Source organism: Quatrionicoccus australiensis (assembly GCF_020510425.1).
GTDB classification, from domain to species: domain Bacteria; phylum Pseudomonadota; class Gammaproteobacteria; order Burkholderiales; family Rhodocyclaceae; genus Azonexus; species Azonexus australiensis_A.
Genome location: NZ_JAHBAH010000001.1, coordinates 3,411,969 through 3,526,812, shown reverse-complemented (window position 1 = coordinate 3,526,812; position 114,844 = coordinate 3,411,969). Strand labels below are relative to the sequence as shown.

General features: G+C 62.9%; 104 protein-coding genes, 2 tRNA genes and 1 riboswitch (2 of these 107 only partly in view). Of the genes, 60 read left to right on the top strand and 46 right to left on the bottom strand.

Translation table 11 applies throughout. The annotated features are described in order from the left end of the window. The 3 genes from KIG99_RS16945 to KIG99_RS16935 form a co-directional block, all read left to right on the top strand. Window positions 1-160 carry the 3' portion of a hypothetical protein gene (locus KIG99_RS16945; protein ID WP_226461215.1) on the top strand. It extends 440 nt beyond the left edge of the window, so 160 of the gene's 600 nt are visible here — the last part of the coding sequence; its start codon lies beyond the left edge, outside the window; the stop codon is at window positions 158-160. A gap of 111 nt (window positions 161-271) precedes the next feature. Further along, window positions 272-1,018 (top strand): SAM-dependent methyltransferase, encoded by a 747-nt coding sequence (locus KIG99_RS16940; protein WP_226461214.1) that lies wholly within the window; start codon window positions 272-274, stop codon window positions 1,016-1,018. Between the two features lie 24 nt (window positions 1,019-1,042). Next, window positions 1,043-1,381: a low molecular weight protein tyrosine phosphatase family protein gene (locus tag KIG99_RS16935; protein ID WP_226461213.1), complete on the top strand. Its 339-nt coding sequence runs from the start codon at window positions 1,043-1,045 to the stop codon at window positions 1,379-1,381. 125 nt (window positions 1,382-1,506) lie between these two features. Here KIG99_RS16935 and KIG99_RS16930 read toward each other — a convergent pair whose 3' ends face one another. The 3 genes from KIG99_RS16930 to KIG99_RS16920 all read right to left on the bottom strand — a co-directional run bounded on the left by KIG99_RS16930 (window position 1,507) and on the right by KIG99_RS16920 (window position 3,911). Then, the gene (locus tag KIG99_RS16930) at window positions 1,507-2,070 is read right to left on the bottom strand and encodes a hypothetical protein (RefSeq protein ID WP_226461212.1); all 564 of its coding nucleotides are present in this window, start codon (window positions 2,068-2,070) and stop codon (window positions 1,507-1,509) included. Further along, entirely contained in the window at window positions 2,067-2,444 is a 378-nt protein-coding gene (locus tag KIG99_RS16925; RefSeq protein ID WP_226461211.1) for a L,D-transpeptidase, read from the bottom strand. Before KIG99_RS16925 ends, KIG99_RS16930 begins: the two co-directional genes overlap by 4 nt. Before the next feature lie 255 nt (window positions 2,445-2,699). Then, window positions 2,700-3,911: an MFS transporter gene (locus KIG99_RS16920; RefSeq protein ID WP_319002405.1), complete on the bottom strand. Its 1,212-nt coding sequence runs from the start codon at window positions 3,909-3,911 to the stop codon at window positions 2,700-2,702. A 70-nt stretch (window positions 3,912-3,981) separates the two neighbouring features. On the opposite strand from KIG99_RS16920, the gene KIG99_RS16915 reads away from it, so the two are divergent. Further along, window positions 3,982-4,794, top strand: coding sequence for an AraC family transcriptional regulator (locus KIG99_RS16915; protein ID WP_226461210.1), 813 nt, complete (start codon window positions 3,982-3,984; stop codon window positions 4,792-4,794). Between the two features lie 87 nt (window positions 4,795-4,881). Here KIG99_RS16915 and KIG99_RS16910 read toward each other — a convergent pair whose 3' ends face one another. Then, the gene (locus KIG99_RS16910) at window positions 4,882-5,670 is read right to left on the bottom strand and encodes an alpha/beta hydrolase (RefSeq protein ID WP_226461209.1); all 789 of its coding nucleotides are present in this window, start codon (window positions 5,668-5,670) and stop codon (window positions 4,882-4,884) included. A 357-nt stretch (window positions 5,671-6,027) separates the two neighbouring features. Here KIG99_RS16910 and KIG99_RS16905 point away from each other — a divergent pair, with 357 nt between their 5' ends. Genes KIG99_RS16905 through KIG99_RS16895 form a run of 3 tightly spaced genes read left to right on the top strand, consistent with a single transcriptional unit; the run spans window position 6,028 to window position 10,013 of the window. After that, window positions 6,028-7,209: a hypothetical protein gene (locus KIG99_RS16905; RefSeq protein WP_226461208.1), complete on the top strand. Its 1,182-nt coding sequence runs from the start codon at window positions 6,028-6,030 to the stop codon at window positions 7,207-7,209. Between the two features lie 6 nt (window positions 7,210-7,215). Next, complete coding sequence (locus tag KIG99_RS16900) at window positions 7,216-7,632, top strand: type 2 periplasmic-binding domain-containing protein (protein ID WP_226461207.1); 417 nt, start codon at window positions 7,216-7,218, stop codon at window positions 7,630-7,632. Next, window positions 7,632-10,013: a putative bifunctional diguanylate cyclase/phosphodiesterase gene (locus KIG99_RS16895; protein WP_226461206.1), complete on the top strand. Its 2,382-nt coding sequence runs from the start codon at window positions 7,632-7,634 to the stop codon at window positions 10,011-10,013. The genes KIG99_RS16900 and KIG99_RS16895 overlap by 1 nt, the downstream gene beginning before the upstream one ends. Before the next feature lie 114 nt (window positions 10,014-10,127). On the opposite strand, the gene KIG99_RS16890 is transcribed toward KIG99_RS16895, so the two are convergent. After that, window positions 10,128-11,738 (bottom strand): methyl-accepting chemotaxis protein, encoded by a 1,611-nt coding sequence (locus KIG99_RS16890; RefSeq protein ID WP_226461205.1) that lies wholly within the window; start codon window positions 11,736-11,738, stop codon window positions 10,128-10,130. A gap of 339 nt (window positions 11,739-12,077) precedes the next feature. On the opposite strand from KIG99_RS16890, the gene KIG99_RS16885 reads away from it, so the two are divergent. Continuing rightward, window positions 12,078-12,947, top strand: a complete 870-nt coding sequence (locus KIG99_RS16885) for a hypothetical protein (RefSeq protein WP_226461204.1) — start codon at window positions 12,078-12,080, stop codon at window positions 12,945-12,947. A 7-nt stretch (window positions 12,948-12,954) separates the two neighbouring features. Here the strand turns inward: KIG99_RS16885 and KIG99_RS16880 are convergent, their stop codons facing one another. Next, window positions 12,955-13,338, bottom strand: coding sequence for a DUF302 domain-containing protein (locus KIG99_RS16880; RefSeq protein ID WP_226461203.1), 384 nt, complete (start codon window positions 13,336-13,338; stop codon window positions 12,955-12,957). Window positions 13,339-13,682: 344 nt separating this feature from the next. Between KIG99_RS16880 and KIG99_RS16875 the strand changes: the two genes are divergently transcribed. Next, window positions 13,683-14,189, top strand: a complete 507-nt coding sequence (locus tag KIG99_RS16875) for a response regulator (protein WP_226461202.1) — start codon at window positions 13,683-13,685, stop codon at window positions 14,187-14,189. A 6-nt stretch (window positions 14,190-14,195) separates the two neighbouring features. On the opposite strand, the gene KIG99_RS16870 is transcribed toward KIG99_RS16875, so the two are convergent. From KIG99_RS16870 to KIG99_RS16855, 4 genes are all read right to left on the bottom strand, one after another. Beyond that, on the bottom strand, window positions 14,196-14,843 hold the full coding sequence (locus KIG99_RS16870) for a glutathione S-transferase family protein (protein WP_226461201.1): 648 nt from the start codon (window positions 14,841-14,843) through the stop codon (window positions 14,196-14,198). Then, on the bottom strand, window positions 14,843-15,211 hold the full coding sequence (locus KIG99_RS16865; protein ID WP_226461200.1) for a hypothetical protein: 369 nt from the start codon (window positions 15,209-15,211) through the stop codon (window positions 14,843-14,845). Before KIG99_RS16865 ends, KIG99_RS16870 begins: the two co-directional genes overlap by 1 nt. Beyond that, the gene (locus tag KIG99_RS16860) at window positions 15,208-15,570 is read right to left on the bottom strand and encodes a thiosulfate sulfurtransferase GlpE (protein ID WP_226461199.1); all 363 of its coding nucleotides are present in this window, start codon (window positions 15,568-15,570) and stop codon (window positions 15,208-15,210) included. The genes KIG99_RS16865 and KIG99_RS16860 overlap by 4 nt, the downstream gene beginning before the upstream one ends. Before the next feature lie 101 nt (window positions 15,571-15,671). Beyond that, window positions 15,672-15,884, bottom strand: a complete 213-nt coding sequence (locus KIG99_RS16855; RefSeq protein WP_226461198.1) for a hypothetical protein — start codon at window positions 15,882-15,884, stop codon at window positions 15,672-15,674. Window positions 15,885-16,117: 233 nt separating this feature from the next. On the opposite strand from KIG99_RS16855, the gene KIG99_RS16850 reads away from it, so the two are divergent. The 3 genes from KIG99_RS16850 to KIG99_RS16840 all read left to right on the top strand — a co-directional run bounded on the left by KIG99_RS16850 (window position 16,118) and on the right by KIG99_RS16840 (window position 18,801). Next, window positions 16,118-16,384 carry a hypothetical protein gene (locus KIG99_RS16850; RefSeq protein ID WP_226461197.1) on the top strand — a complete coding sequence of 89 codons (267 nt, stop codon included), beginning with the start codon at window positions 16,118-16,120 and terminating at the stop codon, window positions 16,382-16,384. Between the two features lie 59 nt (window positions 16,385-16,443). Further along, window positions 16,444-18,102, top strand: coding sequence for a CorA family divalent cation transporter (locus tag KIG99_RS16845; RefSeq protein WP_226461196.1), 1,659 nt, complete (start codon window positions 16,444-16,446; stop codon window positions 18,100-18,102). Between the two features lie 126 nt (window positions 18,103-18,228). Beyond that, window positions 18,229-18,801 carry a DUF1415 domain-containing protein gene (locus tag KIG99_RS16840; protein WP_226461195.1) on the top strand — a complete coding sequence of 191 codons (573 nt, stop codon included), beginning with the start codon at window positions 18,229-18,231 and terminating at the stop codon, window positions 18,799-18,801. Between the two features lie 183 nt (window positions 18,802-18,984). On the opposite strand, the gene KIG99_RS16835 is transcribed toward KIG99_RS16840, so the two are convergent. Further along, a complete protein-coding gene (locus tag KIG99_RS16835) occupies window positions 18,985-20,010 on the bottom strand; it encodes a methyltransferase (RefSeq protein ID WP_226461194.1) in 1,026 nt (341 codons plus the stop codon). Between the two features lie 364 nt (window positions 20,011-20,374). Here KIG99_RS16835 and KIG99_RS16830 point away from each other — a divergent pair, with 364 nt between their 5' ends. From KIG99_RS16830 to KIG99_RS16820, 3 genes are all read left to right on the top strand, one after another. Further along, window positions 20,375-20,590 (top strand): hypothetical protein, encoded by a 216-nt coding sequence (locus tag KIG99_RS16830; RefSeq protein ID WP_226461193.1) that lies wholly within the window; start codon window positions 20,375-20,377, stop codon window positions 20,588-20,590. Between the two features lie 97 nt (window positions 20,591-20,687). Beyond that, entirely contained in the window at window positions 20,688-21,098 is a 411-nt protein-coding gene (locus KIG99_RS16825; protein WP_226461192.1) for a hypothetical protein, read from the top strand. A 263-nt stretch (window positions 21,099-21,361) separates the two neighbouring features. Next, window positions 21,362-22,303, top strand: a complete 942-nt coding sequence (locus KIG99_RS16820) for a HEPN domain-containing protein (protein ID WP_226461191.1) — start codon at window positions 21,362-21,364, stop codon at window positions 22,301-22,303. 172 nt (window positions 22,304-22,475) lie between these two features. Here the strand turns inward: KIG99_RS16820 and KIG99_RS16815 are convergent, their stop codons facing one another. Then, window positions 22,476-24,125, bottom strand: coding sequence for an OFA family MFS transporter (locus tag KIG99_RS16815; protein WP_226461190.1), 1,650 nt, complete (start codon window positions 24,123-24,125; stop codon window positions 22,476-22,478). Window positions 24,126-24,402: 277 nt separating this feature from the next. Between KIG99_RS16815 and KIG99_RS16810 the strand changes: the two genes are divergently transcribed. From KIG99_RS16810 to cbpB, 7 genes are all read left to right on the top strand, one after another. Beyond that, window positions 24,403-24,690, top strand: a complete 288-nt coding sequence (locus tag KIG99_RS16810) for a putative quinol monooxygenase (protein ID WP_226461189.1) — start codon at window positions 24,403-24,405, stop codon at window positions 24,688-24,690. 56 nt (window positions 24,691-24,746) lie between these two features. Continuing rightward, entirely contained in the window at window positions 24,747-25,400 is a 654-nt protein-coding gene (gene nfsB / locus KIG99_RS16805; RefSeq protein ID WP_226461188.1) for an oxygen-insensitive NAD(P)H nitroreductase, read from the top strand. A 136-nt stretch (window positions 25,401-25,536) separates the two neighbouring features. Then, window positions 25,537-26,904, top strand: a complete 1,368-nt coding sequence (locus KIG99_RS16800; protein WP_226461187.1) for an esterase-like activity of phytase family protein — start codon at window positions 25,537-25,539, stop codon at window positions 26,902-26,904. A gap of 14 nt (window positions 26,905-26,918) precedes the next feature. Further along, complete coding sequence (locus tag KIG99_RS16795; protein WP_226461186.1) at window positions 26,919-27,620, top strand: histidine phosphatase family protein; 702 nt, start codon at window positions 26,919-26,921, stop codon at window positions 27,618-27,620. A 383-nt stretch (window positions 27,621-28,003) separates the two neighbouring features. Further along, window positions 28,004-28,489 (top strand): BRO family protein, encoded by a 486-nt coding sequence (locus tag KIG99_RS16790; RefSeq protein WP_226461185.1) that lies wholly within the window; start codon window positions 28,004-28,006, stop codon window positions 28,487-28,489. 202 nt (window positions 28,490-28,691) lie between these two features. Next, window positions 28,692-28,827: riboswitch (cobalamin riboswitch) on the top strand. A gap of 106 nt (window positions 28,828-28,933) precedes the next feature. Beyond that, on the top strand, window positions 28,934-29,083 hold the full coding sequence (gene cbpA, locus KIG99_RS16785; RefSeq protein ID WP_226461184.1) for a modified peptide precursor CbpA: 150 nt from the start codon (window positions 28,934-28,936) through the stop codon (window positions 29,081-29,083). Further along, window positions 29,080-30,450 (top strand): peptide-modifying radical SAM enzyme CbpB, encoded by a 1,371-nt coding sequence (cbpB, locus tag KIG99_RS16780; RefSeq protein ID WP_226461183.1) that lies wholly within the window; start codon window positions 29,080-29,082, stop codon window positions 30,448-30,450. The genes cbpA and cbpB overlap by 4 nt, the downstream gene beginning before the upstream one ends. A gap of 251 nt (window positions 30,451-30,701) precedes the next feature. Here the strand turns inward: cbpB and KIG99_RS16775 are convergent, their stop codons facing one another. Further along, window positions 30,702-31,604 (bottom strand): LysR substrate-binding domain-containing protein, encoded by a 903-nt coding sequence (locus KIG99_RS16775; RefSeq protein ID WP_226461182.1) that lies wholly within the window; start codon window positions 31,602-31,604, stop codon window positions 30,702-30,704. Between the two features lie 94 nt (window positions 31,605-31,698). Between KIG99_RS16775 and KIG99_RS16770 the strand changes: the two genes are divergently transcribed. Continuing rightward, window positions 31,699-32,463 carry a sulfite exporter TauE/SafE family protein gene (locus tag KIG99_RS16770; RefSeq protein WP_226461181.1) on the top strand — a complete coding sequence of 255 codons (765 nt, stop codon included), beginning with the start codon at window positions 31,699-31,701 and terminating at the stop codon, window positions 32,461-32,463. Window positions 32,464-32,466: 3 nt separating this feature from the next. On the opposite strand, the gene nhaD is transcribed toward KIG99_RS16770, so the two are convergent. Beyond that, window positions 32,467-33,750 carry a sodium:proton antiporter NhaD gene (gene nhaD / locus KIG99_RS16765; RefSeq protein WP_226461180.1) on the bottom strand — a complete coding sequence of 428 codons (1,284 nt, stop codon included), beginning with the start codon at window positions 33,748-33,750 and terminating at the stop codon, window positions 32,467-32,469. A 128-nt stretch (window positions 33,751-33,878) separates the two neighbouring features. Between nhaD and nhaR the strand changes: the two genes are divergently transcribed. The 3 genes from nhaR (at window position 33,879) to KIG99_RS16750 (ending at window position 37,033) form a co-directional block, all read left to right on the top strand. Beyond that, the gene (gene nhaR, locus KIG99_RS16760) at window positions 33,879-34,796 is read left to right on the top strand and encodes a transcriptional activator NhaR (RefSeq protein WP_226461179.1); all 918 of its coding nucleotides are present in this window, start codon (window positions 33,879-33,881) and stop codon (window positions 34,794-34,796) included. A 42-nt stretch (window positions 34,797-34,838) separates the two neighbouring features. Continuing rightward, window positions 34,839-35,249 (top strand): YkgJ family cysteine cluster protein, encoded by a 411-nt coding sequence (locus KIG99_RS16755; protein WP_226461178.1) that lies wholly within the window; start codon window positions 34,839-34,841, stop codon window positions 35,247-35,249. Window positions 35,250-35,401: 152 nt separating this feature from the next. Next, window positions 35,402-37,033, top strand: a complete 1,632-nt coding sequence (locus KIG99_RS16750; protein ID WP_226461177.1) for an NAD(P)/FAD-dependent oxidoreductase — start codon at window positions 35,402-35,404, stop codon at window positions 37,031-37,033. Between the two features lie 13 nt (window positions 37,034-37,046). On the opposite strand, the gene KIG99_RS20690 is transcribed toward KIG99_RS16750, so the two are convergent. Beyond that, window positions 37,047-37,172 (bottom strand): hypothetical protein, encoded by a 126-nt coding sequence (locus KIG99_RS20690; RefSeq protein WP_264180429.1) that lies wholly within the window; start codon window positions 37,170-37,172, stop codon window positions 37,047-37,049. Window positions 37,173-37,259: 87 nt separating this feature from the next. Next, on the bottom strand, window positions 37,260-37,991 hold the full coding sequence (locus KIG99_RS16745; RefSeq protein WP_226461176.1) for a S1 family peptidase: 732 nt from the start codon (window positions 37,989-37,991) through the stop codon (window positions 37,260-37,262). Window positions 37,992-38,332: 341 nt separating this feature from the next. Here KIG99_RS16745 and KIG99_RS16740 point away from each other — a divergent pair, with 341 nt between their 5' ends. From KIG99_RS16740 to rarD, 5 genes are read left to right on the top strand one after another with little or no spacing between them, the layout of a single operon-like run. After that, window positions 38,333-39,988, top strand: coding sequence for a methyl-accepting chemotaxis protein (locus KIG99_RS16740; RefSeq protein WP_226461175.1), 1,656 nt, complete (start codon window positions 38,333-38,335; stop codon window positions 39,986-39,988). 14 nt (window positions 39,989-40,002) lie between these two features. Next, complete coding sequence (gene pbpC, locus KIG99_RS16735; RefSeq protein ID WP_226461174.1) at window positions 40,003-42,204, top strand: penicillin-binding protein 1C; 2,202 nt, start codon at window positions 40,003-40,005, stop codon at window positions 42,202-42,204. Between the two features lie 55 nt (window positions 42,205-42,259). Continuing rightward, on the top strand, window positions 42,260-43,117 hold the full coding sequence (locus KIG99_RS16730; protein WP_226461173.1) for a DMT family transporter: 858 nt from the start codon (window positions 42,260-42,262) through the stop codon (window positions 43,115-43,117). 38 nt (window positions 43,118-43,155) lie between these two features. Continuing rightward, the gene (locus KIG99_RS16725) at window positions 43,156-43,848 is read left to right on the top strand and encodes a DUF599 domain-containing protein (protein ID WP_226461172.1); all 693 of its coding nucleotides are present in this window, start codon (window positions 43,156-43,158) and stop codon (window positions 43,846-43,848) included. Between the two features lie 6 nt (window positions 43,849-43,854). Then, window positions 43,855-44,748 carry an EamA family transporter RarD gene (rarD, locus tag KIG99_RS16720; RefSeq protein WP_226461171.1) on the top strand — a complete coding sequence of 298 codons (894 nt, stop codon included), beginning with the start codon at window positions 43,855-43,857 and terminating at the stop codon, window positions 44,746-44,748. A gap of 18 nt (window positions 44,749-44,766) precedes the next feature. Here rarD and rlmB read toward each other — a convergent pair whose 3' ends face one another. Both rlmB and KIG99_RS16710 read right to left on the bottom strand, forming a co-directional pair. Further along, a complete protein-coding gene (gene rlmB, locus KIG99_RS16715; protein WP_226461170.1) occupies window positions 44,767-45,498 on the bottom strand; it encodes a 23S rRNA (guanosine(2251)-2'-O)-methyltransferase RlmB in 732 nt (243 codons plus the stop codon). A 66-nt stretch (window positions 45,499-45,564) separates the two neighbouring features. Beyond that, complete coding sequence (locus KIG99_RS16710) at window positions 45,565-46,083, bottom strand: bacteriohemerythrin (RefSeq protein ID WP_226461169.1); 519 nt, start codon at window positions 46,081-46,083, stop codon at window positions 45,565-45,567. Window positions 46,084-46,209: 126 nt separating this feature from the next. On the opposite strand from KIG99_RS16710, the gene KIG99_RS16705 reads away from it, so the two are divergent. Then, window positions 46,210-47,076, top strand: a complete 867-nt coding sequence (locus KIG99_RS16705) for an HDOD domain-containing protein (RefSeq protein ID WP_226461168.1) — start codon at window positions 46,210-46,212, stop codon at window positions 47,074-47,076. 12 nt (window positions 47,077-47,088) lie between these two features. Here KIG99_RS16705 and rnr read toward each other — a convergent pair whose 3' ends face one another. Further along, window positions 47,089-49,614 carry a ribonuclease R gene (gene rnr, locus KIG99_RS16700; protein ID WP_226461167.1) on the bottom strand — a complete coding sequence of 842 codons (2,526 nt, stop codon included), beginning with the start codon at window positions 49,612-49,614 and terminating at the stop codon, window positions 47,089-47,091. A 40-nt stretch (window positions 49,615-49,654) separates the two neighbouring features. On the opposite strand from rnr, the gene KIG99_RS16695 reads away from it, so the two are divergent. The 16 genes from KIG99_RS16695 to KIG99_RS16620 all read left to right on the top strand — a co-directional run bounded on the left by KIG99_RS16695 (window position 49,655) and on the right by KIG99_RS16620 (window position 63,663). Further along, a tRNA-Leu gene (locus KIG99_RS16695) sits at window positions 49,655-49,739 on the top strand. A gap of 196 nt (window positions 49,740-49,935) precedes the next feature. Then, window positions 49,936-50,020: transfer RNA gene (locus tag KIG99_RS16690), tRNA-Leu, on the top strand. A gap of 8 nt (window positions 50,021-50,028) precedes the next feature. Then, window positions 50,029-50,772 (top strand): type II secretion system protein N, encoded by a 744-nt coding sequence (locus tag KIG99_RS16685; protein WP_226461166.1) that lies wholly within the window; start codon window positions 50,029-50,031, stop codon window positions 50,770-50,772. Window positions 50,773-50,781: 9 nt separating this feature from the next. Continuing rightward, window positions 50,782-52,845 (top strand): type II secretion system secretin GspD, encoded by a 2,064-nt coding sequence (gspD, locus tag KIG99_RS16680; protein WP_226461165.1) that lies wholly within the window; start codon window positions 50,782-50,784, stop codon window positions 52,843-52,845. 17 nt (window positions 52,846-52,862) lie between these two features. Then, window positions 52,863-54,335 (top strand): type II secretion system ATPase GspE, encoded by a 1,473-nt coding sequence (gene gspE / locus KIG99_RS16675; RefSeq protein WP_404817891.1) that lies wholly within the window; start codon window positions 52,863-52,865, stop codon window positions 54,333-54,335. 4 nt (window positions 54,336-54,339) lie between these two features. After that, entirely contained in the window at window positions 54,340-55,551 is a 1,212-nt protein-coding gene (gspF, locus tag KIG99_RS16670; RefSeq protein ID WP_226461163.1) for a type II secretion system inner membrane protein GspF, read from the top strand. Window positions 55,552-55,558: 7 nt separating this feature from the next. Then, window positions 55,559-55,999, top strand: coding sequence for a type II secretion system major pseudopilin GspG (gene gspG, locus KIG99_RS16665; RefSeq protein WP_226461162.1), 441 nt, complete (start codon window positions 55,559-55,561; stop codon window positions 55,997-55,999). A 13-nt stretch (window positions 56,000-56,012) separates the two neighbouring features. After that, window positions 56,013-56,465: a prepilin-type N-terminal cleavage/methylation domain-containing protein gene (locus tag KIG99_RS16660; protein WP_226461161.1), complete on the top strand. Its 453-nt coding sequence runs from the start codon at window positions 56,013-56,015 to the stop codon at window positions 56,463-56,465. Continuing rightward, entirely contained in the window at window positions 56,462-56,827 is a 366-nt protein-coding gene (gene gspI / locus KIG99_RS16655) for a type II secretion system minor pseudopilin GspI (protein ID WP_226461160.1), read from the top strand. The genes KIG99_RS16660 and gspI overlap by 4 nt, the downstream gene beginning before the upstream one ends. Beyond that, a complete protein-coding gene (gspJ, locus tag KIG99_RS16650; RefSeq protein ID WP_226461159.1) occupies window positions 56,824-57,408 on the top strand; it encodes a type II secretion system minor pseudopilin GspJ in 585 nt (194 codons plus the stop codon). Before gspI ends, gspJ begins: the two co-directional genes overlap by 4 nt. Further along, on the top strand, window positions 57,389-58,303 hold the full coding sequence (gene gspK, locus KIG99_RS16645; RefSeq protein ID WP_226461158.1) for a type II secretion system minor pseudopilin GspK: 915 nt from the start codon (window positions 57,389-57,391) through the stop codon (window positions 58,301-58,303). Before gspJ ends, gspK begins: the two co-directional genes overlap by 20 nt. Next, window positions 58,300-59,481 carry a type II secretion system protein GspL gene (gene gspL, locus KIG99_RS16640; protein WP_226461157.1) on the top strand — a complete coding sequence of 394 codons (1,182 nt, stop codon included), beginning with the start codon at window positions 58,300-58,302 and terminating at the stop codon, window positions 59,479-59,481. Before gspK ends, gspL begins: the two co-directional genes overlap by 4 nt. After that, complete coding sequence (gspM, locus tag KIG99_RS16635) at window positions 59,478-59,984, top strand: type II secretion system protein GspM (protein ID WP_226461156.1); 507 nt, start codon at window positions 59,478-59,480, stop codon at window positions 59,982-59,984. Before gspL ends, gspM begins: the two co-directional genes overlap by 4 nt. Further along, window positions 59,981-60,769 (top strand): type II secretion system protein N, encoded by a 789-nt coding sequence (gene gspN / locus KIG99_RS16630; protein WP_226461155.1) that lies wholly within the window; start codon window positions 59,981-59,983, stop codon window positions 60,767-60,769. Before gspM ends, gspN begins: the two co-directional genes overlap by 4 nt. 86 nt (window positions 60,770-60,855) lie before the next feature. Next, entirely contained in the window at window positions 60,856-63,081 is a 2,226-nt protein-coding gene (locus KIG99_RS16625) for a PhoX family protein (protein WP_226461154.1), read from the top strand. 201 nt (window positions 63,082-63,282) lie between these two features. Further along, on the top strand, window positions 63,283-63,663 hold the full coding sequence (locus KIG99_RS16620; protein ID WP_226461153.1) for a hypothetical protein: 381 nt from the start codon (window positions 63,283-63,285) through the stop codon (window positions 63,661-63,663). A 102-nt stretch (window positions 63,664-63,765) separates the two neighbouring features. Here KIG99_RS16620 and KIG99_RS16615 read toward each other — a convergent pair whose 3' ends face one another. The 21 genes from KIG99_RS16615 to KIG99_RS16515 all read right to left on the bottom strand — a co-directional run bounded on the left by KIG99_RS16615 (window position 63,766) and on the right by KIG99_RS16515 (window position 84,632). Continuing rightward, window positions 63,766-65,073 carry an adenylosuccinate synthase gene (locus tag KIG99_RS16615; protein WP_226461152.1) on the bottom strand — a complete coding sequence of 436 codons (1,308 nt, stop codon included), beginning with the start codon at window positions 65,071-65,073 and terminating at the stop codon, window positions 63,766-63,768. A 5-nt stretch (window positions 65,074-65,078) separates the two neighbouring features. Further along, window positions 65,079-66,233 carry an ATP phosphoribosyltransferase regulatory subunit gene (locus KIG99_RS16610; RefSeq protein WP_226461151.1) on the bottom strand — a complete coding sequence of 385 codons (1,155 nt, stop codon included), beginning with the start codon at window positions 66,231-66,233 and terminating at the stop codon, window positions 65,079-65,081. Next, a complete protein-coding gene (locus KIG99_RS16605) occupies window positions 66,230-66,415 on the bottom strand; it encodes a DUF2065 domain-containing protein (RefSeq protein WP_226443041.1) in 186 nt (61 codons plus the stop codon). The genes KIG99_RS16610 and KIG99_RS16605 overlap by 4 nt, the downstream gene beginning before the upstream one ends. Next, window positions 66,412-67,299 (bottom strand): protease modulator HflC, encoded by an 888-nt coding sequence (gene hflC, locus KIG99_RS16600; protein ID WP_226461150.1) that lies wholly within the window; start codon window positions 67,297-67,299, stop codon window positions 66,412-66,414. The genes KIG99_RS16605 and hflC overlap by 4 nt, the downstream gene beginning before the upstream one ends. Further along, window positions 67,299-68,606, bottom strand: a complete 1,308-nt coding sequence (gene hflK, locus KIG99_RS16595) for an FtsH protease activity modulator HflK (RefSeq protein WP_226461149.1) — start codon at window positions 68,604-68,606, stop codon at window positions 67,299-67,301. Before hflK ends, hflC begins: the two co-directional genes overlap by 1 nt. 37 nt (window positions 68,607-68,643) lie before the next feature. Next, a complete protein-coding gene (gene hflX, locus KIG99_RS16590) occupies window positions 68,644-69,798 on the bottom strand; it encodes a GTPase HflX (protein ID WP_226461148.1) in 1,155 nt (384 codons plus the stop codon). A 63-nt stretch (window positions 69,799-69,861) separates the two neighbouring features. After that, on the bottom strand, window positions 69,862-70,098 hold the full coding sequence (gene hfq, locus KIG99_RS16585; protein WP_011288708.1) for an RNA chaperone Hfq: 237 nt from the start codon (window positions 70,096-70,098) through the stop codon (window positions 69,862-69,864). A 77-nt stretch (window positions 70,099-70,175) separates the two neighbouring features. Continuing rightward, the gene (gene der / locus KIG99_RS16580; RefSeq protein ID WP_226461147.1) at window positions 70,176-71,507 is read right to left on the bottom strand and encodes a ribosome biogenesis GTPase Der; all 1,332 of its coding nucleotides are present in this window, start codon (window positions 71,505-71,507) and stop codon (window positions 70,176-70,178) included. After that, complete coding sequence (gene bamB, locus KIG99_RS16575; protein ID WP_226461146.1) at window positions 71,504-72,658, bottom strand: outer membrane protein assembly factor BamB; 1,155 nt, start codon at window positions 72,656-72,658, stop codon at window positions 71,504-71,506. Before bamB ends, der begins: the two co-directional genes overlap by 4 nt. Next, window positions 72,658-73,296 (bottom strand): YfgM family protein, encoded by a 639-nt coding sequence (locus KIG99_RS16570; RefSeq protein ID WP_226461145.1) that lies wholly within the window; start codon window positions 73,294-73,296, stop codon window positions 72,658-72,660. Before KIG99_RS16570 ends, bamB begins: the two co-directional genes overlap by 1 nt. Before the next feature lie 4 nt (window positions 73,297-73,300). After that, entirely contained in the window at window positions 73,301-74,599 is a 1,299-nt protein-coding gene (gene hisS, locus KIG99_RS16565) for a histidine--tRNA ligase (protein ID WP_226461144.1), read from the bottom strand. Further along, on the bottom strand, window positions 74,596-75,825 hold the full coding sequence (gene ispG, locus KIG99_RS16560) for a flavodoxin-dependent (E)-4-hydroxy-3-methylbut-2-enyl-diphosphate synthase (RefSeq protein ID WP_226461143.1): 1,230 nt from the start codon (window positions 75,823-75,825) through the stop codon (window positions 74,596-74,598). The genes hisS and ispG overlap by 4 nt, the downstream gene beginning before the upstream one ends. Window positions 75,826-75,828: 3 nt before the next feature. Beyond that, on the bottom strand, window positions 75,829-76,746 hold the full coding sequence (locus KIG99_RS16555) for a helix-turn-helix domain-containing protein (RefSeq protein WP_226461142.1): 918 nt from the start codon (window positions 76,744-76,746) through the stop codon (window positions 75,829-75,831). Continuing rightward, entirely contained in the window at window positions 76,746-77,540 is a 795-nt protein-coding gene (gene pilW / locus KIG99_RS16550) for a type IV pilus biogenesis/stability protein PilW (RefSeq protein WP_226461141.1), read from the bottom strand. Before pilW ends, KIG99_RS16555 begins: the two co-directional genes overlap by 1 nt. Next, window positions 77,537-78,628: a 23S rRNA (adenine(2503)-C(2))-methyltransferase RlmN gene (gene rlmN / locus KIG99_RS16545; protein WP_226461140.1), complete on the bottom strand. Its 1,092-nt coding sequence runs from the start codon at window positions 78,626-78,628 to the stop codon at window positions 77,537-77,539. The genes pilW and rlmN overlap by 4 nt, the downstream gene beginning before the upstream one ends. A gap of 63 nt (window positions 78,629-78,691) precedes the next feature. Further along, window positions 78,692-79,120 carry a nucleoside-diphosphate kinase gene (ndk, locus tag KIG99_RS16540; protein WP_226443029.1) on the bottom strand — a complete coding sequence of 143 codons (429 nt, stop codon included), beginning with the start codon at window positions 79,118-79,120 and terminating at the stop codon, window positions 78,692-78,694. Window positions 79,121-79,191: 71 nt separating this feature from the next. Next, window positions 79,192-79,878, bottom strand: coding sequence for a hypothetical protein (locus KIG99_RS16535; RefSeq protein WP_226461139.1), 687 nt, complete (start codon window positions 79,876-79,878; stop codon window positions 79,192-79,194). A gap of 114 nt (window positions 79,879-79,992) precedes the next feature. Next, window positions 79,993-81,276 (bottom strand): TRAP transporter large permease, encoded by a 1,284-nt coding sequence (locus KIG99_RS16530; RefSeq protein ID WP_226461138.1) that lies wholly within the window; start codon window positions 81,274-81,276, stop codon window positions 79,993-79,995. After that, the gene (locus tag KIG99_RS16525) at window positions 81,273-82,055 is read right to left on the bottom strand and encodes a TRAP transporter small permease (protein ID WP_404817890.1); all 783 of its coding nucleotides are present in this window, start codon (window positions 82,053-82,055) and stop codon (window positions 81,273-81,275) included. Before KIG99_RS16525 ends, KIG99_RS16530 begins: the two co-directional genes overlap by 4 nt. A gap of 60 nt (window positions 82,056-82,115) precedes the next feature. Next, the gene (locus tag KIG99_RS16520; protein ID WP_226461137.1) at window positions 82,116-83,120 is read right to left on the bottom strand and encodes a TRAP transporter substrate-binding protein; all 1,005 of its coding nucleotides are present in this window, start codon (window positions 83,118-83,120) and stop codon (window positions 82,116-82,118) included. Between the two features lie 162 nt (window positions 83,121-83,282). Continuing rightward, window positions 83,283-84,632 (bottom strand): dicarboxylate/amino acid:cation symporter, encoded by a 1,350-nt coding sequence (locus KIG99_RS16515; RefSeq protein ID WP_226461136.1) that lies wholly within the window; start codon window positions 84,630-84,632, stop codon window positions 83,283-83,285. Between the two features lie 124 nt (window positions 84,633-84,756). On the opposite strand from KIG99_RS16515, the gene KIG99_RS16510 reads away from it, so the two are divergent. The 6 genes from KIG99_RS16510 to KIG99_RS16485 all read left to right on the top strand — a co-directional run bounded on the left by KIG99_RS16510 (window position 84,757) and on the right by KIG99_RS16485 (window position 91,224). Further along, on the top strand, window positions 84,757-86,757 hold the full coding sequence (locus tag KIG99_RS16510; RefSeq protein WP_226461135.1) for an ATP-binding protein: 2,001 nt from the start codon (window positions 84,757-84,759) through the stop codon (window positions 86,755-86,757). Continuing rightward, window positions 86,754-87,356 (top strand): response regulator transcription factor, encoded by a 603-nt coding sequence (locus KIG99_RS16505; protein WP_226461134.1) that lies wholly within the window; start codon window positions 86,754-86,756, stop codon window positions 87,354-87,356. Before KIG99_RS16510 ends, KIG99_RS16505 begins: the two co-directional genes overlap by 4 nt. Window positions 87,357-87,461: 105 nt before the next feature. After that, the gene (trxA, locus tag KIG99_RS16500; protein WP_226443022.1) at window positions 87,462-87,788 is read left to right on the top strand and encodes a thioredoxin TrxA; all 327 of its coding nucleotides are present in this window, start codon (window positions 87,462-87,464) and stop codon (window positions 87,786-87,788) included. 157 nt (window positions 87,789-87,945) lie between these two features. Further along, window positions 87,946-89,205, top strand: a complete 1,260-nt coding sequence (gene rho, locus KIG99_RS16495) for a transcription termination factor Rho (protein WP_226443021.1) — start codon at window positions 87,946-87,948, stop codon at window positions 89,203-89,205. Between the two features lie 114 nt (window positions 89,206-89,319). Further along, the gene (gene rpmE, locus KIG99_RS16490; protein WP_226461133.1) at window positions 89,320-89,541 is read left to right on the top strand and encodes a 50S ribosomal protein L31; all 222 of its coding nucleotides are present in this window, start codon (window positions 89,320-89,322) and stop codon (window positions 89,539-89,541) included. A gap of 60 nt (window positions 89,542-89,601) precedes the next feature. Continuing rightward, window positions 89,602-91,224 carry an ArnT family glycosyltransferase gene (locus KIG99_RS16485; RefSeq protein WP_226461132.1) on the top strand — a complete coding sequence of 541 codons (1,623 nt, stop codon included), beginning with the start codon at window positions 89,602-89,604 and terminating at the stop codon, window positions 91,222-91,224. An 18-nt stretch (window positions 91,225-91,242) separates the two neighbouring features. Here KIG99_RS16485 and orn read toward each other — a convergent pair whose 3' ends face one another. Next, window positions 91,243-91,788, bottom strand: a complete 546-nt coding sequence (orn, locus tag KIG99_RS16480; RefSeq protein WP_226461131.1) for an oligoribonuclease — start codon at window positions 91,786-91,788, stop codon at window positions 91,243-91,245. A 50-nt stretch (window positions 91,789-91,838) separates the two neighbouring features. Between orn and KIG99_RS16475 the strand changes: the two genes are divergently transcribed. From KIG99_RS16475 to KIG99_RS16450, 6 genes are all read left to right on the top strand, one after another. Beyond that, window positions 91,839-93,089, top strand: coding sequence for a M48 family metallopeptidase (locus KIG99_RS16475; protein ID WP_226461130.1), 1,251 nt, complete (start codon window positions 91,839-91,841; stop codon window positions 93,087-93,089). Continuing rightward, the gene (gene rsgA / locus KIG99_RS16470) at window positions 93,086-93,970 is read left to right on the top strand and encodes a ribosome small subunit-dependent GTPase A (RefSeq protein ID WP_226461129.1); all 885 of its coding nucleotides are present in this window, start codon (window positions 93,086-93,088) and stop codon (window positions 93,968-93,970) included. Before KIG99_RS16475 ends, rsgA begins: the two co-directional genes overlap by 4 nt. A 120-nt stretch (window positions 93,971-94,090) precedes the next feature. After that, window positions 94,091-95,176, top strand: coding sequence for a response regulator (locus KIG99_RS16465; RefSeq protein ID WP_226461128.1), 1,086 nt, complete (start codon window positions 94,091-94,093; stop codon window positions 95,174-95,176). 34 nt (window positions 95,177-95,210) lie between these two features. Next, window positions 95,211-98,294, top strand: a complete 3,084-nt coding sequence (locus KIG99_RS16460; protein ID WP_226461127.1) for a PAS domain S-box protein — start codon at window positions 95,211-95,213, stop codon at window positions 98,292-98,294. After that, entirely contained in the window at window positions 98,291-103,054 is a 4,764-nt protein-coding gene (locus tag KIG99_RS16455) for a PAS domain-containing protein (protein WP_226461126.1), read from the top strand. Before KIG99_RS16460 ends, KIG99_RS16455 begins: the two co-directional genes overlap by 4 nt. Window positions 103,055-103,060: 6 nt before the next feature. Next, on the top strand, window positions 103,061-106,351 hold the full coding sequence (locus KIG99_RS16450) for an ATP-binding protein (RefSeq protein ID WP_226461125.1): 3,291 nt from the start codon (window positions 103,061-103,063) through the stop codon (window positions 106,349-106,351). Between the two features lie 15 nt (window positions 106,352-106,366). On the opposite strand, the gene KIG99_RS16445 is transcribed toward KIG99_RS16450, so the two are convergent. The 5 genes from KIG99_RS16445 to KIG99_RS16425 all read right to left on the bottom strand — a co-directional run. Next, window positions 106,367-107,257, bottom strand: a complete 891-nt coding sequence (locus tag KIG99_RS16445) for a response regulator (protein ID WP_226461124.1) — start codon at window positions 107,255-107,257, stop codon at window positions 106,367-106,369. A 110-nt stretch (window positions 107,258-107,367) separates the two neighbouring features. Continuing rightward, window positions 107,368-108,627 carry a TIGR03862 family flavoprotein gene (locus tag KIG99_RS16440; protein WP_226461123.1) on the bottom strand — a complete coding sequence of 420 codons (1,260 nt, stop codon included), beginning with the start codon at window positions 108,625-108,627 and terminating at the stop codon, window positions 107,368-107,370. Continuing rightward, window positions 108,627-109,613, bottom strand: coding sequence for a transglutaminase family protein (locus KIG99_RS16435; RefSeq protein WP_226461122.1), 987 nt, complete (start codon window positions 109,611-109,613; stop codon window positions 108,627-108,629). The genes KIG99_RS16440 and KIG99_RS16435 overlap by 1 nt, the downstream gene beginning before the upstream one ends. A gap of 2 nt (window positions 109,614-109,615) precedes the next feature. Further along, window positions 109,616-112,135: a circularly permuted type 2 ATP-grasp protein gene (locus KIG99_RS16430; protein WP_226461121.1), complete on the bottom strand. Its 2,520-nt coding sequence runs from the start codon at window positions 112,133-112,135 to the stop codon at window positions 109,616-109,618. Window positions 112,136-112,215: 80 nt separating this feature from the next. Further along, window positions 112,216-114,844, bottom strand: partial view of a transglutaminase family protein gene (locus KIG99_RS16425; RefSeq protein ID WP_226461120.1) — the 3' portion only. Its footprint extends 734 nt past the window's final position; 2,629 of the gene's 3,363 nt are visible here — the last part of the coding sequence; the start codon falls outside the window, past its right edge — the gene reads right to left on this strand; it ends in the stop codon at window positions 112,216-112,218.

The following is a 114,844-nucleotide window of genomic DNA, read 5'->3' as shown; positions in this document are numbered from 1 at the left end:
TCGAGAGGTTCGCTTCACGTATTCAGATGATTTTCAGAATGCAAAGAGTTATATCGATGCCAGTTTCCCGGCACTGAAAAACCGCCTCGAGCCCATTGCATCGCAGGTAGTTCCTTACAAGTGTCCTCCGACATATCAGTACTACACCATTTACAAGTAATGAATACAGCGTCCAAGCCGACCGTCAGCCAGCTACTCAGGCTGTCATCGACTGAGCTTGCACGTTATTGCCCTTACCGAACCCATTACCCCCGCAAGAAAGCTCTCCACGATGGACATCCCCCGAATATTCAACATCACTGAAAGCGCGCACCGCATCCACAACCCGATCACGCCCGACAAGCTCGCCACGCTCGGCGCGGCGCTGCGGCTGGAAGCGGGGGCACGGGTGCTCGATCTTGGCAGCGGTTCGGGGGAGATGCTGTGCACCTGGGCGCGCGATCATGGCGTGACCGGTACCGGCGTCGACATGAGCCAGTTATTTACCGCGCAAGCCAAACGCCGCGCCGAAGAACTCGGCGTTGCCGATCAGGTCGAGTTCATCCATGGCGATGCGGCCGGTTATGTCTCCGACGAAAAGGCCAATGTGGCTGCCTGCGTCGGCGCCACCTGGATCGCGGGCGGGTTTGCCGGCACGATAGCGCTTCTGGCGCAGAGCCTGCGCCCCGGCGGGATCATCCTCATCGGTGAGCCCTACTGGCGGCAGTTGCCGCCGACGGAAGACATCGCCAAGGGCTGTCTTGCCCACTCAATCTCCGACTTCCTCACGCTGCCGGCATTGCTCGCGTCTTTCCGGCAGCTTGGCTGCGACGTCGTCGAAATGGTTCTCGCCGATCAGGACGGCTGGGACCGGTACGAAGCGGCCAAATGGCTGACCATGCGCCGCTGGCTTGAAGCCAATCCCGACGACGAACTGGCGCAGGAGGTGCGCGCCCAACTGACCACGGAACCCGAGCGCTACGCCACTTACACGCGCGAATACCTGGGCTGGGGCGTGTTTGCGCTGATGCTGCGGTAATCGGCTGGCGCCACTGCATCGCCCATGACGAACATCCTCTTCATCTGCGGCAAGAACAAATGGCGGAGTCCCACGGCCGAGGAGGTGTTTTCCGCACATCCGAACCTCGAATGCGCCTCGGCCGGCTTGAGCCATGACGCGGAGACGCCGGTTTCCGTTGAGTTGATTGAATGGGCCGAGCTGATTTTCGTCATGGAGAAGGTGCACAAGACCAAGTTGTCGGCCCGCTTCCCGGCGCATCTGGCGGGCAAGAAGCTCGTCGTGCTGGGCATTCCGGACAACTACAGGTTTCTGGAGCCAGCCCTGGTCGCGCTGCTCAAGCGCAAGGTCGCACCGCTTCTGCCCGGGCCGGGTCATGCGTAGAAGCGCGAGATTCGGCGGTCACGGATTGCTCCGTGCCTTTTTTTGCTTTTCACCCTTTTTTACCGGTCGACCGCCAAAAACCGGCGTTTTTGCATCCTGGCCGGCTTTGTCGCCAGCGGTGTGACTCACCTGGCCAGTGTCTCGCAGCCGCCAGCCAGTTTGTCGAAGGCCTTGCCCGAGGTCGCCACTTCCACGCTGTATCCGTCACCGACCAGCGCCACGGCCGTTCGCTCGGCGGTCGTGAAGAAGTTCATCGGCGGCATGGGTTCGTTGTCGATGCGGTCCCTGATTTCCAGGCTCCCCAGCCTTAGCGGAAACTCGCTGGACAGGCGCGCCGCTTCGATTTCCTGCCCGGCGACGAGGGTCGAGAAACCAGGCAGGAGGCCGGCCAGATCGGGGGAAACCAGGCATTGTTCGGCTGGCCGGCCGTCGGCATGGCTCACCTGGAGCGCGAAGCGGTCGCCGGGCCGGGCGCGTTGCGCGGTCAGCGTCAGGCTTGCGCTGCGGTAGCTCAGGAGCATGACTTCATCGTCCAGGATGCTGCGGATTTCGCTACCCGGGGAAATTTGCCGTTGCCGGTCGTCTACCGGCCAGCGGCCGTTGCCCAGTTGATCGAGCACCGTACCTGCCAGCAGTCCGGCGACAAATACCAGACCGCATGCGCCGTAGCGTTTGAGTGTCGGGTTCATAGGACCTGCACCGTCGTTCCGAGCGCGGCCCAGTCATAGAGCGCTTTCGCGTCGGCCTCGCTCAGGCGGACGCAGCCGTGCGATCCGAACCAGTCGCCGACGCTACCGCGCGCCGTACGCACGACGCCGAGCGGCACGATGCCGTGGTACTGGTGCAAAGCCTTGCCATCATGGGTGAAAAACAGGGCGTAATCCATTTGCACATTATAGGTATGACTGCGATAGGGATGCGCTTTGCGCAACACCTTGAATACCCCGCGCTCCGTTGGATGTTCGTTGTCGCCGGTGACGCAGTCGAAGCGGAAAACCCGCGTACTGCCTTCGTAGACTTCAACGATCTGCTGCGCCAGGCTGACCTTGATACTTTTGGTCACCTTATCCTTTGCCGCGGCCGCCATGCAACTCTCCTCAATGTCAGGGTCGTGGCGCCGAACGGGCGCCGGACGGGACGGATTCTATACAACATCGTCATACATCGCATTAACAAACGACAGGGTGTCGCGACGGAACTGGGAAAAAAAAGCGCATTAAAATGGCGCGGAACTGATCCGCGCCATTTTTGCTTTTGCCCTTTTTTTACCGGTCGACCGCCAAAAAACCGCGTTTTTCCGCCGTCGACCGATAGCGCCCTAGCCTTTCCTGATCGTCGGCAAAAAAGCCGTCAGCAGGCCGATCAACGGCAGGAAGGCGCAGACCTGGTAGACCGTTTCGATGCTGGTTGCGTCGGCCAGTTGGCCGAGCAGGGCGGCGCCGATGCCGCCCATGCCGAAGGCGAAGCCGAAGAACAGGCCGGAGATGGCGCCGACCTTGCCGGGCATGAGTTCCTGGGCGTAGACCAGGATGGCCGAGAAGGCCGAGGCGAGGATCATGCCGATGATCACCGAGAGCACGCCAGTCCAGAACAGGCCGACGTGCGGCAGGATCAGCGTGAATGGTGCGACGCCGAGGATGGACACCCAGATCACGCGCTTGCGGCCGACCCGGTCGCCGATCGGGCCACCGAGCACGGTGCCGGCGGCGACGGCGAAGAGGAAGGCGAACAGGTAGATCTGCGCGCTGGCGAGTTCGAGGCCGAACTTGTCGATCAGGTAGAAGGTGTAATAGCTGCTCAGGCTGGTCATGTAGAAAAACTTGGAGAACATCAGCAGGCCGAGGATGGCGAGCGACCAGCCGATCTGGCGCCGGGTCAGGCCGTTGTCGACCTGCGCTTTCATGCGCTTCTTGAAGTTGGCGACGTGGTGGCTGGACCAGCGCCCGACGAAGCTGAGCACCACCAGGCCGATCAACGCGAACAGCGAGAACCAGGCGGCGCTGCCCTGGCCGTACGGCACAATAATCAGCGCAGCGAGCAGCGGCCCGATCGCGGCGCCGAGATTGCCGCCGATCTGGAACACCGACTGCGCCAGACCGGGCTGGCTGCCGGCCGCCATGCGCGCGACGCGCGAGGATTCCGGGTGGAAGATCGAGGAGCCGATGCCGATGGTCATCGCCGCCACGAGTACCGCGGCGAAACTGCCGGCCTGCGAGAGGAGAAGCAGGCCGACCAGCGTGAAGCCCATGCCGAGCGGCAGCGAGTAGGGTTTCGGGCGGTGGTCGGTATAGAGGCCGATCAGCGGCTGCAGCAGCGAGGCGGTCAGCTGGTAGGCGAGCGTGATCAGGCCGATCTGGCCGAAGCTGAGGTTGAGGCCGAGCTTGAGCATCGGGTAGATGGCAAGCAGCACCGACTGCATCATGTCGTTGAGCAGGTGCGAGAAGCTGATCGCGGCAATCACCGGGTAGGTGGTGGCGTTCAGGGCGTCCGGCGCGGCGGGTGTGGCGTCGGCGGTGAGCGTCTTGTTCATTGGGGTCTTTCGGATTTCTGGAACGCCAGTCTAGAATGACCGATCCCAGCATGTCCGGACAGAAAATATCGTGAATTGGACAATCGCCGGCCCAACCATGAGTTGCGGCCATGACGACCAGCACCAGACCCTGCCCCACCCGGTGACCGCCAAGGCGCGCAATTACCGCGGCGGCGAAACGCCGGTGCACAGCCATCTGCGCGCCCAGCTCATCTACGCCGGCAGCGGCGTCATGCGCGTCGAAACCGAGGCTGGCAGCTGGGTCGTGCCGCCGGTGCGCGGCGTGTGGATTCCCGCCAACACGCCGCACCGCGTGATCATGCTCGGCCCGGTCGAGATGCGCACCCTGTACATCCGCCCCGACGCAGCGCCCGACCTGCCCGACATCTGCTGCCTGCTCGACGTCAGCCCGCTGCTGCGCGCCCTGATCCTCGCCCTGCTCGACGAACCGCTGGCCTACGACCAGGCCGGGCGCGGCGGCCAGATCGCGACACTGGCGCTGGCCGAGCTGCGCTTTCTCAAGATCCCGGCGCTGCACCTGCCGATGCCGGCCGAGCCGCGCCTGCACAAGCTGTGCGAGGAACTGGTCGGCAACCCGGAGAGCCGCGCCACCCTGGAGACACTGGCCGAGCAACAAGCGACGAGCAGCCGTACGCTGGCCCGCCAGTTCCAGCGCGAAACCGGCATGAGCTTTCGCCAGTGGCGGCAGCAGGCGCGTCTGGTCGAGGCGCTCGGCCATCTGGCAAACGGCGTGCCGGTCGCGCTGGTCGCCGAAAAACTCGGCTACCGCAGCGCCAGCGCCTTTACCGCGATGTTCAAGCGCACCCTGGGCATGGAACCGCGCCGCTACTTTTCCGGGGAGACGGCGGGTTCAGCCGCCTGAAAGCTGTTCGCGATTTGCTGCGGCTCCATGCAAACCCCATCCCGACCCTCCCCTTCTCAGGGGAGGGAGGTCAGCGCCTGACGGATGTCAGGCCAGGCTTTCCAGCCAGTCGAGAAGCTGGCCGGCGGCGTCCGGCCATTGCGGGTCGAGCATCAGCATGTGGCCGGCGCCCTGGATGATCACGGTCTTGGCGTTCCATGACGCGGCCGTGAAGTAGAGCATCGAGGCCGGAAAGACCTGGTCGGCCGAGCCGCCCATGACCAGCGCCGGGATTCTCGCCCGGCCGCGGGCGCGACGCAGCGGCGAGGTGACCATTTCGGCGACGGCCTTTTCCGATTCGGGCTGGATCAGCGGCAGATATTGCAGCGTTTCCTCAGGCGGCATGGCCGGCGAGAAATAGACGCTGGCCATGGTGCGCATGGTTTTCTCGCTCGCCGTGCCGTTGACCGCATTGGGCAGCTCGGCGAAGAAGTCGGGCATGGTCAGCGCGAAGCGGCTGGCGGTGCCGGCCGTACCGGTGGACGGCACCGGCGCCAGGAAGGCAACGCCGCGCGCCGAGCTCTGCTCGAGAAAACGCTGGCTGACCAGGCAGCCCATCGAGTGGGAAATCAGCACCGGGGTGACCGGTAATTGGGTCATCGCAGCGACCAGGTCGTCCACGTAATCGTCGATGCCGTAATCGTCGAGATGCTCGCGATCTTCGGGCTTGCGGCCGTGTCCGGAGAGATCGAGCGCATAGCAGTCATAACCCTGCTCGACGAAATAAGGAATGAAGCGCACATCCCACAGGCTGGAATTGCTGTAGCCGCCATGCACGAAGAGCAGCGGCGGCCGGCCGGCGGTCTGGCTGGCGGGATGAAAGTGGAGACTCGGCATCAACATCGGGGATTCCTGGCAGCTAAAGGCAAAACGCAAATTTAACCCGGTTTCGTGACAAATACCTTGCCCCTTTCCAGCAGCGCCAGAGAAAGCGCCGCAATGATCGGCCGGCAAGCTCATGCCGGCTGCCGCAGCACACTTTCCGGTCGCGCCGCCATGCGCCCGCAGTTGCCGCATTTTTGCCCGAAAACAGGCGTCGACCGGTGCCGCCCCAACAAGAAGCATATGTCATGGAAAGGTGAGTTGAATTAGTCCCTTATATCGACTTTGAATCTGGTAAATTACCTTTCGATGCGAAATATTTACAAAAACCACACAAATCGCCTGTTTCTCGCCGGACTGCTTGCGTTCGGCGTGCCCACAATTGCCCAGGCAGAGGAAAACGAGGCAAGCAGTCGTTTCAGCCTGAATGGTTTCGGTACGCTGGGCATGACCCGTTCTTCATCAAATGGCGCCGGTTTCGTGCGCGATCTGTCGCAGCCGCACGGCAGCAAGGGCGAATGGAGCGCCAATGTCGATTCGCTCATTGGTCTGCAGGCCAACTGGGTGCTCAACGACCAGTTGACCGTCATCGCGCAGGGCATCAGCCGCTACCACATCGGCAGCAGCTACGACCCGGAACTGATGTGGGGTTTCGTGCGCTACGACCCGAACGGCTACAGCAGCTTTCGCCTCGGCCGACTGGCCACCGATTTCTACATGTATGCAGACTCGCGCCACGTCGGTTACACCTACCTGACGGTCCGTCCGTCGACCGACTATTTCGGCGTCCTGCCCTTCGCTCACATCGACGGTGCCGATGCGCAATGGACCCTGCCCATCGGCGACCTGCTGCTGCGCACCCGCATCCATGGCGGCTGGCTGAATGAAAAGCTGCCGCTCGCCGAGCACAGCTGGAACCTGCAGGGCTCGCGTATGCTGGGCGGCAACGTCAGCCTGCAAAGCGGTGCGTGGACCGTGCGCCTGAGCAGCTCGCAGCTCAAGTTCGGCCACAACCTGCCGATTGACGACCTGACCAATGGCCTGAAGCAAACCGGTGCGCCATCGGCGCTTGCTGCGGCGCGCGCCCTCGACGTGGCCGACTCGACCAGCCGCTTCGACTCGCTCGGGGCTGTTTATGACGAAGGCCCGTGGCAGGTCCAGTTCATGGTCAGCCGCGCCCGCCACAGCAGCCAGTCTTTCCAGAACTGGCAATCCGGCTATTTCCTGGCCGGCTACCGGGTCGGCAGCCTGACGCCCTTCGCCGGTTATTCGTGGATACGCTCCAAGGCACGCTCGCTGAGCACCGGCCTGCCGGGCGGCAATCCCTTCGACGAACTCAATGCGGGCGTCGCCCTAGTTTTGTCCGACAGCCACGCCGACCAGCACACCACCTCGCTCGGTCTGCGCTGGGACTTCCGCGAAAACATGGATCTGAAAATTCAGTTCGATGCCATACGCGGCAAGCCGGACTCGATCTTTCCGTTCCGCAACGAGAGCAGCAACTGGAACGGCCGCACCAACGTGCTGACCATGGTCATGGATTTCGTCTTCTAGCCGATCATGCGACTGCGCCCTCTCCTCGGCCTCCTTCTGCTTTTGCTCCTGCCTGTCGCGGGCGCCGGCGAACTGGCCGTCGTGGTGCGTCAGGACAGCGAGATCGGCCAGTTGAGGCGCGACGACGTGATCAACATCTTTCTCGGCCGCTATCGCCAGTTGCCGAGCGGCAAGCTCGCCGAGCCGCTCGACCTGACGCCGGAAAGCGGCACCTTCTACGAGCGCCTGACCGGCAAGAGCCGGGCCGAGATCAACGCCTACTGGGCGCGCCTGCTGTTCACCGGACGCACCACGCCCCCCCGCCAGATCGACAGCCAGGAAAAGCTGATCGACACCCTGCTCAAGAATCCGCAGGCCATCGGCTATATCGACTCGACACGGCTGGATCGCCGCCTCCGGGTCATTTTCGAGCCAGAACGCTGATGCAAAACTTTTGGCAACGCAGCCTGCTTGGGCGCACCGTCGGCAACATCATCGTCATCACCTTCCTGGTCGGCGGCCTGATCATGCTCGCGATGTCGATCAGCGTTGCCCGCCAGACCGAGGCGGATGCCTACCGCCGCCTCGGCGAGTTGCTCGATACCGTTGAAGATACCGTACGGGTTGCCTGCTTCGTCGGAAACGAGGAACTGGCCATGGAGGTGGCGCGCGGCCTGCTCAGGAACAGCGAAGTCCAGAGCGTCGACATTCGTTACGACAAGGGACTGCTGGCCCATCTGGAACGCAATCCGGCAGATGGAAAACAGGCTGTTTTGGGCAGTCAACCGGTACGCCGCAACATTGTCTCCCCCTTCGACAACAGCAGTATCGTCGGCAACATCGCGCTGCAGCCGGACGGTGCCGCAATTGAAACCCTGGTCGCCCAGGCACGCCGCCAGATCGCACTGCAGACGCTGCTGTTGATCATCGCTGTCGCCATTGCCCTGACCCTCACCGTGCTGCGCCAGGTTGTCAAACCGATTGCCGTACTTTCCAAAAACCTGAACAAGCTCGACCCTATCCTTGGCGAGCAGCTATCTGCGCCGGCCGGGCACGAAAAGGATGCCTTCGGTTCACTGACCCGGGACATCAATGCCCTGAGCAGCCGCTTGCTCAATGCGGCCGAAGTCGAGCGAGAACTGAACGTCCGCCACGAGATGGACCAGCGCAAATACCGCGACATTTTCGAAAACGCGGAATCCGGGATATTCATCGCCGATGCCTTCGGCGAGATGACCTCCTACAACCGTTCGCTGGCCCAGTTGACCGGCCTGCCCCAGCCTGCCGCCGACGAAACCGCCCCCCGCTCGCTGCTCGCCCTGCCCTGGACGGATGCGGGGCATCTGCAAAAAATGATCGAGCGCTGCATCAAGAGCAATGCCGCGGTCGTGGAGGATCTGGCCCTGCTCCGCAGCATGACGCCGCAGCGCTGGCTGAACGTCGCGCTGACACCGATCGGCGCCTGCATGGTGCAAGGCATCGTCAGCGACGTCACAACCCGGCGCAATGCCGAGTTGGCTGCCAAGCGTGCTGCGATCACCGACCCGCTGACCGGCCTCGCCAATCGCCAGGGCTTCGAAGAGTTCTGGGCGAACGAAATCGCCAAGGTGCAGGATCAGCACTTCGCCCTGCTGCTGATCGATCTCGAAGGCTTCAAGCAGCTCAACGATGCGCTCGGCTTCCCGGCCGGCGACCGCGTGCTGATCGGCTTTGCAGCGCGCATTTTCTCCTGCATCAAGAACACCGACTGGGTCGCCCGCGTTGGCGGCGACGAGTTCGCCGTCGTGCTGCCCAACATCGACGAACCGGGCAAGCTGGACAGTATCTGCCAGCGCATCCTGCGCGTTCTCGGCGAGCGCTTCTCGGTCAGCGGCCAGGAAACCTGCCTCGGCGCCAGCATCGGGGCGACGCTTTATCCGGACGACGGCAACAACCTGCCCGCCTTGCTGCGCAACGCCGAACTGGCCCTGAACGATGCGCGCCACCGCGGCGGCCAGATCTGGAGCCTGTTCAACCAAGACATGCGGCATGCCATCGAGCACCGGCACAACCTCGCCAACGATCTGCGCCTTGCCATCCAGCGCCAGGAACTGCGCCTCTACTACCAGCCCATCGTGCATCTGGCGAGCCAGCGCGTGGTCGGCGCCGAAGCGCTGATCCGCTGGCAGCATCCGACACACGGCCTGGTGCCGCCCGACAACTTCATCCCGCTTGCCGAGCAGACCGGCATGATCAATGCCATCGGCCTGTGGTGCCTGGAAACCGCCTGCCAGCAACTGGCTGACTGGCAGGCAGCCGGCCTCGACCTCAGCCTGACGGTCAACGTCTCGGCCAGGCAGATTCCGGATGGCCTGAGCCCGGCCAAGGCGAGCGAGATCGCAGCACACCATGGCATCGCACCGCAGCGCCTCGGCCTCGAAATCACCGAAGGCCTGCTCATCGGCGAAGCGCACGATGCCCTGCGCTGGCTGGAAGCGATCCGGACGGCCGGCTTCCGTGTCTATCTCGACGATTTCGGCACCGGCTATTCCTCGCTCTCCTACCTGAAACGTTTCCGGGTCGACACCGTCAAGATCGACAAGGCCTTCATCCGCGACATGGGCCAGGTGGCGAGCGACCGGGTGATGATCGAGGCCGTCATCATGATGGCCGACGCCCTGCGGCTCAGCGTCGTCGCCGAAGGCATCGAAACCGCCGAACAGCGCGACCTGCTGCGCAGCCTGGGTTGCACCTACGGCCAGGGCTACCTCTACTCGCGGCCGCTGCCGATCGAGCAGTTCCTGGCACAGGTGCTCCTGATCGATGCACCGGCGACGCCGACCTGAGTCAGCACAACCGTAACGGTCGACGCCGCAAAAGCGCTGGATTTCACCCTGAGCAACGCATGAAAAAGGCCGGCCCCGCATTGCGGGAGCCGGCCGGCGCGTTATCTGAAACGTTTAGACGCGGTACTGGGCGACGATCTGGTGCATTTCCTGCGCCAGCTTGACCAACTCTTCCGAGGTGTTCGATGTCGACAGCGCGGCGGCGCTGTTTTCTTCGGTCATCTGGGCGATCTTTTCGACCTGCTGGGCGATCTCGGTACTCGCCACGCCCTGCTCGCGGATCGAACTGGTGATGTCGCTGACCATGCCGACCGTATCGGCCGAACCGCTGCCGATTTCCTGCATCGCGCCGCTCGCCTGCTCGGCGTAAGCAACACCGGCGGTAACCGCGCCCGCAACACTCTGGATGCTTTGCACGGCGGCTTGCGAGCCGGCCACCATCTGCTGGATGGTGGCGGCGATTTCCTGGGTGGATTTGCCGGTGCGTTCGGCCAGCTTGCGCACCTCGTCGGCGACCACGGCGAAGCCGCGCCCCTGTTCGCCGGCACGCGCCGCCTCGATCGCCGCGTTGAGCGCCAGCAGGTTGGTCTGGTCGGCAATTTCCTTGATCACCGAAACGATGTTGGAAATTTTCTCGCTTTGCCGTTCCAGGTTGCTCAGCTCGCCGGAAGCGCCCTGTACCGTCTGGGCAATGCCGTTGATCGACTGCACGGTGGCGCCGATGATCCCCTCGCCGCGCTGGGCCACCGTACCGGCGTTGTTGGCCAGACGGCGGGTGTCCTCGGCACGGTCGGCGACGTGATTGACGCTCACCGTCATTTCCTCGACCGCCGCCGCCATACTCGAGGCCGCTTCACTCTGGTATTGCGACGCCACCGACATTTCATGTGCCGCCGTGGAAACCCGCTGGGCGGCATTGTTGACCGACTCGGCGCGGCTGGTGATCTGGCGGAAGCTCTGCTGCAGGCGCTCGAGCAGGCCGTTGAAGGCCACCGAAACGCGGGTCAGTTCGTCATTGCCCTTGACGGAAAGGCGGGTCGTGAAATCAAGCGTGCTCTCGATACGCGCAAACATGCCGACCATTTCGCCCAGACCGCCGGCCACATGGCGATAAATGATGAAACCGATGGCGGCGACCAGCAGGCCGATCAGGATCACGGCCGTGATCACCAGCGTGGTGGCACGCTCGTGGATATGATAGGCCGCCACGGCTTCCTGTGCGGCCGCGTCATGATTGTATTTGCCGTGTTCGACCAGGGCCTTGGACAAGCCGTTAACCGTATCGGCCGCGCTGGCGGAAATTTGCATCGCCTCCTCGCGCTTGCCCTGGCGGGCGACAGCGAGGAACTTTTCGGCAAAGCCGGCGTAGGCCTCAGCCGTACGTTTGTCCGTAGCCAGCAGTTCGCGATCCTTGTCGTCGGAAATCAGTTTTTCATAATCGTTCAAGGCGCCGTTCATCTCGGCCATGCGCTCGCGGAACTGCTTCTCGTCGTCCGCCCGCTTTTCCGGCTCGGTGTTGATCAGAATGCTGAGCAAGCGCGGACGGGCACGCAGAAAGGCGACCTGGGCGGTCTCCAGCGTGCGGATACTGGGCAAACTCACCTCATTGGTTTCACGCACCCCCTTGTTGATGGTCGCCATCTGATAAAGGCTGAATCCACCCAGGCCAATCAACCCGGCAATGGACAAGCCGATCAGTACGACAATCCGCAGCGCAATACTCATGAAAAACCTCATTTTCAATAAATTCAACATGCCACGCCAGCAACGCAGCGACAGGTTCAGGTTTTTATCACGGAATTGGTCTTACCAGTTAATTGATAACAAAAATATACATTTACCGGTAACCATCGGTCACATTTCGTAAGAATTGCAGCGACTTCTTGCAATATTTTGCTCTTCCCTCCCGCGCCGGGAACAAAAACCCGGCGACCAATGTCTTCATAATGTGACATTTATTACAAATTCTACAATTTAAACATCACCATCAAACCCGCAACGGTCGACCACCCAAAAAAGCCATTTTTCAACGGTCGACCGTCCCGCCCTGCCAAGGAAATTGCCATGCGCCCGTTTCGTCTCGTCCTGCTCGCGCTCTGCCTGCCGCTGTTTGCCGCCTGCGCCTCGCGCGGTATCCCGCTGGTCAGCAACAACGGCGAACAACCGGCGGCGCGCGCGGTGCTGCAGGCCGCCGCCGAAGCGCACGGCCTTGCCGCGTTCCGCCAGATCGGGGACATCAATGTCAGCTATGCCGGCGAATGGGCCGGCCTGGTCAAGCGCCTGCAACCGACGCTGATCGATGCCGAATTTCGCCAGACTTCACAGGAGCGCCTGATCCTCGGCGCGCGCCCGCTCAACGCCCAGCAGCATCGCGGGCCGGGCGGCAGCAAGCAGGTGGTGCGCAGTGTCGATGGCGTGCAGGTGAGCTACAACGGCGCAGCCAGCAGCGACCGCGATGCGCTGGCCGCGGCGGCGCTGGTCGCCGATGGCTACCGCATGTTCCTGAGCGGACCGTTCTATTTCATGGAAGGCAACCTAAGCCTGGCGAGCGGGCCCGACGAGGAAGTCGAAGGCCGGGCCTGCATCAGCATCATCGCCGTGCGCCGGCCGGGCCACGGGCTGTCGGCGGAAGATCGCTACCAGCTGTTCTTCGACCGCGAGAACCATCTGCTGCGCCGCGTGCGCTTCACGATGGAGGGACTGGAATCCACCCGGGGCGCAATTGCCGAGGTCGATTTCTTCGAGCATCGACAGATTGCCGGCGTCACCTGGCCGACGCGCTTTCACGAGCGCCTGCGCCAGCCCATCCCCGGCCTCGCCGTGCATGACTGGCGGCTGACCGGGCTGGACGTCAATCGCGGCCTGACGGCAGTGGAAATCAGCGGCCCCGCCTTCAGCGGCAAGGCCGAGGCCGCGGCAGCAGCACTTGACTAAGGCGGGCTCAGCGCGTTTCGTCGACGATCTGGATCGCCCGTTCCTCGATCTCGCGCGCCAGCCTGGCCCAGTCGGCACCGGGAGCCAGCGTGGCGAGCAAGGCAGTCGGCTTGATCAGGCCAATCTTGGTCGCGCCGTTCTCGGTATAGACCGAAATCCGCCAGGGCAAGGCCAGGCTCAGGCGCATGTCCTGGCGCAGCAGTTTTTCCGTCTGACGGAAATTGAAAATTTCGAAGACCTTGCACTCGTCGTCGAAATCGATGTCCTTGCTGCGCAGCATTTCGCCGAAATCATGCGCCTGCAACACGCTGAAGCCGAGGCGCTGGATGACCGGCTCCAGATCGAAGGTCACTTCGTAGAAGGACTTGTCGCTTTCAACGATGTAAAACACGGGCACTCCCTGCGGCTCAAACAAGACAGGGGCGAATGATAGAGGAGATGCACGCCTTGCGGCACAACGGCAAACCAGGCTAATCGCGCCTACCGGTCAACCTGTAAAAACAGGGCATTTTCACGCCGAGGTACCCGATGCTAAAGAAATCCCTCGAAAAAATGCAGGGCGCATCATAGAATAGCCCGCTTGATATTCTTCAATGTTCTGGAACGGCCGAGACAGGCTGCCGGACACAGCAGTATTCGATTGAGGGAACAGTCGTGGGAATATTTGAATTCATCAGGCGCCTCTTCGGAGGCGGCAGCGACACACAACCGGCCAGCGCACCGGAATCGCTTCCATTGCTCGAACAAGCCATCGAGGAGCGCCGCCACAAGCCGCGCATCAATGCCCGCGAAGGCACCCGGGTGCTGGTCATCGACGACTCGAAAACCATCGTCACGGTGCTGCGCAAATTCCTGCGTTCGGCCGGCTACGAAGTCTACGAGGCGCTCGACGCCGAAGCCGGCCTGCTGCTGATGCACCAACACAAACCCGAACTGGTCTTTCTCGACATCGTGTTGCCCGGCATGAACGGCTTTGCCGCGCTGCGCGCCATCCGCCGCGATCCTGAATTGCGCGAAACGCCGGTAATCATGATGAGCGGCAACGAACAGGCGATGGAACAGTTTTTCGGCACCCGCATCGGCGCCGATGACTTCATGAAAAAGCCCTTTTCGCGGCATGAAGCGTTCTTTCGCATTGAACGCCTGCTCGACGACAGTTTCATTCCCCGCCGCGCCCACCCGCAGGCTCAAGCCGGCGCAGAGATACCGGCCGCTGCCGTCGCAACGACAGCAGCCATCTGAGCGCCATCAGCCTGCCTGGCCGTCCTGTTTAAGGACGGCGGCGTAGCCCTCCTCGGCCAGCACCTGGCGCACCGCCGGCCGGGTCAGCATGCGGCGATAGTGGGCGAGACAGTTTTCCGGCAGCGGAATGCCGGTCCGGTCGGCCCAGAATTCGACATAGAACAGCGCCGCATCGGCAATCCCGAAATTTTCGACGACGTAATCACGGCCGGCCAGTTCGCGGTTGATGATGGCAAAGCCCTGGTCGATGATCTGACGGCCCTGTGCCTTGACCGATTCCTGCTCGGCCGCGCTGGACGAAAAGCGCTCGGTGGTGAAGATGCGAGCAAAGCCCTGCGTGTGCAGCGTATGCACCGCGTAGTTCATGATGCCGAGCACGCGCACCTCGCCTTCGATACTTTCCGGCAGCAGCTTGCGCTTCGGATAGGTTTTCGCCAGCCACCAGGCAATTGCCGAAAACTCGGTCAGCGCGCTGCCATCGTCGAGCACCAGGGCCGGCACGCTGCCCTTGGGGTTGATCGCCAGGTAGTCCTTCTTGTACTGGTCGCCGGCCAGCAGATTGACGATCCAGGCCTCGAAGACCAGGCCGCATTCTTCGAGCAGGATGTGGATGCCGGTCGAGCACGAGCCGGGCGTCATGTAGAAACGTTTCATCAGGCGTCCTCTTCCACCGGCACGTCGATGGCGAGCAGGCCGCGCTGCCGGATCATCGCCTTGAAAGCTTTCATCACCGGCCGGCCGATCACCGTTTCGGCGAGCACGCGCTGCTCGTAAATGAAGTTCTTCAGCGCCTCATCGTCCTGGCCGCGGGCACGCCCGATCAGGGCATGGCTTTCCTCGCCCAGGCTGATGCCGGGCAGATGCCGCACGGCATCGTAAAGATGCGCCATGACGATCTTCTCGGCGGCCGCCATCTTGCACTTGCCATCGAGAATCTTGAGCATCACCGCCGTCGCGCAATCGACCTCGATCGGCGCCAGCGGATTGGCCGCAACCCAGCGTGCAACGTGCGCTGCGATCACGCCAGCGCCTCGGCCAGCGGCTGGTAGCCGCCATCGACACTGAACACATTGCGAAAGCGGAAATCGCAGAACATCTGCGCGTAGGTCTTGCTGGCATTGCCCTTGTAGCAATAGATCAGCACCGGTTGCTCCTGGTCGAGACGCTTCGACCAGGCGAGAAAACGATCTTCGGCGAGATGTGCAGCCGCTTCGACGTGACCGAGCCGGTAACTGGCCAGGTCGCGCACATCGAAGATCGTCACATTCGGCGTCGAACGGATCAGGGCGGCGGCCGCCGCAGGCGAAATACATTGGTACGGGTTGGGTTGGGCAGCGGTCATGGCGTCAAGGCGAGTCAGCGGATGCAGCGGTCGACGCAAGACCGATGCCAGAAAGCCGCCGCCCCGCCGGACAAGGCCGGGCGGCCTGCCGGCCCGGCGCGGCCGCAGCGCTTGTCGGCTTTGCGACACGACGATGCCGGCTAGTAGCGGTCGCGATCGGCCGGACGCCGGTCCTGGCGATTCGGCACGCCGTCGCCATCGCGATCGCGATCCATGCGGTCGGGCACGCCATCGCGATCCCGGTCGCGCTCGCCATGACGCGGGCCGCCATCGCGGTTCGGATTATCGTAAACGACGCAGCCGGACAGCAGGCTGGCGACAACGACGAGCATCAATACAGCTGTTTTCTTCATGATCATTCCTCCGGGAAAGTGCGGCCGGGCAGAAACATTCCCGCCGGCTGCGGGCAGACGCTATCCTTGTACCCCTTGCCGGCGCGGCCGCTCTGTCTGCCACGCCACATAACAGCCTTGCCCGGTATGGCGGCCCATCGCTTTCTGCCTCAGCAGACGCCCCGCATTGCATCTCCCGGACTGCCCGACGGCAGTCCAGCCCCGCGCCGACAGGCCACCCTACCGAGTCCCCCATGAAAAAAACCGATCTCTACAAGAGCCTTTCGCAAAAAATCGACGGCCGCATGAAGCAGGCCGGCACGCCCGAGCGTTTTGCCCAGGGTGGCACGGTCGACCGCAAGGAACAGCGCAAAATCGACCAGGCGAAGGGTTTGATCCCCTTCGCCGTCAAGCTCGATGCGCAACTCGCCGACACCCTGCGTAGCCAGGCTACGGCGCGCCAGCTCGACCTCAACGCCCTGGTCGACGACTTGTTGCGCAAGGGCCTCGCCGCCGCCTGAACGCCGGCCGGCCAATTGCCCTAGAATCCCCCCTGCGCCATTCATCGCAGGGAGTTTTTGTGCCATTGACCGCCACTCGCCAGGACGACGACCTGGTCCGGCTTTTTCACGCCAGCCTGGTCTGGCCGCTGCAGCTCGAACCGCTCGCCACCGACGGCAGCGATGGCCGCCACTGGGAAATCTTCGAGGCCAGCCAGGGCAGCCACCCATGGCGCCTGATCGACGATGAGTTCACCGACGACCCGAGCCAGTTCGAAGAGCGGCATTACCGCGAATTCGTCTCCTTCCTGCCCTACGTGCAGCGCTTCCTCTATGGCGAAGGCCGCTCGCGCCACGCCGCACCGGACGACCCGCCCGGCAACTCGCCGATGCACGTCTTCCGGCGCAAGGACATCACCGGCCTGCGCCTGACCCTGCGCAAGGGCCAGGTGCCGGTCGAGCTGCACATCGTGCATCTCGACCTCTATTTTTTCCACGACCTCGATCTCGTCCAGCTCAATCTCGAGGTACGTGCCAACGACCTGCCGCTCGCCACCGCGCGCGACATCCTCTTCCGCTTCGGGCGCGCCTACCCGTCGGGCTGGGAAGAAGGCGGCGAAGGCCTGCACAACGTCTATCTCGCCGAATGGCTCAATGTCTCAGGCGAAGTCGTCGCCCGCTCCGATGCCGAACGCCGCGAAAAGTATCTCGGCTATGTCAGCCAGCACCGTAGCCCCTGCGTTTCCGAACACTGGGCCAGCCTGCTCCGGCCGCTCGTGCTGGCGCATTCCGACGAACCCGGCGACCTGCGTTACCGCCTGGTCGAATACCAGCGCATGCCGATCATGGCCTTTCTTGCCGTCGACCGGCCGCGCAGCCTGCGCCGCGAAGACTGGGTGCGCCTCGGCCTGGCCACCATGCTGCATCCGGATGAAACGCTACCGGTCAACGAACCGATGGTCATCGATTTCGAAAAGCGCTTCTGCCAGGACCGTTTCTGGACCGACAGCGAAGCCGGCCCGAACACCCGCTTCATGAGCACCGGCAACGCCTTCACCGTGGTCGGCGATGCCGCCTCGCCCTTCTTCGTCGATGGCGAGCGCGGCGTGCTGGCGCAATTCCGCCACCAATATTTCCTCGTCTTCCTGATCGCCCACCTGCACCGCGCCTCGCTGCTCGTCTTTTCCGAAGTTCTGGTCGATGCGGTGAACGACCTCGACATCCGCAACGACATCTCGGTGCGCCGCTTCAAGCGCCGCATCCGCGCCAATTTCGAGACTTTCCTGCGCTTCACGCACCGCTACTGGTTCCATGAGCTGTCCGAGCGGCCGCACGTCCAGGCCATCTTCCGGCTCTGTTCCGATCACCTGCGCAACGATGCGATGTACCACGACGTGCGCGACGAGATTCGCGAGATGAGCCACTACCTCGACAGCGACTCGCAGCGCCGCCAATCGAACACCGTCGTCCGCCTGACCGTGATCACCATCCTCGGCTTGATCGCCACGGTAACCACCGGCTACTTCGGCATGAACATCATCGCCTTCGGCGAAGGCTCCATCCTCGAACGCGCCATGCACGGCCTGATCGCGACCACCGTCTTCATCGCGCTGGTGCTCTTTGCCGTCGCCAAGTCGAAACGCCTGTCCGACTTCCTCGAAGCGATGTCCGACGAAAGACTGACCTTCGCCGGCAAGTTCCGCGCCCTGTGGGGCGTGATCGGCAACAAGGAACGCTGAAGCGGCTAAAATGGCGGGCCGTGCATTGCTGTAACGATGCACGGCTGCAACTCAGGCGCCCCGCCCGACGCCGGGCACTCTGGCCGGACCTGTCCGCCGGCCTCCACATTGATCAGGTCTGCCGCCATGCCCCAGCTTCTCATGCCCTACACCGACCTCGCCGCCAGCGACGAAATCATCGCCAACACCAAGCTGTGGCTGGAACGCGCCGTGATCGGCCTCAATCTCTGCCCGTTCGCCAAGAGCGTCTTCGTCAAAAAGCAGGTCCGCTACGCGTTGACCGCTGCGACGACAGCCGACGAACTGCTCGCCGAAATCGAAAGCGAACTCAACCGCCTGCGCGACACCGACCCGGCCGAACTCGACACGACGCTGCTCATCCACCCGCAGGCGATGACCGACTTCCTCGACTATCACTTCTTTCTCGCCGAAGTCGATGCGCTCAACCGCAACCTCGGCTACGACGGCGTCTTCCAGATCGCCAGCCTGCATCCGCAATACGAGTTCGCCGGCAGCGAGCCGGACGACATCGCCAATTTCACCAACCGCTCGCCCTACCCGACCCTGCACCTGCTGCGCGAAAGCAGCATCGACCGCGCCGTCGCCGCCTTCCCGGACGCCGAGAGCATCTTCGAGCGCAATATCGAAACCATGGAACGCATCGGCCACGAAGGCTGGAAGAAGCTCTGGCTGGCGTAGGAAGCAGCCCACACTCCTTGCTTGGACATATGTCCGGGCACCGGCCTCACTTCGCCTGGCCGCAAGCCCCTCCCCCTCTCAGGAGAGGAAGGTCGGTTGAGCCGGGATGTTTTGCTCCTCCCCTGAAAAGGGGAGGCCGGGAGGGGTTTCTACCCGCAGGAGCCCGAAACCAACTCCCCGCAATCAACGCCGTGCAAGCAGCAGCGAGCCCTTCTCGCGCGGATCAAGATCGACCCGCGTCACCTCGCTGAAACCCGCCGCATCCAGCCAGCCAGCGTAGTCTTCCGAGCGGTGCGTCTGCGTGCCGGTCTCGTAAAGCAGGGTCAGGCGGAAGGCGGCCACGAAAGCGTTGAGCGGCCGGTCCTCGATGTATTCGTGGATGACCAGCAAGCCGCCCGGATTGAGCGACTCGGCAATACGCGCGATGACGCGGCGATTGTCTTCCGCCGTCTGGTTGTGGGCGACCGACAGGTAGAACACCACGTCGTGCCCGCTGCCCCAGTCGTGATCGAGCACATTGCCCGGCGTCAGGCTGATCCGCTCGCTCAAGCCGGCTGCGGCAATGGTCGCCGGCGTGTTGGTCAGGGCACTCGGCAGATCGACGATCTGCGCCTGCAACTGCGCATGCGCCTGACAGAAGCGGATCGAATGCAGCCCGTGCGAACCGCCGAGATCGAGCAGGCGGCGCTGCGCCGGCGCGATCGGCACATGCTTGAGCAGGTCAGGACCGAGATCGCCGGCAAACGCCGCCATGTAGGACGAAAACACCGGCCCGAGCTGCGGCTGCACCTCCATCGCCTGCCACAGCGTCTGTTCCGGCCCGCCGCGCTGCACGGCCTCGGCCAGCTCGCCCATCATCGGCCAGGCTTCGTGCGTCCACAGCAGGCCCGGCGTGTAATCGACCCGGCCGGCGCTGGTGAACCAGCGCTGCGTGCTCGCCGTATTGGAAAACGCCTCGCCCTGCTTCTCCAGGTAGCCGATGCAAACGAGAAAATCGGCCAGCACCGCCGTCCCGCGCACACTGCTGCCGATCTTCGCCGCCAGCGCATCCACCTCCAGCGCCCCGCCCGCCAGCGCCTCGAACAAACCCAGCCGCCCCGCCGAAACAATCGCCGCCGACTTCATCATCGGCATATAAACATCAAGCATCGCCAGCTCGGCCGTACCGGTCGGCAGGCAGATGTCGGGTTTGTGAGAAGGGAGAGTCATCGGGAAACCTTGGCGGGGAAACGGAGGGAGGGATTTTACGGATGCGGGACGGTGGACGGCTGGTTTTTGCTGTTTTTGGGCGGTTGACCGGTGGAGAGCTCGGAAAACCCATCGACCGTCTTTTTGAGGAACGCCCAACAACGAAATGACAAAAGGGTTAGCTGCAGGCAGAATCGGGGAAGGGAGCTGGCTGCGCCGTATTGGATCGCCATCCATTCCCATGAATATTCTTTCAAATCAGCCCAAAGGCCCGTTGTGTCTTACATCCAGAGTATCTCGTTATCCAGCGTATACGGCGCCGAGCCAGCGTATACATCAAAACGCCGTCTACTTCACGTTGAGCATAAAACACAGGAGAAATTCCATGAGCAAAAGCACATCTGATCTTTGTTTGGTTATGCGTGCTGGCGGCGGCGTAAAAATTGACGCCGCCAAATTCAGCACTTCAGACTTATGCCTTATTGCGCGGGCAGGCAGTGAAACTGGCGCAATGCTTTTCGTCACAAATGCAGTAACAAAATCAACATCCGACCTATGCTTGATCGGTAGGGCAAATCCAGGACGAGTCGTGTTTGAGTGAGGGTCATGCCCAACAATCCGCTCCAGCCGACCGTCAAAAAGCTGCGCTTTTTGCCGTCGGCTGAGCTTGCACGTTAGACATTTCCTTGATGCTCTTCTTGAACTTCGTCCTCCCACTAGCCTTCGTCATCGGGCTACTGCTCGGTGTCTACATCTACATGGCCATTGCCGAGGTTCTTCTTCACGCGGGCTTACAAGAATCTATTGCAGTTGTACTCGGTGGTTGGGCGGCCCTCCTTATTGTTACCGGTGTTTCGATCCTCATCGTCACACGCAAGGTCACGGTGTTTGAAATGTCGTCACGAAAGGCAGCTATTGGCCACTGCATGTTGGCGGTTGGCAACATTGCAGCTATCGCCACAACTATTGCTCCGCTGTCTATCGGCTACCTTTCGGGCCACTCTGAATATGGACATTTCATGTGGTTTGCAATACCAGTGCTTTTGGTAAATTTTGTTCTCTGGCCCCTTGGCTGGAAGTTCGCCACATCGGGTGTGCGCAATGTCTAACATCGCACTCAAAATCGCTCCCTACGGTCGCTTGGACGCGCCGCAAGCGGCGCGCCATTTAGTTCAACGTTGGGCGGCACAACTCTTCGCATGACAACTCAAAACGCACTCGAACTAAAGCGGACAATCGGGACAATCGGGACAATCGGAATAATAATCGGGGACAGACCACGGTTTCCATGCATTCAAAGCAAAACCGTGGTCTGTCCCCAGTTTTGCAGGCCGTTTACTTTCACCTTAGAGCACAGCCCGCTACGTCGCGTATGAAAGCTACTTTTATTGCTTTGCTTCACGACGTCGATATCTCGGATGATCTGGGTGTCGGCGACAAGATCAATGGTCAAATGCGGATATCCAACAATCCATCGGTCATCTCGAAGCTTATCTCTTCGGCACACCGCACGATTATTGGCAAGATGGAAGTCGCTTCCCTACTCAATGGGCAGCCAGTCATCTATTGCGAGTACGAAGTTCCCGCAGATCAAACGCCAATCGAAAGTTTGACTTCGAAGCTCTATGAGGTCCAGTCATTTTTACTCACCACCTGGACCATTCGTGACAACTCGATCAACTGCGAAATGGGCTTTCTTCTTTATGATGAAGACGGCCTCGCAACAGCATCTAGCAACTTCATCGCGCATCTCTATTCTGACTCTCAAGGAAAGAAGCAAATCATCCGTATCACTCGCGAAGAACTCAGAGTAATGCGAAATCTCTATCGCAACGCAATAAGCATGCCGGAACATCCATTCCCGCGGCCGACGTCGCAACTAACATCTGAACACACGCGGCTAACGAGAGCGTTCTACCTGGTTAACGCCGCCCGTGGCGACAGCGACTTGGCCATGCGAGTTGCTCACTACTGCACTGCATTTGAAACGCTGTTTGCTACCAGCCAAACCGAGCTAGCACATCAACTTTCTGAGCGAGTTACTTGTTTTTTGCATTCAGCGCCAGGAGAGCGTCTCGAAACGTATAGGAAGGTGAAACAAGCCTATGCTCTTCGCTCAAAGGTAGTTCACGGCTCAACGATAAGAAATAACAAGCTTATCGAAATCATCGAAACGTCTGTATTTTGTGACGACGTACTTCGTTCGATTATCTTTAAGCTAATGACGGACAGTGCTACGCGTTTGATTTTCGAAAAAAGGGCGGAAGCTTTCGATGAACATATGCTTAAGACAATATTTTCCGCTGGAGCCTAATCCCGCGTTGCATGGAGTGCTACTGAATACGCGCCTCCCCAAGCTAGCAATTCCCACAACGCCTCACCTCCAGCCAAGCCAGTAACCCGCCCCACCGGTCAACCACCCAAAACCCCGCAAAACCAAAACGCAGCGAGCAGGCATTGCACCCGCTCGCCGCGCCCAACCAGCCTTACTTGAAGAACACAATCGTCTTCTGAATCGTCATCCAGCCCCCCCAGCCGAGCGGGATCCAGACGGCCAGCCAGGCGAGGAAGACGCGCCAGGAGTGGCTGGCTTCGTTGACCAGGGCCGAGACGTCTTCGACGAAGTGCTGGTGCGTGTCGTCGGCGCCCTTCTTTTCTTCGGCCAGTTCGTCCGGCGTCATGTGGTGCTCTTCGGCGACCTGGTGGATGCGCCAGTTGCAGAGCATGCCGAGCACGAGCAGGCCGGCCAGGATGTACATGGTGATGGTGTAGGCATCGGCGCGCGCGACGCCCTGGTCGAGCTGGTATTCGCGGATGTAGTTCACCAGCACCGGCCCGAAGATGCCGGCGGCAGACCAGGCGGTGAGCAGGCGGCCGTGGATGGCGCCGACGAAACGGGTGCCGAACATGTCGGCGAGGTAGGCCGGCACCGTCGCGAAACCGCCGCCATACATCGACAGGATGATGCAGAAGAAGGCGACGAACAGGGCCAGGCTGCCGGCTTGCGCCGTGCTCGGGATGGCGGCGTAGAGCGCGAAGCCGAGCAGGAAGAAGGTGAAATAGGTGGCCTTGCGCCCGATCCGGTCAGACAGCGAGGCCCAGAAGAAGCGTCCGCCGATGTTGAACAGCGAGAGCAGACCGGTGAAGCCAGCGGCCACCGCAGCGATGGCGCCCTTCTGCGCGGCATCGAGGTCGTTGAAGGCAACGTCGACACCGATCAGCTTGCCGGCGAAGACTTCCTGCAGCATCGGCGAGGCCATGCCGATGATGCCGATGCCGGCCGTCACGTTGAGGCAGAGCACGGCCCAGATCAGCCAGAACTGGCGCGTCTTCCAGGCGACGTCGAGGTGCACGTGGCTGTCGGTGATCATCGAGGTCTTCGCCTTGGCCGGCGGCGTCCAGCCGGCCGGCTTCCAGTTCTCGGCCGGCACACGGTAGCCGAGCGCCCCGGCCATCATGAAAACGAAGTAGATCGCGGCCAGCGCGAGGAAGGTTTCGACCACGCCGACCGAGGTCGGCGTCGCGAAGTACTTCATCAGCTTGTCGGCGAGCGGCGCACCGATCATCGCGCCACCGCCGAAGCCCATGATCGCCATGCCGGTCGCCATGCCGCGCCGGTCCGGGAACCATTTGATCAGCGTCGATACCGGCGAGATGTAGCCGAGGCCGAGGCCGATACCGCCGATCACGCCGGAACCGAGCCAGAGCAGCCAGATCTGATGCAGATGCACGCCGAGCGCCGAAATGACCAGCCCGCCGCACCAGCACACCGCCGAGACGACGCCGGCCTTGCGCGGCCCGGCCTTTTCCAGCCAGCCGCCCCAGATCGCGGCAGAGGAGCCGAGGAAGACGAAGAACATCGTGTACATCCAGCCGAGCATGGAAATCTTCCAGTCGCAGCCGGAGCTGAACACCTGCTCGAAGAAGCCCATGTCCTTGGCGCATTCGATCGACTTGGTGATGCCGAGCGCGCGCGACAGCGGCAGCCAGAACACGGAAAAACCGTAGGCCATGCCGATGCACAGATGGATGGCCAGCGCGGCCGGCGGCACCAGCCAGCGGTTGAAGCCGGGCTGGGCGACCGTACGGCGACGGTCGAAAAAGTCAGGTGTTGCGGGGGCTTGGTTGGCCGCCATGGAATCGTCTCCCGGAGATTTTGGCAATCCGCCAGAGAGGCGAATAAGCAGGGGGACGGCATTTTACTCCGATCAGGACCGCACTTTGCGCGCAACCCGGTTGCCGCCGCCAGAAAAACGGACGAACTCGCCGCATTTGCTGGCAAAAGGGAGGCTGGAGAAGCATGTGAATGAGCGGCAACGGAACACCGGAGGCAACTTCCTTGTCAGATGGCTTCTTTGATCGATCGAATTCGGCCATGATTGGCCCCCGTCACCCATCCACCGGAGTATCCGCATGCCCCTCAGCGTTGTTGCCACCATCACCGCCCAGCCCGAACACCGTGCCGCAGTCCATGCCGCCCTGCTCGCCGTCGTCGCGCCGAGCCGCGCCGAAGCCGGTTGCCTGCAATACGATCTGCACGCCGCGCGCGACACCCCGGACCGCTTCGTGATGATCGAACGCTGGCAGGACGACGCGACGCTCGACCGCCACATGGCGACGCCGCATTTCGCCGCGCTCGGCGCCGCCCTCGACGGCAAGGTCACCGGCGTGAACATCGACCGTCTCGACCTGTTGTCCTGAACGCCCACCGGTCAACCCGAAAAAAAACAGCCAATTTACCCGCGAGAAAACCATCCATGAACATCGCCAAAATCGCCCAGACCCGCTACACCTCCAAGGCTTTCGACCCGGCCCGCAAGATTCCCGCCGAAACCTTCGCCCAGCTTGAAACCCTGCTGCGCTATGCGCCCTCCTCGGTCAATTCGCAACCCTGGCACTTCGTCGTGGCCAGCACGCCGGAAGGCAAGGCGCGCGTCGCCAAGGCCGCGCAGGGCGCCTATTCCTACAACGAGCAGAAAATCCTCAATGCCTCGCACGTCGTCGTCTTTTGCGTGCGCGAAGCGCTCGATGGCGATCACCTGCTCGCCGTGCTCGAACAGGAAGACCAGGACGGCCGCTTTGCGACGCCGGACGCCAAGGCTGGCCAGCACAAGTCGCGCAGCTTCTACGCCGACCTGCACGCCAACGAGTACAAGGACGCCCGGCTGTGGATGGAAAAGCAGCTCTACCTCGCCTTCGGCACCCTACTGCTCGGCGCCGCGACGCTGGAAATCGACGCCTGCCCGATGGAAGGCTTTGACGCCAAGATCCTCGACGCCGAACTCGGCCTCGCCGCACAAGGCCTGAGCAGCGTCGTCATCGCCAGCCTCGGCTACCACAGCAGCGAAGACTTCAACGCCAAGCTGCCGAAATCGCGCCTGCCGGCAGAAGCGCTGATCACGCACATCTGATCGGCCCACGGGTCAGGCTTGCTGCGGCAGGCCTGACCTTGCCCGCCCCCCGGGCCGGCAGAGTCATCTGCCCGTCATTCCCCTGCAACGCGACATGCATAGGCTTGCATCGTCTCCACTTGCTCCGGGAATCACCATGCTCAAGCCTTCCGCTCTCGTTCTTGCCCTGTCGGCCGCGCTCGCGCCGGCGTTGTCGCTCGCCGACCAGGCCTTTCCCGCCACGCTGGCCGGCCATGCCGTGCTGCCGGCGCAAACCTTCCTGGCCCCGCCCAAGGATGCGCCGGAAAGCCTGAAGATTTCCGGCAAGTACACCGCCCCCGACGGCCGCCGCGTCGATGCCCTGGGCAGCCTGCCCGGTTATTCCTACCTTTCCGACAAGGGCGTGCCGCGCCCGACCGGCGTGCCGCTGCCCTTCAAGGGCCAACCAGTGCAGGGCTTTTCCGGGATCAAGAGCAACGGCGACGGCACTTTCTGGGTGCTGCAGGACAACGGCTACGGTGCCAAGAACAACAGCGCCGACGCGATGCTGATGTTCCACCGCCTGCAGCCGGACTGGCAGAAGGGCGGCGTCAAGCTGCACAAGACCGCCTTCCTGCACGACCCGGAGCGCAAGGTGCCCTTCCTCATCGTCAATGAAGGCACCAAGCAGCGCTACCTGACCGGCGCCGACTTCGACATCGAATCGATCCAGCCGATCGGCGACGCCGTCTGGTTCGGCGACGAACTCGGTCCCTACCTGATCAAGACCGACCGCAAGGGCAAAGTGCTCGCTGTGTTCGAGACCAAGGTGGACGGCAAGACGCTCAAATCACCCGACCACTACAGCGTGACGACGCCGGCCACCTCCGGCGCCTTCACCACCGTCGCCCGCCGCTCGCGCGGTTACGAAGGCATGGCCGCATCGAAGGACGGCCAGTTCCTCTACCCGCTGCTCGAAGGCCCGCTCTGGAACGCCGAAGAGAAGAAATGGGAGAACAAGGACGGCCGCGAATACCTGCGCATCCTCGAATTCGGCGTCGCCAGGGGCGAATGGACCGGCCGCTCGTGGAAATACCCGCTTGAGCAGAACGGCAACAACATCGGCGACTTCAACATGATCGATGCCGACAGCGGCCTGATCATCGAGCGCGACAACGGCGAAGGCCTGCCCGAACACGCCTGCAACGGCCCGGCCCGCCCGGATTGCCAGAACGTGCCGGCGAAATTCAAGCGCATCTACAAGATCAGCCTGGGCGAAGCCGACAGCGAAGGCTTCGTGAAAAAGATCGGCCACATCGATCTGCTCGACATCCGCGATCCGCAGGGCCTCGCCCGACGCGGCGGCAAGGACGGCAAATTCACCTTCCCCTTCGTCACCATCGAGGATGTGGATGTCGTCGACGCCGAGCACATCGTCGTCGCCAACGACAACAACCTGCCCTACTCGGCCGCCCGCCAGCCCAACCGCCAGGACGACAACGAGTTCATCCTGCTGCACGTGCCCGAACTACTCAAGGCACGCTGAGCGCGGAGACGACGATGAAAAAAGCCAACATCACCGGCCGCCTCGCCGCCATCCTGCTGCCGTTCCTGCTTCTGCTCGCCAGCGGCCTGGCCCAGGCCGGCGAGCCGGTGCTCGACCTCTACCTGGCGCGCCACGGCCAGACCGACTGGAACCTGGAAAAACGCCTGCAGGGCGGCACCGACAACCACCTCAACGAAACCGGCCGGGCGCAGGCCCGCCAGCTCGGTGACAAGCTGGCCGGCATCCGCTTCGCCGCCATCTATCACAGCAGCCTGGCGCGCGCCGGCGAAACCGCCGCACTGGCCCGCCCCGGCCAAGCCGGCAAGCCACTCGCCGCGCTTGCCGAGCGCAGCTTCGGCAAGTTCGAAGGCATCTACGAAGACGGCCGCGACGCCGAGCTGAGCGGCGAATTCAAGGCACGCAGCGGCAATCTGGAAGACAGCCTGGATGGCGGCGAATCCGTCGCCAGCCAGGCCCGCCGCGTCGCCCAGGCGATCGCCGAGATCCGCGCCAGACACCGGCACGGCAGCGTGCTGATCGTCAGCCACGGCGGCGTCACCCCGCTCATCCTCGCCGAGCTGCTGCAACTCCCGGTCGGCGAAGCAGTCAGCCGCATCAAGCAGGGCAACGATGAAATCTACCTCGTCCGCCTGCGCGGCAAAGCTGCGGCGCAAGTCTGGAAACTGATAGCCAAGGAAACGCTGGAACAACTCTGAACACCAGCCCTCCGCCGGTCGCGACAACCGGCGGTTTTTGCCCTTCTTCAGCGGTCGACCGCTGGGGAAGGGCTTTTTTGCCTGGGCAGGGTTGAAATTGGTGGGAGGCGGGTTGACGGGCGGTCACTGACACACCTTTCGAGCAGGAAGGGCGAGTGGATTTTCAGCCTGTCCTGATCGGCGTGCAGAGACACTTCGCTATCGCTGTTCATTCAATTAACATCACCCCTTTCCCATCGATTTCGTTGTCTAACGGGTGTCCAGGTGAGAACTACACAGCCAGCCAGGTAAGCCGCTGTTCGGCACCGTAGCGCACTCCTTCGTGACTTTGGGTACACAAGACCATTTTCCCGGCCCCGGGAAAATGCTTCCGGGGAGCCTCAATGGATAAGACCGTAGTACAAACTTTGACCAACCACTTTGATGGCCTGAGCCAGCACACCCCGGACGAAGGCATTGAATTCTGGTTTGCCCGCGACCTCATGGAACCGCTTGGCTACGCGCGCTGGGAAAACTTCCAGACCGCCATCAACCGCGCCATCGAGTCCTGCGAAACCACTGGCTATGCGGTGAGCGATCATTTTCGTGGCGTCACGAAAATGATCGAAATCGGCAAAGGCGGTCAGCGCCAGGTCGACGACTTCATGCTGACTCGCTATGCCTGCTACCTGATCGCGCAGAACGGCGACCCACGCAAGGAAGCCATCGCCTTCGCCCAAAGCTACTTTGCCATCCAGGCAAGGAAAGCCTGGAACAACTCCGAACACCAGCCCCCGCCGGTCACAACCGGCGGTTTTTGCCCTTTTTCAGCGGTCGACCGCTGGGGAAGGGCTTTTTTGCCTGGGTTGGGGTTGGGCTTGGCGGATTGACCGGCGTTAGCAGGCCTTCTTATCGCGCCACGAGGAAAACAGGTGGTACTGCCTGGCTATGGCCGCAAGGTGCCGAAAACGGCCATCGCCGTTTCCTGATAGCAGTCACGCGGAGCGCCTCTCGCCATGGACAGAATCCAGGACACTTGACCCTTTCCGTGGCGTTTTGAGAGAATCCGCGCTCCTATCGGCATTGAGATACGGAACACGGTGCGAATCCGTGGCGGGCCCGCCGCTGTAACCGGGGACGAAGACTGCATGGTCGCCAGACCAGCCACTTGCGGGGCATACCGCGCAGGGAAGGCGCAGCACTTCGGCTGATCCGGAAGCCAGAAGACGAATCGATGCCAATAAGGAGCCAAGGCAAGGGCTCCGGCTGACCACATGCGCAAGCGTGTTGTCAGCCGGAGCCCTTTTTGTTTTTGTATTCCCGAGGAGTGGAAAATGACCCAAGCCGTGACTTCAACCGAAAAAAACCCGCAATCGCCCCCGGCCGCGCCGGTTGCCCCGAGCATCGCTGTGCGCAAGAGCTGCAATCCGGAAGGCATGGGCCTGTCGCACTATGTGCTGATGGACAAGAAGGTCGCCAAATGAACGCTTCGCTTCCTGAAGGAGCGCTGCGCGATCCGCATTTCCTGCCTATAGACATTGGTCACGATGTCTATGCGGCCTTGACCGATCCTGACACTGCGTTCTGGGCCTTGGTCGACAAGAGAAAACTCCGCGAGGGGCTCGATCCGGCGGGGCTCGCCGCCTATCGCGAAAAGGCCGGCGTTTTTCGCCAGGAACTGCATGCCCTGCGTTTTGAGTTGACGCCCTCCGGTGTTTACCTGAACCCGACCGAGCGCTGCAACCTCAATTGCACCTATTGTTATCTGCCCGATACCCAGCGCAGCGGCGGCAGCCACATGCCGCTCGACACGCTGCTCGCCTCTCTGCGCAAGCTGCGCGACTATTTCCGTTCGGTGATGCCAGCGGGCCGCAAGCCGCGCGCCATTTTTCACGGTGCCGAGCCGTTGATGAACCAGTCTGCCGTCTTCGCGGCGATCGATGCCTTCGGTGACGACTTCATCTTCGGACTGCAGACCAACGGTACGCTACTCGACGATCAGGGGCTCGATTTCCTGACCTCGCGCAACGTCAGCATCGGTCTTTCGCTCGATGGTCCAATGGCCGGGATTACCGACGCGACGCGCCGGACCTGGGGAGGCAAGAGCGTGCACGACCAGGTGCTGCGCACCATGGAGAAGCTGCGTGGCTACGGTTCGTGGAGCGTCATCACGACCTGCACGACCGAGAACCTGCCCTACCTGACGCGCATGGTCGAGCTGTTCCATGCCCATGAAGTGCCGACCTGCATGCTCAACACCGTGCGCTGCACCCTGCCCGGCGCGCGCGGCGTCAAGCCGGCCGACGCCGACATGGCCAAGGCCTTCTTCGCGGCCATGGACCGAACCCACGAACTGTACCGGGAAACCGGCCGCAAACTGGTGGTGGCCAATTTCGCCAATATCCTGATCGGTATCCTGGCCCCGACGGCACGCCGCCTGATGTGCGACATCTCGCCCTGTGGCGGCGGTCGTGCATTCTTCGCGCTGGCCGCCGACGGCAGCCTCTATCCGTGCAGCGAGTTCATCGGCCTGCCCGATTTCCGCGGCGGCAACCTGCTGGTCGATGGTGTCGAGGCAGCCCTGGCCTCGCCGGCCTTCCGGACGGTGATCGGTCGCGATGTCGACCAGTTCAGCCCGTGCAGCGACTGCGCGATCCGCCATTTCTGCGGCTCGCCCTGTCCGGCCGAAGCCTTCGAGATGAACGGCGGCATGGACAAGATCGGCGCCTTTTGCGATTTCTACAAGGAACAGGTTAATTACGCCCTGCGCCTGATCGCCGACGACAAGGCAAACGACTATCTGTGGGACGGGTGGGACGAGGGAACGGAAACCGTGTTCGCGCTGAGTTAAGAAATGGCGGAGGGTTCCCTGACATGGCGCCCTCCGCCAGATCGCTGACCCGTCATTCGGGCATGGACAATATTCTTGACCGCTACGTCTCTTCATGGCCGGGTCGAAGCAGAGCAGCCGTCCATTTGGCCGCCTCCTACCGGCCATTCGCCAAGCTCGCAGCACGCCCTGGCGATTGAAATTGGATGGCTACCTCGACCGGCAGCTTATGGCCGGCTCCCATCTGATTCCCTATCCCGCACAAACCGCAATCAGGCATCACCAGCCTCACCCCGCATCTCCCGCACCACCCCGACAAACCGCTCCGCCAGCGGTGAAGCCTGCAGCGGCAGCAGCAGCGCGCTGTGCGCCTCGGCATCGGCATCCGCCAGCGGCCGGAAGGTGATGCCGGTCGGGGCAAACGAGGTCATGCCGGCGGGGATGACGGCGATGCCGAGGCCGGCGGCGACGAGGTCGAGCATCGAGGTTTTGCGCGAGATGATGCGCGCGGTGCGCGGCACGAAGCCGCGTTGCAGGCAGAGTTCGGTGACACGCCGGGCGAGGCCGCCGCGTTCGCGATGGACGGCGGAGACGAAGGCTGCGTCCTGCAGTTCGGCGAGGTGCAAGGTGGTGCGCCCGGCCAGCGCATGCGCCGGCGGCAGGGCGACCCACAGGCGTTCGGGCGGCAGGTCGAGCAAGCGGATGGCCGGGTCGCGGCGCAGTACCGGCAGGCGGATGATGCCGAGGTCGGCACGGCCGGCGGCGACTTCGCCGATCTGCGTTTCCGAGGCGATGCGGTCGAGATCGATGCGCGCCCGCGGCGACTCTTCGAGAAAGCGCTGCATCGCCGGCAACAGGCTGCGCGCCGGCAGCGAGCTGGAATGCAGCAGACGCAGCACGCCGGCCTCGCCCTTCGCCAACTGGCCGCCCTCCTCCGCGGCGCCGGCGAGGAGCTGTTCGACGCCGCGCACCCGCTCACGATAGAGCGCCCCGGCCGGGGTCAGGCGCACGCCGCGCGGTTCGCGCACGAAGAGCGCGAAGCCGAGTTCTTCTTCGAGCAGCGCGATCTGCCGGCTCAGCGCCGGTTGCGCCACGAACAGGCCGGCCGCGGCCGGCGTGAAGCCACCGAGGTCGGCGACGCTGAGGAAATAGCGGATCTGTTTCAGGCTAGGCATGCTTTTATGGAATGGATTAGCTTGATATTCGATATTTGTCTTATACCTGAGCCGCATCGAGAATTGAAGCCATCACCCCACGGAGCCTGACGCCATGAGCGACTTCAATTTTCTTGCCGACCTGCTGGCGCAGCCGGGCAGCCTGATATTTGCCATGCTCGCCGTGATGGCCGCCTACACGGTGTTCACGCTGGTCGGCTTCGGCTCGGCGCTGTTTGCCGGCGGCCCGCTGACCCTGCTCATGCCGGTGGCGCGCAGCGTGCCGCTGTTGGCCATGCTCGATTTCGGCGGCTCGGCGCTGCGCGGCTGGCAGGCGCGCCGGCATGTCGACTGGCCGGCCTTTCGCCGCCTCTTTCCCGGCATGCTGCTCGGCCAGCTGCTCGGCGTGGCGCTGCTTGCCCGCCTGCCGGCCGCGCCGCTGGCGGCGGCGCTCGGCCTGTTCATCATCAGCCAGGGCCTGCGCGGTCTACTCGCAAAAAAGGGTGAAAACCGCCCGAGCGGCCGGCGGGCACTGGCCAGCGGCTTGTTCGGCGGCGTCCTGGGCGGGCTGTTCGGCAGCGGCGGCTTTGTCTATGCCAGCTATCTCGAACGCCACCTGGCCAGCCGCGAGGCTTTTCGCGCCACGCAGGCGGTGCTGATCGGCCTGTCCACGGTCTGGCGCATCGTGCTCTGCCTGGCGCTCGGCCTGCTCGATCTGGAACTGCTGCTCACCGCGCTCGCCTTCCTGCCGGCGATGGCGGCGGGTGTCTGGCTCGGCCGGCATATCGACCTGAAGATCAGCCGCGAGGAGCTGGCGCGCTTGCTCAACCTGTTGTTGATCGCGAGCGGCGCCAGCCTGCTGTTGCGTTTCGCGCTCTAGCGCCTAGGCGGTCAACCCGCGCTGGACGAGGAAAACCGCGGCGCCGGCAAAGTAGCCGACCAGGGCCAGACCGCTGATTTTTCTGACGTACCAGAAAAAGTGGATTTTCTCGAGGCCCATCGCGGCCACCCCGGCCGCCGAGCCTATGATCAGGATGGAGCCGCCGGTGCCGGCGCAGTAGGCAAGGAACTGCCAGAGGAAATGATCGGCCGGGAAGCGCGCCAGGTCGTACATGCCCATCGAGGCGGCGACCAGCGGCACGTTGTCGACGATGGCGCTGACGATGCCGATGATCAGCACGATAATTTCCTGCCGCCCGACCGCTGCATCCAGCCACTGCGCAAGCGAGGTCAGGATGTGCGTGTGTTCGAGCGTGGCAACCGAGAGCAGGATGCCGACGAAGAAGACGAGCGAACTCATGTCGATCTTGCCGAGCGCGTGCGCCAGCGTGAAGTGCACCTTGAACTCGTCTTCCTTGTGGCGATGCACGAGGTCGCCGACCAGCCAGAGCAGGCCCAGCCCGAACAGGATGCCCATGAAGGGCGGCAGGTGGGTCACGGTCTTGAAGGCGGGCACGGCAACCAGGATGCCGATCCCCATGCAGAACATCAGGTTGCGTTCGAACTCGCTGGTGCGCAGACCGTGCTCGCTATCGACCGCTTCCGGACTGACCACCTCCTTGCCGCGCAGGACCCAGGCGGTGATCGCCATCGGCACCAGCATGCTGACCAGGGCCGGCAGCAGCACCGACTTGATGATGGCGAGCGAAGTGATCTGGCCGCCGATCCACAGCATGGTCGTCGTCACGTCACCGATCGGCGACCAGGCGCCGCCCGAGTTGGCCGCAATGACGATGATGCCGGCGAAGAACAGGCGGTCGTCGTGCTTGGCGAGCAGCTTGCGCATCAGCGAGATCATCACGATGGTGGTGGTCAGGTTGTCGAGGATGGCACTGAGGAAGAAGGTCACGAAGCCGACCAGCCACATCAGCGACGACAGCCGGGTCGTCCGGATGCGCTTGGTGATGACCTCGAAACCGTTGTGCGCATCGACCACTTCGACAATGGTCATCGCCCCCATCAGGAAGAAGACGATCTGCGCCGTGCCGGTCAGCGACTCGCCGAGTTGCTCGCCGACCAGGTGCGGATCGCCCTGCCCCAGCGCATAGACGGTCCACAGCAGGCCGGCGCCGATCAGGGCCGAGGCGGATTTGTTGATCTTGAGCGGATGCTCGAGCGCGATCGCGGCATAGGCGACGATGAAAATGACGACAAGGGCGGCAAGCATGCAAAACCTCGATGAAAGGGACTGGGGGCAACAGGAATCGGGTTAGCAAGTTAGCGCATGTGCGGATTAAAATAAATTCGATTTATTTCAGCCAATCATGCGGCTTTCTCGATGGATTACCAGCACCCGTGAATCACAAGCACCTCTTCTACTTCTGGCAGGTGGCCAAGGCCGGCAGCGTGGCGCGCGCCGCCGCGGCGATCAATGTCACGCCGCAGACGCTGAGCGGCCAGATCGGCCTGCTCGAGAGCAGCCTGGGCACCGAGCTGTTCGCCCGCCAGGGACGCAACATCGTGCTCACCGAAGCCGGCAAGATGGCGCTCGAATACGCCGACGAGCTGTTTGCGCTGAGCGCCGAACTTGAGGTCATGATCAAGCATCACCCGCAAGGCCGGCCGACCGAGTTCCGCGTCGGCGTCTCCGATGCGGTGCCCAAGTCGCTCGCCTGCACGCTGCTCGAACCGGCCATCCGCGGCGAACAGCCGACCCGCCTCGCCTGCCGCGAGTGGCAGCTCGACCGCCTGCTCGCGCAGTTGGCGGTACACGAACTCGACATGGTCATTTCCGACGGCCCGCTGCCGCCCGGCTTCAGCGTGCGCGCCTACAACCATCGTCTGCTCGACTCCGGCGTCTCCTTCCTGGTCGCCCGTGAGCAGGCGGCGGCGCATGCCGCCGACTTTCCCGCCTGCCTCAACCATCTGCCGCTGCTCCTGCCGGGCGAGGATTCGACCCTGCGCCAGAGCCTGCAGCCCTGGCTCGAACGCAAGCGCATCGGTGCCCGCGTCGTCGGCGAGTTCGACGATACGGCGCTGATGGCCACCTTCGGCCTGCGCGGCGTTGGCGCCTTTCCCATCGCGAGCATCGCCGAGGCGGAATTCGTCGCCTCGGGCGAACTGGCCGTGCTCGGCCGGACGACGGAAGTCCAGGTCAGTTATTTCGCGATCTCGGTCGAACGCCGGCTGACCCACCCGAGCGTGCTCGCCGTCATCGAAGCGGCACAGCGCCTGGGCAACCCACCGGAGGCTGACAAAAGCGGGCCGAATTGATTAAATTCGCGTCCCTTTCCACGTTTTTCCCGTTTTCCGAAGATGAGCCAAGGAACTCACGCCTCCCCGGTTCCCACTGCCCCCGCGTCCGCGACGCCGGACAATCCCTGCCTCGACTGCGGTGCCTGCTGCGCGTATTACCGCGTTTCCTTCTATTGCGGCGAGTTGACCGGTGGCTCGGGCGGCTTCGTGCCGGCCGAACTGACCAGCCAGGTCACCGCCCTGATCGCCTGCATGCAAGGCACCGAAAGAGGCCACGGGCGCTGCGTCGCGCTGCGCGGCGAACTCGGCCGACCGGGCATCCGTTGCACGATCTACGCGAAGCGCCCGTCAACCTGCCGCGATTTCGCCAGTTGGCTGCCCGACGGCACGCCCAATCCCGATTGCCAGGCATTGCGCACTCGCCTCGGCTTGCCGCTGCTGGCCAAGAAATTGCCGGAAAATCCCGGCTGACGCGCGGCCAGCAGCAGGCGGGTCGCTGAAAATGGGCTGCCGGCGGCGGTCGACCGCCTGGCGGATTTTCCCGGCCGGCGCCGCGCCGCTCGGCGGCCCGCCCGGCCTGCGTTAGAATACGCGCCCGCAATGCGCCCCCACGGATAGACACCATGCTGCGCCTGACCGAAATCAAGCTCCCGCTCAAGAAATACACCGACGACGACCTGCGTGCCGCGATTGTCGAACGCCTCGCCATCGCACCGGTCGACCTGCTGAATTTCACGGTTTTCCGGCGCGGTTACGATGCCCGCAAGCGCAGCAACATTGTTTTCGTGTTCACGCTCGATGTCGAAATCAAGGACGAAGCCGCCGTCGTGCAGCGCCTCAAGGCGGCCAACAACGACGCCCACATCGCGCCGACGCCGGACACCAACTACAAGTTCGTGGCACAGGCGCCGGCAGCGCTGAACGAGCGTCCGATCGTCATCGGCACCGGCCCCTGCGGCCTGCTCGCCGGCCTGGTGCTGGCCCAGATGGGCTTCAAACCGATCATCCTCGAACGCGGCAAGGCCGTGCGCGAGCGCACCAAGGACACCTGGGGCCTGTGGCGCGACAACAAGCTCAACCCGGAGTCGAACGTGCAGTTCGGCGAAGGCGGCGCCGGCACCTTCTCGGACGGCAAGCTGTACAGCCAGATCAAGGACCCGCAGTTCCACGGCCGCAAGGTGCTCGAGGAATTCGTCAAGGCTGGCGCGCCCGAGGAAATCATCTACGTCAGCAAGCCGCACATCGGCACCTTCCGCCTGGTCAAGATGGTCGAGAACATGCGCGCGACGATCACCGCGCTGGGCGGTGAAATCCGCTTCTCGAGCAAGGTCGACCGTATCGACATCGCCGACGGCCAGGTCACCGGCGTCACGCTTGCCGACGGCACGTCAATCGCCAGCCGGCATGTCGTGCTGGCGATCGGCCACAGCGCCCGCGACACTTTCCAGATGCTGCACGCACAGGGCGTCTATATCGAGCCCAAGCCCTTCTCGATCGGTTTCCGCGTCGAGCATCCGCAGGCCCTGATCGACCGCGCCCGTTTCGGCCCGAACGCCGGCAACGAACTGCTCGGCGCCGCCGACTACAAGCTGGTGCATCACTGCAAGAACGGGCGTACCGCCTACAGCTTCTGCATGTGTCCGGGCGGCCAGGTGGTCGCCGCGACGTCCGAAGAAGGCCGCGTCGTGACCAACGGCATGAGCCAGTATTCGCGTGCCGAGCGCAATGCCAACGCGGCGCTGGTGGTCAACGTCAATCCCGAGGACTTTCCCGGCGACTTCAAGACCAATCCGCTGGCCGGCATCGATTTCCAGCGCCTGTGGGAATCGGCGGCTTTCGTCGCCGGCGGTGGCACCTATGCCGCACCGGCACAGCGGGTCGGCGATTTCCTCGCCGGCCGGGCGTCGACCGCGCAGGGCGAGGTCGATCCGTCCTACCAGCCGGGTGTGCACATGACCGATCTGGCGAGTTGCGTGCCGGCTTACGTGATCGAGGCGCTGCGCGAGGCGATCCCGGCTTTCGACAAGCAGATTCGCGGCTTCGCGATGGCCGATGCGATCCTGACCGGCGTCGAGACGCGCACTTCGTCACCGATCCGCATCACGCGCAATGCCGAGTGCCAGAGTTTGAACACGCACGGCCTCTTTCCGGCCGGCGAAGGTGCCGGTTACGCCGGCGGCATCCTGTCGGCGGCGGTGGACGGCATCAAGGTGGCCGAACAGGTCGCCCTGAGCATGCTCAAGGACGCCGCCTGAGCGGAAAAACCGCCTAGCGGTGGATCAGGGGCGCGGCGTCGCCGGCGTGCTTCTTGACCTGCTTGGCGGTTTTCTTTTCCTTGGGCGTCAACACAGCGGCCTTCTTTGTTTCCTTGTTGCTTTTCGTCGTCTTGCCCATGCTCGTGCTCCTGACTGACTCCGGCAGTTGCCGGTCCGACCCACTATAGGCCGATGCCCGGTGATTAACCGGGCGCGAGAAAATAAATCAGTCCTTGGTCAGGATCAGCAGCAGGTCGGCGTACCAGGCGCAATTGAGGCCGAGCGCCTCGTCGAGCTTGAGGTCGCGCGTCCCGACATCGAGCCGTGCCGAGTGAATGCCGAGCAGCATCCACGGCAGGCCGGCCAGTTCCGGCTTCTGCTCGCTGGTCCGCATGACCACCGGCGCGCCGCTGCTGCCGCGATGGGTGCGCGCGTCGGTCAGGAAATAGCCTTCGCCCTGGAAGCGCAGCCCGAAGGACGAGGCGACGATGGCCTGGCGCACCACCGGCATGTGATGCAAGGTGTCGTGAAAACCGAGCGGGAAGCCGACCACCAGCAAGGAGCTGCCGACTTCGACCTGATCATCCGGCGCCAGCAAGTGGGCCGGCGTGAAGGCGCGGAAGACGGTCGTCTTGGGCAAGGCCTCGCGATTGATCTCGAGCACCGCGACATCGATCTCGCCGGCTGCATCGGTCGCCTGGCGCCAGACGGCCTTGCCATCACGATAGAGCGGCATCGAGAAGCCGGTCGAACGCGCCATGTTGTCGGGATCGATGTGCAGTTCGATCTCGATGCGATTGGGAAAGTGCTTGCTCGGCTCGTCGAACAGCACGTGCCGGCTGGTCACCAGGAACAGCCGCTCGCCGCGCGCGAAGAAAAAGCCGCTGGCGTTGGTCAGGTGCTGCTGCCGGTTGAAGGTGAAGATGCGGGCGGCAGTCAGGAGGATGGATTCGATCATCGGCAGGGCACCAGTTTGCAGGGCCGGCCACAGGGCCTGCAGGATTGTTGGCGGGGCGCCGGGCACAGGCCCGGGTCGGATAGGGATGCCCTGCCCGACGCATTAACCAAGGGAAATGGCCGGCCGATGATTTTGCTCCATGCAGCTTAGCACCGAAGCCACGATTCGGCCTTTTCGCCACGCAAACTGTATATAAGTGAAAAATGATAAATTAAGATGGAATCATGCAAGCGCAAGGAGTATTGTTGAATTTGTCAAATGACTACTTCGACCTGCTGGAACGCCCGTGATCCCGGGCCACAGAGCTATAACTCGAAGACAAAAAAAAGGAAGAAACCCAAATGTTCAATATCAGTATCCGCAACCGCCTGATCGGGCTGGTTGCTTTTTTTGCTGTCGCCTTGACCTGCATCGGCGGCATCGGCTCCTACATCGCCAACTCGGCCGAAGCCGAGATAGAATCCATCTTCCAGCACCAGACCCTGCCGATGCGCGAACTGGCCCGCATCCGCCGCCTGGCCGTGGAAAACAGCGGCCAGGTCTTCCGCGCCCTACAGCACAATCCGGCCAGCGATTACGCCAAATTGCACGAACACCCGATCGGCGCCCACCTCGACATGGTCGACAAGAACCTGAAATGGATGGACGAGACCTTTGTCTCGCTGCGCGGCCACCTGCTGCCGGACAGCGAAGAGGCGGCGATCCTGCGCGAGTTCGAGCCGCTCTACAAGAAATACACCGAAAGCGTCATCCAGCCGATGCTCAAGTCGCTCCAGAGCGGCGATTTCTCGACCGCCAACGTCGCGCGCTTCCTCAAGGACAACGGCGATTTCGAAAAACAGATGAATCCGCTGCTGCGCGGCATGGCCGAAGCCCAGGAAAAAGCAGTCAAGGCCAGCCAGCTTGCGGCGAGTACCCGCAACAGCCGTCTCGAAATGCTCGCCATGGTCACCGCCCTCGCCGGCCTGCTGCTCGGCCTGGGCATCGCCATCTACACCATCCGCTCGATCAGCGGCCCGCTCGGCAGCATGCAGCAGTTGATCACGCGCGCCGCCCGCGACCATGACTTCACCGGTCGCATCGAGATTCACGGCAAGGACGAAGTCGGCATCACCGCCATCGCCTTCAACGACTTGATGGGCACCTTGCAGCAAAGCCTGGGCGAACTGCGCCAGGGCATGATCCGCATCGACGAAGCCACGGTGACGCTGGCCGGTGCCGCCGACAGCGCCGCCGGCGCCGCCAATGAAAGCAGCGAATCGGCCTCGGCGATGGCCGCCTCGGTCGAACAGATGTCGGTCAGCATCACTTCCGTTTCCGACCATACCCGCGAGGCGCTCAACATCGCCAACACGGCCGGCGAATATTCCGAAGCCGGTGGCAAGGTGATCGGCAACTCGGTCAGCGCCATGGGCGAGATCGCCGTGCAGGTGCGCACGGTCGGCACGACGATCACCGAACTGGGCGAACACTCGCAGCGCATTTCCTCGGTCGTCCAGGTGATCAAGGAAGTTGCCGACCAGACCAACCTGCTCGCCCTCAACGCCGCCATCGAAGCGGCACGCGCCGGCGAACAGGGGCGTGGCTTCGCGGTCGTCGCCGACGAGGTGCGCAAGCTGGCCGAACGCACGACCAAGGCGACCGGCGAAATCGCCGCGATGATCGGCGACATCCAGAGCCGCTCGCAGAGCGCCGTCGCCGCCATGGAAAACACCATCGAACGCCTCGAAAACGGCACCCGCCTGGCCGGTGAAGCGGGCGAAGCGATCGAAGCGATCCGCGGTGCCAATGGCGACGTGTTGCGCGTCTTCTCCGATATCGACGAAGCCATGCGCGAACAGGGCGCCGCCAGCTACGACATCGCCCAGCGCGTCGAGCGGGTGGCCCAGGCCTCCGAGCAGAGCAGCCACAGCGTACGCATCTCGGCCGACGAAGCGAGCAATATCCGCCATCTGGCCAATGCCATGCGTAGCAACGTCGAGCGCTACAAGGTCTGATCCTGCCCAGCCGCTTGCGCACCGCCAGCCGGGCTGGCTTCCTCGTTCTGCTCGGCATGCTGCCGCTGGCGGCGCTCGCCTTGCCTACCTACAGCGAGGTGCGCGCCGCCTACGTCAGCTCCGACGCGACGCTGCTCGCCCGCGACGGCCGGCCGCTGCACACGCTGCGTCTCGATAAAAACGGCCGCCGCGAGGCGTGGACCGGGCTGGACGACATCGCGCCGGCCTTCGTGCGCGCCGTGATCGTCTCCGAAGACAAGCGCTTTCTCGAACACGACGGCGTGGACTGGCAGGCGGCCGGCAAGGCGGCGTGGACGAACTTCTGGGGCGGCCGCACGCGCGGCGCCAGCACGCTGAGCATGCAACTGGCCGGCCTGCTCGACGAAGACGGGAAACGCAGCGGTCGACGCAGCATTTTGGGCAAAATCTCGCAGTCGACCGCTGCGTTGCGCCTGGAACGCAGCTGGAACAAGCGGCAGATTCTCGAGGCCTATCTCAACCTGGTCGATTTCCGTGGCGAGTTGCAGGGCGTCGGCGCGATGAGCCGCAAGTTGTTCGGCAAATGGCCGCACGGGCTGGACGAGCGCGAGTCGGCGCTGGCTGCAGCCCTGCTGCGCGCCCCGAACGCCGCCCCGGCGCTGGTCGTCAAACGCGCCTGCAACCTCCTCAAGGAGATGAACCGGGGTGGCGAGTGCGACGGTCTCGACGGCTTTGCAACGCTCGCCCTGGGCGGCAGCCTGGGCGCACCGGCGACGCCGCCCGGCGAACAGCTGGCGCCGCATCTCGCGCGAAAAATGCTCAATTCGACCGGTCGACCGCTACGCTCGTCGCTTGATGGCGAGCTGCAGCTTTTTGCCGGCGAGGCGCTGCGCCGCCACCTGGCGGCCCTGCGCCGCCAGAACGTCGAGGACGGCGCCCTCGTCGCCATCGACAATGCAAGTGGCGAGATCCTCGCCTGGATCGGTTCGAGCGGCGACCTCTCGGGTGCCGCCGAGGTCGATGGCGTGACCGCGCTGCGCCAGGCCGGTTCGACGCTGAAACCCTTTCTCTACGCGCAGGCCTTCGAGCGCCGCCAGCTGACGCCGGCCTCGCTGATCGAGGATGCGCCGCTGACGCTGGACGCCGGCAACGGCCTCTACGCGCCGCAGAATTACGAGCCGCATTACCGCGGCTGGGTCTCGGCACGCATGGCACTGGCCGGCTCGCTCAACGTGCCGGCGGTCAAAACCCTGGTCCGGCTCGGCCCGGACGCCTTCCAGCAACGCCTCAAGGCGAGCGGCTTCGCCAGCCTCAAGGAAAGCGGCGACTGGTACGGCTACAGCCTGGCACTCGGCTCGGCCGATGTCTCGCTGCTGATGCTCGCCAACGCCTACCGCACGCTGGCCAACGCCGGCCTCTGGACGCCGCTGCGCGCCGTACCGGGCAAGGCTGCGGCCGAGCCGCCCTGTCGTCGCGAAGGCTGCGCCGGCGTTTTCGACGGCACGCCGCATGCGGTCAACACGCCGCAAAGTGCCTTTTTGGTCAGCGACATCCTCGCCGACCGCAACGCGCGCGCCACCACCTTCGGCCTCGAATCCTGGCTCGCCACGCCCTACTGGGCTGCGGCCAAGACCGGCACCAGCAAGGACATGCGCGACAACTGGTGCATCGGCTACTCGCGCCGCTACACCGTTGCCGTCTGGGTCGGCAACGCGAGCGGCAGCCCGATGCACGACGTCTCCGGCGTGTCCGGCGCGGCGCCGGTCTGGCGCGAAGTCATGGACTGGCTGCAGCGCGGCGATGCCCGCCATGCCCGACCGGGTGTGCGCAGCGCGCCACCCACCGCCCCGGCCGGTCTGGTCCGGACGAAAACCCGCTTCGAACCGGCGCGCGAGCCGCAACGCGAGGAATGGTTCCTCGCCGGCACCGAGATGCCGGTCGTGCGCGCCGCGCCGAGCACGGCGCTGGCGCGCATCGCCTACCCGGCGAACGGCAGCGTCATCGCGCTCGATCCCGACATTCCGCCGCAACGCCAGCGCGTGCCGCTGCGCCTGTCCGCCGCGGCCGGTCCGGACTGGCGCTGGCGCCTCGACGACAAGCCGCTCGGCAAGGCCGGCGACAAATTGTCCTGGCTGCCGCAACCGGGCCGCCACAAGCTGCGCCTGGAAAACGGGCGCGGCGAAACGATGGACGAAACCAGCTTTGAAGTCCGTGCGCTGAAAGGCAAGGGAACTTAAGGCGCACCGGCGCTATCCCAAACCCATCCCGCCGTCTGCCTGCCCGGAAAAATCGATGCCCGTCCGCCGCCTTGCCCTGATCGTCGTCCTCGCCATGCTCGCCTTCGCTGCCAACTCGCTGCTCTGCCGCCTGGCGCTGAAAACCACCGGCATCGATGCCGGCAGTTTCACCAGCCTGCGCCTCGCCTCGGGTGCCGCCGTGCTCTGGCTGCTGCTGCGCTGGCGCGGCCCGGCGATGCCGCCCGGCGGCAGCTGGCTGGCCGCGGCGGCACTGTTCATCTACGCCGCCGGCTTTTCCTTCGCCTATCTCAGCCTGCCGACCGCGGTCGGCGCCCTGCTCCTGTTCGGCGCCGTGCAGATGACCATGATCGGTACCGGCCTGTGGCGCGGCGAACGCCTGCAGGCCGCGCAGACGGCCGGTCTCGTCCTCGCCCTCGGCGGCCTGCTCAGCCTGCTTGCGCCCGGCCTGGGCAGTGCCCCGCCGCCGCTCAGCGCTGCCCTGATGCTCGCCGCCGGCATCGCCTGGGGCGTCTATTCGCTGCTCGGCAAGCGCCTCGGCAACCCGACCGTGGCGACCGCCGGCAATTTCCTGCGCGCCCTTCCGTTCTGCCTCGTCCTCAGCCTCACCGGCCTGGAACGAATCAATCTCGATACGGCCGGCGTCGTCTATGCGCTGGCTTCAGGCGGCCTCGCGTCCGGCCTCGGTTACGCGCTGTGGTATGCGGCCTTGCCGGCCCTCGCCGCAACCACGGCAGCGAGCCTGCAACTGAGTGTGCCGGTGCTCGCCGCGCTCGGTGGCGTGCTCTTTCTCGGCGAGGCGATCAGCTGGCAACTGCTGCTCAGTTCGCTCGCCATCCTCGGCGGCATCGGCCTCGTCATCGGCGGCAAGAAGCGCCTTCCCGGCGCCGCCTGAATCGCGCAGATAGCCTGCCTTGTGGCAAACTCCACGGCATGAACGCACTTCCTCATCTCTCCACGGTCGACTGGCTGGCGGTGGCCATTTTCTTCGCTTCCTGGGCCGGCTACGCCTGGTATTCCGAGCATAGCCGCTGGGGCGAAGGCGGCCTCGTCCGCACCAGCCAGGCTTACCGCCTGCAATGGGCGCAGCGCATGCTGGAGCGCGAGATCCGCGTTGCCGACTCGACCCTGATCGGCAACCTGGTGACCAGCGTTTCCTTCTACGCCAACACCACCATCTACATCATCGCCGGCCTGCTCGCCGCGCTCGGTGCCTCCGACAAGCTGCTCAGCTTCACCACCGAACTGCCGTTCGGCAGCCAGGGCAACCGCGAACTGCTTGAACTGAAGCTGATGCTGCTGCTCGCGTCCTTCGTCTTCGCCTATTTCAAGTTCACCTGGTCGCTGCGCCAGTTCAACCTGCTCTGCATCCTGGTTGGCGCCGCCCCCTTCGGCAAGGCCGGCGATCCGGCCATCGACCATTACGCGCTGCGCGTCGCGCGCGCCAACAGCCTGGCCGGCGACGACTTCAATCGCGGCATCCGCGCCTATTACTTCGGCCTCGCCGCCTCCGGCTGGCTGCTCCACCCGGTCGTCCTCGGCGCCCTCGCCATCGGCGTGCTGATCGTGCTTTACCGGCGCGACTTCCAGTCACCGGCGCTGGCCATCCTGCGCGACGAAAAGTAGGCCAGGATGCGCCCCGCCACCCCGCTCGCCGGCATCGGCTTCGGCCTGCTCGCCTACGGCATCTGGGGCTTTTTCCCGCTCTTTTTCCGGCAGCTGTCGCATGTCGCACCGATGGACGTGCTCTCCAACCGTGCCGTCTGGGCCTGCGTTTTCGTCAGCCTGCTGCTCACCCTGCGCCAGGGCTGGGGCAAGGTGCTGGCCGTGTTCAAAACGCCGCGCCAGTTCGCCATGCTGGCGCTGGCCGCGCTGCTCGTCGGCAGCAACTGGCTGGTCTTCCTGTGGGCCGTCGCCAACCATCAGGTGGTCGCCTCGAGTCTCGGCTATTTCCTGACGCCGCTGGTCAATGTGCTGCTCGGCCTGCTCGTGCTCAAGGAACGCCTCAACCGGCTGGAGTGGATCTCGGTCGGGCTGGCCGTCGCGGCGCTGCTCAACGAAGTGGTCAGCCTGGGCAGCCTGCCCTGGGTGTCGCTCTTCCTCGCCGCCACCTTCGGCAGCTACGGTCTGGTCCGCAAGCAGGTGCCGGTCGATGCCGTCTCCGGCCTATGGCTGGAAACCCTGGCCATGCTGCCGGTGTGCGGCATCTACGCGCTGTGGCAGTGGCAAACGGCCAGTCATGCGGTTTTTGCCGCGCCGGATGCGTTGACCGCCTGGCTGCTGGTCGGCGCCGGCATTCTCACCGCTTTGCCGTTGATGGCCTTCGCCGCCGCGACACAGCGCCTCGACCTGGCCAGCGTCGGCATGCTGATGTACATCAACCCGAGCATGCAGTTCCTGACCGCCGTCTGGCTGTTCGGCGAGCCGCTGCAGAACGCCCGCCTGGTCAGCTTCGGGCTGATCTGGCTGGGACTTTTCGTGTTCAGCTGGAGCATGTGGCGGAAATACCGCCGGCCGGCCGCCTGACGCGGCCGGAAGCGTCGATCAGCCGAGGCGCCGGCGCGCTTCGAACAGGCAGACGCCAGCCGCGACGGAAACGTTGAGGCTTTCCACCGTACCGTGCATCGGAATCTTGATCAGCTGGTCGCAATTTTCGCGGGTCAGGCGGCGCATGCCTTCGCCCTCGGCGCCGAGCACCCAGGCGGTTGCTTTCGGCCAGGTCGCGGCGTAGAGATCGTCTTCTGCCTCGCCGGCCGTGCCGATCACGCAGATTTCACGTTCCTGCAACTCGCGCAGCGTGCGCGCCAGGTTGGTGACCATCACGTAGGGCACCGTTTCGGCAGCACCGCAGGCGGTCTTGGCGGCGACATCGGTGAGGCCGACAGCGCGATCCTTGGGCGCGATCACGGCATGGACGCCGGCCGCATCCGCAACCCGCAGGCAGGCGCCGAGGTTGCGCGGATCGGTGATGCCGTCGAGCACGAGCAGGAAAGCCGGTTCTTCCAGCGTATCGAGCACGTCGTCGAGATGCGCTACCTTGCGGCCGCCCTCGATGCGGGCAATGACGCCCTGGTGCTTGGCGCCGGGTGCCATGCCGTCAAGCCGCTTGGCATCGAGCGCCAGCACCTTCACCGCCTGCAGCTCGGCGTGCTTGAGCAGGTCGCGCAGGCGCGCATCCTGGCGAGCAGCGTCGAAACTGATTTCCTTGACGGCGGCAGGATCGTGGCGGAGCTTGGCGGTAACGGCGTGGAAACCGTAGATCAGGCGGGAAGACATGGCGACTTTCTGAAAATTGAAGGCGCGATTTTACCGCGCCAGCGGCGGTCGACCGTCAAAACGGCCTCAAATGCCCGAACGCAGCACCGAATCCTCACGCTCGATCCAGTTCACCAGCGCCACATCGTGCGTTGCGATGTGCTGCGCGATCCAGCGCATCAGCAACTGATCGAGCTCGCGCACCAGGCTGACGGTCTGCGTCGAATCAAGTTCGCGCACCATGCGCTCGACCATCGCCGAAATGCCCGCATGGTCTTCCATGTGCACCTGGCACAATTCGCGGTCGATCATCAGCAGCAGCGAATCACGCATGATCGACTCTTCGGTCTTGAAGTGATCGAGGACAAAACCCAGCACACGCCCCAGTACGTCGACCAGGGTCTGTTCGCAATGCTGATGGCGCGCTGCATCACAATTGGCGCAGGAAGCAAGGGAAGACTGACTATTGAGGCAGATCGCACGCGCCGCGTTGAGCGCGGCGAAGAGCTCCTGGTGCTCGAGATCGATGGTCCGGTTGCCGGTCAGCAAACCGATCTGCATCGCATCCACCGCCCCTCCCGCCCCATCAATGCCTTGTTCGAACATGTCATCTGCCCGCTGGATACTGTTTGTACATTCTACGACGAAACGCCTATTTTTCGGCCACCCCTTGAGTTGTCGAAATAGCAGCCGATAATCAACCAACGGCTTGTCACAACGAAAGGGAAATCCGTGCTGAGCGAACACCAGCGACACTGGGGCGTTGATCAATGGGCTGCCTACCTGAGCAATCATGAGTTGCCCTGCATGCCGCGTTCCAAGGCGCAATTGCTCGAACGTGAAAGCGAACTCGGCGAACAACTGTCGGCACGCGACCTGGCCGACATTGCCGGCGCCGACCCCTTTCTCTGCCTGCGCCTGCTGCGTGCCGCCGAAAGCCGGCGCACCCAGCGCCTCGGCCATGAAACGACAACGCCGCTCGGCGCCGTCATGCAACTGGGTACCGACACCTTCCACAAACTGCTGCGCGACTGCCCGGCCACCAACGAAGACAATGCCGGCCTGGCCGCCTGCGAAGCGCGCAGCTACCTGGCCAGCCGCCTGGCCCTGCGCTGGGGAACGGCGCGCGCCGACCTCCAGCCGGACGAAATCGCCATGGCTGCCCTGCTCTCGGAAATCGGCGAACTGCTGCTCTGGTCGTTCGCGCCGGAACTGCCGCTGGCCGCGCTCGAAGCACTGCACAGCGGCCGGGCGCAACGCTCCATCCAGGCACAGATGGACGTCTGCGGCTTCCGCTTCAAGGATCTGACCCTCAAATGCGCCAGCATCTGGAATCTGCCAGGGCTGCTGCCGCAGCTGATCCGCGGCATCGACAACACGCGCGCCAATCTGTCCCGGCTGTGCATCGACACGGCCCGCCACCTGGCAAGCGGCGGCCATGACGACCCGGCGCTCCCCTCCGATATCGCCGAGGCCAGGCACCTGATTCCCGGCGCCTCGCTCAATTGGCTGGCCGAGCAGTTGCCCGGCATCGACGAGGAGGGCGCCGCCCTCCTCGCCCTCAAGGCAGCCGAACTGATCGAGCCGACCGAGCCTTGAGGATTCCAGCGGTCAACGCTTGGCGGTCGCCTTTTTTGCCGCCGGCTTGGCCGCAGCCTTGACGCCCCGCTTGGCGGCCGCTTTGGCCGGTGCTTTGGCCGGTGCTTTGGCCGGTGCTTTGGCCGGTGCTTTGGCTGCCTTCTTTGGAGCCGCCTTGACAGTCTTCTTGACCGGAGCTTTGGCTTGTACCTTGACCGGCTCCTTGACCGCCACTTTCGGTGCTGCCTTGCGACCGACCTTGGCCGCAGTCTTGCCGACCGGCTTTTCGAACACCGGCACCAGCGTCGGCACGGCCGTCTGCTGCATTCTTCCGCCCTGGCGCGCCTTGCCCGGTGCGGCCTTGCCGGCCGGACGAGTCTTGCCTTCGCGGATCAGGGCAAAATCGATCTTGTTGGTTTCCAGATCGGCCCGGACCAGCTTGACCTTGGCCCGGTCGCCGAGACGGAAGCGCTGGCCGGTGCGTTCGCCGAGCATCTGGTGCTTGACGTTGTCGAACTGGAAATAGTCCTCGCCCAGCTCGGAGACATGCACCAAGCCTTCAATGTAGATCGTATCGAGGGCAACGAAAATGCCGAAGGCAGTGACTGCCGAAATGGTGCCTTCGAACTCCTCGCCGATGCGCTCCTTCATGAAGAAGCATTTCAGCCAGTTCTCGACATCGCGCGTCGCCTCGTCGGCACGGCGCTCGGTGCCCGAACAGTGCAGGCCGATGTCGTCCCAGCTACCGACTGGAACATATTTTTCCTTGGCGAGCACGGCCTTGATCGCGCGATGCACGAGCAGGTCGGGATAACGCCGGATCGGCGAGGTGAAGTGCGTGTAATGCTCGTAGGCAAGTCCGAAGTGGCCGACATTGTCGGGGCTGTACATGGCCTGGCGCAGCGAGCGCAGCATCACCGTCTGGAGCAGCTGGAAGTCCGGCCGCGGCTTGACCTGCTCGAGCAGCTTGCCGTAATCCTTGGCATCCGGCTCGTCGCCGCCTGACAGATCGAGGCCGAACTCGCCGAGGAAGCTGCGCAGATTCTTCAGCTTTTCAGCTGAAGGCGCTTCATGGATGCGGTACAGGCAGGGCTGCTTGTGCTCGGCGAGGAAAGCCGAGGCACAGACGTTGGCCGCCAGCATGCATTCCTCGATGATGCGGTGGGCGTCGTTGCGCACCACCGGCACGATGTTCTCGATCTTGCCCTGCTCGTTGAACAGCATCTGCGTTTCGGTGGTCTCGAAATCGATCGCGCCGCGCACTTCACGCGCCTTGTGCAGCGCGTGGAACAATTTGTACAGATCCTTGACCTGCGGCTGGATCTGTTTGTGCACATCGCTTTCCGGCTTGGCTTCGCCGGACAGCCAGGACCAGACCAGGTTGTAGGTCAGGCGGGCGTGCGAGCGGAACACCGCGGGGTAGAAACGGTATTTGCCGATCTTGCCGGCAGCGCTGATTTCCATGTCGCAAACCATGGCCATGCGTTCGACGTCGGGATTGAGCGAACAGATGCCGTTGGAGAGCTTTTCCGGCAGCATGGGAATGACCCGGCGCGGGAAGTAGACCGAGTTGCCGCGCTCCATGGCTTCCTTGTCGAGCGCCATGCCCGGCTTGACGTAGTGCGAGACGTCGGCGATCGCAACAACCAGGCGCCAGCCACGCCCCTTCTTTTCGCAGAAGACGGCATCGTCGAAATCGCGCGCCGTTTCACCGTCGATGGTCACCAGCGGCAGTTCGCGCAGGTCTTCACGGCCGACCAGGTCGGATTTCTTGACCTTGTCCGGCAAGGCCTTGTTTTCGGCGAGCGCCGCCTTGGAGAACTCGAAAGGCAGGTCGTGCTTGCGCAGCGCGATCTCGATCTCCATGCCCGGATCGGCGTAATTGCCGAGCACTTCGCTGATGCAGCCGATCGGCTTGGAATACTTGCTGGGCTGCTCGATGATATCGACCATCACGACCTGGCCGGCAACCGGCTTGATCTTGCCCTTCTTCTCGGTCGACACCAGGATATCCTGGGCGATCCGCTTGTTTTCCGGGACCACGAAGACGACGCCGTGCTCGACGAAGACGCGGCCGACGACGCGCGTGTTGGCGCGTTCGGTGACTTCGACGATGCTGCCTTCCGGCCGCCCCTTGCGGTCGGTACCGACGACCCGGACCAGTGCCCGGTCGCCATGCAGGACCTTGCCCATCTGGTGCTGGTCGAGAAAGATGTCGGCGCTGCCGTCATCGGGAACCAGGAAGCCGTAGCCGTCCTGGTGACCCTGGATGCGGCCCGGCGTCAGGCTGGCGCGCTCGGGCAGGATGTAGGAGCCCTTGCGGTTGCGCATGAGCTGGCCTTCGCGCTCCATGGCGCCGAGCCGGCGCTGGAACATGTCACGCTCGCTGCCGGCAATATCGAGCAGTTCGGTCAGTTCGATGAAGGAGAGCGGCCGGCCTTCGTCGGTCAGCACCTTGGAAATATATTCGCGGGACGGCAGCGGGAATTCATAGCGGGTGCACTCGCGTTCGAAGAACGGGTCGGCACGGCGGATTTTGGATAGTTTGATTCTTGACATCTCTTTTTCTTTCTCTATAATCGCGGCTCTTCGCACCTGTGCCCAGGTGGCGGAATTGGTAGACGCACTAGTTTCAGGTACTAGCGGGTAACTCCGTGGGGGTTCGAGTCCCTTCCTGGGCACCAACGATTTTGACTGAAGGCCTTGTGAAAACAAGGCCTTTTTTCATTTCTGCCCCACACCTGCGGGACAGGCCGCATTGTCTCACAGGGCGCCACAGGCGTCGCCGGGAAATCGCCGCGCCGGACCGGATAAAAAAATTTTGCGAAAACGCTGTACAGACCGAAGAAAATCCTTATAATGCGCCCTCTTCGCACCTGTGCCCAGGTGGCGGAATTGGTAGACGCACTAGTTTCAGGTACTAGCGGGTAACTCCGTGGGGGTTCGAGTCCCTTCCTGGGCACCAGCGATTTCTTGTCGGTCGCCACCGACAAGAACGCGAAAAGCGGTTCAGTCCGCAACATGATCAAGGCCACTTCGGTGGCCTTTGTCGTTTCCGGCTTCCGGAAACAGCCCCCCCCGGCGATCACGCCGGCCCGACCGGGCAGCCATGGCGAATATGACAAGGCGTCATCGAAGCGTAACAAAGGCCGACTATCGTGCGTCCTTCGCCGGGCCGGCACCGCCCCCGGCATAGCGCCCTTTCCCGCCGACATGATCACCTTGCGCCGCCCCGCCCAGCTTTTCCCTCGCCTCGACCCGGCGCCGCTCTGGCCGGCACTCGGACATCTCGCCAGCCTCGTCGTGCTGCTCGCCGCCGTCTGGCTGCTCGCCGGCCTGCTAGGCGCCTTCGTGCTGCCCGCCGCCGCACCGGCAAGCAATCGCAACAACGATCCGCAGGCAGCGGCCGCACTTCTCGTCGCCTCGCCCCTGTTCGCCGGAGCAAGCGCGGCCGCACCGCGCGCCGAACCGGCCAGCCACCTGCAACTGCTCGGCGTCTTCGCCTCGGACCAGGCGGCGCAGGCACGCGCCATCATCCGCCGCGACGGCGAAGCAACACCGCTGGTCGTCGCCGTCGGCGACCGGATTGGCGAACAGTTCATCGTCAAGCGCATCACCCCCCGCCAGGTCGAGCTGCTCGCCGGCAGCACCAGCAGCCAGTTGAATCTCCCTGCCACACAGACCGCCGAAGCGGCTTCACCTTCTTCCGAAAACTGACCCCAACCGATGAACACCCGCCTCAAGCGCCACCTGCTGCACGCCTGCCTCCTGCTTTGCTGCCTCGCCTCGCCCTTGCCCGGGCTGGCCGCCAGCGAGGAAATGACCCTCAATTTCGTCGGTGCCGACATCGAGTCGGCGGTCAAGGCAATCGGCCAGATTACCGGGCGCAATTTCGTCATCGATCCGCGCGTCAAGGGCACGATCAACATCGTTTCCGGCAAGCCGGTATCGCGCGACCTGGCCTACCAGGTGCTCGTCTCGGCGCTGCGCATGCAGGGCTACTCAGTGGTCGAGGGCGGTGCGGTGACCAAGATCCTGCCCGACGCCGATGCCCGCCTGCATGCCGGCCCGGTCGGCGGGCGCGGCCTGGGCGACCAGATCACGACCCAGGTCTTTCACATCCGCTACGAATCGGCGCCGCAGGTCTTGAATGCACTGAAACCGCTGGTCGGCCCCAACCAGTCGATTACTGCCAACGCCGGCAGCAATACCCTGGTCGTCACCGATGCCGCCGACAACCTGCGCCGCATCGAACGCATCATTGCCTCGATCGACGTGCCGCACGGCGACGATCCGCAGGTCATCCGCCTCAAGCATGCCTCGGCGATCGAGGTCGCCGCCAACATCGGCCGCCTGTTCGGCAACGGCGCCGCGGGCACCGCCGGCAGCCTGGTCGCGACGGCCGACCCGCGCGGCAACCGCATCATCCTGCGTGCCGACAATCCCGGGCTGCTCGCCCGCGCCGCCGCGCTGGCCAGCGAAATGGACCAGCCGGATGCCGGCTTCGGCAACATCCGCGTCGTTTACCTGAAACATGCCGAGGCGCCGCGCATCGCCCAGATGCTGCGCGCCATCCTCGGCAGCGAAACCGGCAGCGGCAATGCCGCCGGCCAGAACACCCGCCTCACCGGCAGCACGCCATCCGGCGGCAGCAGCACAGGCACCGGCAACAATGCCTTGAGCACGCAGAACGCAGCAACGGGCAGCAACGCCGGCAGCAACTGGGCAAACGAGAGCGGCAGCAGCCAGAACGGCGCCGCCCTCGTCCCGGGCAGCATGGTGCAGGCCGATGTGGCGAGCAATTCGCTGATCATCACGGCGCCCGAGCCGGTCTTCAACAACCTGCAGAACGTCATCGCCATGCTCGACCGGCGCCGCGCCCAGGTCCATATCGAGGCGCTGATCGTCGAGCTGAGCGCCGAACGCGCCGCCGAATTCGGCATCCAGTGGCAGGATCTGAGCGGCCTCGGCAAGACCGGCCTGAGCACGATAGGCGGCACCAATTTCGGCGGCACCGGCCAGAACATCATCACCGCGTCGACCTCGATCAGCACGCTGGGCACCGGCCTCAATCTCGGCATCACCAACGGCAAGATCACCATTCCCGGCGTCGGCACCATTGCCAATCTCGGCTTTCTCGCCCGCGTCCTGGAAAGCGAGGCGCACGCCAACATCCTGTCCACGCCGAACATCATGACCCTGGACAACGAAGAGGCGAAAATTGTCATCGGCAAGAACCTGCCCTTCGTCACCGGCTCCTACAGCACGACCAGTACGACCAGCACGGTGACGCCCTTCCAGACCTACGAGCGGCGCGACGTCGGCCTGACGCTGAAGGTCAAGCCGCAGATCACCGAAGGCGGCGTCGTGCGCATCCAGATCTACCAGGAGGCTTCGTCGGTGCAGTCGGGCACGGCGAGCAACACCACCGGGCCGATCACCAACACGCGCTCGATCGAGTCGAGCGTGCTCGTCGACGACGGCAAGATCATCGTGCTCGGCGGCCTGATCGAGGACAGTTTCGGCGCCAACGAGGAGAAAGTGCCGCTGCTTGGCGACATTCCCTTCCTGCGCAATTTCTTCCGCTACGCAGACCGCAGCCGCAAGAAAACCAACCTGATGGTTTTCCTGCGCCCGCGCATCGTGCGTGACGAACTCGCCTACAAGGACATGACCGAGGATCGCTACCAGCAGTTGCTCGACGGCCAGAAGCGTCAGGGCGAGAAGCAGATCCCGAGCTGGGGCGAAGCCGGCGTGCCGGAACTGCCGGCCCTGCCGGCCGCGAACTGAGCGCAGCAATGCCGGTAATGACTCGCCTGCCCTACGCTTTCGCCCGCCAGCACGGTGTCGTGCTCGGTACGGTCGACGCCGATTTTTTGCCTGTTTTCTGGCGCACCGATGCGCCGCTGCCGCTCGCCGCACTTTCCGAAATCCGCCGCACCAGCGCCCTGCCCCTGCAACCGCAGCCGGTCGCCGCCGAGGAGTTCGCCCGCCGCCTGGCCGAAACCTATGCCCAGGGCGAGCAGACGGCGGCCGAAGTCGCCGACGACATCGACCAGGATCTCGACATCGCGCGCCTGGTCGAGGAACTGCCGCCGATCGAGGATCTGCTCGACACCCGGCACGACGCGCCGATCATCCGCATGATCAACGCCCTGCTCACCCAGGCTGCGCGCGAGGATGTCTCGGACATCCACATCGAACCCTACGAACGCCACTCCTGCGTGCGCTTTCGCCTCGACGGCATGCTGCGCGACGTGGTGCGCCCGAACCGGGCGCTGCATGCGGCCATGGTGTCGCGCATCAAGATCATGGCCAGCCTCGACATCGCCGAGAAACGCCTGCCCCAGGACGGCCGCCTCGGCATCCGGATCGGCGGGCGCGGCATCGACGTGCGCGTCTCGACGCTGCCTTCCAGCCACGGCGAACGCGTCGTCCTGCGCCTGCTCGACAAGGATCCGAAGCGGCTCGACCTGGCGCGGCTCGGCATGGCGCCCGATACCCTGGCCCGCATCGATCACCTGATCGGCCAGCCGCACGGCATCGTGCTGGTCACCGGGCCGACCGGCTCGGGCAAGACGACGACGCTGTACGCCGCGCTGTCGCGCCTCGATGCGCGGCAGCAGAACATCATGACGGTCGAGGACCCGGTCGAGTACGAACTGGCCGGGGTCGGCCAGATCCAGGTCAATCCGCGCATCGACCTCGACTTTGCGCGCGCCCTGCGCGCCATCCTGCGCCAGGACCCGGACGTCGTCATGATCGGCGAGATCCGCGACGGCGAAACCGCGCAGATCGCCGTCCAGGCCAGTCTGACCGGCCACCTCGTGCTCGCCACGCTGCATACCAACGACAGCGCCAGCGCTGCGACCCGCCTGATCGACATGGGCGTCGAGCCCTTCCTGCTCGCCTCCAGCCTGCTCGGCATCCTCGCGCAGCGCCTGGTGCGCCGGCTCTGCCCGCAGTGCAAGACGACGCGTCCGGCAACGGTCGACGACCAATTACCGCCCGAAATCAGCCAGCTCTGCGAGCCGGTCGGCTGCCCGCACTGCGCGCAGACGGGCTATCTCGGCCGGATCGGCATCTACGAGTTGCTCGAGATCGACGAGACGCTGCGCCCGCTGCTCCACCACGGCACCGACGAAAGCGGCCTGCGCGCCGCCGCCCGTCTGGCCGGGCGCGGCGACCGCCGCCTGCGCTACCTGCACGAGGACGGCCTGCGCTGGCTGGCGGCCGGCGAGACCTCGCTCGCCGAACTGCTGCGCGTGACGCGTAACTGACGCCATGGCCGCCTTCCGCTACCGTGCCGTCAATCTCGCCGGCGGCGAAATCGCTGGCGTGCTCGATGCCGACACCGCACGCCAGGCGCGCAGCCTGCTGCGCGAACAGGGCCTGTTCCCGGTCGAGGTGCAGACGGCAGTCAGCGCGGCCGGCCCGGAGACGCCGCTGCGCCGGCCGCCGCGCCTCGGCCACGCCGCCCTCATGCTACTCACCCGCCAGTGGGCGACGCTGCTCGAAGCCGGCATTCCGGTCGAGCGCGCCCTCGCCGCGCTGATCGAGCAGAGCGCCGACGCCGCGACGCGGCAACTGCTCGCCGCGATCCGCGCCGAACTGCTCGCCGGCCATCCGCTGCACAAGGCGCTGGCGCGTTTCCCGCGCAGTTTCGACAGCCTCTACTGCGCCCTGATCGCGGCCGGCGAACAGAGCGGCCAGCTCGACGGCATCCTGACCCGCCTCGCCGATCATCTCGAACGCAGCGGCGCGCTGCGCCAGCGCCTGGTCCAGGCCCTCGTCTACCCAGTGCTCGTCGTCGCCGTCGCCTGCGCCGTGATCCTCGGCCTGATGACCTATGTCGTGCCGCAGGTGGTCGCCGTCTTCCAGAACGGCAAGCAGCAATTGCCGCTCCTGACGCGCGGCCTGATCGCGGTCAGCGACTTCCTGCGCGTCGCCTGGCCCGGCCTGCTCGGCGGCGGTCTGCTCGGCACCTGGCTGGCCCGGCGTGCCTGGCGCCAGCCGGCGATCCGCCGCGCCTGGCAGACGCAGCTGATGCGCCTGCCGCTGCTCGGGCCTTTGCTGCGCAGCCTGGACAGCGCCCGCCTCGCCCAGACCCTGGCCATCCTGGTCGGCAGCGGCGTACCCCTGCTCAATGCCCTGCAGGCCGGGCGTGCCGTGCTCTGGCTGAGTCCGCTGCAGGACGCACTTGGCGCTGCCACGGACCAGGTGCGCGAAGGCATGCCGCTGCACCGCGCGCTCGCCCAGACCGGACATTTCCCGCCGCTGCTGCTGCACATGGTGGCGAGCGGCGAAAACAGCGGCCGCCTCGACGCCATGCTCGACAAGGCGGCGCGCCAGCAAAGCGACGAGGTCAGCCACCGGCTCGGCCTGGCGATGAGCCTGTTCGAGCCGCTGATGATTCTCGGCATGGGCCTCGTCGTGCTCGTCATCGTTCTCGCCATCCTGCAACCGATCATCGAAATCAACCAACTGCTGCGCTAGGTACTCCATGAAAAATGCCCTTTTCCGCCGGTCGACCGCTGGCTTCACGCTGATCGAAGTGATGGTCGTCATCGTCATTCTCGGCATCCTCGCCGCGCTCGTCGTACCCAAGGTGATGAGCCGGCCGGACGAGGCACGCATCGTCGCCGCCCGCCAGGACATCGCCAGCCTGGTCCAGGCGCTCAAGCTCTACCGCCTCGACAACCAGCGCTACCCGAGCAGCGAACAGGGCCTCGCGGCATTGGTCAGCAAGCCGCAATTGCCGCCGGTGCCGGCCGGCTGGAAGAACGGCGGCTACGTCGAACGCCTGCCGCGCGACCCCTGGGGCCAGCCCTATCTTTACCTGAACCCCGGCCTGCACGGCGAGATCGACGTCTTCAGCTACGGCGCCGACGACCAGGCGGGCGGCGAAGGCAACGATGCCGACATCGGCAACTGGGCGCTGTAAGCCGCGAAAAACCATGGCGCGCGGCTTCACCCTGATCGAAATCCTCGTTGTGCTGATCCTGCTCGGCATCCTCGCGACCAGCGTCGTGCCCGCCCTGCCCGACAGCCGCCTGGGCGCCCAGCGCAACAGCGCCCGCGCCTGGCAGGAACAGGCCGAAACCGCGGCACGCCAGGCCAACCGAGAAGCGCGCGACTGGGCCTGGCAGGTCGACACCGGCACGGCGCGTCTGCTGGTCGAGAAGGATGCCACCTGGCGGCCGGCCGAACTGCAGCCGCCCGTCCTGGTGCTGGCCGAGGGACTCGCCCTCGAAAGCCTGGAAATCGACGGCCATGCCCAGGTGCCGGGTAGCCTGATCCGCTTCGGCGCCACGCCGCCGCTGTTCATCGTCCGCCTCGGCGACGGCACCCGGCACTGGCAAATCGCCGGCCAGCCGAGCGGCCTGATCAGCCTAGAGGAAATGCCGTGAAACGCGCCGCCGGTTTCACCTTCCTCGAAATCCTCGTTGCCCTCGCCATCCTCGCCGTCGGGCTGGCTGCGGCCATCCGCGCCGGCAGCAGCTCGGCCGACACGATCGAAGCCCTGCGCACGCGCCAGCTGGCCGGCTGGATCGCCGAAAACCGGATCGCCCTGCTCTACGCCGAACGCGCCTGGCCAGCGCTCGGCGAAAGCCGCGGCACGGCCGCGATGGGCAGCCAGAGCTTCACCTGGCGGCAGCGCGTCGCGCCGCTGCCGCAGGCGCAATTCCGCCGCGTCGACATCGAAGTCTATGCCACGCCCGGCACGACTGCGCCGGTCGGCCGCCTGGTTGCCTTTTTGCCCGCGCCATGACGGTCGACCGCTGCAAAATGGCCGGTTTCACGCTGATCGAGATGCTCGTCGCGGTAGCCCTGCTCGCCCTGATCGGCGCGCTCGGCTGGCGCGGTCTCGACAACGTGCAGCAGGCCAGCCTGCACCTCACGGAAACGACGGCACGCTGGCAGGAACTCGCCCTGGTCGGCGAGCGCATCGGCAGCGACGTCCGCCAGGCGATCGCCGTCCCCGGGCGACAAACCGACGGCCGCGCCGCACCGCCCTGGCAGGGCAGCAGCACGGAAAAAAGTGCCCAGATGAGTTTCACGCGGATTGGCGACAGCGACGGCCAGCTCAGCCGCCTCGCCTACCGCTGGCAGGACGGCCAGCTCGACCTGCTGCTCTGGCCGACGCCGGACGCGCTCGCGCCGGGCCGCAGCTACCGCCTGCTGAGCGGCATCGAGCACCTCGAATTCGCCTATCTCGATCGCCAGGGACGCTGGCTGGCAAGCTGGCCGAACCCGCCCGGACAGGCCCTGCCGCGCGCCCTGCGCCTGCGCTTCGAGCTGCAGGAAGGTGGCACGATCGAAAGGATCTTCGATGTTCCCGCTGCCGACTGAAGCCCTGGCAAAAATGCCGTTTCCGGGACGTCGACCGCAAGGCGGCGCGGCGCTGATCATCGCCATCCTGGTCACCGCACTGGCGGCGGCGAGCGCGATCAGCCTGCTCAGCCGCACCGATCACTGGATCGAACGCCTGGCCGGTAGCCGCGACAAGGCGCAGGCCTACACCATGGCGCGCGCCGGTCTCGCCTACGCCCAGGCCATCCTCGCCGCAGACGGCCGCGCCGGTTCCCTCGACACGTTCACTGAAGACTGGGCCCGCCAGTTGCCGCCGCTGCGCTATGAGGAAAGCGAAGTGGCCGGCCGCATCGAGGACATGCAGGGCCGTTTCAATCTCAACAACCTGCGCCGCAGCAACGGCCAGCTCGACCCGCAGGCCCTGCGCGCCTACCGCCGCCTGCTCGCCCTGCTCGGCCTCGCCGACGGGCTGGCCGACAGCCTCGCTGCGGCGCTGGGCGGCAACGAAAAAACAGCGGGCCTCGCCCGGCCGCTCGACCATCCGGCCCAGTTGCCCGCCATCGCCGGCTACAGCGCGGAAAACATGCGCCGCCTGCAGGATTTCGTCAGCGTCCTGCCCGGCCAGCAGGCGGTCAATGTCAATACCGCGCCGCCGGAAGTCCTCGCCGCCGTGCAGCCCGGACTCAGCCTCGGGGCGGCACGCGCCCTAGCCGGCCAACGCCTGCAGCAGCCGTTCCGCGACCAGGGCGACTTCCAGAACCGCCTGCCCGAACCCAACCTGCCCGCGCCGCTGCTGCCGCTGACCGGTGCCAGCCGGCACTTCCTGATCCATATCGAGGTTCGCACCGGGCGCAGCCGCAGCCGGGTCGACACCCTGATCAGCCGCGCCAGCGAGCGCGGCCCCGTCCATATCTACTGGCAAAGCCTGCGATGACCACCCTGATCCTGCTCATTCCTCCCGACTGGCCGCAACAACGCCGCGACTGCAGCTGGCTGCTGCGCGACCGCAGCGGCCGCATCGTCCGCCAGGGCCACAGCGAACCGGCCTACTGGCCGGGCATCGGCGAAACCGCCGGCGACAACGCCGGCCGGCCCTGCGAAATCCTGCTCAGCGGCAGCCAGTGCGCCGGCCAGCGCGCCCGCCTGCCGCAGACCGCGCGCGCCCGCAGCCCGCAGGTGATCGCCGGTGCGCTTGAGGACAACCTGCTCGAAGCCCCCGAACAACTGCTCTTTGCGGCGGCCGAGGCGGGCACGGACGAAATCAGTGCAATCGGCATCATCGCCCGCCAGCGCCTGGCCGGCATCGTCGCCCTGTTGCGCGAGCTCGGCCTCGCCCCGCGCGCCGCCTGGCCGCTGGGCATGGCGCTGCCGGCCGGGCAGGCCTGGCTCTACGCCGGCAGCCTCGATCTGGCGCTGGCCGACGGCAGTTTCGCCAGCCTGGACAGCGACCCGCATCTCGGCAGCTGGCTGGCGCAACTGCCGATCAGCAGCTATCGCAATCTCGATCGCCAGTTGCCGGACTCGGTCACGACGCTGCTCGAAACCGGCAGGAACAGCGGCGAACTGCGCGACAGCGGCGCCGAACCGGCCAACCTGAGCCTCCCCACCGGTGCCGGCTTTCTCTACGGCGAGCTGGCACCACCCAAGCCGCGCCTCGTCCTGGCCCGGCATTTCCGCCGCGCCGGGCAACTTGCAGCCGGCGCCGCGCTGCTCGTCGCCGTACTCGCCACGGCGCAGTGGATCTGGCTCGAGCGTCAGGCGAGCGACTATCGCCAGCATGTCGTCACCCGCTTCCGGCAGGCCTTTCCGCAGGCGACACTGGTCGATCCGCTGCTCCAGATGCGGCGCCAGGTCGATAACGCCCGCCGCCAGGCCGGACAACTGGCCGATGACGACTTCCTGCGCCTGCTCGGCCCGCTCGCCAGCCTGACCCCGAACGAGGCCGGCCAGCTCGGCGAGATCAGTTACGACCAGGGCCGCCTGCACCTGCTCAGCCAGCTCGACGCCGCAGCCCTCAGCCGCCTCGCCGAAGCTGGCCGCGGCCAGGGCCTGCGCCTGATCGCGGAGGCCACCCCGGGCAGTTTCAGCATCCAGGCCGGAGATTTGCGATGAAAACCCTTGTTCTGAACTGGCAACAACAGGCACAGGCCTTCTGGCAGCAGCGCGCCCCGCGCGAGCGGCGGGCGCTGCAAATACTCGGCGCGGTGCTGCTCGGCGCCCTCGTTGTGCAACTCGCCTGGTCGCTGGCCAGCAACCGGCACAAGTTGCTGCGCCAGATGCCCGAACTGGCGGCAGCGGCCGAACAGAGCGACCGTCTTTACGAAGCCTGGCAACAACTGAATGCCGCCAACACGGCGCGCCCGCTGCCGCGCCCCGAAGTGCTGCGCCAGGCCGTCGAGCAGCGCCTCGGCGAACTCGGCCCGAAGCTCGTCGCGCGCTGGAACGGCAATGGCGAACTGCTGCTTGAAGGGCGTACCGATTTTGCCCGCTGGCTGACGTGGACCGCTGCAATGCAGCAGGAAAACCGCCTGCTCCTGCAACGCGTCCGGCTGCAACCGGGCGGTGACGGTGTCGTGGTCGATGCCGTCTTCGCCTTCGCGGCGACGGCGCCATGAGGCATCCGCGACCGCGCCCGGCCGGCCGGGCGGCCAACTGGCCGCGCCGCCTGCTCATCCTCGGCCTGTGCGGCCTGCTCGGTCTGGCACAATTGCCGGCGAGCTGGCCGGCGGCGGCGCTCAATGCCGCCTGCGCCGGCCAGTGCCGGATCGCCGAGGCCGACGGCGCCTGGTGGCAAGGCCGCGGCCGTCTCTTCGCACGCCTGCCGGATAGCGATTCCTGGCACGATCTCGGCCCGCTCGCCTGGCAACTCAAACCATTTTCCGCGAGCAGCGAAATTCGCCTCGGCGACGGCCGGGCGACGCTCGCCCTGGCCGGCGACGGCCTGCACCTGAACGCCGACGGCGTCGTCCTGCCGGCAGCCCTGCTCCTTGCCCAGCCGGCACTCAAGCTGCCAGGCAGCGGCTGGCAGGGTCACCTCGACATCCGCCAGAGCACGACCCACTGGTCGTTTGCCGGCATTCCCGACAGCCGCGGCCAGCTCTTCTGGCGCGGTGCCGCCAGCGGCCTGCTCGAGGACTACCCGCTGGGCGACCTCGAGATCGACTGGGCCTACCAGACGGACGGCCTGCAGGCGCGGCTCGGCGGCGGCCGGCCGGGAATTATCGAGCTGGACGGTCAACTCACGCTGCACGGCAAAAATGCCGGGCGCGGCTGGCAGGGCAAGTTGACCGGCGAAGCCCGCCTGGCAAATGATGCGGAGAACCGCCTCGGCCGCTACCTGCAACTGATCGCCCAGCCACTGGGAACCGGCCGCTACCGCCTGGACTGGTCTGCAACATAAGTGTCACGACGTGTTCATGTCCGCGTCACACCAACATCATGAAGCCTGCCGACAATCGTGCTTTTTCCAAACCAACGAGAACAGCCATGTCCGAACTCCTTACCAAGCACCACCCCGACTCGCCAAACGGCCAGGATGATGTGTCCAAGAACACCTCCGGCAACCCCAGCCTAGGCGACATCCTCAATGTCCGCCTGTCGCGCCGCAATGTCCTCAAGGGCGGTTTCGGCCTGGCTGCCAGCAGCTTCATGAGCGTCGGCCTGACCGGCTGCCTGACGAGCAGCAAGAACAACGACAGCGATAATGGCTTCAGCCTCGGCTTCACGGTCGTCGCCAAGAGCCTGAACGACGTTCTGAGCATTCCGACCGGCTACACCGCGCAATACCTCTACCGCCTCGGCGACCCGATCAATCTGGCGACCGCCGCTTACGCCAACGATGGCACGGACACTGCCGCCAGCTTCGAATTCCGCGCCGGCGACCACCATGACGGCATGGCCTACTTCGGCCTGAACAGCGCCGGCCTGGCCAAGGACCTGAGCAACGTCAATCGCGGCCTGCTCTGCATGAACCACGAAAACATCACGCAGATCTTCCTGCACACCGCCGCCGAAGTCACCACCGGCTTCGACAAGACCGCCCGCGTTGCCGGCCAGGTCGACAAGGAAGTCCATGCCCACGGCGTCTCGGTGATTGAAATCGTGCGCAGCAGCAATTTCTCGATCAACAAGCTGTCCGGCTTCAACCGCCGCTATACCGCCGCCTCGCCAATGGACATCGCCGGCCCGGCGAGCGGCGACAGCCTGCTGGTCACCCCGTACTCGCTGACCGGCACCGCGACGCGCGGCACGCTGAACAACTGCGCCAACGGCGTCACGCCGTGGGGCACCTACCTGACCTGCGAAGAAAACTGGGCCGGCTACTTCAAGCGCCCGGCCAGCGCCACGCTCGGCGCCAATGCCGCAGCCGCCCAGAACCGCTACATCGGGTCGACGTCGAGCAACGGCAGCTACGGCTGGGCCAACCCGGCCGGCGGCGACACCTCCGGCACCGGTCTCTATTCGCGCTGGGACCTCAACCTGACCGGCGCCGACAGCACGCTCGACTACCGCAATGCCGCCAATACCTTCGGCTGGGTCGTCGAGGTTGATCCGTTCGCCCCCGCCACCGCCCCGCGCAAGCGCACGGCCATGGGCCGCTTCGGCCACGAAGGCGCGATGCCGGCCAAGGCCGTTGCCGGCAAGCCGGTCGTCTTCTACATGGGCGATGATGCAATCGGCGAATACATCTACAAGTACGTTTCGACGAGCAACTGGGATGCCGCCGATGCCAACGGCGGTTTCACCGCCGGCGACAAGTACCTCAATGACGGCAAGCTCTATGTGGCCACCTTCGCCGCCGACGGCAGCGGCACCTGGACCGAACTGAACATCGCCAATCCAGCGATCTCAGGTTATGCCAGCTACACCTTCGCCAACCAGGCCGATGTGCTGATCAACTGCCGCCTGGCCGCCGATGCGGTCGGCGCCACGCCGATGGACCGCCCGGAATGGGCCGGTGTGCATCCGGCCACCGGCGACGTGTACGTCACCCTGACCAAGAACGCGGATCGCGGCAAGACCGGCACCTTCACCGCCGGCACGCCGCGCGGTCTCGATGCCGCCAATCCGCGCTACTACGACGATGGCGAAGGCAACAAGGGCAACCCGAACGGCCACATCATCCGCATGCGTGAAACCGGCAGCGAAGCCGCCGCGACCACCTTCCATTGGGACATCTACCTGTTCGGCGCCGAAACCGGTCTCGATACGACTTCGATCAACATCTCCGGCCTGACCGACGACAATGATTTCTCGAGCCCGGACGGCCTCTGGTTCAGCCAGGCGGTGCCCGGCCTGATGTGGCTGCAGACCGACGACAGCTCCTACACCGACGTCACCAACTGCATGATGCTGGCAGCCCTGCCCGGTGCCTATGGCGATGGTGGCAGTGTCAGCGTCACCAATCTGGCCGTGCCTTCGAATGGCGCAGCCAACCAGACGGTCACCACCTACGCCGGCAAGGATGCAAGCAATGCGACCCTGCGCCGCTTCCTGGTTGGCCCGAAGGGCTGCGAAATTACCGGCATCACCGAGACGCCGGATGGCAAGACGATCTTCGTCAACATCCAGCACCCGGGTGAAAACAGCACCGCCGCGAATATCGCCATTCCCGCCAATTACGAAAGCCACTGGCCGGAAGACGGCACGGCACGGCCGCGCTCGACGACCGTTGTCATCACCAAGAACGACGGCGGCCTGATCGGTTCCTGAGTTCTTTCAAGCCCGAAAAGCTGCCGCGCGCGAGTGCGGCAGCTTTTTTCGTTTACGGCAGCGGTCGACCGCGGGAAAACAGGCTTTTTCAGCACGTCGACCGTACAGCAACAATTGCTAACATCTGCGTACACAGCAGCGGTAAGCGGCGACCGACGACAGCGCGTTATTCGGCTCATCAAGACCACAACGAGCCAGATCATGAAAAAAGCCACCGCTCTCCTGCTTGCCGCCAGCCTTGCCCTGGGCAGCATCGGCACCGCCCAGGCCGACTGGGGTCGCCACGGCGGCTACGGCGGCCACCGCGATTATCGTCCGGGGCCGGAACGCCATCATCACGGCCAGCGCGGCGGCCACGGCTGGATCGGTCCGGCGGCAGCCCTCGCCATCGCCGGATTGGCAGTCGGTGCCGTCGCCTACAACCAGTATCAGCCCGCCCCGGTCTATGTTGCACCGCCTCCGCCGCCGGTGCGCATCCAGCCGGCCGCCGGCAACTGGTACTACTGCGGTTCGGCCGGTGAATACTATCCCTATGTCCAGTATTGCCCGGAAGGCTGGCAGCAGGTCATGCCGCCGCGCTGAGCCAGACGCAAAACGGATGGCAACAAAATAAAAACGGGCCCGCCGGGCCCGTTTCTCTTTGCCGCAGGAATTGCACCCAGCGGACTTGACCGGCGCTGCCGGTTAGTTGAACGGATGCTGCTTGAGAATGGTCTCGTCGCGTTCCGGGCCGGTCGACACGATGGCGATCGGCACCTGGCACAGTTCCTCAAGGCGGTTCAGGTAGTTGCGGGCAGCCTGCGGCAGGTCTTCCCAGCGCTTGACGCGGAAGGTCGTGCCTTCCCAGCCCGGCATCGTTTCGTAGATCGGCACGCAGCGCGCCACGTCGTCGGCACCGATCGGCAGCAGGTCAACGATCTTGTCGCCGAGATGATAGCCGGTGCAGATCTTGATTTCCTTGAGGCCGTCGAGCACGTCGAGCTTGGTGATGCACAGCCCGGTCAGGCCGTTGATACGGGCCGAGCGACGCAGCAGCGCGGCGTCGAACCAGCCGCAACGGCGCTTGCGCCCGGTCACTGTGCCGAATTCCTTGCCGACCGAGAACATCTGGTGGCCCGGCGTGCCTTCGGTATCGATATCCAGCTCGCTCGGGAACGGACCGCCGCCGACGCGCGTGCAGTAGGCCTTGGTGATGCCCAGCACGTAATGCAGCATGCCCGGACCGACGCCGGCGCCCGCTGCCGCCTGGCCGGCGACGCAGTTGGACGAGGTGACGAACGGGTAGGTGCCGTGGTCGATGTCGAGCAGCGTACCCTGGGCGCCTTCGAACAGCATGTTCTGGCCGGCGGCATGCGCATCGTAAAGCGCAGCCGAGACGTCGACGACGAGCGGCTTGATGAACTCGGCATCGGCCATCGCCTGGTCGTAGACGGTCTGGTAGTCGACCGGATCGGCCTTGAAATACTCGGTCAGTACGAAGTTGTGGTACTCCAGCACTTCCTTGAGCTTCTCGGCAAAGCGTTCCGGATAGAACAGGTCATAGACGCGCAGGCCGCGACGGGCGACCTTGTCTTCGTAGCTCGGGCCGATGCCCTTGCCGGTCGTGCCGATCTTCTTGTCGGCGCACTTGGCGCCTTCGCGCGCCTTGTCGATCGCCGAATGGTACGGCAGGATGATCGGGCAGCCCGGGCTGATCTTGAGGCGCGAGCGGACGTCGATGCCGCCCTTCTCGAGCTCGGCGATTTCCGAGATCAGGTGATGGATGTCGAGCACGACGCCATTGCCGATGTAGCAATCGACGCCATCACGCACGATGCCCGACGGCACCAGGTTCAGCTTGTAGACCTGCTCGCCGACAACCAGCGTATGGCCGGCATTGTGGCCACCCTGGAAGCGGACCACACCCTTGGCGTGGTCGGTCAGCCAGTCGACGATCTTCCCCTTGCCCTCATCACCCCACTGGGTACCCACCACAATGACATTCTTGGCCATTTTTATTAATCCTCTTGTATTGCTTCAATAATCCATTGCCCGCCGACCTGGACCAGCTTGCGGTCACAGAGCGGACCTTCACAGGCCGTTTCGCCGGGCAGAAGTTCGACAACGATTTCGCCCTGCTCGCGCAAGGCGGCAATCAGTCCGGCCAGCGTCTTGTCGTGGCCGGCCCAGGCAGCCAGGATGGCGCCCTGCGCCTTGCCCGGCGCAACCAGGCGCACCACTTCGCGCAGGTCCATCGAGAAACCGGTGGCCGGACGCGCCCGCCCGAAAGCCTTGCCAGCGCCGTCGTAACGCCCGCCCAGCGCGATCGCGGCCGGATAATCCGGGCAGTAGGCGGCGAAGACCACGCCATTGTGATAGTGATAGCCGCGCAAATCGGAAAGATCGATCGAGAACGGCAGTTCCGGCGCCGCTTCGACAAGATGGCGCAAACCGTCGAGCGCCGCAGTGATCGCCGGCAAGGCCGGCAGTTCGGCCTGCGCCCGGACCAGCACGTCAACGCCGCCATACAGCAGCGGCAGGGCCTGCAGGGCTTCGCGATACGGCGAGGCGACACCGGCACAGGCTTCGACGAGGCCCGGCACATCCTTGGCGCGCAGCAGGCTGAGCACGTTTTCTTCGGCATCCGGCGCCAGACCGGCCGCTTCGGCCAGGGCCCGGAAGATGCCGACATGGCCGAGGTCGACGCGGCTTAGCGGCAACTTGATTTTGGCAAAGGCACCGGCCATCAGGCGAATGATCGCCAGGTCGGCCTCAATGCCGGCAAAACCGTACAGCTCGGCACCGATCTGCAGCGGCTCACGCCCGGCCGAGACGGAAGCCGGCAGGGTGTGCAGCACGCTGTCGCAATAGCACAGACGGGTCACGCCCTGGTGATTGAGCAGGTGCGCATCGATACGCGCCGCCTGCGGCGTGATGTCGGCGCGTACGCCCATCGTCCGGCCGGAAAGCTGATCGACCAGCTTGAAGGTGCGCAGGTTCAGATCCTGGCCGGCGCCGGTCAACAGCGACTCCAGGTATTCCAGCATCGGCGGCATGACAAATTCGAAACCGCCGGCCCGGAAATGATCCAGGACGGTACGGCGCAGTTGCTCGATGCGAGCGGCTTCCGCCGGCAAGGCATCGGCGATGTATTCAGGTAACAGCCAGTTCATGCGAAGACCATGAGCAGGACCAGACCGATGATCATCGACGTCAAGCCGACGAAACGGATCTGTCCATCCGAAAATTGAATGAGGCGGCGAAAGGTTTCACGCCATGCCGCCGGGGCTATAAAGGGCATCAGGCCTTCGAGCACCAGCATCAGTGCGAAGGCCAGCAGCAGGGTCGAGGTCATTTGCCTTTGTCGGCGCCGCGTCCAAGACTCTTCATGTACTTGAAGAAGTCGGAGTTGGGTTCAACCACCATCACGTCGCCCTTGTTCTTGAAGCTGCCGCGATAGGCTTCCAGACTGCGGTAGAAGGCATAGAACTCGGGACTCTGACCGAAGGCACCGGCATAGATCGCCGAGGCCTTGGCATCGCCTTCGCCCTTGATCTTCTGCGCATCGCGGTAAGCGTCGGCGATGATGATTTCACGCTGACGATCGGCATCGGCGCGAATCTTTTCCGCCTCGGCCGAACCTTCCGAACGCAGTTCGTTGGCAACGCGCTTGCGCTCGGCTTCCATGCGGCGATAGACGGCATCGCTGACTTCGCTCGGCAATTCGACACGCTTGACGCGGACATCGACGATCTGGACACCGATCTTGCGCGCATCGGCATCGGCCTTCTCGCGCATCTGCTCCATGATCTTGTCACGCTCGCCGGACACGACATCATGCACGGTCCGTTTGCCGAATTCTTCACGCAAACCGGCGTTGACCGTCTGGTTCAGACGGGTCTTGGCGCGCGACTCGTCGCCGCCGACCGAAATGTAATAGAGCTTAGGATCAACGATGCGCCACTTGATGTAGGAGTCGACCAGCACGTTCTTCTTCTCGGAGGTGATGAAACGCTCCGGCTCGGCATTGTCGAGCGTGATGATGCGCTTCTCGAAGAAACGTACATTCTGGATCAACGGGATCTTGAAATTCATCCCCGGCTCGGTGATCACCTGCTTGACCTCACCCAGCTGGAAGACGACAGCAAACTGACGCTGATCAACGGTAAATACCGACATCGCAACGACCACCAGCACGCTGGCGATCAAGGCACCGATCAAATTGATACGCGGACTCATCAACGACTCTCCCGATCACGCGAGCTCAGCGAGCCTTCGCGCGAGCTACCTGAATACGACTTGCCGCCGACCGCGGGTGCCTGCTCAAGCTGCGGCGGCACCTCCGACGACAGCGGTGCGGCCGGCCGGCCGGACTGGATCGAAGTCGGCGTTTCGGCCGCGGCTGCAGCCGTTGCTGCCGTGGCCTGCATCAGTTTGTCGAGCGGCAGATAAAGCAGGTTGCCCTGCCCTTTGGCATCGATCAGCACCTTGCTGGTATTCGAATAAACCTGCTGCATGGTTTCCAGATACATGCGCTGACGGGTCACTTCCGGTGCCTTCGCGTATTCGGTCTGGACCTGCTTGAAGCGCGAGGCATCACCTTCCGCCGTCGAAATGACGCGCTGCTTGTGACCGTTGGCTTCTTCCATCAAACGTGCGGCGGTACCCTTGGCCTTCGGAATGACGTCATTGGCGTAAGCCTGGCCTTCATTCTTTTGCCGTTCACGATCCTGACCGGCCTTGACGGCATCGTCGAACGCCGCCTGCACCTGTTCCGGCGGCTGCGCATTCTGCATCGTCACCTTGGAAATCAGGATGCCGCTCTTGTAGCGATCAAGAATGTCCTGCATCAGCTTGGAAGCCTGAGTCGCAATCTGCTCGCGACCTTCATAGAGCACGAAGTCCATCTTGCTCTTGCCGACAATCTCGCGCACCGCCGTTTCGGCAGCGCCCATCACGGCTTCATCCGGCGAACGATTGTTGAACAGATATTCGACCGGATCCTTCAGGATGTACTGCACGGCAAACTGGATGTTCACGATGTTTTCGTCATCGGTCAGCATCAGTGCCTCTTTCAGCACCTTGTTGCGCTCGCTGCCGCGGTAACCGATTTCAACGGTACGCACACCGTTCAGATTGACGATTTCATGCGACTGGACCGGATACGGCAAACGCCAGCGCAGGCCCGGCTCGGTCGTTTCATGGAAACTGCCGAACTGGAGCACGATGCCGCGCTGCGAGGCATCGACAATATAGAAGCCGGAAACCAGCCAGACGGCAGCAACCAGGGCGCCGAGCAGACCGACACCGCCACCAAGGAAGCGCGGGTTGAAATCGAATTGCGGCAGACGCGGACCATCTCCACCGCCATTGCCACCACCGCCGCCATTTTTCTTGCCGAACATGCCGGAGAGCTTGCGGTTGAAATCGCGCCACAACTCTTCGAGATCGGGCGGTCCGTCATTGGGACGACGCGGGTCGCCACCACCGGATTTGTCACCGTCGTTGCCACCACGGTTGCCCCACTGCGGGTCGTTGAGCGACATAAATATACCTAGGGTCGGAATCATGGATGTCGGGGTATCAGCTTATGTAATCTTGTTGGGCTTCGCGTTCTGCCGCCGCCAGCTCTCGCTGGCGACTTTCGGCCTTGGCCCGGGCAAATTCGGCAAGGGATTCACGCAACAAATCCAGGCCGTCTCCTGCCCGCGCACTGACGCGAACGCGCGCGATAGTACCATACTCGTCCCGCTCGACTCCCGGCGAGGCCTCGGTCAGGTCGATCTTGTTCCAGACGATGACCTGCCGTACCTGACGGGCGCCGATCTCTTCAAGCACCTTGTTTACTTCACACATCTGTTCATCACGGGCATGGCTCGCGCTGTCTACTATATGCAGCAGCAGATCAGCGTCGGTTGCCGCCTCCAGTGTGGCATGAAAGGCATCCACGAGCGAGTGCGGCAAATCACGGATAAAACCGACCGTGTCCGAAATGACAATATTGCCGGCCCCTTCAACCCACAGCTTGCGCGACGTGGTGTCCAGGGTGGCGAACAACTGGTTGGCGGCAAAAACGCCGGCATGAGTCAGCGCATTGAACAGCGTAGACTTGCCGGCATTGGTGTAACCGACCAGCGAGACACTGAGCACATCACCGCGCAAACGGGCTTTTCTTTGCACATTACGTTGTCTGGAGAGCTTTTCCAGGCGCTCCTTCAACAACTTGACGCGATTGCCAAGCAAACGCCGGTCGGTTTCCAGCTGTTTCTCACCAGGACCGCGCATGCCGATACCACCACGCTGGCGCTCGAGGTGAGTCCAGCCGCGAACCAGTCGGGTGGACAAATGTTCAAGCTGCGCCAGTTCGACCTGCAACTTGCCCTCGGCGCTCGAAGCGCGCAGGGCGAAGATATCGAGAATCAGGCTGGTGCGATCGATCACGCGACATTTGAGTTCGCGTTCGAGATTACGTTCCTGCGCCGGTGACAATTCGTGATTGAAAATCACCAGATCGGCCTCACCGGCGGCCAATACTGCAGCGATCTCCAGGACTTTGCCTTTGCCGGCAAAAGTCTTCGGATCCGGGCTGTGACGCGGGCCAAAAACCTCGGCGACAACAACAGCACCCGCCGATTCGGCAAGCAGCCTGACCTCTTCCAGCTGATCCTGCAAATCAGGCTGGCCGAAGTCAAGCTGAACGATCACCGCACGTTCACCGGCGGCGGGTCGTTCATTCATGGGTGTTTCCGGAAATTAAATAAAGAGGCCCGCGAGCAACACGGGCCACAAGACGGGGAAAAATTATTCCGCCGCCTGTTCTTGCTGGAGGTTAACCGGACGGGCCGGAACCACCGTGGAAATTGCGTGCTTGTACACCATCTGGGTCACGGTGTTCTTGAGCAGTACAACGTACTGGTCGAACGATTCAACCTGGCCCTGCAATTTGATCCCGTTGACCAGGTAAATCGAAACGGGAACGTGCTCGCGACGGAGAGCGTTAAGGAAGGGGTCTTGTAAAAGTTGCCCTTTGTTGCTCATGGTGTGGACTCCATGTGTGTTGTTATGAGGTGCCTAATGTACCCAAAATTACTTGGCCGTGGCGAAGAATTTACGGATTACTTTTTATCTTTGTCGGCAAACGGGTTTTTCGCGGTCACGAACTGGATTCGCAAGGGAGTTCCATGCAATTTGAAGGCTTCGCGGAAGGTATTTTCCAGATAACGACGATAGCTGTCCTTGATCTGGTCAACCGCATTGCCGTGAATGACGATGATCGGCGGATTCGAGCCGCCCTGGTGGGCGTAGCGCGGCTTCGGCCGGAACAGGCCATGCTTGGGCGGCGCCTGGCGGGCGACGGCATCGGCCAGGACGCGAGCCAGACGCGGCGTCGACATCTTGGTCATGGCCGCGGCAAAGGCGGCATCGACCGAGCGGAAGACCGACTCGAGACCGATGTTTTCCTTGGCCGAAACGAAATGGAACTTGGCAAAATCGAGGAACTTCAGCTTGCGCTGCAGGACCAGGCGGGTCTGCTCACGGGTGTAGGAATCGAGGCCGTCCCACTTGTTGACCGCAACGACCAGGGCGCGTCCGGATTGCACGATGAAATCGGCAATGTGGGCGTCCTGCTCGGACACATCGGCCTGCGCATCGACCATCAGAATGACGACATGGGCGTCTTCAATCGCCTGCAGGGTCTTCACCACCGAAAACTTCTCGATCGATTCGAAGACCTTGCCGCGCTTGCGCATGCCGGCCGTATCGACGAGCACATACTTGCGGCCGCCCCGCTCGAAATCGATCTCGATCGAGTCGCGCGTCGTGCCCGGCGCATCGAAGGCGATAACCCGCTCTTCGCCGAGCAATGTGTTGATCATCGTCGACTTGCCGACGTTCGGCCGACCGACAATGGCGACACGAATGGCGTCGGACTTTGTTTCTTCTTCCTCCGGCTCGGGGAAGGTATCCAGCGCCAGATCGACCAGACCGCGCACCCCTTCGCCATGCGCGGCGGAGATGGCATACGGTTCGCCCAGTCCAAGCTCGTGGAAATCAGCCTCGACCATGCCGGAATTGAGGCCTTCGGCCTTGTTGACCGCTACGATGACCGGACGCGCCAGACGACGCAGCTTGTTGGCGATTTCCTTGTCGTGCGGCGTCAGGCCGGTACGGCCGTCAACCACGAAGATCACGGCATCGGCTTCGGCAATCGCCTGCTCGGTCTGACGCGCCATTTCATGCAGGATGCCTTCCTTGATCAACGGTTCGAAACCGCCGGTATCGACCACCAGGTAAGGCTTGCGCCCGAGCTTGCCGTGACCGTAATGACGGTCGCGGGTCAGCCCCGGCAGATCGGCGACGATCGCGTCACGCGACTTGGTCAGGCGATTGAAAAGCGTGGATTTACCGACATTGGGTCGGCCAACCAGGACTAGCGTAGGTTTCATTGGGCCTCTATAGCGCTCAGATTGCCGCCACTGGTCTGTACCAGGAAACCGGAACCAAGCTGTTGTACCGGCGCACGGACTGGCGTGCCATCGGTTTTCTGACGGCCGACAAAGCTGCCATCTTCGCGTGAAAGGAAGTGCACGAGACCTTCGCCATCGGCAACGACGACGTTGCTGCGATAGACGGCCGGGCCGGAAACACGCCGATTCAGGAGCTTGTCCTGCTTCCACAGACTGCTGCCGGAAAGACGATCAAGTGCATAAACGGCTCCCTTGTCATCGGTCACGAACAGGTAGCGCCCGTCGAGCGCCACACCGGTCGCCGACGAAATATCGCGCGACCAGATCAGGGCACCGCTCTGACCGAGGTCAAAACAGGCAACCCGCCCCTGGAAGGCAACAGCACAAACCTGGCGCCCGTCAATCGCCGGCGGCGCAACGACATCGGCCACCCGGTCGAGTTCGGTGGCGCCCTTCGGCAAGGCAACAGCGCCCTCCCAGACCGGCGCGCCATTCTGCAGGCTGAGTGCGACCAGTTTGCCGCCGGGGAAACCGACGAACACATAGCTGTCGGCAAAAACCGGCGAACCGGCGCTGCGTACCGACAAGGTCGGTGTCGAACGCTGGTAAACCCACTTGCGACCGCCATCGGCACTGTCAAAAAGGAAGACGCGATTGTCACCGCTCTTTACGGCGACACCGTCATCGCCCACCGTCGGTGCAGCCAGCACCTCGCTGGAGACCCTGGCCTGCCAGAGCGGCTTGCCATCTGCCGCGGAGAACGCCAGAACATCGCCCTTCTCCGTGCCGACCACCACCAGACGGGAATTGGCACCCACGCCGGCCGACAGGGGCTGACCGGCATCGATCTTCCAGACAGTTTTGCCCCCTTCCAGCTTGTAGACCGTTCCATCGCGGGCGGCGGCATAGACCGACTTGTCGACGATGGCCGGCACGAAGCTGTAAGTGCCCGCCTTGCCTACGCCAGTCGACCACTGCACACGCAGATCGATGCCATCCTTGATCGGCTGCAGCGGCGCCATCTTCGGACCGGAACTGGAAAACGGATTGATCGCGTCAATCCCGTCAGAAATCGTGGCGCAACCGGACAGGCCGGCGGCAAGCAGGAGGGCAAGCAGGCGACGCGACATCAGGCGGCCTCCCCCAGGCTATCAAGCTTTTGCTGCAGCAGCTCACGCGCCGGGCCAGCCTTGGCTTCGCCCTTGTCGAGCGCCGCCTGGTAGGCGGCACGGGCTTCGCCCTTCTTGCCTTGAGCGGTCAGGACATCGCCCTTCGATTCGAGGAAGCGAGCAGCGAAGACCGGGGCGGGAGTCGCCTCCAGTTGCTTCAGGGCGGCATCGTAATCCTTCTCGTCGAGCAGAACGGCGACCAGACGCAGGCGGGCGAGATCACGAACCTCATCCTTGCCGTTGTCGGCAGCCCAGCTCAACTGAGCGCGCGCCGTTTTCAGGTCACCGGCCTCGAATGACTGCTTGGCCGCCAGCAAGGCGCCGAGCCCGGCATAGCTGGTGCGACCGAACTTCTCGGCCAACTCGCCGGCGGCTGCCTTGACCTTTGCCGTATCCTGCATGGCCACGGCCTGTTCCAGCACGCCATAGATGGCGGAAGCCTGCGCCGACTGACTGCGCTGATACCAGTTCCAGCCCTGCCAGCCGATGGCGCCAATCGATGCAGCCACCACCACCGAGGTGAAAAGATTGCCGTACATCTTCCACCAGGTTTTCAGGGAATCAATCTGTTCCTGCTCTTCGAGGTCCAAATGCGCCATGTGCTTATTCCTCTTCGCTGTCTGCGTCTGAATCAATCAATTGGTCGATGATGGCTTCGGCCAGATCATCGACCTTAAGTTTCTGCTGCGCCGAACCCTCGGCCCGCAATGACTTGAGCTGCGCCTCACCGGTCGACGCCTCGTCATCGCCAATAATGACGGCAAAGCCGGCACCACTGCCATCTGCCTTCTTCATTTGCGACTTGAAACTGCCACCACCGCAGTGCAGGAGGACATCAATCCCCTGGTCGCGCAAGCCTTCGGCCACACGGAAGGCAAGACGAGCCGCGGCTTCACCCTGATGCACGAGATACACATCCGGCGCCGGCGCTGCCGGCTCACCGCCTGAATCCTTGATCAGCGCGATCAGACGCTCGACACCCATGGCAAAACCACAGGCTGGCGTCGGTTTACCGCCCAGCTGCTCGACCAGACCATCGTAACGACCGCCGGCACAGACCGTACCCTGGGCACCGAGCTTGTCGGTCACCCACTCGAAAACGGTCAGGTTGTAATAATCGAGGCCGCGCACCAGGCGCGGGTTGATCCTGAACGGAATGCCGGCATCGCGCAGGATGGCCTGCACGCCTTCGAAATGCGCCAGCGATTCGGCCCCGAGATAATCGATCAGCTTGGGCGCAGCAGCACACAGCTCCTGCATGGCCGGGTTCTTGGTATCGAGAATGCGCAGCGGATTGGTGTGCAGACGACGCTTGGCGTCTTCGTCGAGCAGTTCGGCGCTGGCTTCGAAATAGGCGATCAGCGCCGCCCGGTGCTGGGCACGCTCGGCCGGCTGGCCAAGACTGTTGATCTGCAACTCGATGCCATCGAGCCCAAGATCGTTCCACAGGCGGGCGCCCATCAGGATCATTTCGGCATCGATATCCGGCCCGGCAATCCCGAAAGACTCGACACCGACCTGGTGGAACTGGCGATAACGCCCTTTCTGCGGCCGCTCATGCCGGAACATCTGGCCCATGTAGTACAGGCGTTGCGTCTGGCGCGCCGCCAGGTTGTGCTCGATGACGGCACGCACACAACCGGCCGTGCCTTCCGGACGCAAGGTCAGCGCCTCGCCGTTCAAACCGTCGACGAAGGAATACATTTCCTTCTCGACGATATCGGTCACTTCACCGATGGCGCGCTTGAAGAGCGGCGTCGGTTCGACGATGGGCATGCGGATCGGGCGATAACCGTAGCTCTTCAGCCACGAACGAATGGTGTCCTCGAACAGTTCCCAGAAGGCGGCTTCGTCGGGCAGGACGTCGTTCATCCCGCGCACGGCTTGCAATGTTTGACTCATGACTTCAGTTTCTTGGTGTAGGTACGCGCCACATAGCGCTCGATGATCTGCTTGAATTCATTGGCGATATTGTCGCCCTTGAGCGTGACGGTCTTCTGACCGTCCTCATAAACCGGTGCCGACGGCGCCTCGCCGGTACCCGGCAGGGAAATGCCGATATTGGCGTGCTTGGATTCGCCCGGACCATTGACGATGCAGCCCATGACGGCCAGCGTCATGTTCTCGGCACCATCGTATTGCAGCTTCCATTCCGGCATCTTGGCGCGCACGAAATCCTGCACTTCGCCGGCCAGCTCCTGGAAAAAGGTCGAGGTCGTCCGGCCACAACCCGGGCAGGCCGCAACCATCGGTGTGAAAGCGCGCAGCCCCATGGTCTGCAGGATTTCCTGGGCGACGATCACTTCCTGCGAGCGCGAGCCACCGGGCTCCGGCGTCAGCGAAACGCGGATGGTATCGCCAATGCCTTCCTGCAGCAGCACGGACAAGGCAGCCGTCGATGCAACGATCCCCTTGGAGCCCATGCCCGCCTCGGTCAACCCGAGATGCAGGGCATAATCGGCGCGCTTGGCCAGCTCGCGATAGATGGCGATCAAATCCTGCACACTCGACACCTTGCACGACAGGATGATCTTTTCACCGGCCAAGCCAACTTCTTCTGCCTTGGCCGCGGACTCGAGCGCCGAGGTGACCATGGCATGGCGCATCATTTCGGCCGCATTCAGCGGCACCGCCTTGCGACTGTTCTCGTCCATGATGCGGGCCAGCAATTCCTGGTCGAGACTGCCCCAATTGACGCCGATGCGTACCGGTTTGTCGTAGCGACAGGCCAACTCGACCATCTGCGCGAACTGCTCGTCTTTCTTCTTGCCGAAGCCGACATTGCCGGGATTGATCCGGTACTTGGCCAGCGCCTCGGCACAGGCCGGATGCTCGGTGAGCAGGCGGTGACCGTTGTAATGAAAGTCGCCGATCAGCGGCACGTTGCAGTTCATCCGGTCGAGATGCTCGCGCACCTTCGGCACAGCCGCCGCCGCTTCCGGCGAATTGACGGTGATGCGCACCAACTCCGAACCGGCACGCGCCAGCTCGGCACACTGGATGGCCGTTGCCAGGTAATCAGCGGTATCGGTATTGGTCATCGACTGCACGACGACCGGTGACTTGCCACCGAGTTCGACGTGACCAACGCGACAAGCGCGCGTCAGACGTTTTTCAACAGCACTCACAAACTACTCCAGAACCAGCCGGGCGACATCGCCACGCGTATAAGGCACCAGATCGACGGTCTGGCCATGCCAGAACAGCTTGACCCCCGGCGCATAACCGACCACCAGAGAGAAAGGCCCCTGACCGGAAACACTCTGCTCCGAAACTGCCTGGCCGCGCTGCGAAAAGATCACTTTGCCGTCACGATCACGTACTTCGACCCAGGATTCCTTCTCAAAAACAAAGCGCATATCCGGCGCCCCTGCTACCTGCAAGGATTTTTCCGCGACCGGCATTGCCGCTTGCGGTACAACGGCATCGGCCGCAGGCGTTTCGGCCTGCGGGTTCATGACCTGCTGCGGCGTCGTACCGGGCGGAAAAACCGGTTCACTGGTCGATGCCGGTTCGGCTGCCGCAACGGGGGCCGCCGCCTCATCCTTGCGAGCCAGCGAATTGATCAACTCCTGGACGTTATCACGCCAGACCGAAAGATCATTTGGCAACAGGAAATATACCAGCGCCGCAAACACCACCAGTAGACCGCCGCTCAGCACAACCATCCGGTCGCGCCGGGAAATTCCGGGCCCACCCTGCGGCATCGCTGTCTGCTGCGAATCCGCTTCACCAAGGCGACTGACCGGCTTCTCGAGCACCGCATCAAGCTGCGCCATCAAGGGGAGAGGATCGATTTGCACGAAGCGGGCGTAATTGCGAACGAAGCCACGCACGAAGGTTGCCCCCGGCAAGACTTGCCAGTCACCACGTTCCAGCGCCTCAAGCTGGCGCACACCCAGTTTCAAAGTGGCAGCAACTTCCGACAGGGCGATACCACGCGCCTCGCGTGCTGCACGCAACTGCGCGCCGACTGCAGGCATGACCGGCGAGACATCCAGGCCGGAGTCTTCCACCGCAAGCTCGCCAACATCCATCTCTTCACTCATTAATAATTGCCCTTCAGGAATTCCTGATACTCATCCGATGTCGGATAGCGACTCCGCAATTGCGCAGCGTAACCACTCTCAGCAGAACGATTACCCAGTTTGCGCTCGATCCGCATACCCAGCCAAAGCGCTTCAGATGTCGGAGGCTCCATCTGTTTGAGCGCCTCGCTCAGATAGACACGCGCCTCTTCATTGATGCCGCGCTGGAAAAACAGACGGGCCAGTTGCAGACGCGTCCCCGGAGCACCATCACGGGCAAAACGCAGGGCATTCAGCAAATAGCCTTCTGCACCCTGAATATCCCCCGCCTTCAAGGCACAGGTACCTGCATTCGCATAAGCCCGATCAGGGGTTTCATAGAGCGGGTTTTTCAGTGCCTGCAAGAAATAGGCAATGGACTGGCGCTCCTTGCCTGTTTCGCAGAGATACCAGCCATAGTTGTTATTGACCTCGGGATCATTCGGCGCGAGGTTCAGCGCATAACGAAAATCTTCCTCGGCCTTGGTGTAATCACGCAGTTGCGTATAGACCAGACCGCGCACACTGTAAGCTGACACAAACCCCGAGTCAGCCTTGATGGCGACACCAAGCTCATCCAGCGCTGCCGCCATGTGCCCACTCTGAAAATACATGGCCCCCAACTCGGTATGAATCTTGGCGCGATTTCGCGGGTCACCGGAGTTCTGGTTGCGGCTGGTCGGCTGACTATCGTAAATCTGCCCCCAAACCGGCAAAACGCAGAACACCCCGAGAAGAACACCGAGAATCCGGCTTTTCAACACAACACGCTTCATGACCTGGTCTCCTTGAGCGGAATCACCCGCCCGGCAGTACGTTTGGTCTTGTCCATGACCTGACCGGCCAACTGGCCGCAGGCTGCATCGATATCATCACCACGGGTCTTGCGCGTCGTGGTGACGATACCCGCCCCCATCAGGATGTCGGCAAAGCGCCGCACCCGCTCGGCCGGCGAACGGCGGAACGGCGACCCGGGGAAGGGATTGAAGGGAATCAGATTGAACTTGCAATGCACCTGCTTGACCAGCGCCAGCAACTCACGGGCATGCGCATCGCTGTCATTGATACCGTCGAGCATGATGTACTCGAAAGTAATGAAATCGCGCGGCGCCTTGCCCAGATAGCGCTGACAGGCAGCCATCAGTTCTTTCAACGGATACTTCTGGTTGATCGGCACGATCTGGTCACGCAACTTGTCGTTCGGCGCATGCAGCGAGACAGCCAGGGCAACCGGGCACTCATCGCCCAGGCGATCCATGACCGGCACCAGGCCGGAGGTTGAAACGGTGACGCGGCGTCGCGACAGACCGTAAGCGTTGTCGTCGAGCATCAGCTTCAAGGCGGCAACGGAATTTTCGAAATTGGCAAGCGGTTCGCCCATGCCCATCAGCACGACGTTGGAAATAACCCGTTCGTCGCCGTGGACCGCACCGAGTGCGTGATTGGCCTGCCAAAGCTGACCAATGATTTCCGCAACCGTCAGATTGCGGTTGAAACCTTGCTTGCCGGTCGAGCAAAAGGCGCAGTCAAGCGCACAGCCGGCCTGCGTCGAAATGCACAGCGTGCCGCGATCGTCCTCGGGAATGAACACCGTTTCGACGGCATTGCCGTTGCCGACGTCAATCAGGAATTTGCGCGTTCCGTCATCCGACAACTTGTCGGAAACGACCGCCGGCGGCGACACGATGGCGCGCTGCTTGAGCTTCTCGCGCAAGCTCTTGGCAATATCGGTCATGGCGTCAAAATCCGCCACGCCGGAACGATGAATCCAGCGCAACACCTGGCGGGCGCGGAAGGGCTTTTCACCCTGTTCGGCGAACCAGGCAGTCAGGCTTTCGCCATCGAGATCAAGTAGGTTTTGCATAGGATTCAGGACGCAGGATCGAGCTTCAAACAACAGCCCGACCCCGGATCCTAGTAGCTGTTCTTAGCGACCAGCGTAGACGTTCATGCCCGGGAAGAAGAAACCGATTTCAACAGCGGCGGTTTCCGGGGCATCAGAGCCGTGCACGGCATTGGCATCGATCGATTCGGCGAAGTCAGCGCGGATGGTACCAGCGTCGGCCTTCTTCGGATCGGTCGCGCCCATCAGTTCGCGATTCTTGGCAATGGCGTTTTCGCCTTCCAGGACCTGGATCATCACCGGGCCGGAAATCATGAAGGAAACCAGATCCTTGAAGAAAGGACGTTCCTTGTGCACGCCGTAGAACTGACCGGCTTCCTGCGGCGACAACCAGGCCATCTTGGAGGCAACGATCTTCAGACCGTTGGTTTCAAAACGGGAGTAGATCTTGCCGATAACGTTCTTGGCAACAGCGTCGGGTTTGATGATGGAGAGGGTGCGTTCGATAGCCATATGATTGCTCCGCAAAGCTAGACAGTTGAAAAACGGGCAATTTTAGCAGAATAGCGATGCGAACGCCCGCCTCACTGCACCGCGGCTTTTGCCGCCTCGCTCGCGCGCAGGGGCTCGGCCAGCGTGGCAAAGTTGCGCGGCGCGACATATTGCAGCAGTTCCTTGCCATCGCCATCGACCAGCACATCCAGGCCTTGCTGCGGATAGAGCAAATGCGCCCGCTTTTCCGAAACGACCAGACGCTCGGCTGGCTGGCCAAAACGCTGAACGACCGTCGCTTCGTCAAGATTGACCGTCGGAATGACACTGATCGCCTTGACCCGCATCTGCTCGGCCAACGCCAGATCATCCGGATGCAGGGTGATTTTGCGCGTCGTGCTCTCCATGTGCTTCGCCTTGAGCGCGCGCTCGCGCATGGCCAAAATCGCCTCTTTCGGAACGTCGACCGTCACGATCACCTTGGCCAGGACAAAACCAAGCGGCACCTGCGAGTAATAACCTTCGAGCGCCCCCTCTTCATCCGGCTGGGCAATGATCGCCACCTCGATCATGTCACCCAGGTGGCGACGCACATCGGCCAGCGTGCTGACTCCGGGCTGCAGGCCGAACACCGAGCTCCCGCCCTGCCCGTCGAGCGTGATCTGCCAGGGCAGATTGCTGTTCGGATCGACGCCCTCCTGCTTGCCCAGGCCAGGCAAAAGGAAGGGCAGGATCAGCGCCGCAATAACGAAGGCAATCAGCGACAGGGCAAATTTCATGAGGGCACCGGTGCAAAAAGAAGGCGATTGTGCCACAGCCACCCCGCGGAAACAGAAAGGCCGCCTTCCGACAATGCCGGAAGGCGGCCTTTTTTGCCTGACAGGAAACGACGATCAGATCATGCCCAGCGTCCGCGGCAGCCAGAGCGACAACTCAGGCCAATAAGTCACCACCACCAGGAAGCCCAGCATCGAGAGCAACCACGGCCAGACCGCGATGGTCAGTTCGGTGATGCCCATCTTGGTGATACCCGAGGCGACATAGAGATTGAGGCCGACCGGCGGATGGCACATGCCGACTTCCATGTTCACCACCATCAGGATGCCGAAATGCACCGGATGGATACCGAGCGCCACCGCCACCGGGAAGAGGATAGGCGCGAAGATCAGCACGATCGACGACGGCTCCATGAAATTTCCGGCCAGCAGCAGGATGACGTTCACCGCCAGCAGGAAGGTGATCATCCCTAATCCATTGCCCAGCATCCAGTCAGCCAGCGCCTGCGGGATGTTCTCGTTGGTCATGATGAAGGAGAACAGCACGGCATTGGTGATGATGTAGAGCAGCATCGCCGACATGTTGGCCGAGTTGAGCAACACCTTCGGCACATCCTTGAGGCCGAGGTCGCGATAGATGAAAACGGCACAGATAAAGGCGTAGACCGCTGACATCGCCGCTGCTTCGGTCGGGGTGAAGATGCCGGAATAGATCCCGCCCATCACGACGACAATCAGCAGCAAACCCCAGACGGAAGCCCGGAAGGCCTTCCAGCGCTCACCCCAGGTCGCCTTCGGCTGGCGCGGATAGTCGTACTTCTTGGCGCGGTACCAGGTCACACCACCGAGCACACCAGCCAACGCCAAACCCGGAATGACACCGGCCATGAACAGGGCGCCGACCGAAGTATTGGTCGCCACCGAGTACATCACCATGACGATGGACGGCGGGATCAGGATACCGAGCGCCCCCGAGGTGGCGATGACGCCCGCCCCGAACTTGTTCGGAAAGCCTGCCTTGACCATCGCCGGCAACAGGATTGAGCCGATTGCCACGACCGTCGCCGGACTGGAGCCCGAAACGGCAGCAAACAACGCACAGGCCAGCACACCAGCCAGACCGAGACCACCGTACCAGTGGCCGACCATCGACGTGGCGAAATTGATCATCCGCTTCGCCACCCCGCCATGGGTCAGGAAATTCCCGGCCAGGATGAAGAAGGGAATCGCCATGATCTCGAACTTCTCGATACCGGTAAACAGCTTCAGGGCCACCGATTCGAGCGGCACCTGGGTCATCGTGAACAGGAAGGTCAACACGGTCAGGCCGAGCGAAATCGAGATCGGCATGCCGGTCAGCATCAATACTGCCAACAGGCTGAAAATTACCAGGGCGTTCATTGCGCCTCTCCTTTACCGTTGCCGCCACGCCGCTCACCATGGCGATGCTCTTCATCAGTCGGCACATCGCCCCCCTGCTCCCGGCGCTCGCCACCAGTCCGACGCTCACCCACCAGGGGATGCTTCAGATCGTGCATGTGCAGGTTGTCATCCATGCCGTAAAGATTGACATCGACCGGCGGCGTTTCCTCATCCAATCCATCGACATGCCCATGATCATGATGCGGCAACTCACCGGTCCTCAGGAAACTCCAGGTCACCTGCAGGAAGCGGAAGGACATCAGCGAAGAACCGAGCGGAATGGCGCTGTAGACGATCCAGGTCGGCCACTCGAGATCAGGCGTCGTCGGCCCTTCGTAGTTGTCGCCAGTATCCAGCCCGAGGAACTGGAAGATGGCGTAATGCGCGCCGTTTTCCCAGACGAAATGCGCCCCCAGCGTCGCCACGACGCCGGTAAACAAGGCGCCAGCGAGCAAACCGAAAACAATGAACTTGCTCCGCATACCATCATCGAGACGATTGATCAGCACATCGACCCCGACGTGGATGCCGGTACGCACGCCGTAGGCTGCGCCGAATTTGGCCATCCAGACGAACATGATGATGCAGAGCTCCTGGGTCCAACCGAAATTGAGGGTGAGCAACCAGTCCTGAAGGCCGGGAATTTCCACCCCAGCCAAATAGCGGTGCATGACCGCGATGAAGATGATGAGGGTGGCCGCTCCCATGAGGAAAGTCACCAACAACTCTTCTAGGTGATTTAGTGCTTTGTTCAGCATAAGTGTCCCCTGCTGTGATCCAGGGGCCGCAGCCCCCGATCTTTTTATTTCACTGGCGAATTAAAGGCTATCCGGCTTGAAACCGGTGTCCCGGTAGACTGCCTGGATCGTTTCCTTGCCAACGCGCCCTTCCATCTTCTGATGCACCGGCACCAGGGCCTTCTTGAAGGCAAGGCGCTCAGCCGGGGTCGGTACGTGTACGGTAGTCTTGCCGCTCTTCTTCACCGCATCCAGAGCACTGTCATTCTCGACCTTGGCGATCTGGTTGGCGTAACGGGTCGCCTGCTCCATCGCATCATCAAGCTGCTTGCGCACATCATCCGGCAAGCCATCCCAGAACTTCTTGTTAACGATCACGGCGTAACCAAGATAGCCGTGCTGGGTCAGGGTCAGATGCTTCTGGACTTCATGCATTTTCTGCGTATAGAGGTTGGAAATCGGGTTTTCTGTACCGTCGACCACGCCGGTCTGCAAGGCCTGATAAACCTCAGAGAAAGCCATCACCTGGGGCAGGGAGCCAAGCGAACGCATTTGCTCTTCGAGCACCTTGGACGACTGGATGCGCATTTTCTTGCCCTTGAGGTCGGCCGGTGTCGTAATCGGCGTGTTCGCCGAGAAGGACTTGAAGCCGTTGTCCCAGTAACCCAGACCACGAATCCCCTTGGGCTCGAGCTTGGTCAGCAGTTGCTTGCCGACCGGACCATTGGTCACCTTGCGCAGTGCATCGTAATCGCTAAAGATGAACGGCAGGTCGAACACTTCGAACTCCTTGACACCCAGCGGACCGAACTTGGCCAGCGACGGCGCGAGCATCTGAACCGCGCCCAGTTGCAGCGCTTCCATTTCTTCCTTGTCCTTGTACAGCGTCGAGTTGGCATAAACCTCGACCTTGACCCGACCCTTGGTCAATTCGGCAGCCTTCTTGGCAAACATCTCGGCCGCCTTGCCCTTGGGCGTATCGGCAGCAACAACGTGACTGAACTTGATGACAATCGGCTGCTGCGCATAGGCAGCCAGAGACAGGGCACCGGCCAGCAGACCAACCAGAAGCTTGGATACTTTCATTATTTTCTCCTCCAGAAATGGAATCGCAGAAAAAAATTGCGACTGGGTGAAATTATTACGAAATAGTAAACCGCCGCGTATTGTGGTTATCCACATAGTGCGCCCCAATAAAAAAAACCGCCAGACTAGCTGGCGGTTGGAGCGTTCCGGGAGTTCGGAAGATCAGTGATGTTCAACGATGGGGCGGGGACTGTGCGGAATCGGCGGATCCTGCGCATCGTCAAGCACCATCTCGGGGAAGTCGGCCTCGTCCTGCGTTTCACCATTGAGCACGGCAGTCAGCTTGGCAGAATCAAGTGCATTGCACCACTTCGCCACCACCAGCGTCGCAACGCTGTTACCGATGAAGTTGGTCAATGCACGCGCTTCCGACATGAAACGATCGATCCCGAGAATCAGTGCCAAACCGGCCACAGGAACGGTACCAACGGCAGACAGCGTCGCTGCCAGCACGATGAAGCCGCTGCCGGTAACCCCCGCCGCACCCTTGGAGGTCAGCAACAAAATGACCAGCAAGGTAATCTGGTGTTCCAGATCGAGCGGCGTATTGGTCGCCTGCGCGATGAACACGGCAGCCATGGTCAGGTAGATCGAGGTACCGTCAAGATTGAAGGAGTAACCAGTCGGCACAACCAGACCTACCACCGACTTCTGGGCACCTGCGTTTTCCATCTTGGCCATCAGACGGGGCAACGCCGACTCTGAAGACGACGTACCAAGCACCAGGAAGAGCTCTTCCTTGATGTACTTGATCAATTTGATGATGGAAAAGCCGTGGACCGCTGCAATGCTGCCCAACACACCCAAAATGAAAATCACGCAGGTCAGGTAGAAGGCACCCATCAGACTGGCCAGTTGCGTCAGGCTACCGACGCCATGCTTGCCGATAGTGTAGGCCATCGCGCCAAAGGCGCCGATCGGAGCGACCTTCATGATCACGCCGACGATACCGAACAACACATGCGACAGCTTTTCGATCAGTTCGAAGACCGGCTTGCCGCGCTCACCGAAGGCATGCATGGCGTAACCGAAGAGAATGGAGAAGAACAGCACCTGCAGCATGTCGCCCTTGGCGAAAGCGTCAACGACACTGGTCGGGATGATGTTCAACAGGAAATCAACTGTCGATTGCATCTTGCCCGGCTCGGCATACTTGGCAATACCCTTGGTATCGAGCGTCGAAATATCAACGTTCATGCCGACACCCGGCGCCCATACATTGACGACAATGAGGCCGATGATCAGCGCGATCGTGCTCACCACCTCGAAGTAAAGCACAGCCAGGCCGCCGGTCTTGCCAACCTTCTTCATGTCTTCCATGCCGGCAATACCGACGACGATGGTGCAGAAGATGATCGGCGCGATGATCATCTTGATCAGCTTGATGAAACCATCGCCGAGCGGCTTCATGGCCGCGCCGGACTCGGGATAGAAATGCCCGAGACTTACCCCGAGTGCAATGGCTACCAGCACCTGGAAATACAGGCTTTTGAATACGGATTTTTTGACCACGTGAATTGACTCCTCTGTAATGGTTTTTTGGAAATTTTCACGAGTATTACCAAAGGAAGACATCCAGACCATTGTGGATATCCGAATTGTGGATACCCCCAATGTCAATTCGCAAAAGAACGTGATGTACCATTTACCCATGACGCCCGCCGCCCAGCCCCGCACCCCCAGCCCGCACCAACTCCGCTGGCTGCTCGCCCTACCCAAGTTCGGCATCATCCTGCTCGTCACTGCTCTGCTCAGTCTGCTCTGGCTGCTGCACCTCAATGAAGTCGACGAGGAGCGTTCCGGCCTGATCAAGGACGTTCTATGGCTCGAGCAAAACCTGCAGTTTCACCTGAATGGCAACGAGGAGCAGTTGCAGCAGCTGGCAGTCGACATGACCCTGCTGCCAAAGCCGCGCCACACTTTCGAACTGCGCGCCAGCCACCTGCTCAAGAACAACCCCGAGATTTCGCAACTACTCTGGTTCGACAAGCAACGCAAGATCATCGATGCATTGCCGAGCATGACGCCACCGGAGCATGAAATCGAGGCATTCGGCCCACCGGTGACCGAAAAGGCTTTCGAAATGGCCCGCCGACTGGGCAAGCTCGTCTACAGCGAACCATTCTTCCTGGAAAACAACCGCGCCTTCGTCGAGGTCATCGTTCCGATCTACCACGAGCAGCAATTCGCCGGCATGCTGGTCGCCGTCTACCCGCTTGAAGCGCTGCTCAACAACCTGGTTCCCTGGTGGTTCACCGAGAAATACAAGGTAGTCATCATCGACGACAACGAAGTCCAGTACGCGGCAAAAACCCGGATTAACGACATCGGCAGCCAAACCTACGAAATACTCTTCGACCCCCCCGGTTACGGCCTCAAACTGCGGATCACCAGCTACCAGAACAACACCAATCAACTGCAACGCCTGCTCACCATTGCCATCATCGCACTGGCCGCCGGCGTTTTATGGAGCCTGTGGATCGTCCGCGACCTGATGAAGAAGCGCTCGCGTGCCGAAGAGGCCCTGCGCGCCGAGCATGCCTTCCGGACTGCCATGGAAGACTCGCTGACCGTCGGCATGCGCGCCCGCGACCTGAACGGCAAGGTGATTTACGTCAACCCGGCCTTTTGCAAGATCACGGGCTTTTCCAGCGAGGAACTGGTCGGCAGCACGCCGCCAATGCCCTACTGGATTCCCGAACAAATCGATGAAACCTTCGCCGTCCACCAGTCAGTCATGGCCGGCAAGGCGCCGCTCGACGGTTTCGAGATCACTTTCATGCGCAAGAGCGGCGAACGCTTCCATGCCCTGGTCTATGAAGCCAAGCTGATCGATGGCAAGGGACAGCACACTGGCTGGATGGCCTCCGTACTCGACGTCACCGAACGCAAACACGCCGAGGAACTGGCCAGGCAGCAACAGGAACAGCTGCAATTCACCTCGCGTCTGGTCACCATGGGCGAAATGGCCTCAACCCTGGCGCACGAATTGAACCAGCCACTGGCTGCGATCGCCAGTTACAACAGCGGCTGCCTCAACCTGCTCGAACGCCCGGACTGCACGCCGCAGGAAATCCGGCCTGCACTGGAAAAAATTGGCGTCCAGGCCCAGCGCGCCGGTCGCATCATCCGCCGGGTGCACGACTTTGTGCGCAAAAGCGAGCCCAAACGCGCTCCTTGCCAACTAACCGAAGTCATCGACGACTGCCTCGGCTTCGTCGAATCCGACGCCCGCAAACGCCACGTCAGGGTCGACTGCGACACGCCCCCGCTCCCTCCCATTCCGGCCGATCGCCTGATGCTCGAACAGGTGCTGCTCAACCTGATCCGCAATGGCATGGAGGCCATGGCAAGCACGCCCGAGGCCTATCGCCGCTTGCATATTCAGACCAGCATTGCCGATGCCGAACTGAAAATAAGTGTTACCGACAACGGCTGCGGCATCGCCCCCGAAATCCGGGAAAAACTGTTCACCGCCTTTTTCACCACCAAGCCGGAAGGCATGGGGGTTGGCCTGTCGATCTGCCGCTCAATCATCGAATTCCACCGAGGCCGACTCTGGGCCGAGGACAACCCCAACTCCCCCACCGGAAGCGGTACGATATTCTCATTCACCCTGCCCCTGGAAACCGCATGAATACGCCGCAAGCCCACCTGGTCGACGACGACGAAGCAATTCGCGATGCCCTTTCCTGGCTCCTCCAGTCACGCGGCATCCCCTGCACCACCTACGCCAGTGCCGAAGACTTCCTGGCCACCTGGAACAGCAAACTGGCAGGCTGTGTCGTACTCGACATGCGGATGTCGGGCATGAGCGGCCTCGATTGTTTCGACAAATTGCGCGAGCAGAACTCGAGCCTGCCGGTCATTTTTCTGACCGGCCATGGCGATGTCCCGCTGGCGGTCAGCACGCTAAAAAAAGGGGCTTTCGATTTTTTCGAAAAGCCGCTCAACGACAACGAACTGGCGACCCGCATCGAGGAAGCCATGGAGCTCGATGCCCGCCAGCGCGTTGCCAGCGCAACGGTCGACTCGCTGAATACCCGACTTTCCAGCCTGACCACCCGCGAACGCCAGATCATGGAACTGGTGCTCGCCGGCAAATTCAACAAGGTCATTGCCGACGAATTGAACATCAGCATGCGCACCGTGGAAGTGCATAGAGCCAACCTTTTCGACAAGATGCAGGTGAAGACCGCCGTCGAATTGGCCAATTTGCTCAAACCCGGCCGCTGACCCTTCCCTAAGCCCCCTTTTTTCGTTAGCATCTTGCCGCAATACCAGTGCCATTCCGGCACCCGTTTCCCGACACTCCGGTTCACTCCATTCACGAGGCAATTCATGAGCGAGCACATCCATTACGTCACCGACGACACCTTTGAAGCCGAAGTGCTGCAGGCGCAGCAGCCGGTTCTCGTCGATTACTGGGCAGAATGGTGCGGCCCCTGCAAGATGATCGCCCCCATCCTCGACGAAATTGCCGCCGAATACGCTGGCAAGCTCAAGGTCACCAAGGTCAACATCGACGACAACCAGGCCACCCCGGCCAAGTTCGGCATCCGCGGCATCCCGACGCTGATGATCTTCAAGAACGGCAACGTCGAAGCAACCAAGGTTGGCGCCCTCTCCAAGGGCCAGCTCGCCGCATTCATTGACAGCAACCTGTAATCACCGTACGCTCCCTGCCTGAAGATGCGTTCTGCGTCTTCAGGCCGACGTAGCAGGCACACTGCCTGACGTCCTCCCCTCCTCAAGTATTTAAATCTGCGCCCTGGTTCCGGCTTCTTTTGTCCGGCCCCCATTCTGGCGCCACGTATACCCACACATGCAACTTTCCGAACTCAAGACGCATCACGTCAGCAAGCTGCTCGACATGGCCACCGAAGCCGGCATCGAGAACGCCAACCGGATGCGTAAGCAAGAACTGATTTACGCCATTCTCAAGAATGAAGCCAAGAAAGGCGTCACCATCTACGGCGATGGCACGCTTGAGGTTCTGCAGGACGGCTTCGGCTTCCTCCGCTCGCCGGACACCTCCTACCTGGCCAACCCCGACGACATCTACGTCTCGCCATCGCAAGTACGCCGCTTCAACCTGCGCACCGGCGACACCATCGAAGGCGAGATCCGCACGCCGAAAGACGGCGAACGCTACGTCGCCCTGACCAAGCTCGACCGCATCAATGGTTTCCCGCCGGAAGCCAACAAGAACAAGATCATGTTCGAGAACCTGACGCCGTTGCACCCGACGCGCCATCTCAAGCTTGAACGCGAGATCAAGTCCGAAGAAAACATCACCAGCCGCGTCATCGACATGATCGCCCCGATCGGCTGCGGCCAGCGCGGCCTGATCGTCGCCCCGCCGAAGACCGGCAAGACGGTGATGCTGCAGAACATCGCGCACGCCATCACGGCCAACCATCCGGAAGTGATTCTCATCGTGCTGCTGATCGACGAGCGCCCGGAAGAAGTGACCGAAATGACCCGCACCGTCAAGGGCGAAGTCGTTGCCTCGACCTTCGACGAACCGGCCTCGCGCCACGTTGCCGTCGCCGAAATGGTCATCGAAAAAGCCAAGCGCCTGGTCGAACACAAGAAGGATGTCGTCATCCTGCTCGATTCGATCACCCGCCTCGCGCGCGCCTACAACACCGTGCAGCCGGCTTCCGGCAAGGTGCTGACCGGCGGTGTCGATGCCAACGCCCTGCAGAAACCGAAGCGCTTCTTCGGCGCCGCGCGCAACATCGAGGAAGGCGGCTCGCTGACCATTCTCGCCACGGCGCTGATCGACACCGGCTCGCGCATGGACGAAGTGATCTACGAAGAATTCAAGGGTACGGGCAATTCGGAAATCCATCTCGACCGCCGCATGGCCGAGAAGCGCATGTACCCGGCGATCAACGTCAACCGTTCCGGCACCCGCCGCGAAGAGTTGCTGCTCAAGCCGGACGTCCTGCAGAAGATGTGGGTCCTGCGCAAGCTCTGCTATCCGATGGACGATCTCGAAGCCATGGAATTCCTGCTCGACAAGGTCAAATCGACCAAGGGCAACCAGGAATTTTTTGACGCAATGCGTCGCGGCTAAACAGACCGCCAGGAAAAACAGGCATTTAGTATTGCAAGCGCGTGATTATTCGAGGATAATCACGCGTTTTCCAGGTCGGCCACATCCGCCGGTCGCATAACGAAAGGACACAAAGTGAAAGCCGACATCCATCCCGATTACAACGAAATCCAGGTAACCTGCTCCTGTGGCAGCACCTTCACCACCAAGTCGACCATGAAGAAAGCCCTTCATGTTGAAGTCTGCTCGCTCTGCCACCCGTTCTACACCGGCAAGCAAAAGATCGTCGACACCGCTGGTCGCGTTGAAAAGTTCAACCAGAAGTTCGGCGCCATGCGCGGCAAGGCTTCTGCCTGATCTGGCTGAATCGCACAAAAAAGGGCAGCCGCTGGGCTGCCTTTTTCATTTGCACTGCGCATGCCTGATTTGCTCGCCCTGATCCGTCGCGGCATCCGCCTGCCACCGGCCGGCTGGATGCTCGCTGCCATGCTCGCCTTTTATGTGCTGGCCGGGCTGTTCGGACGCGACCCTTGGAAGGGCGAAGACGCCATCCACATCGGCACCGCCTGGCACATGCTGACCTACAGCGACTGGCTGTCCCCCGACCTTGCCGGCCGCTCCTTCCACGAACCTCCGCTCTATTACTGGAGCGCCGCTCTGACCGGCAAGATTTTCGGCTGGCTGTTGCCGCTGCACGAAGCCATGCGTCTGGCCAGCGGCCTCTGGGTGACACTCGCCCTGACCGGACTTTATTACGCCGGGCGCGAACTGTATGGCCAGGAAAGTGCGGCGGCCAGCCCACTGCTGCTGGCCGGTTGTACCGGCTTGCTCTTCCATGCCCACGATGCGCAGCCGATGCTGATTGCGCTTGCGGCCTACGCCGGCGCCCTCGGCAGCCTCGCCGCCATCGGTCGACGTCCCCGTTTGACCGGAATCTTCTACGGCATCGCCGTCGCCGGCTGCCTGCTTGGCGCCGGTATTGCCCCAACCCTGCCTTTGCTCGCCATTCTGCCGGCTGCCTGGTGGCTGTCACCGGATCGTCCAAAAGCACTCCAGACACTGGCCATCGGCCTCGGCATCGCGCTCCTGCTGATCCTGCCCTGGCCCCTGCTGCTCCTGGCCATTGAACCAGCCCGCCTGCACGGCTGGGTGGCAACCGAACTGGCACCGCTGCAAACCCCATTCTCCTTCACCGGCGCCGGGCGCTTCCTCGCCATGCTGCCCTGGTTTGCATTCCCGGCCCTACCGCTAGCCGGCTGGACCTTATGGACACGCCGCAAGAATCTCGCGGCCCCAGCCCAGTTGCTGCCGCTGATTTTCCTGCTGCTGACCTTCCTGATGCTGGCGCTGGCCTACCGTCCGCGCCAGATTCCGACGCTCTTGCTCCTGCCGTCGCTGGCCCTGCTCGCCACACCGGGTGCCCTGACGCTGCGCCGCGGCGCCGCCAATGCCTTCGACTGGTTCGCAATGATGAGTTTCAGCCTGTTTGTCGCTCTGGTCTGGCTCGGCTGGTCGGCAATGGCACTCGGTTGGCCGGGCAAGATGGCGGAACGGGTCGTCGTCTTGCGCCCCGGTTTCGTCGGCAGCCTGGACTGGTCCGATTTGCTGGTCGGCCTGGCCGGAACATTGTGGTGGGGCTGGCTGATCTTCACTGCCCCGCGCTCGCCCTACCGCAGCCTGACCCACTGGACGATGGGCTTTACCTGCCTGTGGCTGCTCGCGACCACCCTGATCCTGCCCTGGTTCGACTACGGCAAGAGCTATCGCCCGGTTGCCCAGGCCATCGCCCAGGCCCTGCCGGATGGCCATGGCTGCCTCGCCGAGCGCGGCCTGAATGACACCCAGCTTGCCTCGCTGGCCTACTTTATAGGTATCGAGCCAGCCGCCACGGACACGACCGAAGGCAGGAAATGCGACTGGCTGCTGGTCGGCGGCGAAACCCGGCAGCAACTGGCTGCCCCCGATGCGCGCTGGAACAAGGTCTGGGAAGGCAGCCGACCGGGCGAACGTAAGGAAAAGTTCCGTCTTTTCCAGCGTTGACCGCCCGGCATGAAGGGCTCAGCCCTTCAGGAAATGCTCGCGGTAATACTTGAGTTCGTCGATCGACTCCTGAATATCGGCCAGCGCCGTATGCCGCCCCTTTTTCTTGAAGCCCTTGTAGATTTCCGGCTGCCAGCGCTTGCACAACTCCTTGAGCGTGCTGACGTCGAGATTGCGGTAATGGAAGAAGGCTTCCAGGGTCGGCATGTAGCGCGCCATGAAACGACGGTCCTGACCGATGGTATTGCCGCACATCGGCGAATGGCCGGGCAGCGAATACTTCTTGAGGAATTCCAGTGCCGCCGCCTCGACCGCGGCCTCATCCATGACCGAAGCCTTGACCTTGTCGATCAGGCCGGAACGGCCATGCGTCTTCTGGTTCCAGTCATCCATGCCGGCGAGCGTCGCGTCGGACTGATGCACCACCCAGGACGGCGACTCGGCAACCATCTCCAGTTCGGAATTGGTCACCACCATCGCCATCTCGATGATGCGGTCACCCTCCGGATTCAGACCGGTCATTTCCATATCCAGCCAGACGAGGTTGTTTGCGTTGCCTGTCATATAATCGCCACTCCTGAAAACCCCGATTTTCTCACAGCTTTGCAGCCAACTTGACCACACCATTCACCACCCTGTTCATCGCCGCCTTCCTGCTCAGTCTGGCCGTCCGTCTCTGGCTCACGCTGCGCCACATCCGTTTCGTTAGCGCCCACCGGGCCGAGGTTCCGGCCGAGTTCGCCGCACGCATTCCGCTCGCTGCCCACCAAAAAGCCGCCGATTACAGCGTCGACCGTAGCCGCTTCGCCTTGCAGACAACGCTGGTCGACAGCGCCCTGCTCATGTTCCTGACCCTCGGCGGCGGCCTCGCCTGGCTGCACGACCTGTGCTCGGCCCGGCTCGACGGCCTGCCTTACGGGCTGGCATTGATTTTCAGCGTGATGCTGATTTCCGGCATCATCGATCTGCCCTTCTCGCTCTACCGCCAGTTCGTCATCGAAGCCAAACACGGCTTCAACCGCATGACGCTCGGCCTGTTCTTCGCCGATCTCGCCAAGCAGACGCTGATCGGCATCGTCATCGGCGCACCGCTGATCCTTGCCGTGCTCTGGCTGATGAACAGCATGGGCAGCCTGTGGTGGCTCTATGTCTGGCTGTTCTGGAGCGCCTTCAACCTGCTCGTCATGTTCATCTACCCGACCTGGATCGCGCCGCTGTTCAACAAGTTCTCGCCGCTCGCCGACGGCGAGATGAAAACCCGCATCGAAGCCCTGCTCGTGCGCTGCGGCTTTCGTTCCAGCGGCCTCTTCGTGATGGACGGCTCGAAGCGCTCCAGCCATGGCAACGCCTACTTCACCGGCTTCGGCAACAACAAGCGCATCGTTTTCTTCGACACCCTGCTCGAGCGCCTGACGCCCGCCGAAGTCGAAGCCGTGCTCGCCCACGAGCTCGGGCATTTTCGCCGTCACCACATCGTTTACCGTATGGCGCTGATGTTCGCGCTGTCCCTCGGTTTCCTCTGGCTGCTCGGTCGATTGATCGATGCGCCTTGGTTCTATTCGGGACTCGGCGTGCCGGCGCAGAACACGGCCCTGGCACTGGTCCTCTTCTTCCTCGTCATCCCGGTATTCACCTTCCTGCTCGGCCCGCTCGGCAGCTACCTGTCGCGCCGCAACGAGTTCGAGGCCGACGCCTACGCAGCCGAACACGCCTCGGCCGGCGATCTTGTACGCGCCTTGGTCAAGCTCTACGAAGACAATGCCGCGACATTGACGCCCGACCCGCTGCATTCGCTGTTCTACGACTCGCACCCGCCGGCCGCCCAGCGCATTGCCCACTTGCAGAAACTGGAGCAGGCCGCATGAGCCAACCCGGCCTGATTGAAGGGCGCGTCGTTGCCGCGCATGGCCGGCAGTATTTCGTGCAACTGGCCGACGGCAGCCTGCTGCCCTGCTTCACGCGCGGCAAGAAGAGCGACGTTGCCTGCGGCGACCGCGTCGATATCAAGCAGACGGCGCCCGACCAAGGCGTCATCGAGGCGATCCAGCCGCGCAGCAGCCTGCTTTACCGCTCGAACGAGGTTAAGCAGAAACTGATTGCCGCCAATGTCGACCAGTTGGTCATCGTCGTCGCCACCGAACCCGGCTTTTCCGACGAATTGGTGACGCGCGCCCTGATCGCCGCCGAAAGCGAGGAAATCGAAGTCCTGATCGTGCTCAACAAGTGCGACCTCGCAGACAAATTACCGATCGCCCGCGAACGCCTGAAAATGTTCGCCGCGCTCGACTATCGCGTGCTCGAACTCTCCGCCCTGGAGCACGCCGAGGATCTGCGTCCGGCCCTGCACGGCAAGACCAGCGTCCTGGTCGGACAGTCCGGCATGGGCAAATCGACCCTGGTCAATGCGCTGTTCCCGGAAGCCAGGGCCGCGACGCGCGAAATTTCGGCGGCACTCGACTCCGGCAAGCACACCACGACGCACGCCACACTCTACAACCTCGATGCCGACAGCCAGCTGATCGACTCGCCGGGCCTGCAGGAATTCGGTCTCGGCCATCTGAACACGCAGGAAATCGAACATGCCTTCCGCGAATTCCGACCCTATCTCGGGCAATGCCGCTTCCGCGACTGTCGCCACAACCGCGAGCCGGATTGCGCCCTGAGCGCAGCGGTCAACGCCGGAAAAATCGAAGAAAAGCGTTTTGCCACCTATCACCGCATCATGGGAACGCTACGCCCGGGCTAAAAGCCTGCTCCCGCAAGCAGGAAAGGGCTGCCTGACGGCCTTCTTCGGCGGTAGCAATATTTTCGCGACGCGCCCATAATCTGCCTACAACAAAGTCCGCCACGCCAGCGGGGAGACGAAATGACCAACGGCCAACCGACCGTTCTGATCGTTGATGACACGCCCGAGAACCTGAGCATTCTCGGCGAATTACTGCAACCCACCTACCGGGTGCGCGCTGCCAATTCCGGCCGGCGCGCGCTGCAGATTGCGCACAGCCACCCAACACCAGATCTCATCCTGCTCGACGTCATGATGCCAGATATGGACGGTTACGGCGTCATCGCCGCCTTGCGCGCCGATCCGCTGACCAGCCAGATCCCGGTCATCTTCGTCACCGCCATGGACGCCACCGAAGACGAGGAGCACGGCCTCGACTGCGGCGCCGTCGACTACATCACCAAACCGCTGCGCCCGGCCATCGTCCTTGCCCGCGTCCGTACCCAACTCGAACTGAAACGCGCCCGCGACTTCCTGAGCGACCAGAACAGCTACCTCGAAGCCGAAGTCGCCCATCGCATGGGCGAAAACCAGCTGATCCAGCAAGTCAGCATTCATGCGCTCGCCCGCCTCGCCGAAACGCGCGATCCGGAAACCGGCAATCACCTGCGCCGCACCCAGCAATACGTCCGCACCCTGGCCCAGGCCCTGGCCGACCATCCGCGCTTTGCGGCCTTTCTCGATCCGCGCACCATCGATGCCCTGGCCCAGTCGGCGCCGCTGCACGACATCGGCAAGGTCGGCATTCCCGATCACGTACTGCTCAAGCCCGGCAAACTGACGCCGGAAGAGTGGGAAATCATGAAAACCCACGCCAAACTGGGCAGCGACGCTATCGAACTGGCCGAACGCGATGCCGAAAAGCCGGTAGAATTTCTCGCCATCGCCAAGCAGATCGCGCATTACCATCACGAGAAATGGGATGGCAGCGGTTACCCGGAAGGCCTGCGCGGTGACGCGATCCCGATTGCCGCCCGCCTGATGGCACTGGCCGACGTTTTCGACGCACTGATCTGCAAACGGGTCTACAAGCCGCCTTTCCCGCTCGAACAGGCACATGCGATGATCGTCGAAGGCAGCGGTTCGCATTTTGACCCGGATATTGTCCAGGCCTTTACCAGTCAGTTTGCGACCTTCAAGGCGATCGCCGACGCTTACAGCGATTGATCGCGCGCCAAGGCCGAAGCAAGAAGGCAGACGCATGAATATGCAGCAACAAGAAAACGGGAGCGTCAGCCGGGCCATTGCGCTGATCGTGCTCCCTTACATCGCGTTTTCGGTACTGTGGATTCTCGTATCCGACCGCTTGGCCAGTCTCTTTTTCCCGGACCCGGCCGAACTGGCTCTGGTCAGCATCCTGAAGGGCTGGTTTTTCGTCGGCATCACCGCGCTCCTCCTCGTCGCATTGCTGCGCCGACTACTTGGCCAGATCAACGAAAAACAGAAACGCGAACATCAGGCGCAAGAGCTTGCCCTGGCTGCGGCCCAGCGCATCTCCGAAGAACATGGTCAACTAAGGACTCTGCTCGACACCCTGCCCGACCTGGTCTGGCTGAAAGACCCGGAGGGTGTGTACTTGAGTTGCAACCGGCGTTTCGAGAAATTTTTCGGCGCCAAGGAAGCCGACATCCTGGGCAAGACCGACTTCGATTTTATCGACCACGATCTGGCCCGCTTTTTCCGCGCCAACGACCAGGCCGCGTTGCTCGCCGATGCACCACGCAGCAACGAGGAATGGGTCACGTTTGCCGACGATGGGCATCGCGAAATGCTCAACACCATCAAGGCCCCCATGCGCGACACCGGCGGCAAGCTGATTGGTGTACTCGGCATTGGACGCAACGTTTCGCCACTGCACGAGTTGCAGGAACGTTTTCAAGTCGCTTTCGATGCCAGCCCGATTGCCATCACCATCACCACATTCGAAGCAGGCATCTTCCTCGATGCCAATCCGCGCTTCTGCACAACCACCGGCTGGGAACGCGAAGAACTGATCGAGCAAAGCACGCTGGACAGCAAACTCTGGCCGAATCCCGAAAGCCGCAACATCTGGCGGCAACGACTGGTTGCCGGAAAACGCCTGCGCGACTTCCGGGCAAAATGGCACAAACGCAATGGTGAACCGATAGAAGTCAGCCTGTCGGCTGAAATCATCACCTTGCATGGCGAAGCCTATGTCCTCTCCTTCATCGTCGATGTATCGGAACGCGAGCAGGCGCAAACCGAAATTTCCCAGTTGCAGGAACGCCTCGCCACTGCTTTCCGGGCAGCCCCGGTTGCCGCCTGCATCACCCGCCTGTGCGATGGCAAGCTGGTCGATGCCAACGACCGCCTGCTCAAGGAGTATCGCTGGACGCGCGCCGATCTGATCGGCAAGACAACGCTGGAAGCCGGTCTCTGGGGTAACGAGAGCGACCGCCAGAAATTTGTCGAAGTCATCCGCCGCGATGGCCGCATCAACGACTTTGAAAGCATCGGCGTGGCCTCCGATGGCGGGCGACGCATCACCAGCATGTCGGCCGAAACCGTGCAGATGGATGGCGAACCGCATCTGGTCGTCTTCATCGACGACATTTCGGAGCAACGCCAGGCTGCGGCCGAACTGGAAAAGCATCGCCACCATCTGGAAGAGCTGGTCCAGGCCCGCACCGCAGAACTGGCGGCCGCCAAGGAAGTGGCTGAAGAAGCAAACCGCGCCAAGAGCACCTTCCTGGCCAACATGAGCCATGAAATCCGTACGCCGATGAACGCCATCATCGGCCTCACCCACCTCGTCGAGCGCAACACCGAAGAACCGGCGCAACTTGAACGCCTGAGCAAGGTAAGCAGTGCCGCCCGTCACCTGCTGGCGATCATCAACCAGATTCTCGACATCTCGAAAATCGAAGCCGGCAAGCTGGAACTGGTCCCCGTCGACTTCTCGCTAAGCCGCCTGCTCGACAACACAACTGCCCTGCTGATCGACCGGATCCGCTCACGCGGTCTCGAATTCCATAGCGAAATCGATCCTGCCCTGCATCCCATTGTCAATGGCGACTCCCTGCGCATCGGCCAGATTTTGCTCAACTTCCTGTCCAATTCGGTCAAATTCACCGAGCATGGTTCGATCACGGTGAGCGTGACCCTGCAGAGCGAAACATCGGCCGGGAAAATGGTCCGTTTTACTGTCAGCGACACCGGCATCGGCATTCCGCAGGATCAGCAGGCACGCATTTTCGACGTTTTCGAACAGGCCGACACCTCGACCACCCGGCGTTTTGGCGGCACCGGCCTCGGCCTGGCCATTGCCCGTCGCCTGGCCCAGTTGATGGGCGGCGAAACCGGCCTGAGCAGCACTCCCGGCGTCGGCAGTACCTTCTGGTTCACCGCCTGCCTGCAGTCCGCCACACAGCCTGGCGGCACCGACCATGGGTTTGCGCCGGCCGGCAATGCCGAATCCCTGCTCGCGGCACGCCACGGCCGGAACTGCATCCTGCTTGCCGAAGACAATCTGATCAACCAGGAGGTCGCCCTCGATTTGCTGCACGCGGTGGGCTTGCAGGCCGACGTAGCGGTCAACGGCAAAAAAGCGGTCGAAATGGCCAGCAAGAAGGACTACGACCTGATCCTGATGGATGTCCAGATGCCGATCATGGACGGCCTCACCGCCAGCAGTGCCATCCGTCAGGCAGAAGCGGCGACCGGCCGCAGGGTACCGATCCTCGCCATGACCGCCAATGCCTTCAGCGAAGATCGCAGGCGCTGCCTTGAGGCCGGCATGAACGACCATGTCGCCAAACCGGTGGATCCGCAGGATCTCTACGCCGCCCTGATCAAATGGCTGCCCGCTCAAGCCGCCCCGCTCGACAAGCTGCCGCCCCCCGAACGCCCAGTACAAGCTGCCTCGACGCCCGACTTGACCGATATGCTGACCACTATCGCCGGCCTTGATACCGTGATCGGGCTCAATGCCGTACGCGGCCGCAAGGCCAGCTATTTACGCCTGCTGGCGACTTTCGTGCGCAGCCATGCCGATGTTCCGGCTGAGATATCGCACCAACTCGCTGCCGGCCTGCTCGAAGAGGCCACCCGTTCCGCGCACACATTGAAGGGTGCCGCCGGCACCCTGGGCATCGTAGCCATCCAGCATGCAGCCGCACAACTGGAGGCCGCCCTGCATGCCGGCAAGCCTGCCGGAGAAATCGAACAACTGCTGCAACAGCTCGACAGCGAGCATCAACGCATGATTCCGTTGCTGGCCGAAGCACTGGCCAGCCAACCCGCCAACGCGTCGAGGGAAGCATGAAAGCAGGCGCATTCGCCAGCCTCGCCGATGTCATGACTCGCGTCGTGCGCAGCATTGCGCCGCGGCAGGAACTACGCGAAGCTGCCCGCCTGATGGCGGAGGCCAGAATATCCAGCATGCTGGTGGAAGTCGCAGGCAAACCGGTGGGCATCATTACCGAAACCGACATCGTTCATGCCCTGAAGGCACGTCGCCCGCTCGACACGCCCATCGAAGCCATCATGTCCCGTCCGCTGCTCACCAGCGACAGCGAGATGAATCTTTTTGCTGCACGCCAACAAGCACTGCAGCACCAGATCCGGCATCTGGTCATTGTTTCCGCCAGCGGCCACACGCTTGGTCTGGTCAGCGACACGGATTTCCGCATCCATATCGGCGCCGACATCTTCCGCCATCTGCGCACCCTCGACAGCCTGATGGCACGCGACATTCCGCGCCTCGGGCCAGAGGCTACGCTTGAGCACGCAATCCAGCGCATGGTCGACGGCGACTCCGACTACGTCATCATTACCGATCAGGACGATCGCCCGCTCGGCATCATTACCGAACGCGACATCCCCCGCCTGGTCAGGGATTTTGAGAATTTCGCAGAGACCCGGGTTGACCGGGTCATGAGTTCGCCGGTACTTGGCCTCAAGGTCGAACAATCGGTCAGCGCCGCACTCGAACAGATGACCGAGCACCACATGCGGCACATGGTCGTCTTCGACCAGCATGCGCGTATTGTCGGCGTCGTCAGCCAGCGGCGGCTTTTCGAGCATCTCGCCGCGCATCACCTGGAGGATGCACTCGAGAAGGCACACCGCGAACGCGACCGGCTGCGCCTCGAAGCCCACCTGCAAATGGCACTCGATGCCGCCGGTGCCGGCAGTTGGGAGTTTGATCATGAGAGTGGCAAGCATTTCTTCAGTGAAGGTGCGCTGCAGTTGATCGAGTGCACGGCCGACAATGCACCATACAGCCAGGACGAATGGTTTGGCCGGATCCACCCGGAAGACCTGGCGGCACTACGGGCAACGGTCGACGCCGTGCGACAAGGCAAAATCAGTGTCTACCGCAGCGAATACCGTATCCGGAGCCAGACCGGCATCTGGCGGTGGATCGAAGACCGGGGCTGTGTCATCGAGCACATGGAAGATGGCCGCCCCAAGCTGACCACCGGCATCCTGACCGATATCAGCGAGCGACGCCGGGCCACTGCCGCGCTCAACCGGCAGAACCGCGCCCTGCGCCTGATGAGCGGCATTGCCCAGGCCCTGATCCGGCATGACGATGAACTCCAGATGCTCAACGAGATCTGCAGTACGGCCGTCGAAATCGGGGGCTACCGTTATGCCTGGATTGCCCAGGCCATTGACGACAGCGAAAAGCGGGTCATCCCGCTCGCCGAATCAGGCCTTGGGGCAGACTACCTGGCCTCGCTCAACATCAGCTGGGCTGACGTGCCCAATGGCCAGGGCCCAACCGGCCGCGCCATCCGCACCGGCGTACCGGTCATCATCCACGATGTACTGCATGCCCCGAGTTATTCGCTGTGGCGAAGCTTCGCGCGCGACTCCGGCTTCCAGTCATCGGCCTCCCTGCCCTTGCGCATCAACGGGCGAGTCATCGGCTCGCTCAATCTGTACGCAACCGAGCCGGATGCGTTCAGCGACGATGAAATCCCCTTGCTCTGCGATCTGGCCGGCGAAATTGGCATCGGCCTTGCCATGCAGCGCTCGCGCACCGCCCTGGCCCAGCGCGAAGCCAATCTGCAGCGGGCCGAACGCCTTGCCCGCCTGGGGCATTTCCAGTTCGACCCGAAACTCGACATCTGGACCGCCTCGCCGATGCTCGATGAAATTTTCGGGATCGATGCCGCTTTCGTCCGTTCCAAGCAAAGCTGGATCGAAATCGTCCATCCCGATGACCGGGAAAGCTTGATTGCCTACCAGCGCGCCCAGATTCGCGCCCAGAACCTGCATTTCGATGTCGAATACCGGATCGTCCGCCAGAATGACGGCATGGTTCGTCACGTGCATGGCGTCGGCCAGGTCAAACTTGATGAAAACGGTCGCCTGAGCCGGCTGTTTGGCACCATCCAGGACATCACCGAAGCGCATGCCATGCAGCAGAGCCTGCTCGAAAAGCAGGCCGCACTGCGCGAGGCCCAGAGCATCGCCAACCTCGGCAGCTGGACCCTCGACATGTTGCGCCACGATCTGCAGTGGAGCGATGAAACCTACAAGATCTTCGGGCTGACGAAAAATGGCCCGCTGGTTTTTGCCTCCTTCATCGACCGCATTCATCCCGACGATCGCGAACGCGTCATCGCCGACTGGCAAGCCGCGCTCCACGGCAGGATCTATGACACCGAACACCGGATCATCGTCAATCAGGCCATCCGCTGGGTACGCGAACGCGCCCATGTTCATTTCAATGCGGCAGGCGAAGCGGTATACGCGGTTGGCACGGTGCAGGATGTCACCGAACGGCGAGCCGCCGAAGAAGAGTTGCACAAACACTCGCTGGCCATTGAACAGAGCCCGCACAGCATCGTCATCACCAACACCTTCGGCGATGTCGAGTACGTCAACGATGCCTTTGTCCGCAACACCGGTTACAACCGCGAGGAAATCATCGGCTCCAACCCGCGTCTGCTCCACTCCGGTCAGACGCCGCAAAGCACCTACCAGGAGCTCTGGGATACCCTGGCCCGCGGCGAGATCTGGCGTGGCGAATTCGTCAACCGGCGCAAGGACGATACGGTCTACGAAGAATTTGCCATCATTTCTCCGGTTCGCCAGCCGGATGGTCACATCACCCATTACCTGGCGATCAAGGAAGACATCACCGAGAAGAAGCGGCTTGCCGCCGAACTCGAAAGCCACCGCGACCACCTCGAAGCGCTGGTTGAAGAACGCACGACCGAACTGATCAAGGCCCGGGACGATGCAGAAAAGGCGAGCCGGGCGAAGAGCGCCTTCCTGGCCAACATGAGCCATGAAATCCGTACGCCGATGAACGCCATCATCGGCCTGACCCACCTCAGCCAGCGCGCGACCAGCGAACCGGCCCAGCTTTCCCGCCTCAACAAGGTGGCCAATGCCGCGCAACACCTGCTTTCCATTATCAACGACGTTCTCGACTTCTCGAAAATCGAGGCCGGCAAGCTGAGTCTGGAAAACACCGATTTCTCGCTCGCCGATGTCTTCAAGACGGCCTGCTCGCTGATTGCCGAACGCGCCGAAAGCAAGCACCTGCCGGTCAACTGGGAAATCGACCCGAATTTGCCGTCCGGGCTGCATGGTGACCCGCTGCGCCTGCAGCAGATCCTGCTCAATTTCCTGTCCAATGCCGTCAAATTTACCGAACACGGCGAGATTCGCCTGCTTGCCCGGCTGATCCACGAAAACAACGATGGCCTGCTGCTCCGCTGTGAAGTCCGCGACAGCGGTATCGGCATCAGCCGCGAGGTCCAATCGCGGCTATTCCACCCCTTCGAGCAGGCCGACAGTTCGACAACCCGCCGCTTTGGCGGCACCGGCCTGGGCCTGGCGATCAGCAACCGCCTTGCCGAAGCGATGAATGGTGCGGTAGGCGTCAATAGCAGCCCGGGTGCCGGCAGCACATTCTGGTTTACTGCCCGTCTTGGCCGAGCCGGCCTGCCCGGCCTCGCCACGCCAACCCTGCCCACGCCCCGCGACAACGAGCGGGAAATCACCGAACGGCATGCCGGTGCGCGCGTCCTGCTGGCTGAAGACAACCCGATCAATGAAGAGGTCGCCACCGACTTGCTGAGCGGCGTCTGTCTCGACGTCGACATCGCCCGCACCGGTGCCGAGGCGCTTGCGATGGCAGCCGGCCAGCCGCCCTACAGCCTGATCCTGATGGACATGCAGATGCCGGTCATGGACGGACTGGAAGCGACCCGCCAGATTCGCCAGTTGCCGGGCTACGCCCAAGTTCCCATTCTTGCAATGACGGCCAACGCCTTCGACGACGACCGCGACCTTTGCCTCGCCGCCGGCATGAATGACCACATTGCCAAGCCGGTAGATCCCGAGGTGCTGTTCAGGGCACTCGTCCGCTGGCTGCCCGGCTCGGCAGGGCCTTTTGCTGAAGCTCCCCGGGCACCGGATGTAGCACCTCCGGCACCTCTCGATGAGGCTCAATTGCGTGCCGCGCTCGACGCCACGCCTGAGCTTGACGCCCTCTTCGGCCTGCAATCGGTACGCGGCCGCTTGCACAGCTACTGCCGCCTGCTCGGCAAATTCTGTGGCAACCACGCCGACGACTTCGCAAGCATTCGGCGCGAACTGGACAACGGCAACCAGAACGAAGCCCGACGCCTGGCCCACTCGCTGAAGGGAGCCGCCGGTACGCTGGGCGCGACGGTCGTGCGCCAGACGGCAGCCGATCTCGAAGCCGCAATCCGCGACCAGACAGGTGACATCGAAACCCTGATCGACCGCTGCGCGACGGCCTACCAGACACTCTGCGGCAACTTGCTGACACTCTTGCCGGCCCCGACTGCCATCGAAAGCGCCCCCGCAGCCCAGGCCAACACCTCGGCCAACAACAAAATATTGCGTGAACTTCGCCATCGCCTGAACGATGGCGATCTCAGTGCCCAGACCCTGCTCGCCGAGCAGGTACCGCTGCTGCACGAAGTGCTGGGCGAGGGTTATGCAGCTTTTGCAGCCGCGATCAGCAGTTTCGATTTTGAATCGGCACTGCTCCGGCTCGACTCCGCGGCCCCCCCCGCATCAGAAAAATAGCCCGTCATGCCCGAACCCAAGGCCATCTCGGAATTACCTCGCTGGTTCATACCCAGCCTGATACTCGTCTTCGTCTTGCAGATTGTTGGCGGGGCACTGCTCTACAAAACCGAGCACAAACAGATGCTGGAGAAAGCCGGTCAGCAACTGCTGGCTGTCGCCGAACTCAAGTCCCGACAAATCTCCGACTGGCGCCACGAACGGGTGGCGGATGGCCAGGTCATCAGCGAGGACCGGGAACTGGGCAGCCAGATCGACGGCTGGCTGAAGCGACCTGACGCCAGGACGGAACAGCAACTACGCGAGCGCTTCCAGTCATTGCTCAAGAACCACCACTACCACGACATCATGCTGCTCGACAGCGACAGCAATATCCGGCTGAACTTGACTGTTCACAAGACAAGCCGACCGGCCGACTTCGCTCTTTATCAGGAACTGGCCGCGAAATCCCGCCAGGCCGGCCTTACCGATTTTCACCGGGACCAGGGTAACGAACTGTTTCACATCTCGGTCATTGTCCCGCTGTTTGCCGACCGCGGCACCCGCTGGATCGGTTCGCTGGTCATGCAGATCGCCCCCGGCGACTTCCTTTTCCCAACCCTGCAATCCTGGCCGCTGGCCAGTCGCTCCGCGGAAACGCTCCTCGTCCGCCGTGATGAAGATCAGGTCCTGTTTCTCAATGAGCTGCACAAGCGCCCGGCCACAGCCTCGCAACTGCGCATTTCCTCGGAAAAGAAGGAGACACCGGCCGTGCGTGCGGTCTTCGACAAAGCGAGCGGCATCGTTGAAGGCCCCGACTATAGCGGCACACCCGTCATTGCCGCCCTCCAGTCGATACCGGACTCGTCCTGGCACATCGTCACCAAGATAGATCGCGAGGAAGCGCTCGCCGAATGGATGCTGGCCTCCCGTCTGATCATTGCCCTGTCCATCGGAGTGCTATTGGCGACAGCCAGCATTTTCGGCTTCATTTACCAGCAACGGGGAACCCGCCATTACCGTGGGCTGTTCGAAACGGAAAGTTCGACCCGGGCCGAGCAGGAGCGATTCCGCATCGCCTTCAACGCCAGTCCGATGGCAACCTCGATAGTCCGCACCGACAATGGCTGCTTTGTCGATGCCAATGACAACTATCGGCGTTACTTCGGCTGGAGCCGCGAGGAAATGCTCGGCAAGACGGGGATCGAACTCGGGCTGTGGATTGATCAGACCGCGCGTTCGGCATGGGTTGCAAAACTGCTCGAACAGGGTTCGGCGCTTAATCACGAAACACAGTGGCGTGACAAATCAGGAAAGCTGCGCGACATCCAGCTCTCTGCAGCGATCATCGATATCGACGGGATATCGCATATTCTCAGCTTTGCGTCCGATGTCACCGAACGCCGCCAGGCAGAAGCCGAACTGATGGAATACCGGCGCCGTCTGGAAGCCATGGTCAGCGAGCGAACCAGTCAGTTGGCCATGGCCAAGGAGTACGCCGAACGCGGCAGTCGTGCCAAGAGCGCCTTCCTGGCCAACATGAGCCATGAAATCCGCACCCCGCTCAATGCCGTGATCGGGCTGACCCACCTGATCCGGCGCGATGCCAGTGATCCGTTGCAGAAAGAACGGCTTAGCCGGGTCGAGGATTCGGCACAACACCTGCTCAACGTCATCAACGACATTCTCGACATCTCGAAGATCGAAGCCGAGAAACTCCAGCTTGAGGAAAGCGATTTCTCGATCTCGCGCCTGATCGGCGAAACGCTGGAAATGATCGAATATCGCAGCCACGACAAAGGGCTGGTGCTATACGCCGAGCTGTCGCCACATCTCCCGCCGGCCGTGCACGGCGACCCCAAGCGCCTGCAGCAGATCCTGCTCAATTTCCTGTCCAATGCAGTCAAGTTCACCGAGCATGGCCAGATCCGGGTGCATGCGGAAGTCGCCGAGCAAAGCAGCGAGCAGATACTGCTGCGTATCGAAGTCAGCGATACCGGCATCGGTATCGAACCCGGCATCCAGGAACGCCTGTTCCGCCCCTTTGAACAAGCCGATGACTCGACGACCCGGCGCTTTGGCGGCACCGGTCTCGGCCTCGCCATCAGTCGCCAGCTCGCCCGCCTGATGGGCGGCGATACCGGCATGCGCAGCCAGCCCGGCAAAGGCAGCACGTTCTGGATGACGGTTCGCCTGGGCATTGCCGCAACAACAATCGAAAGCAGGCAAGCGCCAGCGGTCGACGTCGATCTGGAGGCAGAAATCCGCAAGACCCGTCAGACTGCACACATCCTGCTGGTCGAAGACGACCCGCTCAGTCAGGAGGTCGCGCTCGAACTGCTGCGTCACGCCGGACTCGTTGCCGATCTCGCAGAGAATGGAAAGCAGGCCGTCGAGATGGCGGAAAAGACAGCCTACGACCTGATCCTGATGGACATGCAGATGCCGGTGCTGAATGGTCTGGAGGCCACCCGGCGTATTCTCGCCCTGCCGGAACGGGCTGCAACCCGGGTCGTCGCGATGACCGCGAATGCCTTCAGCGAAGACCGGGAGGCCTGCCTGGCCGTCGGCATGGTCGACCACATCGGCAAACCGGTCAATCCCGAAGTCCTCTACGCCAAACTCCTGCACTGGTTGCCGGCGGTCAGCACCCCGGCCCTGTTGCTGCAGCCGCCGGCCAACCTGATTGCAGAGAATATCGATCCCGGTGTCGCAGCGACGCTTGAACGCCTGGCTGCGCTACCCGGCCTGCACACTGCAGCCGGACTCCACGCGCTGAATGGCAAGGCAGAACGCTACATCAGTCTGCTGCGCAAATATCTTGAGCGTCATGCCGGCATCGCCGACGAAATCCGTGTCGCACTGGGCAGTGGTGACAACGCCACGGCTCGCCGCCTGGCCCATACCGAAAAAGGCGCCTCGGCAACCCTCGGGCTGGAAGGCATCCGTGCTGCAGCTGCCGCACTGGAACTCGCCATTCGCGAGAACCAGACGGAGCAACTCGCCACCCTGACCAATGAACTGGAAGCCGTCCACAGCCAATTGCGGGCAAGCGTACTCCGCGCAATCGTTGAAGAAAGGGTGGTGTTGGCTATCGACAGCAACAGCGATAGCGGACAGCTGATCGAGCAACTACGTGCACTGCTTGCAGAAGACAACATGAACAGCCTCAACCTGGCACAGCAGTCGGCCGGTATCCTGAGCGCACTGCTCGGCTCCGACTATCCGGACTTCCGCCGCCAGCTCGACAATTTCGATTTCCCGCAGGCGCTGCTCCTGCTGAAGAACCGGCTGGTCCTCAACGACAGCAGCAATTAGCCGGAACAAGCTTGCTCAAAGGCGGATAAGTGCCTTCACCTCGTTACCGCGACCACGGTACTCAAGCGTGTCAAAACTGATCATGCGTGACATGGCAATACCCCGGCCATGGGTATCAAAAGCCCGCTCCGGACTCATCTCGAGATAAGCCTGCCAGTCGAAACCGGCTCCCTGGTCACGGATGGTGAAAACGAGCTCACCAGCGGAGCGCTCGATTTCCAGTTCGGCATATTTCCCGTTGAATTCCGGCTGCTCCAGCAGACGGCTGATTTCTTCATGCAGGCAGCCGTCTTCGATGAGTTTCGACTTCTGGTCATAACCAATGGCAAGGTTGCCATGCTCGACGGCATTGAGCATCAGCTCCGACAAGCCCAGCGCAACACGTCCGGGATCGGGTGCGGCATGGGCAGCCAGAGCCGCCAGGTCACGCGCCTCTTCCGGCGTATTGAAGACAAAACGTGCCTGCACCAGACAGGAGAGCGTGCTGCTCTGGCGCTGCACCGCCTCGGCCAGCTCCTTGTGGCCACGGTAATCGCGGGTCGCCGCAGCGACGATCGCCAGCAGCGTGTCGGCGGAAAAAGGCTTGGTCAGGTAATAGTAGGCGCCGGCCTGCAGGCCTTCGAGCACATCGGCATCGGCGGTCATGCCGGTCTGCATGATGACCGGGACATGCATCATGTCCGGCCGCAGCTTGACCCGGCGCAGGATTTCGATGCCATCCATGTCGGGCATCATGCGATCGAGCAGGATCGCGTCAAAGCGCTCGGGATCGGCATCGATCAGGCGCCAGGCCGCCTCTCCCGAGTCCGCCTCGACGACCGCATAACCTTCTTCGCTCAAATTCTCGGCCAGCGTTTCCCGGCCAATCGGCTCATCATCAACGACCAGTATGCACGTCTGCGTCAAGGCAGTTCTCCCGGTTCTCGCTCCGCCGACCCAATCGACAGTGAATGAACGCTAGATTAGCGGATTTAGCACTTATGGTATATGTACCAAAGTTCAGTTTGGCTAAAAATTTACCTGAAAAAATCTTGCGGATCACTGCTCGCCAGCCAGGCAAGGACGCCTTCGCCGGCCACTCGCCCGCTGGCAAAACAGGCGGTCAGCAGATAGCCGCCGGTCGGCGCTTCCCAGTCGAGCATTTCCCCCGCCGCAAAGACGCCCGGCAAGCCGCGCAGCATCAGGCGCGCATCGAGGCCGGCAAAATCAATTCCGCCGGCACTGCTGATCGCTTCATCGATCGGGCGGCTTGCCTGCACCGGCAGGGGTAATGCCTTGATCGCCGCGGCCAGGCTGGCCGTATCGGTCAACGCCTCGGGCGGGCACAATTCGCGCAGCAAACCGGCCTTGACCCCATCCAGGCCAACCCGCCGGCGCAGATGATTGGCCAGGGAATCGCGCCCGCGCGGCCGTGCCAGATCGGCAGTCAGTCGCTGCAGCGTACGGCCGGGCGCCAGATCCAGCGTCAGCGCCGCCTTGCCGTCGCGTTCAAGGGTGTCGCGCAAGGGCGCCGACAGCGCATAAACCAGACCGCCTTCGATACCGCCCGCCGTGATGTTGAACTCGCCCTGCCGGCTCAACCCTGCAACGGAGGCGACCACCGGCTTGACCGGATGCCCGGCAAAGCGCTCACTGAAATGGCTGCTCCAGGCCACATCGAAACCGCAATTGGCCGGCTTCAGCGGCGAAACGGCAACGTCGCGTTCGCACAGCAAGGGCACCCAGGCGCCATCCGAGCCAAGCTTGGCCCAGCTGCCACCGCCCAGTGCCAGGACAACCGCATCGGCCGTGCATTCGAGCTCACCGGCCGGCGTTGCAAACCGCAATTTCCGGTCGGCCGTCCAGCCCAGCCAGCGATGCCGGACATGGAACTGCACGCCAAGCTCGCGCAGACGGTGCAGCCAGGCGCGCAACAGCGGCGCGGCCTTCATTTCGGTCGGAAAGACGCGATCGGAAGTACCGACAAAGGTCTGGATGCCCAGACCGTGGATCCAGTCGCGCAGCGCCGCCGGGCCAAAACGCGCCAGCCAGGCGCCAACTTCGCCATGGCGCTCGCCATAGCGGGAAATGAAAGCGGGCAGCGGTTCGGCATGCGTGATGTTCATGCCGCCCTTGCCCGCCATCAGGAACTTGCGCCCGAGCGAGGGCATGGCATCGAAAACCAGCACTTCCAGACGGTCGACCGTCCCGGCCGGGCAATTTTCAGAGGCGGCGGCAATCACCTCCGCCGCCATCAAGCCCGCCGGACCGCCACCGATGATGGCAATCCGTGGCATCAGGCTTTCCTGGCGTCGGCTTCCGGCGCTTTCGGCGTTTTTGCAGCGGACTTTTCAAGCAACTCCGGCGGCAGCTCTTCCTCGTCGAGCGGCGTCACCGTCACGGCGACTTCCGGTTCGGCCCCGCCGCCACCCAGGATGATGCCGCGCAGCGGCGAGATATCGCCGAAATCGCGGCCGATGGCGACCGTGATGTGCTCGGTATCCGGCAGCAGGTTGTTGGTCGGATCGAAATCGACCCAGTTGTCGCCGAAGCCCGGCGCATAGACCGAAACCCAGGCGTGCGAGGCATCGGCACCGATCAAACGCGGCTTGCCGGGCGGTGGCCGGGTCAGCAGGTAACCGCTGACATAGCGTGCCGACAGGCCGAGCGCACGCAGACAGGCAATCATCAGGTGAGCGAAGTCCTGGCAGACGCCGCGTTTCTTTTCGAGAACTTCCATGACCGGCGTCGACACCGTGGTCGCCTCCGGATCGAACTTGAACTCGCGGAAGATTTTCGCCATCAGCGCCTGGGCACCAACCAGCACCGGCGTTTCCGGCGGAAAACAGTCGGCGGCGTAATCAGCCAGCTCGTGCTTGATGCGGACGTGGGCACTTTCAAACAGGAAGCGCATCGCATCGAGATCCTCCGGCTTCGGTGCCGACGCATCGTAGGCCAGGCGTTCGCGCACGTCTTCCCAGGGCAGCGAGCTTTCCAGATCGACCGGCAGATGCGGCATGACTGCAACTGCCATCACCGAACTGATGCGCAGACTGTCATGCGGCGTATGGAAGGCCATCCAGGTCACCGGATTGCCGAAGGCATCCTGACCATCGCGGCGCCAGGTCGGCACCGGCTTGATCGTGATGCACTGTTCCTCGATCTGCTGCCAGGCAAGAATGCGCGGCGAAAGATGCAATTGCTGCTGCGACAGGGAAATGTTGCAACCGTAGTCGTAGGTCGTTTCGTGCAGTACGTGATAACGGACGGGAGTCTTGTCCATGCTCAGAGCGCCATCGTTTGCCGGCTGACGTCGCCGACATGGGTGAAGTAGCGCATGCCCAGCCAGTCCGACAGCTGCACGGCTGCGGCGTCGAGCTCGCGCAGCAGTTTGGCCAGTTCGGCACAGGGCGAATCGGGGCGGTTGCTATCCAGCTGCGCATGTTCGAGCTTGCTCATGTCGAAATCACGCAAACGGGCCAGCACATCGGGCAGCAGGCTGCCACTGTCCTCGCCCAGGTCACGTGCCATGCGGTCGAGATAGCGCGCCACGACGCCGCCCTGGAAGGCCACGCCGTGCGGATTGCTGTTGTCGAAGACGAGCAGGTCGAGCACCGGCAGCAGCTCGGGCAGACGCGAATAGCGCGAGCGATAGGTAATGATCGAATCGGTCAGTTCCAGCAGCCATTCGAGACTGCCCGGCCCGCGCGTCGACGCCATGGTCAGGAAATAGGCAATCGCCTGCGTCAGGAAAGAGAGGCGTTCCAGACGTCGACCGATGATCAGGAAGCGCCAGCCATCGTCGCGCGTCATGTTGTCCATCGCAAAACCGGTCAGCGACGACGAAACACCCAGCACGCGATCGAGGAAGGCAATCGCCTCGACCAGGGTCGGATGCATTTTCAGCGCGGCCTGCTGCTCGCGCTGCAGACGGTTCAGCGAGTGCCAGTGATCGAGCGACAGGCGATCGCGGACATGCGTCGCCGCCCACATCAGGCTGCGGATGTTGCCGGCCAGGCTGCCCGGCTGTTCCGGATCGTAGATCGCCTCGAGCAGGACATGCTCGCTGCCTTCCTTGATCTCGTTGTCCTCTTCCGGCTTGGGCAGGATGCCGATCAGCATCGCCATTTCCATCGCCGAAGTCAGCGCCGGCGTCTTTTCGCCGCCCGACTCCACCACCCGGCTCAAGGCGACCCGCAGCATGCGGGCACTGTCGTCGAAGCGCTCGGAGTAACGGCCCAGCCAGAACAGGTTCTCGACGACGCGCGAAGTCAGGTTGGCACCGGCCCGCACCAGGTCGCGCACCCCGACCGAAGGCTTCAACAGCGTGAATTCGCTGACCGGGCCATCGGTCAGCACCCAGGCATCCTTCGAGGCGCCGCCACGCTGCATCGAAATGATGCGGGCGTTGGCACCGGTCGCGACGCGCGCCAGGCCACCCGGCATCACCGAATAACCATCGGTTGACGACACCGCGTAGGCACGCAGGCCGACCGGACGGGCGAGCAGGCGCCGCTCGTGCGAACGGCTCCAGGTCGGCCCTTGCGACAGATCGACGATTTCCTGGGCGACATAGGCATGCGGCCGGGCTTCGATACGGCGCAGCATTTCCTCACGCGCCGCACCCTCCAGCTCATTGCCGAAAACCGGGTCCATGCGCTGCGTCGGGTAAGCCGGCTTGATCACCAGATCATCGAAATTTTTGCGGACATATTCAAGCGCCGGCTTTTCACCACACCACCAGGTCCCCACCGAGGGCATCGCAAGCTCTTCGCCGAGCAGCTTGCGACAGATTGCCGGCAGAAAGCCCATCAGCGCGCCGGACGACAGCAGGCCGCTGCCCAGCGCGTTGGCGATGGCAACGCGACCGGCGCGGGCGACATTGAGCAGGCCGGGCACACCGAGTGCCGAATCGCCGCGCAGTTCGAGCGGATCGCAATAGTCATCATCCTGCCGGCGCAGGATGACATGCACCCGCTTCAGGCCGCGCAGGGTCTTCAGATACACGGTATCGCCGCGCACCGTCAGATCCTGCCCCTCGACCAGCGGAAAGCCGAGATAACGCGCGAGATAGGCGTGCTCGAAATAGGTTTCGTTGTACGGCCCCGGGGTCAGCAGCACGATATGCGGCTGCTCGCCGGCGTCGACCGGTGCGATGGCGGCCAAGCCGTCCTGCTGGTCACGGAAGAAATCGGCGAGATGCTGCACATGCAGGTCGCTGAACATTTCCGGGAAGACGCGCGACACGATCAACCGGTTTTCCAGCGCATAGCCGGCCCCGGAAGGCGCCTGCGTACGGTCGGCAATGACCCACCAGCGGCCATCCGGCGAACGGGCGAGATCGACTGCGTACTGATGCAGCCAGACACCGCCGGCCGGCTTGACCCCCTGACAGGGCCACAGGTAGCCATGCTGGCCATAGACCAGAGCCGGCGGCAGCAGACCTTCGGCAAGCAGCTTCTGCTCGCCGTAGAGATCGGCCAGGATGGCATTGAGCAGGGTCGCCCGCTGCGCGACGGCAGCCGAGACCTCGGCCCATTCCTCGGGCGAGATGATCAGCGGCAGCGGATCAAGCGCCCACGGCCGGTCGGCACCGTTGGGATCGGCGTAAACGTTGTAGGTGACCCCGTTTTCCTGGATCCGTCGGTCGACGAAATCGAGGCGACGATGCATTTCGTCGGGCGCCACCGCGTCGAGATGAATAAAAAACTGCCGCCAGTGCGGACGGACAGCGCCGTCGGCATCAAGCATTTCATCGTAGCGGCGTGCGCTGTGGGGGTAGATTGCGAGGAGTGTGCGGGCCATTCAGCCAGTCAAGCAATACGGGCGGGCCGTTTCCGGCCCTTTTTGTGCGGCCCGAAAGCCGCAACCCGCATCTGGAAGGGTTAGGAACGGCGCAAGTCTAGCGTAAACGGGTGCTCCGCGCTGATCTGCGGCGCCCCGACCGACATCTTGCCCGGCGTATGACCGAAGCGGAAGAAGCGCGCCAGACGGCGACTTTCGGCTTCAAAGGCATTGACCGGGAAGGTATCGAAACTGCGCCCGCCCGGATGCGTCACGTGATACTGACAACCGCCCAGCGAACGCTGCATCCAGGTATCGACCAGGTCGAAGACCAGCGGTGCATGCACACCGATCGTCGGATGCAGGCAGGAAGCCGGCTGCCAGGCACGATAGCGCACGCCGGCGACAAACTCGCCGTTGATGCCGGTGTTCTGCAGCGGCACCGGCACGCCGTTGCAAGTCAGCACATAACGATCCGGTGCCATGCCCCTGACCTTGACTTGGACGCGCTCGATCGACGAATCGACGTAACGCACCGTGGTCCCGGCGCCGCCCTCCTCGCCCATGACATGCCAGGGTTCGAGCGCGTGGCGCAATTCGAACTCGATGCCCTTGACGGCGAAATCGCCGTATTTCGGGAAGCGGAATTCGAAATGCGGCGCGAACCATTCCGCCTTGAACGGGTAGCCGGCCTCGGCCATTTCCTGCATGACATCCTTGAAGTCCTGCTCGGCGTAGAAAGGCAGCATGAAGCGGTCGTGCAGCTCGGTGCCCCAGCGCGCCAGGCGAGCCGGCTCGTAGGGCTGTTCCCAGAAGCGCGCAATCATGGCCCGGAGCAGCAGTTGCTGGGCCAGCGACATGCGGGCGTGCGGCGGCATTTCGAAGGCGCGCAGTTCGAGCAGGCCGAGGCGGCCGGTCGGGCCGTCCGGCGAGTAGAGCTTGTCGATGCAGAACTCGGAACGGTGCGTATTGCCGGTGACGTCGGTAAGCAGGTTGCGCAGGATACGGTCGACCAGCCAGGGCGGTACATTTCCGCCCGGCTGCGGGATCTGCTTGAAGGCGATTTCCAGTTCGTACAGCGAGTCGTTGCGCGCTTCATCAACGCGCGGCGCCTGGCTGGTCGGGCCGATGAACAGGCCGGAGAACAGGTAGGACAGGCTCGGATGATTGTGCCAGTAGGCGATCAGGCTCTTGAGCAGGTCCGGCCGGCGCAGGAAGGGCGAATCGTTCGGCGTCGCGCCGCCGAGCACGAAGTGATTGCCACCGCCGGTGCCGGTATGACGGCCGTCGACCATGAACTTCTCGGTGGTCAGGCGGGTCAGGTGCGCCGCATCGTAAAGATGGGTGGTCTGCTCGACCAGCTGATCCCAGCTCTTGGCCGGATGGATATTGACTTCGATGACGCCAGGGTCGGGCGTGACGCGGAAATGCGTCAGGCGCGGATCAGAGGGCGGCTCGTAGCCTTCCATGATCACCGGCAAATTCATTTCCTCAGCGGTCGACTCGACGGCAGCAACGATTTCCAGGTAATCGTCGAGCTTCTCGGTCGGCGGCATGAAGATGTAGAGCTTGCCGTCGCGCGGCTCGGCGCACATTGCCAGGCGCGTGATCCAGGCAGCGGATTCCTTGAAGCCGGGACGGGTGTCGCTCGGCTTTTCCCAGGCGCGGCCCTTGCCATGCACTTCGGCAAAGCCGGCAGCAGAGCCGCTGCGTCTGTCCTGCATCTGCGGCCCGCGCGCTGCACGCGCCGCATTGACGCGCTCGCGCAGTTCGGCGTGCGTTGCCAGCGGATCGGTCGCCATCTCGGCATCCGGCACATTGACGTAGGGATAATCGCTCTGCGCCGTCCACGGCTGCGAATCGATCGGCAGGCGGTAACCCATGGCCGAATCGCCGGGGAACAGGTAGCAGCGCTCGGCACGCAGGAACCACGGCCCGGTCTGCCACTGGTCGGCGAGGTTTTTCATGATCGGCAGCGTGTAGCCGATGGTGTGCGTCATGCCCTGGGTGAATACCTTCATCAGGCGTTCGCGCTCCAGCGCGTCGTCCACGCGCGAGTCGAAGGGATCGACATTGCCCGGCAGGCGGCGCTCGCGCCACATGTAGTAATAGACGTCCTCGAAGGCCGGGAAGACATGCTCGCCGGTGACGCCGAGGCGCTCGGCAACGCGACGCAGGAAGTGGCCGGCCTGCTCGGCGGTGACGCCGTAATTGATACTTTCATTGGCATACAACGCCGGCGAATTCCAGATCGGCTCGCCATCCTTGCGCCAGAAACAGTTCAGCGACCAGCGCGGCAATTGCTCGCCGGGATACCACTTGCCCTGACCGAAATGCATCAGGCCATTCGGCGCATATTTTTCACGCAAACGGTGGAACAGGTCGGCGGCAAACAGGCGCTTCGTCGGGCCGAGGGCGGCGGTATTCCATTCGGCACCGTCCGGATCGTCGACCGCGACGAAGGTCGGCTCGCCGCCCTGGGTCAGGCGAACGTCGAGACTTTGCAGTGTACCGTCGATCTTGTGACCGAGGCTTTCGATCTCCAGCCACTGCTCGTCGCTGTAAGGCTTGGTGACGCGCGGTGCTTCCCAGAAGCGGGAAACCCCCATGTGGTGACTGAATTCGGTTTCGCACTTGTCGATACCGCCGCTGATCGGCGCCGCCGACGAGGGTTCCGGCGTGCAGGCGAGCGGGATATGGCCTTCGCCGGCAAACAGGCCGGAGGTCGGA

What these genes read in the sequence shown, in the direction of transcription:
- bamB (WP_226461146.1), bottom strand. Translation starts at nt 72,658, where the DNA reads ATGTCGCGTCGCCTGCTTGCCCTCCTGCTTGCCGCCGGCCTGTCCGGT.
- KIG99_RS16535 (WP_226461139.1), bottom strand. Translation starts at nt 79,878, where the DNA reads ATGAAATTTGCCCTGTCGCTGATTGCCTTCGTTATTGCGGCGCTGATC.
- KIG99_RS16855 (WP_226461198.1), bottom strand. Translation starts at nt 15,884, where the DNA reads ATGAAGAAAACAGCTGTATTGATGCTCGTCGTTGTCGCCAGCCTGCTG.
- rlmN (WP_226461140.1), bottom strand. Translation starts at nt 78,628, where the DNA reads ATGCAAAACCTACTTGATCTCGATGGCGAAAGCCTGACTGCCTGGTTC.
- gspN (WP_226461155.1), top strand. Translation starts at nt 59,981, where the DNA reads ATGAGGCATCCGCGACCGCGCCCGGCCGGCCGGGCGGCCAACTGGCCG.
- KIG99_RS16775 (WP_226461182.1), bottom strand. Translation starts at nt 31,604, where the DNA reads ATGCCTAGCCTGAAACAGATCCGCTATTTCCTCAGCGTCGCCGACCTC.
- KIG99_RS16885 (WP_226461204.1), top strand. Translation starts at nt 12,078, where the DNA reads ATGCGCCCGTTTCGTCTCGTCCTGCTCGCGCTCTGCCTGCCGCTGTTT.
- KIG99_RS16625 (WP_226461154.1), top strand. Translation starts at nt 60,856, where the DNA reads ATGTCCGAACTCCTTACCAAGCACCACCCCGACTCGCCAAACGGCCAG.
- KIG99_RS16510 (WP_226461135.1), top strand. Translation starts at nt 84,757, where the DNA reads ATGTACCATTTACCCATGACGCCCGCCGCCCAGCCCCGCACCCCCAGC.
- KIG99_RS16935 (WP_226461213.1), top strand. Translation starts at nt 1,043, where the DNA reads ATGACGAACATCCTCTTCATCTGCGGCAAGAACAAATGGCGGAGTCCC.
- KIG99_RS16890 (WP_226461205.1), bottom strand. Translation starts at nt 11,738, where the DNA reads ATGAGTATTGCGCTGCGGATTGTCGTACTGATCGGCTTGTCCATTGCC.
- KIG99_RS16770 (WP_226461181.1), top strand. Translation starts at nt 31,699, where the DNA reads ATGAGCGACTTCAATTTTCTTGCCGACCTGCTGGCGCAGCCGGGCAGC.
- rsgA (WP_226461129.1), top strand. Translation starts at nt 93,086, where the DNA reads ATGAGCCAACCCGGCCTGATTGAAGGGCGCGTCGTTGCCGCGCATGGC.
- KIG99_RS16530 (WP_226461138.1), bottom strand. Translation starts at nt 81,276, where the DNA reads ATGAACGCCCTGGTAATTTTCAGCCTGTTGGCAGTATTGATGCTGACC.
- KIG99_RS16430 (WP_226461121.1), bottom strand. Translation starts at nt 112,135, where the DNA reads ATGGCCCGCACACTCCTCGCAATCTACCCCCACAGCGCACGCCGCTAC.
- gspJ (WP_226461159.1), top strand. Translation starts at nt 56,824, where the DNA reads ATGACGGTCGACCGCTGCAAAATGGCCGGTTTCACGCTGATCGAGATG.
- KIG99_RS16740 (WP_226461175.1), top strand. Translation starts at nt 38,333, where the DNA reads ATGTTCAATATCAGTATCCGCAACCGCCTGATCGGGCTGGTTGCTTTT.
- KIG99_RS16620 (WP_226461153.1), top strand. Translation starts at nt 63,283, where the DNA reads ATGAAAAAAGCCACCGCTCTCCTGCTTGCCGCCAGCCTTGCCCTGGGC.
- KIG99_RS16450 (WP_226461125.1), top strand. Translation starts at nt 103,061, where the DNA reads ATGCCCGAACCCAAGGCCATCTCGGAATTACCTCGCTGGTTCATACCC.
- KIG99_RS16455 (WP_226461126.1), top strand. Translation starts at nt 98,291, where the DNA reads ATGAAAGCAGGCGCATTCGCCAGCCTCGCCGATGTCATGACTCGCGTC.
- KIG99_RS16790 (WP_226461185.1), top strand. Translation starts at nt 28,004, where the DNA reads ATGGATAAGACCGTAGTACAAACTTTGACCAACCACTTTGATGGCCTG.
- KIG99_RS16435 (WP_226461122.1), bottom strand. Translation starts at nt 109,613, where the DNA reads ATGGACAAGACTCCCGTCCGTTATCACGTACTGCACGAAACGACCTAC.
- KIG99_RS16505 (WP_226461134.1), top strand. Translation starts at nt 86,754, where the DNA reads ATGAATACGCCGCAAGCCCACCTGGTCGACGACGACGAAGCAATTCGC.
- KIG99_RS16930 (WP_226461212.1), bottom strand. Translation starts at nt 2,070, where the DNA reads ATGAACCCGACACTCAAACGCTACGGCGCATGCGGTCTGGTATTTGTC.
- cbpA (WP_226461184.1), top strand. Translation starts at nt 28,934, where the DNA reads ATGACCCAAGCCGTGACTTCAACCGAAAAAAACCCGCAATCGCCCCCG.
- gspK (WP_226461158.1), top strand. Translation starts at nt 57,389, where the DNA reads ATGTTCCCGCTGCCGACTGAAGCCCTGGCAAAAATGCCGTTTCCGGGA.
- KIG99_RS16920 (WP_319002405.1), bottom strand. Translation starts at nt 3,911, where the DNA reads ATGAACAAGACGCTCACCGCCGACGCCACACCCGCCGCGCCGGACGCC.
- hfq (WP_011288708.1), bottom strand. Translation starts at nt 70,098, where the DNA reads ATGAGCAACAAAGGGCAACTTTTACAAGACCCCTTCCTTAACGCTCTC.
- KIG99_RS16725 (WP_226461172.1), top strand. Translation starts at nt 43,156, where the DNA reads ATGAACGCACTTCCTCATCTCTCCACGGTCGACTGGCTGGCGGTGGCC.
- gspE (WP_404817891.1), top strand. Translation starts at nt 52,863, where the DNA reads ATGACTCGCCTGCCCTACGCTTTCGCCCGCCAGCACGGTGTCGTGCTC.
- KIG99_RS16820 (WP_226461191.1), top strand. Translation starts at nt 21,362, where the DNA reads ATGAAAGCTACTTTTATTGCTTTGCTTCACGACGTCGATATCTCGGAT.
- der (WP_226461147.1), bottom strand. Translation starts at nt 71,507, where the DNA reads ATGAAACCTACGCTAGTCCTGGTTGGCCGACCCAATGTCGGTAAATCC.
- trxA (WP_226443022.1), top strand. Translation starts at nt 87,462, where the DNA reads ATGAGCGAGCACATCCATTACGTCACCGACGACACCTTTGAAGCCGAA.
- KIG99_RS16745 (WP_226461176.1), bottom strand. Translation starts at nt 37,991, where the DNA reads ATGATCGAATCCATCCTCCTGACTGCCGCCCGCATCTTCACCTTCAAC.
- hisS (WP_226461144.1), bottom strand. Translation starts at nt 74,599, where the DNA reads ATGAGTCAAACATTGCAAGCCGTGCGCGGGATGAACGACGTCCTGCCC.
- KIG99_RS16800 (WP_226461187.1), top strand. Translation starts at nt 25,537, where the DNA reads ATGCTCAAGCCTTCCGCTCTCGTTCTTGCCCTGTCGGCCGCGCTCGCG.
- rarD (WP_226461171.1), top strand. Translation starts at nt 43,855, where the DNA reads ATGCGCCCCGCCACCCCGCTCGCCGGCATCGGCTTCGGCCTGCTCGCC.
- rho (WP_226443021.1), top strand. Translation starts at nt 87,946, where the DNA reads ATGCAACTTTCCGAACTCAAGACGCATCACGTCAGCAAGCTGCTCGAC.
- orn (WP_226461131.1), bottom strand. Translation starts at nt 91,788, where the DNA reads ATGACAGGCAACGCAAACAACCTCGTCTGGCTGGATATGGAAATGACC.
- KIG99_RS16750 (WP_226461177.1), top strand. Translation starts at nt 35,402, where the DNA reads ATGCTGCGCCTGACCGAAATCAAGCTCCCGCTCAAGAAATACACCGAC.
- KIG99_RS16900 (WP_226461207.1), top strand. Translation starts at nt 7,216, where the DNA reads ATGCGACTGCGCCCTCTCCTCGGCCTCCTTCTGCTTTTGCTCCTGCCT.
- KIG99_RS16660 (WP_226461161.1), top strand. Translation starts at nt 56,013, where the DNA reads ATGGCGCGCGGCTTCACCCTGATCGAAATCCTCGTTGTGCTGATCCTG.
- gspD (WP_226461165.1), top strand. Translation starts at nt 50,782, where the DNA reads ATGAACACCCGCCTCAAGCGCCACCTGCTGCACGCCTGCCTCCTGCTT.
- gspL (WP_226461157.1), top strand. Translation starts at nt 58,300, where the DNA reads ATGACCACCCTGATCCTGCTCATTCCTCCCGACTGGCCGCAACAACGC.
- KIG99_RS16615 (WP_226461152.1), bottom strand. Translation starts at nt 65,073, where the DNA reads ATGGCCAAGAATGTCATTGTGGTGGGTACCCAGTGGGGTGATGAGGGC.
- KIG99_RS16485 (WP_226461132.1), top strand. Translation starts at nt 89,602, where the DNA reads ATGCCTGATTTGCTCGCCCTGATCCGTCGCGGCATCCGCCTGCCACCG.
- KIG99_RS16940 (WP_226461214.1), top strand. Translation starts at nt 272, where the DNA reads ATGGACATCCCCCGAATATTCAACATCACTGAAAGCGCGCACCGCATC.
- KIG99_RS16810 (WP_226461189.1), top strand. Translation starts at nt 24,403, where the DNA reads ATGCCCCTCAGCGTTGTTGCCACCATCACCGCCCAGCCCGAACACCGT.
- KIG99_RS16525 (WP_404817890.1), bottom strand. Translation starts at nt 82,055, where the DNA reads ATGCTGAACAAAGCACTAAATCACCTAGAAGAGTTGTTGGTGACTTTC.
- nfsB (WP_226461188.1), top strand. Translation starts at nt 24,747, where the DNA reads ATGAACATCGCCAAAATCGCCCAGACCCGCTACACCTCCAAGGCTTTC.
- KIG99_RS16815 (WP_226461190.1), bottom strand. Translation starts at nt 24,125, where the DNA reads ATGGCGGCCAACCAAGCCCCCGCAACACCTGACTTTTTCGACCGTCGC.
- KIG99_RS16610 (WP_226461151.1), bottom strand. Translation starts at nt 66,233, where the DNA reads ATGAACTGGCTGTTACCTGAATACATCGCCGATGCCTTGCCGGCGGAA.
- rnr (WP_226461167.1), bottom strand. Translation starts at nt 49,614, where the DNA reads ATGTCAAGAATCAAACTATCCAAAATCCGCCGTGCCGACCCGTTCTTC.
- KIG99_RS16835 (WP_226461194.1), bottom strand. Translation starts at nt 20,010, where the DNA reads ATGACTCTCCCTTCTCACAAACCCGACATCTGCCTGCCGACCGGTACG.
- KIG99_RS16465 (WP_226461128.1), top strand. Translation starts at nt 94,091, where the DNA reads ATGACCAACGGCCAACCGACCGTTCTGATCGTTGATGACACGCCCGAG.
- KIG99_RS16440 (WP_226461123.1), bottom strand. Translation starts at nt 108,627, where the DNA reads ATGCCACGGATTGCCATCATCGGTGGCGGTCCGGCGGGCTTGATGGCG.
- KIG99_RS16830 (WP_226461193.1), top strand. Translation starts at nt 20,375, where the DNA reads ATGAGCAAAAGCACATCTGATCTTTGTTTGGTTATGCGTGCTGGCGGC.
- KIG99_RS16710 (WP_226461169.1), bottom strand. Translation starts at nt 46,083, where the DNA reads ATGTTCGAACAAGGCATTGATGGGGCGGGAGGGGCGGTGGATGCGATG.
- gspG (WP_226461162.1), top strand. Translation starts at nt 55,559, where the DNA reads ATGAAAAATGCCCTTTTCCGCCGGTCGACCGCTGGCTTCACGCTGATC.
- ndk (WP_226443029.1), bottom strand. Translation starts at nt 79,120, where the DNA reads ATGGCTATCGAACGCACCCTCTCCATCATCAAACCCGACGCTGTTGCC.
- KIG99_RS16870 (WP_226461201.1), bottom strand. Translation starts at nt 14,843, where the DNA reads ATGAAACGTTTCTACATGACGCCCGGCTCGTGCTCGACCGGCATCCAC.
- hflC (WP_226461150.1), bottom strand. Translation starts at nt 67,299, where the DNA reads ATGAGTCCGCGTATCAATTTGATCGGTGCCTTGATCGCCAGCGTGCTG.
- KIG99_RS16895 (WP_226461206.1), top strand. Translation starts at nt 7,632, where the DNA reads ATGCAAAACTTTTGGCAACGCAGCCTGCTTGGGCGCACCGTCGGCAAC.
- KIG99_RS16605 (WP_226443041.1), bottom strand. Translation starts at nt 66,415, where the DNA reads ATGACCTCGACCCTGCTGCTGGCCTTCGCACTGATGCTGGTGCTCGAA.
- pilW (WP_226461141.1), bottom strand. Translation starts at nt 77,540, where the DNA reads ATGAAGCGTGTTGTGTTGAAAAGCCGGATTCTCGGTGTTCTTCTCGGG.
- cbpB (WP_226461183.1), top strand. Translation starts at nt 29,080, where the DNA reads ATGAACGCTTCGCTTCCTGAAGGAGCGCTGCGCGATCCGCATTTCCTG.
- nhaD (WP_226461180.1), bottom strand. Translation starts at nt 33,750, where the DNA reads ATGCTTGCCGCCCTTGTCGTCATTTTCATCGTCGCCTATGCCGCGATC.
- KIG99_RS20690 (WP_264180429.1), bottom strand. Translation starts at nt 37,172, where the DNA reads ATGGGCAAGACGACGAAAAGCAACAAGGAAACAAAGAAGGCCGCTGTG.
- hflK (WP_226461149.1), bottom strand. Translation starts at nt 68,606, where the DNA reads ATGTCGCTCAACGACCCGCAGTGGGGCAACCGTGGTGGCAACGACGGT.
- KIG99_RS16460 (WP_226461127.1), top strand. Translation starts at nt 95,211, where the DNA reads ATGAATATGCAGCAACAAGAAAACGGGAGCGTCAGCCGGGCCATTGCG.
- KIG99_RS16795 (WP_226461186.1), top strand. Translation starts at nt 26,919, where the DNA reads ATGAAAAAAGCCAACATCACCGGCCGCCTCGCCGCCATCCTGCTGCCG.
- KIG99_RS16555 (WP_226461142.1), bottom strand. Translation starts at nt 76,746, where the DNA reads ATGAGTGAAGAGATGGATGTTGGCGAGCTTGCGGTGGAAGACTCCGGC.
- gspM (WP_226461156.1), top strand. Translation starts at nt 59,478, where the DNA reads ATGAAAACCCTTGTTCTGAACTGGCAACAACAGGCACAGGCCTTCTGG.
- KIG99_RS16520 (WP_226461137.1), bottom strand. Translation starts at nt 83,120, where the DNA reads ATGAAAGTATCCAAGCTTCTGGTTGGTCTGCTGGCCGGTGCCCTGTCT.
- KIG99_RS16850 (WP_226461197.1), top strand. Translation starts at nt 16,118, where the DNA reads ATGAAAAAAACCGATCTCTACAAGAGCCTTTCGCAAAAAATCGACGGC.
- KIG99_RS16570 (WP_226461145.1), bottom strand. Translation starts at nt 73,296, where the DNA reads ATGGCGCATTTGGACCTCGAAGAGCAGGAACAGATTGATTCCCTGAAA.
- gspF (WP_226461163.1), top strand. Translation starts at nt 54,340, where the DNA reads ATGGCCGCCTTCCGCTACCGTGCCGTCAATCTCGCCGGCGGCGAAATC.
- KIG99_RS16755 (WP_226461178.1), top strand. Translation starts at nt 34,839, where the DNA reads ATGAGCCAAGGAACTCACGCCTCCCCGGTTCCCACTGCCCCCGCGTCC.
- KIG99_RS16910 (WP_226461209.1), bottom strand. Translation starts at nt 5,670, where the DNA reads ATGCCGAGTCTCCACTTTCATCCCGCCAGCCAGACCGCCGGCCGGCCG.
- rlmB (WP_226461170.1), bottom strand. Translation starts at nt 45,498, where the DNA reads ATGTCTTCCCGCCTGATCTACGGTTTCCACGCCGTTACCGCCAAGCTC.
- KIG99_RS16730 (WP_226461173.1), top strand. Translation starts at nt 42,260, where the DNA reads ATGCCCGTCCGCCGCCTTGCCCTGATCGTCGTCCTCGCCATGCTCGCC.
- KIG99_RS16840 (WP_226461195.1), top strand. Translation starts at nt 18,229, where the DNA reads ATGCCCCAGCTTCTCATGCCCTACACCGACCTCGCCGCCAGCGACGAA.
- hflX (WP_226461148.1), bottom strand. Translation starts at nt 69,798, where the DNA reads ATGAATGAACGACCCGCCGCCGGTGAACGTGCGGTGATCGTTCAGCTT.